Below are 115,343 nucleotides of genomic sequence, written 5' to 3'. Positions count from 1 at the left end.
TTTTTGCGCGTTAATAATCGGAAAGTAGCCATCTTCGACCAATACATCAATATCAACTGGCTTTGATAAGCTTGGCTTGGTAAATATAAGCAAAACAAATAACAGAAATAATTGATGGGGTCTCATTTTAATACCTTCTAGAGTGAAATTTTTATTATATTCAATTAAATATAATAGCTTAAATATCAAAAAATGGATTAATACATGCAGAACTACGAGAGGATAAGGAGGGAAAGTTGTAAAAAATTAAGTAGCTTTAATCTGTCTGCAAATACAGACAAATTAAAGCTCTTTTATTAAAAACAGTTTATAAATTAGTCGCGAAAGTTTTTAAACTGAAAAGGCTGACCTAAATCGGCACTGCGTACTACCTGCATTGCTTCTTGAAGATCGTCACGCTTTTTACCTGTCACACGCACTTCTTCGCCTTGAATAGCGGCTTGTACTTTAACTTTTGAATCTTTAATGGCTTTAACCACTTTTTTGGCCATGTCTTTTTCGATACCTTGCTTTAACCCAACGTTACGAAATACATTTTTTCCTGCACGGCTAATATCTTGAAGTTCTAAACTAGCTACATCCATACCGCGCTTTGAAATTTTTCCCGCTAAAATATCGAACAACTGCATAACTTGAGAGTCAGCTTCTGCTTTAAGCTTAATTGTTTTATCGTTTAGCTCAATAGATGCATCAACGCCTCTAAAATCAAAGCGAGTCTCTAGTTCACGGTTTGCGTTATCAACCGCATTTTTAGCTTCGTTCATTTCTACTTCAGATACAATATCAAATGAAGGCATTAGTATACTCCTAACTATTTAATCTTAATTTTATGTGGCAATTATAACGCTAAAATTATAAATCTTTACATTTTTCTGCATCTTGTTCAGGTGCGATACTAAATTAGTTTGATATACTTGCGCCTCTTTTTTAAGCGATTTTAGGATTTGTCGTGACAAGGCGTGTTTATCAAGCAGTTTTTTTAATCAGCATAGTGGCTTTCACCTTTTTATTTGCCAAAGAAATAAAAGGTGGCGTTGTAAATTTATTTCCTCATGTTGATAAAGTTGCCCATTTTGGGATTTTTTTTATATTAGCCATAATAATGGACAAGGCTTTTAAGCTTCCTTTATATGCTCAAATACTCTTATTAGCAGGCTATGGCGCCTCGATAGAAATAATGCAAGACGCACTTCCTTATAGGCAAGCATCACTTGGTGATTTTTTTGCTGATTTTGCAGGTGCTGCAAGCTACTTTTTGCTTAGAGTAATTTTTACATCTCGAAAAAAGAACCCACATGGCTAATATTTTAATCGTTGGCGATGGCGCTATTGGCTTATTGCTGAGCCACTTTTTGAGCGCATCGCATAATGTCAGTGTTTTAACTCGTAAAACCCCAACAAACACCCGCTTTTACAGCAGAGCTAAGGGTGCATCAAAAAAAATTGACGCACAATTTATTTCATTAAATCAGCTAGATAAAGCAACTGAATTTGATGTAATTTTATTTACCGTTAAAGCTTTTCAAGTGCTTGATGCGTTTTCTCAAATAAAGCCATTTTTACCGACACATTGCTCTGTTGTACTTTCGCATAATGGAATGGGCAACGTTGATGAGATAAATAACCAGCTAAACACTCATCAAGCACTCTACTTTTTAACGACAAGCATAGCGGGCTTTAAATCAAACCAATATATTGTGCAACACACAGGTGAAGGACAAAGCGTTATTGGTGGCTGTAATGAGCTTGCACTTCAAAATAGCGCGCCAATAGCTGATATTTTTAAAGTAATACCCAACCTAAAGTTTACTAATAACATTCAGCAGCTTCGTTTTGAAAAGCTACTCGTCAATATTGCCATTAACCCATTAAGCGCTTTAAGTAATGTAAAAAATGGTGAATTACGTGCACCTAAGTACAATACAATAATTTTTAATGCACTCACTGAAGCGTGTAATATTGCAAAGGCTCAAGGGCTTAATATTCCATTAATTAAAGCTCTCAATACCGCTTATAAAATAATGGAATTAACCGCAAATAATTACTCATCAATGCAGCAAGATATAGCTCACAATAGAGAAACCGAAATATCAGCTATATGTGGCTATATTAGCCAACAAGGTAAACTTCACAGTATTCCAACGCCTTACAACGATGAGTTGTTAGTCAAAATTCAGGCAAAAAAAAGCGTGGTATAAACCACGCTTATATAAGCTTTTAACTTTACGGGCGATAAACTTTTACAGTTTCGAAGCCCTGTTCGTGCAGCATAAGTGCCTGTAGTTGGCTCATTACGCCTCTGTCACAATATAAATAGTAGTCAGTGTCTTTTGGTAAATCACCAAACTTAGTAGCCAAACGGAAGAATGGTAAATGCACCACCTCAACACCATCGATTGCAAGCGGTGCAGCTTCTTCTTCTTCAGGTGAGCGAATATCAATAACTACAGAGCCTGCAGGTAAATCAGCAACCGACTCAGCCTCTTTTAGCTCTTGCTTTGCTTCTACGTCAATATCGCGTACATCCATTATGCGCGCGTTATTTACTACGGTATCTAGCACATCAAAATCGAACTTTTCTTCTTCGGCTTCTATTACTTCAATTTTGGCTTTAACTGTCGGTTTTTTAGAAATAACACCACAATATTCAGGCATCGTTTCAGCCATTTCAGCTGTACCAATTTGGCGAGCAAGATTAATAATTTCTTGTTTATCATTTTGAATTAGCGGGCGTAAAATAAGCGTTTCAGTAACGCGGTCAATCACGCTTAAGTTTGCTAATGTTTGACTAGATACTTGGCCAATACTTTCACCTGTGACAAGCGCCTGAATGTTTAACTTTTCAGCCACTACACTTCCTGCTCGCATCATCATACGTTTAAGTACAACACCCATTTGGCTGTTTTCAACGTTTTCTAGAATTTCAGCAACAACAGGTTCAAAATCAACTGTTATAAATTTCACTTTATGTGTTGAGCTGTATTTTTTCCATAAAAAATAGCTCGCTTGCTTAACACCAATCTCGTGCGCTGCGCCACCTAGATTAAAGAATAAAAAGTGCGTACGTGCGCCTTTACGAATCATTTGGTAACTTGCTACGCCAGAGTCAAAACCACCCGACATAAGCGAAAGCACGTCTTCTTGCGTTGGTAGTGGAAAGCCCGCCATACCAAAATGCGTTTGCGAAACAATGTAAGCTTTATCGTCTTTTACTTCTAAGCGTATTGTTACTTCTGGACGGCTAAGCTTAACGCTTGCGCCTTCAATATGTTGATTTAGCCCACCACCAACATAACGCTCTAAATCAGTCGAGGTAAAGTCGTGTTGGCCTATACGCTTAGCACGCACACAAAAAGTTTTACCCACAATTGTGTGACCCACTAACGCTATTGTTTTTTGATAGATATCATCGAGAGTTTCAAATTGCGTTTCAGTTACTTCAATAAACTGAACGATACCAGGTATGCGTTTAAGGCTGTCGATAAAATCAAGGCGAACTTGTGCATCTTCAAGCTTTGTAACAACTGAAATATTATCCCAGTTATTTCTTACTTGTACTTTTTCGTCAAGACGTCGCAATACAATTTTAATGTTATTTTCTAACACTTTAGTAAAGCGTTTACGGACCGAACGGCTTTTGATGGCTATTTCAGGATGTAGTTTGACGATAAATTTAAGCATAGTTCACTCTTAGACTGCGGGAATTCGCGCTCCCAGGCATTTGGCGCGCGATTATAGCAAAAAATTCAGCGTCTAGGAAACAGCCAAAAGGCAACGGCTAAACAACAGTTGGGGCCTGTTGTGCTAATTCGGTGTATTTTTCGCGTAGCAGGTTCATTTTATCAATGCTTTTATCGGTACTGTACGCTCTAAATAATGTAAGTACTTTTAAAATACCATGATATATATCTTGCTCAGCAAGGGTACCGCTTGGCCTACGAGCCTTAATATAAGGCGTCCAAAAGCTAACAGTCAACTTTAGTGTATGGGCCAAATCAATCACATCTTGCTCATCAATAGCAATCATTTCACTATCGCGAAGACCTAGAATAATTTTACGAACTTGCTCTAATAACTCCAACTGAAAATCAATGTAAGCTTGTTTTAGCTCAGTGTCTCTGGCGAGTATATCGCCAAGATTGTCGTAAAAAAAATGGTAACGCCACATCAATTCAAATAACGAATCTAAATAAGCCGTTAAATGATTAAATGCATCATCATCTTTATTAATAGGTTTAAAGTGAGTATTTAAATGATCGCGATACAGCGCAAAAATATGACGGATAATGTCTTCTTTATTTTTAAAATGATAATAAAGATTACCCGGGCTCATCCCTAAGTTTGATGCAATATGATTTGTCGTTATTGCACGCTCACCATTTTCGTTAAACAACAAAATACTGGTGTGTATTATTTTATCCTTGGTATTCATATGCTAATACTCAAATTATCTATAGGCTACATTACACTCAAAAGAGGTAAACAGTATAAACAAATATGAATCATTAAAACACTCAAACCTTGGACTGACCTGTTCAAAGAAAGTAAGTGTTTATATGCTTTATTAGCTAGGCTGCTTTGTGGCATAAACACTGTTAAACTAGCGCTAAAATCATAAATAGTGAACATTATGAAAGTTATTGCAATTTACCCGGGCACCTTTGATCCACTAACCAATGGTCATACAGATCTTATTCAACGTGCAGCTAAAATGTTTGATACTGTATTAGTTGCGGTTGCGAACAACCCAAGTAAAAAACCCTGTTTTAACCTTGAAGAACGTGTTGAACTTGCAAACTCTATTTTAAGTCACTTAGATAATGTTAAGGTCATTGGTTTTTCTGGCTTATTGGCTGACCTTGCGCGCGATCACAATGCTAATGTGCTTATTCGTGGTATTAGGGCTGTATCTGATTTTGACTATGAATTTCAATTAGCTAACATGAACCGCCGCCTGAATCCTGATTTAGAAAGTGTATTTTTAACACCCGCAGAGCGAAATTCATTTATTTCATCAACGCTTGTTAAAGAAGTAGCACGTCACAATGGTGATGTAAGCGAGTTTGTAGACCCTGTAATTGTCAAAGCGCTAAAAACTAAATTGGGCTGTGGTGCCAGTTAATAATAAATAAGGCCTGTTAGCACTGAAATCCATTACTAATAGGCCCTTTTATTAAACACTTTATTTAGCTTTCCTTCTAACCAAGCAAGTTTTAAAACATCTTTACCTATAAAGAAAACTAAAACCATGGTCAAATCTGTAAAATTTATACCTACTATGTACACCCACCAGAACCACCAAAATTCATAATGGTGCATAACATCATTATCTATATACATTGCAAAAAATAATAAAGTGTTTATACCTAAACCAAATAATAAATAAATGTATACACCGCTAATTTTTATAAAAAAACCAGATAAAATAATAACAAATAGAGTAATACTATCGAATAAGAAAAAATCGAAGTAAGTTATCGAATCCATATCAATAAAAATACTAGAAGAGTAAGAAAGTGCCATGATGAAAGATAGCCAAACAATGCTTTTATCTGCGTTATTTATAGAGCTTACTAAAGAATATAGAAAAGCCATCAAAAAGCCCCACTGTACAAAAGCACCTATATAAAAAGAGATATTTGTATTTAAAAGTAGCTCAATCATCTCATCCCAACACTATATAAACCGTTATTGTACCGCTTAACATATAACGGCAACATAAAAAAATGCACAAAATCACTCTTCTTTTAAGTTGAGCTTTACTGCCTCAGCGATCTAAACTTAACCTTCTAAAACACCTTAAAAGCTTGTTTAAGCCTAAAACATCCTTATTGATGATTAATACCAATGCCATTGTAAAGTCGACAAAATACATCACGAATGTGTAAATTGTCCAAAACCACCAATAGTAAAGAGTACCAACGATTACAATGTCGTAATGCATACCCAGGAATAGACACGCATTAATAAATAGACCAACAATTACATAGACAAAAGCAATGGGGACAGGATTTTTACATACAGCTCGCCAAAGTAATAACGTACCTATGGTAGCAAAATCAAAATAAAAGTAATTTAAGTGAGGAGTCGAAGTTCGAGGATCCATAAAAAGACTTGAAGTATAAGAAACCAGCATAATGAATGATAACTGTAGCTGGCTTTTATCTGCCTTATTTATACTTGCCGATAGATTATATAAAAATGAAATTAAAAAGAACCAAGTAAATAATAGCCCTATATTATCGCCTAAATCGACAAGACTCCAGAGTAGGTCAGCCATCAACTGTCCTTTTCAAACTAGTAATCAAACCATTTCTAAATTTCATCAAGTATAAAAAATCTTTGTTTATAAAAAATATAGCTACCATTATATAATCCGCAGCGTTGACCCCTATCGTGTAAGCATTCCAAAGCCACCAGTAGCTTGTATTATTTGATATATAGATGTTGTAATGCATGAGAAAGTGTAGAGCTGAGTTTATAGCTAAACCAGTGATAATATATAGATAGGTAATACCATCATGCCAGAGCCGCCTAAGGGAAATTATAACTAGGAGAGTTAAAATATCGGAAAACAAAAAATCTAGACAAGTTACCGTATCCATATTTGTAAATATACTAAACGAATATGAAACACTCATAACCAAAGACAAATACACTCTTTCTTTATTAGGCTTATTAATCGAATGAGCAAGGGAGTACAAAAAGGCCATAAGGAATCCCCATTGTACAAAGGCACCTATGTACAATGACACTGTTGGACTAACCAAAAGTTCACTCATTTTTACGACTTTTTTAAGTTTAATTTGAAGGCTTTTAAATGTAGCATCTGTATAATGTTCCTATTGAGTACTAATGAAAGCATCATTAGAGTATCTATAGAGTTAACCCCTATCGAATAAAAACTCCAATACCACCAAGGCTCAATATTATATAGAACGTATAGGTCATAATGCATTATGAGGGTGAGTACAGCGTTTGTTGTAAGCGAAATAATGATAAAATCAAAAGCTTTCGAACATTTGAGTACTTTAAGATACTTTAAAATAAACAGAGCTAAAATTGTAATAAAATCGTAGAGCGCCCAATTTAAATATAAACTTTCTAATAAGTTTATGTAACCACTAGAAATATATGAGCAGAGCATAAGCGCAGATAAATAGACAGGAGATTTATTCTCTTTATTTATACTGGATGCTAAGCAGTATAAGAAGGCCATTAAAAAGCCCCATTGAGAGAAAGCTTCTACATAATCCATTAGGGCTTCAGTAACGTACATTTTAAACTAGGTTACTTTATGGATATCGTTTGACTTGAAGTAGTTGAGAGTTTTATTTTTTAATTTATGAAGACCGAGAAAGTCTCTATCAACAATTAACGCGACAACCATTGTTAAGTCTATTACATTTACACTATAAAGATAAATATCCCATAGAATCCAAGGCTCTTGATTACCATAAATATAAACATCTAAATGCATAAATAACACAAGAATCATATTTATGGAAAGACCTGTAACTAAATATAAGAGAGAAGTACTAGAACGCTTTACTACACTATAAGCAATTATTAAACTAGCAATAGTAATAGCATCATGTATAGCCCAATCAAAATAAGTTGTATTGTAATATGATATCCAGGTATAAAGATAATCAGTTGCAGAATAAGAAACCATCATAATAAATGAGCTGATTAGTAAAGTCGTATTTCTTTTAACACCTAAACTATAAACAAAAATGTTAAAAAAGAATGCCATCAAAAAAGCCCACATAACCAAGGCTGATAGTGAAAAAAGACCAAACAGCTCAAATAAAAACATCGAATACCTATATAACTATTTTGGGCGAGAACCAGTCCCACCAGAAAGTAATGAACCACCACGCTGTAAATCAGTACTCGCAGCACTCATAGCCTCTTGAGAGATACTCACTGTATCAGATTGCAGGGTTTTAGGGCTAGCAGTTTGTTCCATTGCAGGCTTTAATTGTTGTGTTTTGTTGTATGCTTGCATTTGTAATTGGCTATTAGCTGAAACTTGCATGTGATTGATCCTTGTAAAAGTTTTAATTATATTTGGTGCAACTTTTAACCACATTATTATGTAGATAAATGCATCACCTGTTTTAAGCAGTGATAGCTATTTTGCTATCTATCTTATACAAAGCAACCAATGTGCCAACTTTTTTTGACGCATTAAAATTCACTCAAAAAATATAATCAAACTAAACAACTCCGACCAGTTTACTGCAAATATAAAAAAACGCACAGGGATAACCGTACGTTTTTTGTATCCAGGGAGTTTAAGCTACGTATTTACACGGGATCTCCGCACGTGTACTTAGCTTCAAAATATATTCCATTGCTACTTCGTCACAATTTTCTTTACGAAGGCAAAGTTCACAATCTTTCATTACTTTTTCAGGCAAAGAGTCTTTGCTACAAAAAGTAAAACGTTGTTGTTCAAAAAAATCGGGGACACGGGTCAATACAATAACTCGGTTAAGTGCCAATTTTTTGGCTTTAGCAAGTAGGTGCTCTACAAGCTGTCTACCTTGCCCCGTCACTTTACTTTTTGGGTCTATACCCAATGAGCGTATTTCAGCAAGGCCGGTATCGTAAATGTATAACGATGCACAACCCGACACTTTTCCATTTATTTCAGTAACTGCAAACTCGTTAATAGAGTGCACCATATCGCTTTTTGCACGAGGCAGGTTTTCGCCTACCGTTGCCCAGTGCTGTATAAGTGTGGCAATTGCCTCTACATCATCTAAATTTGCATCACGTACCGTTATTTGCTGTTTTTTTTTGGCTTCTTTAACAGCATTAGTTACTTGCTCAATAGACGTCCCGCCAAGCGCTTGACGCGCTTTTATACACGCATCAATTTCAAGTACTGGGTAAACGTCATCTTCAAATACAGTGTTTACTGATTTGTACTGCTCAAGTGATAGCTCCTCAAGCGTTTTACCTTCGCTAATCGCAAGCTGTACAAGTACACCCACAATGTGATGCCCTTCTCTGAATGGCACACCTTTAGCAACTAAGTAATCAGCAAGTTCGGTGGCATTAGCGTGGCCGCCTTTTGCCGCTGCTAACGTTTTATCACCATTTACTTTTACGCCTTTAATACACGCTTGCGCCATATGAATACATGCAAGCCATGTTGGCATAGCGTCAAACAGGCCTTCTTTGTCTTCTTGCATATCTTTATTGTATGCAAGTGGCAGCGCTTTTAACGTCATCATCATAGCGCTAAATGCACCAAATACACGTCCGGTTTTACCGCGAATAAGCTCGAGTGCATCAGGATTTTTTTTCTGAGGCATGAGCGATGAGCCTGACGTTACGTTATCAGCAAGCTCTATAAATCCGGCTTCACCCGAATTATAAAAAATCAGATCTTCAGACATACGAGATAAGTGAATCATCGAAATAGACGCACAACTTAAAAGATCTAACACGAAGTCACGATCAGATACGCCATCAAGGCTATTTTTTGTAGCCGCTGTAAAACCTAATCCGTGGGCTAATGCTTGGCGATCAATCGGATAAGCTGTACCTGCTAATGCACCACTGCCTAATGGGCAAAAATTCATACGCGCTTTAGCATCTTGCAGGCGGCTTTCATCGCGCTCTAGCATTTCTACATACGCCATACACCAGTGGCTAAACAATACTGGTTGTGCGCGCTGTAAATGCGTGTAACCAGGTAATATTGTGCCAAGCTCTCGCTCTGCAAGCGCTACAAACTCGCCTTTTAGCTGTGCAATGGCATCTAGTAAATGATCGGCTGTATCACGGCACCATAGTCTAAAATCGGTGGCAACTTGGTCATTACGGCTTCGGCCTGTATGTAATTTTTTAGCTAAATCACCTACTTTTTCAATTAGAGCAGCTTCAACATGTGAATGAATGTCTTCTGCACCTGAAGTAGCAACTGATTGTGGATCAGCTTTAACTTCTTCAAGTAGCTCATTTAATGCAGCAACTAATTTTGTATGCTCATCACTTGAAAGTACATTTACCTGTTCAAGTGCACCAGCCCATGCCACAGAGCCAATAATATCTTGCTCTGCTAACTGGTAGTCAAAGGGAAGAGAGTCGTTAAATTGCTTAAACGCCTCATCTGGACCCGTAGAAAAACGTCCGCCCCATAATGCCATGAAATCTCTCCAAACCCTGTAGTGCCCCTTTTATAAGGGGCTATAAATAATTTACTTTTTAGCCAATGCTGAAATTCTGCTTGAAAGCGAGAATAAACGAATAAAGCCTTCAGCGTGTGACTGGTCATATACATCATCTTCGCCAAATGTAGCAAATGCTTCGCTGTATAAGCTATTTGGTGATTGCTTTTGAACCGCAGTTACTTGACCTTTATATAGCTTAAGTACCACTTCACCTGTTGCCACTTTAGAAAGTGCTTCTGCACCGGCTAAAATAGAATCTTTAAGTGGTGTAAACCAACGTCCGTCGTACACTAAATGTGAAAATTCACCACCTAGTACTTCTTTCCACTTACGGCTTGCTTTATCAAGCACTAGCTCGTCAATGGCTTGAAGCGCAGCCATAATTACTGTGCCACCTGGTGTTTCATAACAACCGCGTGACTTCATACCTACTAAACGGTTTTCTACAATATCAACACGTCCAACGCCATGAGGTGATGCAATATCGTTTAATTTAACTAAACAGTCATATGGTTTAAGTTCTTCGCCATTTACAGCAACCACTTCGCCTTCAACAACTTTTAAAGTTACTAGTTCTGATTTATCTGGTGCTTGCTCTGGAGAGTTAGTCCAAGTCCATACTTGCTCAGTTGGTTGACACCATGGATCTTCAAGCTCACCACCTTCGTGCGAAATATGCCAAGCGTTAGCATCACGGCTATAAATTTTTGTAGCAGATGCTGAACACGGAATGTCACGCTCTGCTAAGTAATCAAGTAATGATTCACGACTCGATAAGTCCCACTCACGCCATGGCGCAATTACTTTTAAATCTGGAGCAAGGGCTGCAAAACATGATTCAAAACGAACTTGGTCATTACCTTTACCAGTACAACCATGAGAAAGTGCATCAGCACCTACTTTACGTGCAATTTCAACTTGTGCTTTAGCAATAATAGGACGCGCCATAGACGTACCTAGTAAATAAGTACCTTCGTAAATCGAGCCCGTTTTAAGTGTTGGATAAATGTAATCACTTACCATTTCATCTTTTAAATCAACTACGTAACATTCTGAAGCACCTGAAGCGATTGCTTTAGCTTCTACGCCTTCAAGTTCTTCTGCGCCTTGACCTACATCAGCTACAAACGCAACAACTTCACAACCGTAGTTTTCTTTTAACCATGGCACGATAGCCGATGTATCAAGACCACCTGAATAGGCTAAAACGACTTTTTTAATTGAACTCATAGGTGTTCCTTAACAAAATTTGGATTTAGTAATGTAACTAGCAAAGCATTTTGCGCGTGCATGCGATTCTCTGCTTGTTGAATAATTTTCGATGCTGGACCATCCATTACCTCAGAGGTAATTTCAAATTCACGGTGTGCCGGTTGGCAATGTAATACCGTAGTTGCACCTGTTTGATCTAGCAATGCCTGATTTAATTGATAAGGCATATATTTTTCTTTAACTTGCTCAAGCGGTGTTGTATCACCCATTGATACCCATGTATCTGCATATACAACGTTTGCACCCACAGCCGCTTCAACACGGTCACTTACCATCACTGATGCGCCATTCATTGCTGCTATTTGCTCAGCCTTTTTAAGAATTTGCGAATCAGGCGAGCTACCTTTTGGCGTTACGGCAACAAAATCAGTGCCAAGCGTTGCCGCTAAAAGCATTAATGAATGAGTTACATTATTGCCCTCACCTAAGTAAGCTACTTTAAGCTCGCTCACATCGCCGTGAACTTCTTGAAGCGTTAAAAAATCAGCAAGAGCTTGGCATGGGTGGTATAAATCACACAAACTATTTACTACCGGTACTGATGCGTATTCACCTAATGTAGTTAATGTGCTGTGCTGATTTACGCGCGCAACAATACCATCGGCCCAAGTAGAAATATTAAGTGCGAAATCTTTAATTGATTCACGTGCACCCATAGCGCCATTTTGCTGATCTAAATAAACTGCATGGCCACCAAGGCGGTTAATACCTATATCAAACGATAAGCGAGTACGTAAACTTTGTTTTTCAAACAATGTTACGATTGATTTTCCCGCTAATACATTGCTGTATTTTTCTGGTTTTGCTTTTATATCTTGCGCTAACTTTAATAAATTAAGTGCGCCTTCTTGGTCTAACTCTAAACCCGTTAAAAAATTCTCAAACATAATAAACCTATGGTGTAATCTTAGTTCCGACATGCTCGCCTTGTAGCAGAGCAGTTAACTTTTCTGGCTTTTGCCAGCTGGAAATATACACACCGCGTCGTAAATGTTGGGCAGCGTGAAGGCTGGTCTTAACTTTGACCTCCATCCCGCCCACAATTACTCCATTTGTAATTAAAGTATCAATGTGTTTTGTGTCAAGTTGATGTAACGGCTGTTTATTTTCGTCAAGCACTGCTTCAACATCCGTCATAAAAATAAGCTCAGCATTTAAGTTACTAGCAATAGCCGCTGCTGCTTCATCTGCATTTACGTTGTACCAAAGCCCTTGCTCATCAAAGCCTATAGAGCTAACAATGGGTAGGCGACCGATTTTAAGTAAATCATTAACAATAGAATCGTCGTTGCTTTTACATTTACCCACTAAGCAAAGCGCTTTTAGCTTTTGAGTGGCAGTAACACCTGCCTCAAAAAGACTTAAGCCAACAGGCTTGTGCCCAGCACTAATAGCTTGAGTCATTAATTGTTTATTAGCGCAACCTGCGAGTGCTCCGACTATATAAGGCATTTGCTCTGCTGGGCTAATACGTAATCCTTGGTGTTTAGCACTGGCAAAACCCGCTTGTTTTAACCATGTATCAACTAAAGCGCCACCGCCATGTACAATGACAAATTCATCATTTGTTTGCTCATTTAATACATCAAACAACGCCTTTGCTGCATTTTCTGTATTAAGTACTGCACCACCTAGTTTAATTACCCACGTTTTTTTACTCATTTAAAACGCTCCTTTTAATCCAGTGGTATGATCTAAATTCATAGAAATATTAATACACTGCAAAGCTTGTCCAGCAGCGCCTTTTAATAAGTTATCAATAGCAGACATCACAATTAACTGCGTTCCTTGTTGCTGCCAGCCAATATCAACAAATGGCTGCTTAGCTACACCTTTAATTGAAGGTACTTTATCGCCTAATAAACGAATTAATGGCTCGCTTGAAAGTACTTGATAAGCCGATGCAACGTTTTCCTTGGTAACGCCTGGCTTAAGCTGTACATAAATAGTTTCTAAAATACCGCGCGGAAAATTACCTAAGTGCGGTGTAAACAACACTTTGTGGCCAAGGTGTTGTTCAATTTCAGGGCCGTGGCGATGGTTAAACAAACCATAAGGTGCAAGCGACACTTCACAAAAATGTGTTCCTACACTAGCTTTACGCCCTGCGCCTGTAACGCCCGAAACCGCATTAATAATAATACTTTCGCTGCTCAATAAGCCTGCTTGCTTAAGCGGTTTTAGCGCATTAAGCGCTGCTGTTGGGTAACAACCTGCAACAGCAATTAGCTTTGCATTAGCGATAGCATCATGGTTCCACTCAGCTAGACCGTAAGCCGCTTCATTTAAAAGCTCTGGATGTTGATGCTCAAAACCATAGTAAGTAACGTAGTCGTCATTGCTTGCTAAACGATAGCCACCAGATAAATCAAATACCTTTTTACCCATAGCTAAAAATTGCGGCGCTAGATCAACACTTACTTTGTGATCGGTACATAAGCATACGTAATCAGCATCACTTTGAATGTCATCAAAAGCTGATACGCTAAGAGGAAGTAAAGGGCAGTCTAGTAAGCCAAGGTGCTCCGGGTATAAATCACTTAGCAATTTATTTTTATCTAAGCTACCCTCTGATACATAACAGCCTGTTAAAGTTAAGTTTGGATGCTTAGCAACTAAACTTGCTAACTCTGCGCCGCTGTATCCGCTTGCGCCAATAATCACTACATTCATTTGTTACTCGTTATCTTAAAATTAATTACTACTTATCTATAATGTTCGCTTAAACTAGCTTAGACGCTAATTAAGTCTTTTTTATTAATGAATTTTGATTATCGTCGCATTATTTTCATGGCGTTACTTTAATATATTTATGCTTAAAAAGTGAATTGATATTCATCATAAATACTTTTATATTGTTATGCAATTAAATTGAATAATAATTTTGGATTTTTTTATGCCTTTGCCTTCGTTTATTTCCATGTACCAACAATTGATTGCAGCCCCTTCTATTAGTGCTATTGAAGACAACCTGTGTATGAGCAATAAAAACGTAATCGAACTCCTAGCCAGTTGGTGCGAAACAATCGGTTTTACGTGTGAAATTATAGAATTAGAAGGAGGTAAAGGGCGCTATAATTTATTAGCAAAACGCGGAGAAGGTGATGGCGGATTAATGCTAGCTGGTCATACCGACACAGTGCCTTTTGATGACAGTCGTTGGAATCATAATCCATTTAAACTTACCGAACTCGATAACAAATTGTATGGGCTAGGAAGTATTGATATGAAAGGCTTTTTTGCTTTTGTATTACAAGCGATTAGTGAACTTGATGAAAAGCAGCAAACTCAGCCTATTTTAATTCTTGCTACCGCCGACGAAGAAACAACGATGGCTGGTGCACAACAAATATGTAAGCACCCGAATTTAAAACCTGCGCGTTGTATAATAGGCGAACCTACTGATATGACGCCAGTATTTATGCATAAAGGCCATATGAGTACAGCAATAAGAGTGGTTGGTCGCTCTGGGCATAGCTCCGATCCCGAACGTGGTCTTAACGCCATTGAAGTAATGCATAAAGTGATTACAAAATTGATGATCTTAAAAGAACAATTAAAGCATAAGTATTCAATAAACCACTTCGAAATCCCTTACCCAACATTAAACTTAGGTAATATTCATGGCGGCGATAACGCGAATAGAATTTGTGGTTGCTGTGAAATGCATATAGATATGCGCCCATTACCAGGTTTAAGTGTACAAGAACTACAAGCATTAGTACTCGATGCAACGAAAGAGATAAATCAGCAATACCCAAATGCGGTGAGCGTTATTGATTTACATGAACCAATACCGGCATTTAGTGGTAGCACCGACAGTGCTTTAGTAAAAATGGCTGAAAAAATAGCGGGGCAAAAAGCGGTCGCGGTAAATTACTGCACTGAAGCGCCGTTTATCCAGCAACTCGGTTGTGAAACGATTGTAATGGGCCCAGGCTCAATTAACCAAGCACACCAGCCTGATGAATTTTTAGCGATGGAAAAAATAAAACCATCACAACAAGTAATCACTGATCTTATAAAAGCAAATTGCTTTAGCGAATAAGATTACAATAAAGGCCCCAATTGGCGCCTTTATTAATACAGAACTAAGGCCTAATCACCTTTAACTTCTAAGTTAATAAACTTAACTAGTTCTTCAGGTTGCCCTACTAGCATCATAACTTGTTGGTTAATTTCCATCATAGTTTTACCTTCAGGTAGCTTTGCAGACACACTGAATGAATTTAAACCTTTCGCAAAGCTGGTTAAAGCCTCTGCAATATCTTCAGTTACAGGAGCTTGTTGTAACTGTTGCTCTAGCGTCATTTCCATTTGCTCAAGCGTCATACCTTGCTTTTCAAGCTCGCTTGAGAGTAAATCTTTTAATTTACCTTGGTTATTTAAGGCAAAGCTAACATTACGCGGCTCTAATTTACTCATTGCTTGCATAACAAGTGTTTGCTGCTGTAATTCTTGTTCATACGTCAGCGGTTGATCACCGGCTTCTTGCTGCGCCTTGCTAATAGCCAATGAAGCATCCATTAACGCTTTTGAATTAGCTAAACCCATATCCATATTAAAACTAACAATGTCTTTTGCATCAAGTTTAACTACTACATCACTATTGCCAGACTCTTCATCGTAATCAAGTGATGAATGTAAGTCGTAACTTGCCGACGCTAACATTTCGTTTGTATCAGCTGGTAATTTTGATACGAAGCTTTTATCAAACTGAAAGCTTTTTACATCAAATGATGTATGTGGTGATATTTTATCCGGCTCGTAGCCAGTTATTTCAATGCTTTGAATATTAGCAACATTGTCACCTTCAGGGCTTATTACTTCCATGTTTGTTATTTCTACACTCTTTGAAATAACACTTGCCGATAAACCAGCGTATTTAAATGTAGCGCCAGTTTGCTCGCTTACTAAAGCAAGTTGCTTATCTACTTTTGCACGCACTTCTTGAGTTGCTACGTAGTTTGCGTAACTAACACCACCCACGCCTGCGGCCACAAGAGCTGCAACTATAACTAATTTTTTCATGTCATTTCCTTATTTAATTCTTTCTATAAAGTGTCTCAACTTAAGAGTAACACTGAAGAACATCACCGATAAGTGTTAATTAATCAAACTAAGTAACTCATGTACAGTTTTTACAGGGGTAATTTTAGCGCCTAGCCCTTCCATCGATTTATGGTAATTGCGAAATGGAATATATATTTCTGTAAAACCATGTTGTGCAGCCTCTTTAACACGCGGTACACCACTGTCTATTGGGCGTACATCACCGTTTAAGCTAAGTTCTCCCATAATACACGTGGTACGAGGTACAACAAATTCGTTTAAACTGCTAAGTAACGCGGTTACTAATGCTAAATCGATGCAGGTTTCTGTCTCATCAATTCTTAAACCACCCACAATATTAAAAAACGTATCGTGAAATATTTTAGTTTTAGTATGCTTACGTAATATACCGGTCAGCATTTTTATACGATTCATATTTAAACCAACACAAACACGCTGCGGAAATTCAGCTTCTGTTTCGGTAGTTAAACATTGAATCTCAAGCAATAAATTACGATTCCCTTTACGAATACAGGTAATAGTAGAGCCAGGTGAGTCGGTGGTTGAACCCGATAAAAATATTTCACTTGGATTATCAACGCTTAACATCCCACGTTCACACATTTTAAAAATGCCAACAGTATCAATATCACCAAAGCGGTTTTTATTTGCCCTAAGGGTTCGTATTTGCCCATCGTTGGTATCTATGTGTAAAAGCGCATCAACAATATGTACAAGTGTTTGAGGGCCTGCTATTTCGTTATTTTTATTTACGTGAGCAATAATGAACATGGTTACATCATTTTGCTTACAGTACTGAGTTAATGCTTGGGCGGCGCTTTTTACTTGCGAAGGCGAACCTGGGCTACCATTTGCCGTATCGGTTACAACAGCTTGAATAGAGTCAATAACAGCAAACTTAATTTTATTTTTCTCGAGCTCTTCGATGATGGTTTCAACGCTCGTTTCTGAAAGTAAATAAAGCTCTTCCGGGTTATAGTTTAACTTTAAACGATTTACCCTGTTTTTAAACTGCGATAAAGATTCTTCTGCCGTACAGTAAAGTGACGGCATCCGTTGTGACATTCTCGCCACTAAGTCAGATAGCAAAGTTGTCTTACCCGCCCCCGGATCGCCCGAAATTATATTAACAGAGCCAGTAGTCACCCCGCCGCTTAGTACGCGATCAAGCTCGCCGATTTCAGTTAGCTGCTTTTCAGCCTCTGATGTAGCAATATCATTGATTTTTTTAGAGCCACCACCAACACCACCAGCATAACCACCAACGTTCGCTCGTATTGATGCTTTTTTACTGTGCCCTGCTGAAGGCTTAAATTCCGCTAATGTGTTCCACGCACCGCAGCGACATTGACCCTGCCAACGTTGATAGTTCATGCCACATTCGGTACAAACAAATTCTACTTTTGCCGCTTTAGCCATTGATAACTTTACCTACTATTCTTTAATTAAAAAAAATTCTTACTATTAAGCGCTTATTTTGCCATTTCAGGCATTTACTTAGCAACAAACTCTTGCCTGCTTAAAAATCTAGCGTCACAATCAATAAATACACATGGTGTTTCTTTTTAGCTATAATTTAGGGCATACTTTTTGCTTTGTAATAGTTTAAAGTAACTTGCCAATAAAATGGCAAATAACACATACATAACAAGAGCTAAACAGTAGTAACTCAAATAATCGTACCTATATTAATAACATAGCGCGATTTAACGTTTATTGAACTTCTAATAAATGGACTTAACAGTATACCTACTTTTTCAATTAGACGGTGATGGTTTTATAAATGGCTGATGACATAATGCTCAAACACGAAGACCTCGTGAATGAGTTAAAAACATATTTAGGCAACGCTAAATTTGATCTAATTTTCAAATCAAAAACCGCAGGGTTAACTAAACCTGAGCAATTTTTAATGAAAATGGAAATGTCGCGTTTATCTCAGCCAGTGGCACGTTTTGTTGATCTTCGTGGATTAGTGACAGGCCAAGTAAAACCATATGAGCATAACGGCAAGCAACACTTTATGGATGACACAGCCATTGAAGTGTTTGAAAAAGCGCTTAAACAACATGGTGAATACACCTTAGCTGTTTACGAAGCCGTAATGAATACAGAAAATAACCACCGCGTATTACAAAAACAAGCAGCCGAAAAATCAGAGTTACAAGAGTTAGAAAATAACTTAAACACTGAAGTAATTAAGTTTGCCTCTTACGAGAGCCGCCGTGAAGAACGGATGAATTACTCAATAAAAGTAACGATTGATTACAAAGATAAAAAGAACATTGCTGCTAGCACCTCAGATATATCTTTAAGCGGTTGTAAAGTTAAGCTTGCAACGCGCTACTCTATAAAAAAAGGTGAGCTCATCGCAATGCGCTTAGTAGGCCTTGAGCAAGACTTTGAACTTGGCCTAAAAAACGGTATTCAATACGAAGTTGTTGCAGTAGAAAATATCTCTCGTGAATTTAATCACATCCGCTTAAAGCGCACTTATATAGAAAACAACGATGCCTTTAATGACTTTTTAGAAAGTTTTATTCATGGTAATAAGCGTCGTTATAAAGTAAATCTAGATAATACGCTCGATGCTGTAGTATCAAAGGGGTATGAGCAGTACTACATTCCTCGCGTAACGTCTTTATATGTATTTTTAAGTAAAAAAGATGAGCAATATTACCCAAGCCTTAGCCTTACCACTGAAAATAATATTTTTATTCAGCGCTACTTTACCGATGAAAGAAAAATACCGTGTTTGTACAATATACTTAATCATCAGCGTATTACACAATTACTAACTCAAATTACCGCAGTAAAAGAAGATTACCTCTATACATTTACACATATATCATCAGGTAAAATTTATTACTACTCAGCGACGCGTACAGAGTTAAATAACAACCCTAAATTACGTGATCTATTTTTAGGTTTTGGTAGCCAAAAAGAGAGCTGGCAGTGCTTTAAAATACAAATAATGCCAAGTCATCCAGATGATTCTTTTATACCGCTTTCACTACCTAATAGTGCCGGTGAAAACATAGAAAAATTAAATAAGCCACCTTCACCTCGTGTAAAAGGCCTTATAAAGGATGTTAAGTATATTGTTGTACTTACAAATATTGGCAATAAAACTGAACAAGCAAATTATAAACAACTTACTTTTGATAAAGCATTAGTAAATCAGCTTAAGCACTTTGGCCACGCAAAACACAAAACACCACCCTACTTAGATATTGTGCCACTTGAATACGTAAATTTACGCTCGCATAAGCGCTACCTTTATAAAACACCAGTTAGTGTTACTATTAATGATGAGGTATTTAACGGCTATACACGTGACTTTTCGGTAATGGGTTTGCAGTTAGAGTGCGAACAACCTGCCACATTTAAAAAAGGCGATATAGTACTTTTAGCATTCCCTGAACTTCAAAAAATAACTAAAAAGCATAAGCTTAGTGAACTAAAGTACGAAGTAATGGCCATCAGTAAGTCATTTACTACTATTAACCTAAAAGCAAATCGTATTGCTGATTTACCCCATGCTGGCGTGACCTTTTTCACTCAGCTAATAGAAGGTAATAAAGACAAACTTAAAGTATCTGAAGAAGCACCTAAAGTAGAAGGCTTATCTACCGCACTTAGAAATATGGTTACAAAAAGCGTTTGCCAATTTCCGCTATATTTACACAAAGAAGCTGCACACTTTAAAACCGGCGCAATTGGATATGGGTTATACGCCAGCCCTATGCACGTGATTTTGCAAAACTTTGGTTTATTAAGTAACAAAACTGACTTTTCGAGCATTCTGACCGAAGAGCAAATTATTAATGTAATAACACCAAATATTAAAGATCGCAGCCGCCAAGATGCACCGCTTGCTTTTACACTTGCTATTAACTTCGATCCTCGAAAAGGCAGTATTGAAGAGGCTATTGTTAGCCAATGCGCTTTAGGTGAAGACTACTCAAGCTTTTATAAACAAATTAGTAAAGGTATTACATCGCAACTTATATTCGTAATGCGTTTGTATATATCGCGCACAGGTCGCCCCGATACTGATTATCTTTCTAATGAGCTAAAATACGTAAGTCAGTACGCAATGCACAAAGCTAAAGATTTAGAAGAAGCCTTATGGGCCGTAGCTGGTGTAGGTGATGTAGTAGATATAACTGAAGAAGCGCTAAGCCATTTAGAACTAAAAAAAGAGCAAGTAGCACAAATGAGCCGCCGTAAGCTAATTTGGTTAAACCGCTTACGTTAAGCGGTTTAACTTAATTTATTTTAAAGTGTTGGTTGTTTTTCTAACGGAATAGCCAACATATACAACAATTGCAATAATGACCCTTCACAAATAGCCGCTTGTGCTTGCTCAACCACTTTAGGCTTACCATGGACGGCCACACCTAGGCCTGCTTTTGCCATCATGACTAGATCATTTGCGCCATCCCCAATAGCTACAGTTTGTGCTTTTTTAAGCCCTAGCTTTTGCTGAAGTACCTCTAAAACGACCGCTTTTTGCTGCGCATCGACAATCGTACCCAGTACTTTACCTGTTAGCTTGTCGTCTTTAAATTCGAGCACATTAGCGTGCACTTCATCTAAATTAATCAGCTCTTGTACGCGCTCTGCAAAAGGCACAAAACCACCTGAGGCAATCGCCAAATACCAGTTATGTTGCTTTAAAATTTGGCACAGTATTTTAATACCAGGCATCAATGGTAATGAACTTTTCAGTTCTTCAATTAAGCTTTTTTCAATACCTTCAAGCTTAGCTACACGCTGATATAAACTCTCACTAAAATCAAGTTTACCCGCCATTGCAAGTGCAGTTACAGAGGCAACTTCATCGTATACGTTCGCAAGGCGTGCTATTTCGTCTATGCACTCAATAGTTATTGCCGTTGAATCCATATCCATAACCAATAAACCAGGCTCATATAAATTAGGCGGCGTAGTAACTTGCACTAATTGACAATCAAGCGTGTTTGAAAATTCTTGTAGTACTAACGGGTTTATAGTTTTATCTGCATTTTGCGCGTAAAAACACAGTGCTGGTGCAAGCCCTAAATCAGGTTGGTATTGGCATATAGCGGTGACGTTTTGGTTATGTGTCGCTAAAAAGTCAACAATACTGGCAATGTGTTTTTCTGCAAAATCACCTGCAAATGCGATGCTAAATAACCCTAATGCTTTGTTTGGAATATAATCGAGAGGTGTAGATACATCACCACTATAGCTAAACCATTTATTTAGAGTTAAGTGTTGTAATGGTTGCTCAGCAGCTTGCTGTGCCATGTTGATTTGCGACATGGGATCTCCGTGTTTATTTTTATTTTCCTGATAGTTGGCATCTCAAAACTGCTATTCTCAACACTAAATTCGCCATCAGGTGGGGTTTAAGGTTATAGTTAGTGTAGTTGTAACATCAAATCAAAATGCTGTCAGTAGCATAAACGGTGACTATGAAAAATAACCATATTAAAAACCCTATAAGCGCATCCCAAAGAAAGCGACTCGTTCGCTTAATTCTTGCGGCTGGCTGTTTTGTATTACTAAGCTGGGTGGGTGTTAATAGTAGTTTTCAGAGTCACCAGTTACTTTACGATAGCGCCGACAGCACCGCAAAAAGCCTCACTCAGTTTATGGCTTTAAATGTTAAAACACCTTTAATCGAAAAAAACAAACCCCAGCTCAATGCAATTTGTAACGATATAAGTAAAGATGAGTTCGTGCTTTCGGCCACTATTTACGATCAACAGGGTATTTTATTAGCCAGTAGCGACAATTGGCAGTCGCACCATGTTTATGGTCAACTTTCTGATTCTACCCCCGGAATAAGTAAGTTAAAAACACCTTTTATGGAACCTGTTATAAGCGATGATGACCGCCCTATAGGTTTTGTATCTATTACTTATTTAACTCGCGCTGCAATATCCGATAGCCATAATCATTTTCATGACTTAGGCAGGCAGGTTTTACTAATGCTAGTGATTGCTTGTATTTTTACGTGGCAGTTAGGCCGTGGATTAAAGCGCTGGCAGGTAAATCGTTATATGCAAAAAACATCTGAACAAGAATCATAAAGCTGCTTTGCAAGCGTCTCTTTTTCGCTGTGTGGCTTTAAATCACATAGTGCGTCAAACACATCAGGTAAATGCAATGGCGTGTTAACCTCCCCTTGGTAGCCACTTAACGGCATTGAAGGTGAATCCGTTTCAAGCACTAAGTGCTCGGGTTCAATAGCGGCAATAACAGCACGGGTTTTAGCTGCACGTTCATAGGTAATAACACCGCCTACGCCAAGCTTAAAGCCCTGTTTGATATAATACTTCGCTTGTTGGATTGAACCTGAAAATGCATGAATAACTCCCCCATTTTTTGGCTTACAACGTTTAAACGCTTGCGCAATTAAATCATGGCTTTGCCTGTGATGTACAATGAGCGGTAAGCTTAGCTCGTTAGAAAGCTTTATTTGCTGTTCAAATAAATAAGTTTGTTTAGAGAGGTTTTCAATGCTTCTATCAAGCCCACACTCACCAATGGCCACTAACTGATGCTTATTTGTAGTTGCAAACTCGAATAACTCTTCTATGTGCGATTCTTTATGTTGATCTAAGAAGTAAGGATGTAGCCCTGCCGCTATTTTTATACGTGGATAGGTTGCTTTGAGCTCTATAAGAGTATGCGATTGAGCAAGCGTAATACCCGGTACAACAAACTGATTAACTCCCTTTGCTACACACTCGGTTATGAGCGATTCACGACTTGAATCAAACTCACTAAAATCGAGGTGGCAATGAGAGTCAATAAATTGCAAGGTTACTTACTCATCTATTTATTAAGGGTTTAAGCGTGTAATTTTCCAGCTGTTATCTGCTTGGCGCTGATACATAAAACGGTCATGTAAACGATGCGCCCCACCTTGCCAAAACTCAATTTTAGTGGGCACTACACAATAACCGCCCCAAAAATCAGGTAATGGAATTTCACCTTTAGCAAACTTGTTTTTCATATTAGCAAAGGTTTCCATGAGTACTTTACGTGATGACACCGGACGACTTTGCGCTGATGCCCACGCTGCTAATTGGCTTTCTTTAGGACGAGATAAAAAGTACTTTGCCACAGCAGAAGTTGGTAATGGTTTAGCCTCGCCATAAACAATAACTTGGCGTTCCATGTGATGCCACGGAAAGTGCAAGGAAATTTTGTTATTGCCTTTAAGCTCCTGCGCTTTACGCGAACCTGTATTGGTAAAAAATACAAAGCCGTTATCATCCAGATGCTTTAAAAGCACTATACGCTGTGAAGGCTGACCGGTTTCATCAATAGTTGCTACAACCATCGCTGTTGGATCGGGTAATTGGCTTGCTACAGCATGCTCAAGCCATGTTTCAAACTGCTTGAATGGGTCATCTTGCAAGTTATCTTCGCTTAACGCGTCTTGCAGGTATTCACGGCGGATATCTTCGAGTTTCATAACAAATCCTTTAAATAAAGACTTAGAAAAGAGCTTAGAGTAGCGAGCTTAAAACAATAGATATTGAGTAATAACAAGTATCGAGTCTCAGGTATATACGATAGAAATAGCACCGAGTCTCGGGTGTATCGTTGGGTTTCGTTTCACTCAACCCAACCTACAATGTAAAACATTACATCTGCAAGTGTAGAAGTGCTGACAAGGCGGAGTGCTTTTTTATGCCAAGGAGCATACATTTAGTATGTGACTTAGGCTAAAAAAGCACGACAACGCAGTCAAAGCGAACTACACGCAGCAGACGGTTCACCTAAGTAGTTTAGCCTAAGACAAGGCATCCAACCCGACTTATCCCTATGAGCATACGGTTTGTATGTGATTAGGGTAAGTCGGGGTGGATAACGCAGTATTAGGTTAAAATACGACGGTGATTACATTTGCTCCATAACTTCAATGCCAAGTAAGTCTAATCCCGTTTCTAATGTTCTTGAAACCAAATTACACAACACTAAACGGCTATCGCGCACGCTTGGCTCTACGCCTTCTTTAAGTACTGGGCAGGCTTCGTAAAATGTCATGTATAAGCTTGCAAGCTCGTATAAGTAACCACATAGTACGTGCGGTGTTGCTTCGCTGATCATTAAATCAAGTACTTCTTCGAGCTGTAGTAGCTTAAGTGCAAGTGCTTTTTCTTGAGGCTCAACAATTGCAACGTCTGAATTTAATGTAGCAGCATCAACGCCTGATTTGCGGAAAATACTGCGTACGCGTGTATAAGCATATTGTAAGTAAGGAGCTGTTGCGCCTTCAAAACTTAGCATGCTGTCCCAGTTAAAAATGTAATCACTGGTACGGTGCTTAGAAAGGTCGGCATATTTAACTGCGCCAATACCTACTTTACGGGCAATTTCACTGCGATCGCTATCACTTAAATCAGACTCACGTTCAGCTAATTTTGCTGCTGCACGGTTAATTGACTCTTCTAATAAATCAGCAAGCTTTACTGTGCCGCCAGTACGTGTTTTAAATGGTTTATTATCGGCGCCCATCATGGTGCCAAACGGGCAAAACTCGTAGCTTGTTTCGTCTCTTAATAAACCAGCTTTACGCGCTGTTAGCTCTACTTGGTTAAAGTGTAGATTTTGACGTGCATCTACAAAAATTAAGATGCGATCTGCACCTAATTTATTTGAACGATAGTCACATGCAGCTAAATCTGTTGTTGCATATAAAAAACCACCGCCAGATTTTTGTACGATAAACGCTGATGGCTCGCCATCTTTATTAGCTAGCTCATCTAAAAACACCACTTGCGCGCCTTGCGACTCTACGGCAATGTTTTTATCTTTAAGTAGGCTAATAATATCGTTAAGCTCTGCATTGTATGCGCTTTCAGCCATAATATCGGCTTGGGTAAGCGTTACATTTAAACGCTTGTATACTTCTTCAGAGTGTTTAACTGAGGTGGCTATAAATAGTTTCCAAAGTTTTTCACAATGCGCATCGCCGCCTTGTAATTTAACAACGTAGTCACGTGCTTTATCTGCAAAGCCTTCTTCGTCGTCAAAGCGTTTTTTAGCGTCGCGGTAAAAAGTTTCTAAATCAGCAAGTGCAACAGTATCTAAGTCAACGCCTTGACTAATTTGATCTTCTAAATGCGCGATTAACATACCAAATTGCGTACCCCAATCACCCATATGATTTTGGCGCACAACCGTATCGCCTCTAAATTCAAGCGCACGTACAATTGAGTCACCAATAATAGTTGAACGTAAATGACCTACGTGCATTTCTTTAGCTAGGTTTGGTGATGAATAATCAACAACAACTTTTTGTGGCTTAGCGTGCTCGTTTACAGCTAGTTTTGCATCATTGTTAGCCGCTTTAACGCTTTGCGCTAAAAACTCAGGCTTTAAATGAATATTAATAAAACCAGGACCCGCAATTTCAGTCTTTTGTGCAATATCGCTTACATCAAGGTTATCAATAATTTTTTGTGCAAGCTCACGCGGGTTGCTTTTCATTTTTTTAGCTGCGCCCATGGCTGCATTAATTTGGTAATCACCAAATTGTGGACGCGTGCTTTGCGTTACTGCCGGGTTTGTGTCTTCAGGTAAGCCTGCACCGACCATAGCTGCAATGGCTTTTTCAATTAAAATAGTACGAATATTCATATTTTTTTACCTTTATAAACCCGCCAAAGCAGGTTTTCTTTTAATTCTTGTAAATGAGCTCTAGTTTTCGCGTGTATGGCTAAACGTTACTTCTGGGTAACGCTCTACCGATAAGTTAAGGTTTACACGGCTCGGCGCAATGTAAGTTAAGTTATCACCGCCATCGAGTGCTAAATTGCTTTCGCATTTACGTTTAAATTCTTCAAACTTTTTAACGTCATCACTGCTTACCCAGCGTGCCGTATTCACGTTTACGCCTTCATAAATAGCATCAACGTTATATTCTGCTTTTAAACGCGCTACAACCACATCAAACTGAAGTACACCTACCGCGCCTACTATTAAGTCATTATTAATAAGTGGTCTAAATACCTGTACAGCCCCTTCTTCAGAAAGCTGTACTAAGCCTTTTAATAATTGCTTTTGCTTAAGCGGATCGCGAAGGCGAATACGACGAAATAGTTCAGGGGCGAAGTTAGGAATACCACTAAATTTAAGTTTTTCGCCTTGCGTGAACGTATCACCAATTTGAATTGTACCGTGGTTATGCAAGCCAATAATGTCGCCAGCGAAAGCATCTGCGGCACGTTCACGATCGCCCGCCATAAAGGTTACCGCATCAGAAATGCTCACTTGCTTGCCAATTCGCACGTGATTCATTTTCATGCCTTGGCTGTACTTACCCGATACAATACGCATAAATGCAATACGGTCACGGTGTTTAGGGTCCATGTTGGCCTGAATTTTAAATACAAACCCGGTAAAGTTTTCTTCAGTTGCAACAATTAGTCTGTCTTCGGTTTCACGTGGTAATGGCGTTGGCGCCCACTTAGTTAAACCATCTAACACGTGATCAACACCAAAGTTACCAAGTGCGGTACCGTAATAAACTGGCGAAAGCTCACCGGCTAAAAACAGATCTAAATCAAATTCGTTTGATGCACCAATAACAAGCTCAAGCTCATCACGTAACTGCGCAGCTAAGTCTTCACCAATGGCTATATCTAACTCTGGATTATCAAGGCCTTTAATTGTGCGAACATCTTGAATTTTATGACCTTGGCCCGTTTTATATAAAACAGCTTCATCATTATGAATGTGATAAACACCTTTGAACTCTTTACCACAACCAATTGGCCAAGTAATGGGTGCACAGGCAATATTTAGCTCTGTTTCAACTTCGTCCAGCACTTCCATTGGGTCGCGAATATCACGGTCACATTTGTTCATAAATGTAACAATAGGTGTGGTACGCAGGCGTGTAACTTCCATTAGCTTACGGGTACGGTCTTCTACACCTTTAGCCGCATCAATAACCATTAAGCACGAATCTACTGCTGTTAATGTACGGTACGTATCTTCAGAGAAATCTTCGTGTCCTGGCGTATCAAGTAAATTAACAAGTGCGTCGTTATATGGAAATTGCATTACAGACGTAGTAACTGATATACCACGCTCTTTTTCCATTTCCATCCAGTCAGATTTAGCATGCTGGTTAGAGCCGCGACCTTTTACAGTACCAGCTCTTTGAATAGCTTGTCCGAATAACAATACTTTTTCGGTAATCGTTGTTTTACCAGCATCCGGGTGAGAGATGATAGCAAAGGTCCTTCGCTTGCTGATTTCATTGATAATAGTCTGGTCTGCCATTGATAAATTCTTTTAGTTTATATGCGGGGTTGAATGCATTTTAATAAGCGTCTGCGAGTAAACCCGTTATGTTGATCGTAATTAACTACTATTCTCGCTGATTTTCACGTTGCAAACAGCTGATAATAAAGCGTCAATAGTTGATTTTTTAATAATGGCAATTGTAACAGGAGTCGGTATAAAAGTGTGCTATCTACTTAAAAATATCTTAGCTTTAAAATAAATGTGTACAGCAAGCGATATTTAAACGACCTATAATTTAGTCGTAGATCGTTTAAATAAAAATGAGTAGTTACTTAACAACATCAATAGTAGGTACAACCGACATTCCAACACGTAGTTGACTAAGTAAAGGCTGCTTAGCATCTAAACTAATCTTTACCGGTAGGCGCTGCGCTATTTTAGTAAAGTTGCCTGTTGCATTATGCGCACCAATAGTGGAGTAACTTACACCACTTGCTGGACTTAGACTGTCAACGTGTCCTTTTAATGTCACGCCTGGCAATGCATCAACTTTAATTAGTAACTTTAAAAGATGTAGAACTATGTAAGTTTTTTAAACAGCGAATTAATATTATATCCATGTAACTTGTTAAATTTAAATAACTTAAACATAAAAAAAAGAGCTAAAGATCATGCAACTAATGATTGTAATTTAGCCACCAAGACCGCTATAAGCTTGTGTAATCAGGTCGTAACGCATATTATTGGCAGATTGCATGGAGGATAAGTCGTTTGGTCATGAAAACCAGTAAGTTAAGTATAAGATTATTATGGTATATAACACCTCTTGTTATTCTACCACTGCTATTTTTAGGTGGCTTTACGCTCACCAATGTCACTAATTCAACACAAAAACAAGCTGATTTAATAATGAGCCGTTTTGTTGAGCAACAACAGCAAAAAATATTCAACTATATCGACTCTTTTCACTCTACTGCAAAACTACTTTCAAATTCGCCAGTACTTAGTGACTTTTTAGCAAACGATATTAGTGCCAACGGTAATTACACCCGAAAACTTGGCGCGCTTATGGATGTATTTGCCAGTTACAGCGAAGCTTATCCAGATATAATTAGCATTAATTTAGTTTCAGCAAGTGGGAAAAGTGATGCCTACTACTCTAATAACCTAACAACAGCGCCTAAAAGCTATCCATTTTTTAATCGAGTATTGCAAAGTAATTTAAGTACACAGCAATTTATGATTCAAAAGGACGATGGCACCACGAGCTTATATTTCATTCAACGAATTGACAGCGTTGATTACTACTTGAAACGTCCACAGCAGCTTGGTTTTATTGTAATACATATAGAGCCTTCAATACTCAACTCCAGTATTTTAGAAGCGCCATATAACAACACACTTAATTTAATGTTGACCAAAGACGGGAAAATTTTATTTAGCTCCGACTACAACATGCGCGGCCAATACATAAGCGAATATGAACTTAACCAAGTACACGATCTTGCCGATATAGGCATGCTTTCTACCATTGAACTCTCAAGCATAGATAAAATAGAGCGTATGATTTTTGCCGTACAAATGCCCGGTGGATATTATTACGTTTCAACCATTCCCAAAGGTGTGCTTTATCAATCTGGTAAAGCCATAAGCTTAATAACAGGCTTAATTGTTATTATTTCGATAATCACCCTGCCAATATTAATTTTTATAGTGGTACGTAATTTATTACTTAACCCAATTGAATTATTAGGTGCTGCAAGCCACCGTGTTGGTGATGGCGATTTGTCGGTGCACTTACCAGCTCATACAAATGACGAAGTGGGTGTTTTGTTTAACGACTTTAACCACATGGTTAATCAAATTAGACACTACCAGCAGCAGCTTGAAGAATATAAACACCACCTTGAAGATAAAGTAGAAAGTCGTACTAAAGCACTTGAAGCCATGAACAGCCAACTAGAGCTTGCAATTGGCCAAGCCGAGCAAGCTAATCAGCTTAAAAGTCGTTTTTTAGCTAATATGAGTCACGAAATACGAACGCCACTTACGGCTATTATGGGCTTTACAGAGCAATTACTCCACAACGACAAAGTAGCCAACGACAAACAACATCTAAGCACTATTTTACGTAATTCAAAACACTTACTAGAATTAATAAATAATATACTCGACTTATCTAAAATTGAAGCTGAAAAGCTAGCTGTCGATTTGTCTGCGTTAAACGTAGTGCAGCTTGTGCATGACATTGAATCAATTATTCAACCACTGGCACAAGAAAAACAATTAACCCTTAATATTGATTACCAACTGCCGCTACCTCGCACCATTTATAGTGATGTGACCCGCTTAAAACAAATACTTATAAATATTGCAAATAACGCTGTTAAATTTACCGAAAATGGCAGTGTGTCTATTTGCGTGCATTATTTACAAGCAAGTCAAAAGCTAGAATTTGTAATTAAAGATACCGGCATTGGGATGTCTGAGCATCAAATAGAGCGTGTGTTTAAACCGTTTGAGCAAGCCGATGCCACAACCACACGTCGTTTTGGTGGTACAGGTCTTGGGTTGTGTATTTCTAAAAATTTAGCACTGTTACTTGGTGGCGATGTAACGCTTGAAAGTGAAGTTGGCGTTGGTAGCCGCTTTACAATTAGGGTGTCGTGTCAGTTATCTGATGATCAACCAATGCTTGAGTTTTTAACGCAAGAAAGCCAGTTAATACCAGAGAAAGACCCTCTCTTATCGTTTGCGACCAATAACTTTGAGGCTAATATTTTAGTCGCTGAGGATAACCCTGATAACCAACTATTAATTAAATTATTACTGCAAACTTGGGGCCTTGAACCCGATATTGCTAGTAATGGCGCACAAGCTGTAGAAATGGCACTCGTTAACGACTATCAGCTTATTATAATGGATATGCAAATGCCTGTAATGGGCGGATTAGAAGCGACTAAAATGCTTCGTCATGCAGCATACGATGGCCCCATTATTGCCCTTACTGCTAATGTTATGAACCACGATATAGGTACTTACCTAGAAGCTGGTTGCAACAAAGCACTCGCTAAACCCATTGATAAAGATGCTCTGGAAAATGTACTCGTAAGCTATCTACATCTTGAAAAGGATAATCAAAATAAGTGGGACAGCTTATTAAAAAGCGAAAAGTTTCAGCAAATTACTGATAACTATTTAGCCAACTTACCTACTTATTTAGAAGAAGTTAAAACTCTGCAACATTGTAATGACTGGGAAGCATTAAGAAGTATAGCGCACAGTATTAAAGGTAGTTCTGGGTGCTTTAATTTTGATGAAATTTATCACAGCGCTGCGGCACTTGAAGAAAATTTAAAAAGTAACAATAAAGTGCCAAGAGACGAGCTAGTAAATAAATTAATAGCAGCCATTGAGCAAGCAATTAGTGGCAAAGTAACCTAAAAGAAAACTTACAAAATAGTACAAGTTCGGTGCGTTAGCGCTCTATGCTTAAAACGCTAATCACCGACTTTAATTATGAAAAGTTTAAACCTAATGCCATGCCCATTAAAATAGCGTCTTCAAAGCCATTTTTGGCCGGATTATCACTTGGATAGTAGTTTTTACGCACTGACATTTCTGTAAAGCCAGCGTTCTCGTATAGCGCAATAGCCCGCGTATTAGATTCGCGTACTTCTAAAAAGAGGTTTTCAGCATTTTGCTGTTCACCATATTCAATAAACTGGGCTAACAACTGCCTTGCAATACCCTTACCCTGGTAGCTTGGTGTTACACAAATATCCATAAGCGTAAAATCAGGCCCTGCTTTTTCACCAATATAAAAACCCACTAATGTGTTTTTATCAAACGCCGCCAAGTTAAAGTAGCGCCCCCCCATACATGAACTCATTGTATTTAAAGTCCACGGATGGCTATGGCAAGCAATTTCAATTGCCATTAATTGTTCAATAGCGCTTTCATCTACGGCGTTAAAGTTTATCAAGGTGTTCACTCATTAAAGCCCATAAAGCGCGTTTATCATTAGCACTGAGCTGTTGGGTTGGCAATATAAGCTTATCATCGGTTAACTGCATTTCACTGCCTTTGAGCACACTATTAATAACCATAGGTTGAGCACTTAGCTTTATATCAGTAAATAACTGCTTATTAAGCGTTAAAGGCTCAGTACTTTGTATAGGCCCTGAAGCAGAATTAGTATTGTTTGGACAATAATGTTGATTTAGTTCGAGGTTTTCTATACCAAAAATAGCTGCGTAACGTTGATGCATAACAACTCAGTAAATTAAACACTTGAACAATATATGAAGTAATAAAAACGATGTAAAGAAGAAATGGCAGGGGCGGAGAGATTCGAACTCCCAACCGTCGGTTTTGGAGACCGCTGTTCTACCAATTGGAACTACGCCCCTGCAATGTCGACGAATTATAGAGACCTTTGAGAAAAGGTAAAGCAATAAATCACTTTTTTAGTTCAACTGCTTTTAAAATAAGCAAAACGATGAATTAGCACACAAATACAGTGTATTTAACTTTGTTTCATAAATTAAATTCTTTAAAGCACAGCTGATTTTAGTTGAAGTATATGGACAATTTTTTAAATATGCATAACTAATAGTCGCCATAGCTCAAAAATAATTTGTAAATTTATTAAACCAAAGAGCATAAACAACTCAATAACATTATTAGCATTTGTGGTACGATTTTAATCCTAGGGGATCCGCGCCTTATTACCTAATTACATATTTCACCATGTATCTTACTTTCGCGGATCATTTAAAATGCAAATATGGAGGAGCTTTACTATTGGCTTAGCTAATAGTTCACGCCACGTTATATGAAGTTTAAATCAAAAAAATACAGTATCGACTCAACCGATTATCAAGTAGGTCAAGATAACGTTAGTAAATGGGGCATGGATATTCATAGTAATGTGTTTTCCGTTTCTACTGGATTATCTCTACTATTTATTATTACTCTACTTGCTCTCTCACCTAGCGAAGCTAAAGACGCTATTAACACAATAAAAAATGCAGCTCTAACAAACTTTGACTACGTATTTATGTGGGGCGCAAACATACTCCTACTATTTGCAATAGGTATAGCAGCTTCACCGCTAGGTAAAATTAGATTAGGAGGTGATAAAGCAAAGACGGAATACTCTACCCTTTCTTGGATTTCTATGCTGTTTGCAGCAGGTATGGGTATTGGCCTTATTTTTTGGGGGGTAGCCGAGCCTACCGCGTTTTACACTAACTGGTTTGGTACACCGCTAAATACTGAGCCCTTTACTGAACAAGGCCGAGAGATGGCTTTGGGGGCAACTGTTTTTCACTGGGGGCTTCATGCATGGGCTATTTATGGCATGACCGCACTGTGCTTAGCATACTTTGTTTATAACAAAGGTTTACCGCTTTCTATGCGCTCAGTGTTTTACCCACTTTTTGGAGATCGTGTATGGGGAAAACTAGGTGATGTTATAGATGTAATGGCTGTGTTGGTTACTCTTTTTGGCCTTGCTACATCGCTAGGTCTAGGGGGATCGCAAGCGGCTAGTGGTATCAGCCATGTTTTAGGGTTCGAAAATTCATTGTTATTACAACAAGGCATTATTTTGCTGATTATGGGCTTAGCTATTTTATCTATTGTGCGTGGTATGGATGGCGGCGTTAAATTGCTCAGTAATATAAATATGGGCATTGCTATTGTGTTTTTGGTGCTTGTATTTATTTTAAACTTTACCACTGTACTTGATTCAGTCTACACAGCAGTAATAGGTTATGTGAAAAATATTATTCCGCTGAGTTCTAGCACCGGTCGAGAAGACACCGAGTGGCTTCACGGTTGGACTGTGTTCTATTGGGCTTGGTGGGTGGCTTATGCTCCGTGTTTTGGTATGTTTGTAGCGCGCATTTCTAAAGGGCGTACCATACGCGAATTTTTAGTATATGTACTTCTTATCCCCACTTTAGTTACCACTGCGTGGATGTCGGTATTCGGTGGTGTGGCTATTGATCAAGTTATAAATGAAATTGGCGTACTCGGTGCTGATCAAGGTATTACCGATGTGTCACTTAGCTTATTTTACATGCTTGATGCGTACTCTTTTGGTACCGTCCTTTCACTTTTAGCTGTGGCATTAATAATTATATTCTTTGTAACCACACTTGATTCTGGCTCTATAGTAATTGATAGCCTTACATCAGGCGGGAAGCTTGAAGTGCCAATAAAGCAAAAGCTAGTATGGGCAAATATTGCCGGAGTTATTGCAATGCTCATGCTCTGGATTGGCGGTACGGAGTCTATTCAGGCGCTACAATATATAACCATTATTGCCGCACTACCTTTTACATTTATTTTACTGCTTGGCAGCGTAAGTCTCGTAAAAGGCCTACTAACTGAGTTAGAGCCAAAAGCTAAAAGTTAAAAATTAGCGCGTAAAAAAGCCCGTTTAATAAACGGGCTTTTTAATGTGCAATAATAAGCTCAGCAAAGTAGGCTTACTTATTTAGTATTATTCCCACTCAATAGTTGCAGGTGGCTTACCTGAAATATCGTAAACAACACGAGAAATACCATCAATTTCGTTAATGATACGGTTTGAAACCACACCTAAAAACTCATACGGTAAATGTGACCAGCGTGCTGTCATAAAGTCGATTGTTTCTACACAACGAAGTGATACAACCCAATCGTACTTACGTGCATCGCCCATAACCCCTACCGATTTAACTGGTAAGAATACAGTAAACGCTTGGCTTACTTTATGGTAAAGCTCAGCTTTGTGAAGCTCTTCAATGAAGATTGCATCTGCGCGGCGTAATAAATCACAGTACTCTTTTTTGATTTCGCCAAGTACACGTACACCTAAACCTGGTCCAGGGAAAGGATGACGGTAAAGCATGTCGTACGGTAAACCTAGCTCTAGACCAATTTTACGTACTTCATCTTTGAATAATTCACGCAATGGCTCAACAAGGCCCATTTTCATGTCATCTGGTAATCCGCCCACATTGTGGTGAGATTTAATAACATGCGCTTTACCTGTGGCAGATGCCGCAGATTCAATGACGTCAGGATAAATTGTACCTTGTGCTAACCATTTCGCATTTTTAAGCTTTTTGGCTTGCTCATCAAATACATTAATAAACGTGTGACCAATGGCTTTACGTTTATCTTCTGGGTCTGATTTACCAGCTAAATCATTTAAAAACTGCTCTTCAGCTTCAACTTTAACAATGTTTAAGCCAAATTTATTACCAAACATGTCCATCACTTGCTGGCCTTCGTTTAAACGAAGTAAACCATTGTCAACAAATACACATGTTAGCTTTGCGCCAATTGCACGGTGAATAAGCATAGCCACAACTGATGAATCAACACCACCAGATAGACCTAAAATAACTTCGTCATCACCTACAGTTTCTTTAATACGCTCAATAGCATCATCAATGATTTTTGCAGGAGTCCATAATTTTTCACAGCCACAAATATCAATAGCGAAACGCTCAAGCAAACGTAACCCTTGATGAGTATGCGTTACTTCTGGGTGAAATTGTACGCCGTAAAAACGCTTTTCTTCGTTAGACATTGCAGCATGTGGACAAGTAGATGTTTTAGCTGTTGTTGTAAAATCAGCTGGAATGTCCATTACTTTATCGCCATGACTCATCCATACGTCAAGTATGCCGTTGCCGCCATCAGTAATATGGTCTTCAATTGCATCAAATAATGCACAGCTGCCTACTTTTTCAACTTGTGCGTAGCCAAACTCTTTTTTATCAGAGCTGTGTACACTTCCACCAAGTTGAGCTGCCATTGTTTGCATACCGTAGCAAATACCTAGCACAGGCACGCCTGCATTAAATACATACTCAGGAGCGCGCGGGCTGTTTTCAAGTGTTGTTGATTCTGGACCACCAGAAAGAATAATACCTTGTGGGTTGAACTCGCGGATTTGCTCTTCAGTCACATCCCATGCCCAAAGTTCACAGTAAATACCAATTTCACGCACACGACGGGCGATTAATTGAGTGTATTGTGAACCAAAGTCTAAAATGAGAATTCGTGAATCGTGAATATCTTTGCTCATGGAGTATCTCGTAAAGTCTGATGCTAAATGCCGCTTTGAATACCAATTTTATTAAACATTACTAATTCTTGCAGGCTAAATAACTCACTAACCACGTTAAAAATCTCTTATTTAGAAGAACTAAAAATCGAAATTTTTGCCTCGTTATTGAGCCATTTATCTGTCGCAATAATTGACCACTTTATTAATGCAATTGGTATTTATATAAACGACTAAAAAGAGGGCTTGCAAAGCAAGCCCAGTATATTAAATTAATTACGCTGCTTAACCTAAGCGGTAATTTGGTGCTTCTTTAGTGATTTGCACATCATGAACATGCGACTCACCCATACCTGCTGAAGTAACACGGACAAATTGTGGTTTTGTATTTAGCTCTTCAATTGTTGCACAACCCGTTAAGCCCATAGCACTACGTAAGCCACCTACTTGCTGATGAATAATCGTTGCAATAGGACCTTTGTAAGCTACGCGACCTTCAATACCTTCAGGTACTAACTTGTCTGCTTCGTTTGATTTTTGGAAGTAACGATCTGATGAACCTTCTTTTTGATCCATCGCGCCCAATGAGCCCATACCACGGTAAGATTTGTAATAACGGCCTTGGTACAATTCAACTTCACCTGGTGCTTCTTCTGTACCAGCAAGAAGAGAACCCACCATTACACACGATGCACCAGCAACAAGTGCTTTAACAATATCACCAGAAAAACGAATGCCACCATCAGCAATAACAGGAATGTCGCGACCTTTTAAGCCTTCAACAGCATCTGAAATAGCGGTAATTTGTGGAACGCCACAACCGGTAACAATACGTGTAGTACAGATAGAACCAGGGCCGATACCTACTTTAACTGCATCCGCTCCGGCATCAGCTAGTGCAATCGCACCTTCAGCCGTTGCAATGTTACCTGCAATAATTTGTAAGTCTGGGTACTCTTTGCGAGTTTTAGTAACACGGTCAATAACGCCTTGAGAGTGACCATGCGATGTATCGATAAGTAAAACATCAATACCCGCTTCTACTAATGCGGCAATACGCTCATCAGTACCTGCGCCAACACTTACAGCAGCACCTACACGTAAACGACCTTGGTCATCTTTACATGCGTCAGGTTTGTCTTGGGCTTTTTGGTAATCTTTTACTGTGATCATGCCTTTGAGTTTAAATTCATCATCAACAACAAGGATTTTCTCAATGCGGTGTTCGTGCATTAAGCCTAAAATTTCTTCGCGTGCTGCGCCCTCTTTAACGGTAACAAGCTTTTCTTTTTTGGTCATAACGGTAGAAACAGGCTGTTCAAGCTTAGTTTCAAAACGCATATCACGACTAGTAACAATGCCTACAAGCACATTATTGCTGTCGGTAACCGGAAAGCCTGAAAAACCTTTTTCGTGCGAAAGCTCAATTGCATCTGCAATTGTTAAATCGGCAGTGACCGTTACAGGGTATGAAACAATACCTGCTTCGTAGGTTTTAACTTTACGTACGTTTTTCGCTTGTTCTTCAATAGTCATGTTTTTATGAATAAAACCAAGACCACCTTCTTGCGCAAGGGCAATAGCTAAACGAGCTTCTGTAACAGTATCCATAGATGCTGAAATAAGCGGCAAGTTAAGTTTGATACCACGCGTTAAGCGAGTTGAAATATTTGCCGTGTGTGGCAAAACAGTAGAATGACCAGGTACTAAAAGTACGTCATCAAAGGTAAGAGCTTCTTTAGCGATTCTAAGCATTTTGGCAACTTCTCACATGTGGATCTAAGATAAGGAATTGCGGCCAAATTTTAACAGCGTTGTCGGCATGAGTAAATAATATTTCGCAAATATTTATGATAATATAGGGTCTATTAGCCTTTCAAGGTTAAATTTTCAGCAGTTTGTTAGGTATTTAGGCAAGGCAGAGCCTATGCAGTGTGGTTATTCCCCATAAATAGGCGATAACGTAGCATCAATTCCAAACAAGCGCTGCCCAAAGGGTTCAGCCTAGGGGCGATTAACTCTTTGTTACTCGGTTTTTACTTAGCCCACTAGGTTACAAACCTCGCGCCGCGATTAAATCGCCCCTAGTTTGAACAAATTTTAATCTACAAAGGTCAATAGACCCTTGCTTTATAAATAGTTTTAGGTTGTTTTTTATGTTTTCGAAGCCTTCGCAGGCGGTTTACACCGTGTCGCGCCTTAATAGAGAAATTCGCACAATCCTTGAGCAAGGTTTTGCATCTTTAGTGCTCACGGGCGAAATTTCTAATTTTATTACTCCAGCATCCGGCCATTGGTACTTTTCGTTAAAAGACGATAGAGCACAAATTAAAGCCGCTATGTGGCGTGGGAATAATCGCAACCAAAGCTATCGCCCTGCAAATGGCGCGCAAGTTACAGTAAAAGCGCGTGTATCACTTTATGAACCTCGCGGCGACTACCAACTTATTGTTGAGCATATGGAACCGGCCGGCGAAGGTCAGCTAAAGCAAGAGTTCGACGCACTTAAAATGCGTTTGGCCGCCGAAGGATTATTTAGCTCTGCGTATAAAAAACCACTTCCGCAAAACATTAATCGTATTGGTGTTATTACCTCTGCAACCGGCGCTGCTATAAAAGATATTTTAACGGTACTTAAACGCCGTGCGCCGCAGCTAGAGGTAATCATTTACCCTGCTATGGTACAAGGCAAAGAAGCACACCTACATTTAATTAATCAAATTGAATTAGCTAATGTTCGTGATGAAGTAGACGTACTTATTTTAGGACGAGGCGGCGGATCACTTGAAGATTTATGGTGTTTTAATCACGAACAGCTCGCACGAGCTATTTTTGAAAGTGAATTACCGATAGTAAGTGCAGTAGGCCATGAAATAGATACAACCATTAGCGATTACGTTGCTGATGTTCGTGCAGCCACTCCATCAGCCGCAGCTGAGCTTGTAAGCCCAAATACGCAAGAGTTACACAACAAAGTAACACAATTAGTTAATCGTTTAGCTAACGCGTTTAAGCACGGTATTGCCGATAAACGCGCATTAGCAACGCAGTTACAACACCACCTTAATTTGTGTCATCCGCGTAATCAGCTTAATCAAAAATCACAACGTTTGGATGAGCTAAGCATTGCGCTGCAACAAGCTATGCGTAATCGTTTATACCAACAAGAACGCACACTCAATAACTTAACGCCGCGTTTGATGCGCCAATCACCTGATAAAAAACTCGCTTCAGCAAGCCATCAACTCTCGCAATTACAAGCTAGGCTAAACCAAGCTATACAGCATCAGTTACAACAAGCGAATAATAGCTTAGCACTGCAAGCAAGCAGGTTAGATTCAGTAAGTCCGCTTAATATTTTAGCGCGCGGTTATAGCATCACTAAAACACAGCAAGGAAAAGTAGTTAAATCTGTGGGGCAAATTAAAACAGGCGATGTTTTAGTTACAGAGCTCGTTGATGGCTCTATAGAATCACAAATTATTTAAAGCTCTGTACTTAGCAACATTTTAAGTTCGCTATCGCTCGATGTGGAGGTAGTGCTTTTAAATTGTTGCCAAAACTCTTGTTCCATCAACTTATCGTTTAGCTCTCGCCATTGAGCATTACCAAATGTGTCGTTATCAGTAGGAGCGGCAAGTTCAAATTCACATACTGTTTTTTTACATTTTGCACTAACAACGTCAGGAATAATTGATAAATCAGCTGTTAATAAAAAATCTTGTAATGCCATTTCAGTACGATAAGCCCATTCTTCGTCGCGCGTTTGCTTTTCAAATTTATCACGTAAAATCTGCTCAAAATCTGAAGGGCTCCTCATTTTCTTTAAAACACTTTTGAGCGCCGCTTTCTGTTCGGCAAGTTGTTGCTTAAGCTGAGTTACTTGCTCTTCTAAAGGTAGTTCATCAAGCATTTGGGTTTCTGAATTGGTTGTAGGCGAGATTTCAGCGGGCTCTATACTAGCGAATTGCTCAGGTACTGCAGAGTCTGCATTACTCAACACCTCATTACTTTGTTGTTCAGTATGAAGCTTTTTCTGTTTTTCATAACTTGGCTGCGACTTAACAGATTCTGGATGACTTGAAGCTGCATTAAAGTAGCTCCAAGTTAAACCTACACCCGCAATAAACCCAATCCCTAGAGCCAATAAACTATTCTTGTTCATTTTAATTCCTTTTAAGTTTTATTATTTTTAATTACTTATAGCATTGCACTCGTGTGCGATTCGTTTTCAGGCTCAGGATTTGCTAAAAAATTTTGGTTCATACTTTGCGCCGGACACTCACAATCCGGTCGACCAATAATTTTAGCGGGTACGCCAACAGCGGTTGTGTGTGGCGGAACATTGCTAAGCACAACTGAGCCCGCGCCAATTCGTGCGCCCTCACCTACTTCAATATTACCCAGTACTTTAGCACCCGCGCCAATTAATACGCCCGCTCTAATTTTGGGATGACGATCGCCCTGCTCATTACCCGTGCCGCCAAGCGTTACAGATTGCAAAATTGATACGTTATCTTCAATTACCGCTGTTTCACCAATAACAATTCCTGTTGCGTGGTCAAACATAATGCCTTTGCCCACTTTACACGCTGGGTGAATATCTACTCCAAACACTTCAGATGTACGGCTTTGAATAAAACGCGCTAACTCTCTGCGATTTTGTTGCCATAAACAATTGGCCAAACGGTGCGCCTGAATAGCATGAAAACCTTTTAGGTTTAACATCACGGTAAGATGCGTTTCCGCAGCGGGATCTCTATCTTTAACTGCTTTAATATCCTCAGCTACAAAAGACAGCATACGGTCACATTTTACAAATGCTTGGTCAAACAGCTCTCGGATAGTAAATGCAGAGACCACCGCATCAGCTAATTTATTAGCAACAATAAAACTTAATGCCGAACCTAAACAATCATGATTCAAAATGCATGAATACACATGACTTGCTAATAATGGTTCACGTTTTACTACATCGTTAGCTTCGTCGCGAAGCTGTTGCCAAATTGCATGACGCATAATACTGCACTGCCTTAAGTTGATATAAAATAGCCTTTTCCCAAGTCTAACGGATTTAGCCACAAAGGTGTTAATCCCTTAGTTATTTGTTCTGGTTATTAGGTATAACTGTTTATTAAGTTTCATTATTAAATAATAAAAATGCCTCGATGCTTATAGCACCGAGGCATTATTTTAACGCTTAAAAAACACTTAAATTATTGAAATACTTTATCGACTTTCATCACTTCAATATTTTTTGCAGGAATTGCTAATTTATAATCAGCAATTACTTTATCCTCAGCAACCAACTCGGCAGGTTTATTAGTGTTATAAATCATTGGCGATGTTTGCTGCGATGCTAAACGTTTTTGCATATCAGCGCCATCACCAGTAATAAACACATAGTGAACATTGTCTGTTTGTAGGTTTTCTTTAATAACGCGATTTACATCAGCAAGCGTTAGCGTTTTAAGTTTGTTAGTTACGTAACTTACAAAGCTATCAGTGTTGTAAAATTCGCTATCAAGCGCGTAACCTAATTGGCGGTTTTGACTTGCCACCATTTGCGGCACAAAGTTAATTAAAAAGTTACGCGTAGCTTCAAAGTCATCTTCGCTCATACCATTTTTAATTAGCTTATCTAGCTCAAACAAGGCGGTACGTGTTGCAAAGTGCGCATCGTTATTAGAGCGAAGTGGGCGTAACCACACTTGAAATATTTGCTCAGAGCGCCCTAGGTTTGCATCTGGCTTGGTTTGAAACATACCACGTGGAAAGTATTCAATGTATGCGTAATCGCCGTAGTTCATGCCGCGAGTTTCACGAATGCGCTCATATAAAAAGCTGTTAGAACTACGGTGCTCACCAAAGTACGAACGCACAAGCCAAAGGGCTGTCCAGTCTTCACTGCTTCTAATTGTATCAATAGGGAAACCAAACGATACCGCCGTCGATTGTGCCGATTTTTCTACAATCGTTGCATGATGACCTTTAAGCGCTGGCGCATCAGGAATACTTAAACGGCTTTGCTCACCCTTTGGTAGCGTTGCAAAATCGCTCATCATTTTAGCTTTAAGGTTTGCAGGCACAGCCCCAATTAAGCCAACCGTGAGTTTAGATTGCGTAAGCTCGCTGTTATAAAACGCTTTAACATCATCTAGCGTCAACGCTTCTAAATCCGAAATATCACCGTAGTTGTAACTTTCGTAAGGGTGATTTTTGTAAAGTGCACTGTATAGCACTTCTTTGCCTAGCTCTTCATCGTTAGATGCTTTTAAGCCTGACTTAATACCGTCGATCATTTCTTTTTTAAGGCGCTTAAAGTCATCGTCTCTAAAACCTGGATTTAGTAATTGATCGCTCACAAGTGAATACCACTGCGCTGCATTGTCTTTATGAATACGCCCTTGGAACGACAGCATTTCTTTATCTATTTGATAACCAAAGCTACCTGCAAGCGGATAAAGGGCTTTTTGAATATCTTTATAGCTTGTCGCCTCTGAGCCACCTTGAGCAAGCATAGCCGCAGTGAGCGCTGCAACACCTTTTTTACCTTGTGGGTCGGCAGCCGCGCCGGTATTGAATAAAAAGTTAACATCGATTAATGGCGAGCTATTGGTTTTATCAAGTACTTTAAATGCAGGCTTCGCTGGTGCTTGTTCAAGCTTTGCAGTAAGCGCATTTAAATCAACTTCTTGCTCAAAACCTGGGGCTTTATCAAGTGCCGACATTGTTAATGTGGTACGTGCGTTATCAGTAAAGTATTTATTAGCAACGGCTTTAATATCTGCGCTGGTGATGTTATCTGCCGATTTATACAGCTGGTTTATAACCTCAGGATCGCGCTCAAAATGCATGTAGCTGGCAAGGGTTGATGCAATCGCTTGCGACGAATCTAAGCCATTAATAAAGCTGTATTTAAGATTCGATTTTAAATCACTTAGCTTTTGCTCATCAACAAGCTCAGTGCGTGCTTTTGCATAAGTTCGATTGATGGCATCGCGCGCAGTGGCTAAATCGTCTGCGTTTTCTACTTTAACAAATACGTGTAATAAACCCGGATCTTTAGTCTCTGGGTTATAGGTAAACATTTGGCTGGCAATTTGTTTGTCGACCACTAGCTCTTGATATAAATCTGAATTATTTGAAAAATAAAGCTGTGAGATTAAATCTAGTGCCGCTCTGTCTTTTTTAGCAGGCTCCCACGCAGCGCCTTTGTACGATACGAGTAACCAATGCCCTGGTAGCGCTTCATCTTGCTGGTGCAAATATTTTGGTGCTTGTTGAACAGGTTCTGCTTTAATGTCAGCAACATAGTTACCCTTTTTCCAGCTGCCCCAATGCTTTTTAACCATTGCCATTGTTGCTTGTGGGTCTACATCGCCCACGATGACAAGTGACACATACTCAGGCTTATAAAACTTAGCAAAAAATTCTTTACCATAGGCCATTTGATCAGGCATGGCTTCTATGTCTTTAAAAAAGCCCATAGTGGTGTGTTTATACGTGTGCTTATCAAACGCTTCTTCACGTACAGCGCTTAATAATTTACGAATTGGGCTCGCGTTGTTTTTTAAGTACTCACCTTTTACCGTTTGTGCTTCTGTTCTAAATTGCTCTTCGGTGTAGGTTAAGTTTTGAAAAATATCAGCTTCAAGTTCAAGTACTTTATCAAGGTGCTGCTTTGAAAAGTTTAAATGGTAATTTGTGTAATCGTTTGTTGTATAAGCGCGGTTATCAACACCTGAATTTTTTAATATGTCTGAGTACACATCTTCAGGGTATTTTTGTGAGCCTTTAAACATCATGTGTTCAAAAAAGTGAGCAAAGCCTGTTTTGCCCTCTTCAACTTCGTTACGCGATCCAACCGATACCGGAATTTGTAGCGACACTACATCAGGGTAATCGGTTTTAACAACCATGACACGTAAGCCGTTTTCTAGCTCTTCAATTAAGTAATCTTGTGAAAAAACACGGTCATCAGCTTTATTTACTTGTTCTTGTTGTGCTGTTGTTTGCGTGCTTTGGTTTTGTTGCATGGCGCAACCCGTTAAGGCCAGCGATACCGCTAAGCTGGTTGCTAATAATTTAAATTTCATTGTTGTCCCTTTTTAAATTGAGCAAATTTGTTGTCAGATTTAACTCTTTAATTATGCCCCAAAGCCAATAAATATAAGAGCCCCAAGGGAATTTATTATGTAAACAACTGTGTCAATTATAAATTATGGGAACAAGCACTATGAATAAACATCATGTTAATTGAAAAACTTTCATTAAATAAATCTATCTAGACGTCTAAATGGCTGCTATATTAAATCCATCAACACGCACTTGGCTGGAATGAGGATTATGGCTTTATCATTAAAAGAGAAGATAGTGGACACCAATCAAGGTGTTTATCTTATTGGTACTACCCCGCCTAAAATTGGCACCGATAAAGCGCAATTAAAAACCATTGCAGAAAAGCTATTAGGTCGCTTACACGAAATTGAATACGACGGCGTGATAATTTACGACATTCAAGACGAAAGCAGCCGAACTAATCAAGACCGCCCATTTGCGTTTAAACAAACCGTTGATCCGCGTGAATACAGCCATTTACTTCGTAATTTATCTGCACAAGATGTGATTACTTATAAAAGTGTGGCGCAGCGTGGCGTAGGCGAATTTAAAGATTGGCTAAGTGAAACTAAAAACGACTACGATTTACAAAATGTTGTTTTAGTAGGTAGCCCATCATCGATAGGCGATATAAAGCTAAGCCTGCCAGATGCTTATAAAGCGATGGCTGAGCAATCAGATGATTTCTTTTTAGGTGGCGTTACGATTGCCGAGCGCCATTCAAGTAAACGAAATGAGCACGAACGATTAATAGAAAAAACAGCACAAGGTTGTCAGTTTTTTATATCGCAAGCTGTTTACGATGCACAAGCGACTATAGAGCTAATCACTAGCTACGCACGTACATGTAAAGCGCAGGGTATTACACCACAACGTATTATATTAACGTTTACCCCGTGCGGCGGCGAAAAAACCTTAGAATTTATGCAATGGTTGGGTATCTCAGTGCCAGAGGCAACAAAATGGCGCATGCTTGATGCAGACAATACATTAAGCGAATCGGTCCGTATTTGCCGCGAAAACCTCGACTTAATACTTAAAAGCTGTGCGCATTTAGATGTACCGCTGGGCTTAAATATTGAAAGCTTAACAAACCGTAAAGAAGAAATTGATGCATCAATTAACTTATACCGTTTATTAAAAGCTATTATGGAATTAAACCTTGCTGAAAAATTAATAGCTTAAAGGCTAGGTAAGAGCTAATTAGCACCCTTCTTGGCAAGCCTCATGGCTTGCTTTTTTGTTTGAACTTAATCTTAATGGAGTTTAGAGCTTTAAATTAAGCTAATAATTTATATTCACTTAACTTGCTGATTGACCAGGTAATTAAGATAGCATTACTATCAATTAGTTATGAACGACAGAACGTTAAAAATATTCTGTAAATGATAATTGTGGATAGGGAAGTCAGATAAATGGAATCAATTAATATAACACTCAAAATTATGGGTGAACTATACGCAGGTAGCTGTTTAGAGTTGGCAGCGAACAATGCTCTCTTCAATATTTCTAATATTATAACTTATATAGCCACAGTATTAGTTACACTAACGGCTATAGCGCTTCCGCTAACACAACAGTCATTACAATGGATGGAGGACAAATATGACTCTGAAAACGTGGTTAAATACTTAAATGAAAAAGCGCCCATACAAGCTAATTCAATAGTACCAAGAGTACTTATATACTTACTGTTTTCTCTAATCTTTTTTTTGGCACACGAGCTTTTACCAATACCTTTAAAAGCGTTCTTCTTTATCACTATCATTACCTATTTTGCATATGTCGTAGTGATGTACTCTAGATATTTCGCTTATGTATTTAAAAACCTAAGCAGTTCAACGTACATATATGACAAAATATTAGAAAAAACTGAGAGTTTAGATGAAATCACAGTCACTGAAATCGCAGTTTTAATGGATATTGAAAAAATCAGATTAATCAAAAAACATGAGGTTAATGAGTTAAGTGGTCAAGCTACGAAACTTGGATATTTATTAAAAAGCTCAGATATGCCTGAGTCTATAGAAAGTATGAATACCTATCTTAATAGCCTACATAAAATTTTATATAGCTTACCTAAAACAGCACCCGAGGAAAAATATACAAAAACAGCTAACTTCTTATCTTATCTAACATTTCAGCTACTTGGTGATTCAAAACATAATATATCTTTAAGTAGATTAAATGAAATTATAGTGTGGGTTGAGAGCAAAAGGGACGATACATATAAACCGCTTACATCTGGTAGGTTTTTAATTGAATTCGTACATTTTAAGAACAGAGTTAATGTTTTCATTCCTGACTTAATAAAGCATTTGAGAACTCTGATATGGCACTCTAAGAAAGAAAATATACAAATAATAACAGAGCTTTATAAAAATATTTGTAAATCATTATGGCAGAGAGAGAAAAATGGCTCTTATTTTTACTTTTTCTTTCACTTCAAAATTGGTGAGCACTTATACAAAACTAACCTACATAAAGAACTAGAAGAATTATTTAAAAATAATGAATCAAAAGTCACTAAATCTCAGATCACGTTAGCCCTAAAAAATGCAGGCGTTCAGGATGACAAAAAGGTCGATGAATTTATGCTAGAGGTTTGGGACAACGCATATATTAAGGCTGCAGAACAGTTAGCATATACTTTCCTTCTGTATTTCCATAATAAAGAGAGTCACCTCCTAACAATAAGGAATATAAACAACCCAATAAAAACAAATTTTAACAACCTTACATCAGAGCTATTACCGAGTTCGATAGATGAAATGTTTTCGCACATTACAAATTCAGAAAAATTAGATTATTTTGTCTTTGAAGATTCACCAAGAGAGAACATAATTCATTCATCAGGGATGCTTCTAATCTATGAGGTTATTAAATGTATTTACAATAATAAAAAGCCTTTATTTTCCTCTAAGCAGTTCCAATATCAAGACTTAAGTATTCTTATCTATTCGGCTAAAAGGTTAAAGATTATTGTAAAAAATATCGTCTTAATTAACGAAGTATCCCATTTCATATCGAGTCATTACTTAACTATTGATGAAGTTTTAAATGCAGCAAATACTCTTCTAGCTACGATGATAAAAGAGTTAGACGAATATAAATTAGAACTTGAAAGAAACGGAGATTTAGACCCAAATGCTTTTAAAAAAATCAAGAAAGTATTTGAAGACGAAATAGAAAATAGCCCTATAACTTTAATAGGATTGAAGCAAATAAAATTAGTAAATGAAAGTATATCTTCATTTAGTGTAAAGCTACCTAGAACAACATTTTTAAGAAACAACAATATAGACACAGACTTTTGGAATATAGGCTCTATTTTAACAAAATATATAATGAATGAGCTTAATTCGATATTACGAAAGCGTGGATGCTCGCAGGCTAAGAACTTTCCTAGCGTAAGCTCTGGTATTAAAGCTGTAGTTATTACAAGGGGAATACAGCAATACCTAGTTGATAATGGCTTCAGTTTCACAGATAGAGAAATAATTTGGCCCGATAATACTACAGCTTACTGTTTAAAATTAAACTACGGAGCTATTGATAGTTTTTATTGTATATCAGATAAAGACACTTTATTTAAATGTCAAATAGGCGAGCCTAATCCTTTTAAATTAGACATAGTTGATATGGGAAAGGATATTGAAGTAAATATTCATTTTTTCTTTAAAGCTAATTTATGAAATATTTATCCTTTCTATTTCAATGTTCAACCTTAATTGAGGCTAATTAAAACATCAGCGTTAATTTTAACGCTGATGTTTTTTTGAAAATAACGTTTATTTTTTTCCTACTTATTGTTCAACTTTTTAGCGAGCTTATACGCTTGCTTATTTTTATACATTGCGTGGTCTGCATCATTTAATAGCGCTTCAAAGGGCTGCTTTTGTTTGTTAGTAAAACTATAACCTATGCTGAGCGATAAATCGCAAACGTCTTCTTTGAGTAAAGATTTTGAATACTCAGAGGATATCTTATCCATGATGAAGCTAATTTTACCTTTATCGCTTAATTGCATTACTGCAACAAACTCATCACCACCTAAACGCCCTACTATATCGGCATCTCTTAAATGTTTTTTTAGCGTATCTGCCAATATAATTAAGGCTTTGTCACCTACTTCATGTCCAAAGGTGTCGTTTAATTTTTTAAAGTCGTTTATATCAATAAACAAGCAACATACGTCGAAGCCCAAACGCAGTGCTAAATTAAGCTTTTGCTGAGCTAGTAAGTTAAGTGCTCGGCGATTATAAATATTCGTTAATGAGTCTAACATGGCTATTTCGCGCATTTGTTCATAGCTGTAAACAAGCGCTAGGTCGTCTTCAATTAAATCGCGCAGTTGCTCTATGAGTTCAAAGTATTCATCGGTATAGCTAGTTATTTTAGTGTCTTTTAAGCATAGCGTGCCAAATACTTCACCTTCTGGCCAATGAATAGGTAAGCCTAGGTAGGATTCAACGCCATCCTCAACTACTTCTGGGTGGGTGTTCCATGCATCGTCATTGCTTGCATCATTAACATATAAAATATTATTAGTTTCAGCGACGTGCCGACAAAAAAGAGGTGTTTGAGGGGGAAGTATCGGGTTGGTTTCAAAGCTTGAGCCACCTTCGTTATTTCTAATAACAACGCGATAGCCTTTACTTGTTGCCTGAACTATATAACCAGACGGGGCTGAAAAAAGCCCCGTGATAAGGTCCATTGTTTTTTGCCATTTATGCAAAGATATTTGGCCATCAACACCAGAGAATGCCCATTTATCAGTTTCAAACATTAACTTTACCTCGGCTATTTAATAGCTCCAGTATAGGCAAAAAAGTAAACTAAAAGCTATTATTTACGACGTCTACTTGGCTCTCTTTTACCTGTAATGCGTTTTTTATCGCGATCTTTTCGAGATTTATTCGTATTTTTACGATTATCTTTGGGCTTTTTATTTAAGTCAGGCTCGTAACCTTCTAACCACTGCGGCGTTAAACGCGTATCGAGTAATACTTCAATTTCTTCTAGCAGCCATTGCTCATCAAGACTTACCAATGACATAGCAAGCCCTTGTTCACCAGCGCGACCTGTACGGCCAATACGGTGCACGTAATCTTCGGCAATGTAAGGTAGTTCAAAGTTAATTACGTATCTAAGTGTAGAAATATCTAGACCACGCGCAGCGACATCGGTTGCAACAAGTACGCGTGTAATACCTTCTTTAAAGTTTTGCAATGCACGGTCACGTGCGCCTTGCGATTTATCGCCATGGATTGATTCGGTTTTTAACCCATCTTTACACATTTCTTTAGCGAGCTTATCAGCCATTTGTTTTGTGCGAGTAAAAATAAGCACTTGGCGCCAGTTTTTCATGCCTATCATGTGCGATACAAGTTCGCGCTTACGGTCTTCATCAACAGCGTAAATAACTTGCTCTACTTCAACCGCAGCTGAGTTACGTTTATCAACTTCAATTAGTTCTGGGTTTTTTAGTAGTTTCTTACTGAGTTCAAACACGCTGTCATCAAACGTAGCTGAAAAGAGTAGAGTTTGGCGATCGCCCGGGATATGTCGCAATATACGTTTAATTTCATCAATAAAGCCCATATCAAGCATGCGGTCAGCTTCGTCAAACACTAAAGAGTCTACGCTTGAAAGTACCACGCTGCCTTTAACTATATGATCAAGCAAACGCCCTGGTGTCGCCACTATAACTTGTGCTGTTTTAAGTGCTTTTATTTGAGGGCCAATACTTGCACCACCATAGGCTAAAGCGCCATTAATGTTAGTGCCTTGTGCATACTTTTCAAAGCTGGCAAATACTTGCTGAGCAAGCTCTCGTGTTGGCGTTAAAATTACAACGCGGGCAAGGCCTTGCTCATCTTTTTTAGGGGTATTTAAAAGCTTATGTAATAGAGGTAAAACAAAGGCGGCGGTTTTACCCGTACCTGTTTGCGCGCTGCCCATTACATCACTTCCGGCTAAAATAGGCGGAATAGTTTTAATCTGAATTGCGGTAGGTTGAGTGTAATTATTTTGCTCAATCGCTGTTAATAATAACGGGTCGAGATTAAGTGATGAGAACGTAGTGGCAGACATAGGCTTAGCTTTAAAATAACAAAGAGCGCTATTGTACGCATATTACTGTACTGCGTAAATTAACCAGTCCAGAAAAGTATTTAATCGCGGTTGATCTCTTTCGCCTTAGCGCTAAAACAATAAAAAAGGCGCTAAATAACCTTTGTATTTAGCGCCTTTTATAATTTTATGTAGCTTTAGGCTGGCTTTAGTGTTGCTTTACGTTCGTTGTAAAACGCGATTAAATCGTCAACTGTTGCTTGGCAGTATTCGCGAATACCCGAAACCACCATGTGCTTTTCACCACTGCCCACTTTAACGCCGTTTTCTAACAGGTTAAAACGTAGTGTAATTTTTCCGCGCTTACCAGTGTACTCAAAGCTTGGCTCTGCAAATTCAAGTATTGGCGTTGTTATATCAAGGTTATCAAGATTAATGAGCATTGATTCGTAAATTATCATCGGACGAGCAGGGTTTATCATTACCTCTTGCTTGCCCATTAATGGGATAATTACATGCGGAAAGGTAGTACCAGAAAACTCAACATAATTTTTTATTAGACTATTAGTTAGTGCTGGGCATTGGCTGGTTTTACCGCTGCGCTTTACCTTTAAAATTACTTTTTCGCCATTGGTAACATCAAACTCTTCTGCTCCCTCAGGGAAATGTAGTTTGGTGTTTTCATCAACCATACCGGCAAAAGTAAATTCCATTTGTTCACTAATACCGTAGCGGTCTAGTACCAATGAAAAAAGTAAGTCTCCTGGCGCGCAAAACTTTTTGGCATCTTTGTCATGAAGTGGATTGTAATCGTCAGCAACGCATTTAGCGAAGCGACAACCCTGCTCACGAGAGATAGAAACATAATCAGCATGCTGCTGAAAAAAAGGACTTAACATAGTTTGTTCACTGCTTAAACTGCTTATAACCTATCTATATTACCAGAAAAAAAATATTGAGAGGTCGAATCTGTTAGATTAATGGCTAAATAAAACAGAGTAATAAAAAACAATGACCTTTTATTTATTAGCACTATCAATTATATGTGTTTTTCCGTACTGCAAAATATCAATAATGCGGCAACCCCTTTGGCACTACTTAATGGCTTTAAGTGTTCTAAGTGGGTATTTTCAAGGTTATATAAATTTGTATGCTCTGCTCAGCACTGGGCTTTACGTTGTTTTATACTACTGTGCGCTAAATACAAAGCGGGCAATAATACGCGCTATTTTAGGTACTGTTTTTATAATTTCCTCACTGGCATTAGCACTTCATTGGGTGCCTGGTTTTAATAACCTCCCTATTGTTATAGATGAGCGTATTACAAGCGATGCGATTGCTTTTACCCTTTATGCTAATTTTGATAAAGCTATGGCGGGGTTATTTCTTTGTGCTTACCTTTTTTCAAACTTAGATTCAAATAAAAAGCCTTTTAAAGCAGACCCTAATAAATCTACTTTGCTTGATGTTAAGCAACCCATTTTTATAATTATTGCTACGGTTTTAGCTTCGCTCACTGTGGCTTTAATACTTGAACTTGTAAGTTTTAACCCAAAAGTGCCCGACTTTTGGTTAGCCTTTATTGCTATTAATCTTTTATTTACCTGTGTAGCTGAGGAGGCTTTATTTAGAGGGTTATTACAAACCAAACTTAGCCAAATAATCTCATCTACTCGCCTAGCGTTACTTGCCCCAATAATGACTGCTGCAGTGTTTGCTTTAGCACATTTTGCTGGAGGAATTAACTATGTATTGGTTTCATTTATTGCAGGCTTAGGATACGGCTATATTTTTTATAAAACGCAGCGCTTAGCGTGGGCTATTATATGTCATTGGTTAGTTAATGTTTGCCACTTCTTTTGGTTTACTTACCCGATGCTCAGTAAAATCTAAATACATTTACAAATGCTAACAATTTACTTAGTAGTAAACATTGCCCGCATTTGATTTTGTTAGTAATTTACTATTTCAAATAATAAATTAAGGGACTAATAAATATGCTACGTTTTATAATGGCAATAACAGTGCTGGCCACAATAACTGGTTGTTCAGGCATGACTTATCATACAGATATAGACAACGGTGTTTTATCTCAAGAAATTGGCACCTACGTTAATAAAAGAGATTTACAGCAATTTTATAGCGACCAAGAAGCACACGAAAGTGGCGCAACACTTTTAGGCCGAATAGAAGGTGAAAGCTGTGATGGCGACGGCATGGGCAGCAATAATGTAAGTTACAATCGCTCTAAATCAAACGCGATTGATTTACTTAAAACTGATGCTATGCGCAGAGGCGGGAATGCTTTTACTATTAACTCTTGTAGTGAAACGTCTGTATCGTACTGCGACTTATCTGTTTTATGCACCGGACAGGCCTACGACTATTAATAAATTATATATTAAGCGCAAAGCTCAGTAGTACACGCTTTCCAGACTCGATTTTAGATACGCTGTGTTCGTACTTATCGGGTCTGAACAAATACACGCGATTAAATAAATTTATAATGCATTTTGAGCATTTAAATACCCCACCCGCTTTAGGTTTCTCTAATACAAAATTAAGCTTGTAATAGCGCCCTTGCTGCACAGGGTCAATATGGTTCATTACGCTATGATTGGTTGGGTAAGTAACAAGGTTTATCGAAAATGTGTTACTGCTAAAAATGGCTTTGTTTTTTACAGGTGCAATCATACTGCCTCCTTTTGTTTAAATGACGCATTTTAGCATTTGCTAAAGCGTCAATGCTTGAACTAAACAATATCAAAACGCGATGGCATATAGCCAAACAGCCTGAAACAAAAAAGCCGAGCTTATTTACTAAATAATAAGCTCGGCTTTTAAAAGTACATTGTTTAGCAATTATGCACTTGGGTATTCGCGGTACGCACGCTCTATATTTTTAGCCTGCTTTTTAGAAATACCTAAATGAGCAAGCGCTACACGTAAACGAGCACGTGATAAGTCAGAGCCTAATATCTCCATTGCATCAAGCACCGACGTACTTGATGTTTTGCCTGTAATTGCAACAAAAATTGGCTCTAAAAAGTCTTTAATTTTAAGCTCGTGGAATGTAGCCACTTCTTTTGCAATTGCAAAAATAGCGGGCTTATCAAAGCTACGTAAGCCTTCTAGCTGCCATACAAAAAATTGTAGTGCTTGGCGTATTACGTTTTCGTCTGCTTTACCAGCTGTTAATAGCGCAGGATCGTAAGTTGGAATACCACCTACAAAATGTCCAGCAAGCTCAACCATATCCGAAAGGGTATTAATACGCGTTTTAGCCTCAGGTAATACTTTAGCTAACATTTCACCGTTAAACTTCCAATCAACAAAGCGCTGAATTAATTGCTCGTCGGTTAGATTTTCGCGGATCCACATGCCGTTTAACCAGCTTAATTTATCCACGTCGAATACTGGGCCACCAAGCGATACGCGCTTCATGTCAAAGTTTTCAATCATTTCATTAAGTGTGAACTTTTCACGCTCATCTGGCATTGACCAACCCATACGACCTAAGTAGTTAAGCACGGCTTCTGGTAGGTAACCCATTTCTTTATAGTAGTTAATAGACGTTGGATTTTTACGCTTAGATAGCTTTGATTTATCTGGGTTACGTAGTAATGGTAAATGACCAAGTACTGGCGCTTCCCAACCAAAATCTTCGTAAAGTTTTAATAACTTAGGTGCTGAGTTAATCCACTCTTCGCCACGGAAAATATGACTAATTTGCATATGGTGGTCATCAACTACGTTCGCTAAAAAGTACGTTGGGAAACCATCCGCTTTTAAAAGCACTTGCATGTCTACGTTTTCCCACGGGATCTCAATTTCATCTCGTAGGTAGTCGTTAAACTTAAATGTGCCTTCGCTTGGGATTTTCATACGTATAACGTAAGGTTTACCTGCCGCTAAGTTTGCTTTAATTTCTTCATCTGTATGGTTTAAACCACGACCGTCGTATTTAGGGCGCAAGCCTTCCGCCATTTGCTCTTCACGCATTTGATCAAGCTCTTCGCTTGTTGCAAAGCAGTAAAACGCTTTACCATCGTCAACTAACTGATGCGCGTATTTTTTATATAAATCGCTACGCTCAGATTGACGGTAAGGACCAAATTCGCCACCCACATCAGGACCATGATCCCACTCAAGCCCTAACCAGCGTAAGCTATCCATAATCGCAAGTTCAGACTCTGGCGTGCTACGTACTTGGTCTGTATCTTCTATACGAAGTACAAATTCACCGCCTTGTTGTTTAGCAAAACAGTAGTTAAATAAGGCGATATAAGCGGTGCCAAGATGCGGGTCACCAGTTGGCGACGGGGCAACACGGGTGCGAATTGTCATGGTAAATTCTCTTTAAATAAGTGAGATAATAAAAGTGGTTTATGCAGCTACTTTGTTTAAGTAAGCAATAATATCGTTTGATTCATAAAGCCATTGTACTTGGCCATTTTTCTCTATACGCAGGCAAGGCACTTTAACTTTGCCGCCTTGCTCAAGAAGCTCTTGACGATATTGCTCATTATTTTTTGCATCACGCGTTTCTATGTTTAAGCCTTCGCGCTTAATAGCGCGGCGTACTTTTACACAAAACGGGCATGCTTTAAATTGGTACAGTTTAAATTGTGAGGTTTGCTGATCAAGCTGTGCTTGCTCGTCGCTTGCACGCTTTTTACTGCGAGGAGTAAATACAAAATTAAAGAATAAGATTATACAACCTAAAAACCAACGAACTAATTTCATGTTCTGTGCTCTGCTTACAACAATTTAAGGAGCCAGATTTTAGCACAAATTTACAATCAAAAAAGCTCAATACTGTTATCTATCTTTGGTTCGTTATTAACTTCTAATTCACTGTAGGAGGTAACTCTATTACGGCCAGTATTTTTAGAGTAGTAAAGCGCTAAATCAGCCTGATTTACAATACTCGATACAGTATCAATACTCACTAACTCTAAAAAACCAATGCTAATGGTTAATTTGCCAATTTGTGGAAAAGGGTATTGGGCAACATTAAGGCGTAACCGGTTAAGTGCAACATGTGCATCAGCCTCTGTTTTTGCTTGAAATAACATTGCAAATTCTTCACCACCATACCTAAATACATAGTCTTCAATTCTAAAATTATTTTTTAGTAGCCGTGCAACAAGTAAAATAACCTCATCGCCAATTACATGCCCGTAGTTATCATTAATATTTTTAAAGTTGTCGATATCGGCAATAGCTAAATACCAACGTCGCTTTTTATTGTTATCATTTCTTGGTAACAAAAAACCGTTACCCGATACAATCTCAATTACTTTTTTATCAAATGTTTGCCTATTTAAAAGCTCTGTAAGTGGATCTAACCGCGACTTATATAATAGCCCAAGCTGATTAGCATAAATATTTAAAATATGTACAGCTAACATAGTTGTTCGTTCTGGTAATTCTTGCTCGGTTTCTATTAATAAAGTGCCGACTACTTTTCCAAAATGATAAATAGGCACGTAACTTGTTGTGCTACTAAAGGCATAGCTCACCCTAATTTTATTTTGAGTGACCTTTTGTAATAACAATGATGCTTCATCTGGGCTTAATTGCTCTAAATTACTATTTGAATTTATAAGAGTAGGGGGTATGGGGGCTGAAAATTTTTATTGACGTAAATGGCAAAATTATCAACTTCGAGCAAGTCGCCAATTATTTGTATTAATGCGCTATCTAAATCACTTTCTTCCTCTTGCTGGGTAAGCTTAATAATCCATTCGTGCCCACACTTATTTGCCTTCATTACACTGCCTAAACTAATTAAACTTTTATTAGTCTAGACAATACTCATGAATTTACTAAGTTACGAGGTAATACTTATTAACTAATCCTTTAGAACAGGTATTAAAGTAATACTAAGTCGTCGCGATGCAATACTTCTGCACCACTATCGTATTCAAGTAACTCACCTATTTGATTTGAATGTGCGCCTTTGATTTTATTTACCTCGGTACTGCTAAAACGCGTTAAGCCACGTGCAATCACTTGATTTTTAGTATCTATTAAATCAATTAAATCGCCTCTTTCAAAACGTCCAAATGCATTAGTAACGCCTTTAGCAAGTAAGCTTGCACCTTTATTTTGAAGGGCACTAATAGCACCTGCATCTATAACAATTTGGCCGGTACTTTTAGGCCCAGCTAGTAGCCATTTTTTACGGCCATCTTTTGGGGCGGTGAGTTTTAAAAAGCGTGTACCAGGTAACTCGTCACTCATGCATTTTAAAATAACGTTTTTACCTGCGCCTTTTGCAATAATAACTTCAACACCTGCACGCCTTGCAATGTCGGCGGCTTGCAGTTTAGTCGCCATGCCGCCAGTACCTAAGTTTGTACCACTGCCACCAGCAAGTTGGCGCAGCTCATCGTTTATATGTGTTACTTCGCCAATGAGGGTGGCATCGGCGTTTGTTCGCGGATCGCTGGTAAATAACCCTTCTTGATCGGTAAGTAGCAGTAACTTATTAGCATTAGCCAAAATAGCAACAAGTGCCGATAAATTATCGTTGTCGCCTACTTTTATTTCACTGGTAGCGACTGCGTCATTTTCGTTAATGATGGGCACAACATCGTAATTTAATAACGCATTGAGTGTATCGCGGGCATTAAGGTAGCGCTCTCTGTCGTCTACATCAGCGCGAGTAAGCAGCATTTGCCCTACATTTACCCCATATAAAGCAAACAAGCTCTGCCAAATATGAATAAGTTGGCCTTGTCCAATTGCAGCAAGCATTTGTTTATCAATTAAGCTTCTGCCACAGGGTTTTAATAGTTGTTCGCGCCCAGCAGCTACCGCGCCGCTCGATACTAAAATAACCTGATGCCCCTGCTTTTTAAGCTCGCAGCATTGGCGTACTAATTCAACCATATGTGCTTTGTCTAGCTTATCGGTGCCGCCAGTTAGTACGCTTGTACCAAGCTTTACAACTATTACCTGTTCCCTTTGCATGTGCTTTTTACTATTGATTAATTAAAGATGAATTAATTTATACCAGCTCGGTATTTTTGAACAAGTTAAAAATTTTCATGCTAGGATCTGATTTTATTAAATTAAGTAAATTACTCTCTATGCCTGCCAGTTTATGTTTAATTATTGCCACCTTTTTATGGGGCAGCTCTTTTATTGCGCTCAAATACGCCATTGCTATTTACGACCCTGCATTGGTGATATTTTTACGCATGCTCACCACGTTAGTTTTGTCGCTTTGTTTATGGCGCTACGTTATTCGGTTTGAGTATTTAAAAGGTGACTGGAAGTATTTAGTGGGTATGTCGCTTGCTGAGCCTTGCTTATACTTTTTATTTGAAGGCCATGCAATGGAATACACATCAGCCTCGCAGGCCGGTGTTATTGTCTCTTGCTTGCCTATTATTATTGCGTTGCTCGCCTTTGTATTACTTAAAGAACATATAAGCAAAGCTATTGTTGTTGGTTTTACGCTGTGTATAGGCGGCAGTATTTTACTTACGCTTCTTTCACCAAGTACCGACCAAGCACCTAATCCGTTACTAGGTAACTTTTTAGAGCTTATGGCGATGGTGTGCGCTGCATTTTATACCGTAAGTATTAAACATTTAGCTAATCGCTACTCGCCCCTGACTTTAATTGCGTTGCAAGGTATTAGCGGCAGCTTGTTTTTTGCGCCGTTTTTATTTTTTATCGACCTACCAAGCGAAAACCAACACGACTTAACTGCGCTCATGAGCATTTTGTATTTAGGTTCGTGTGTAACCCTTGGCGGCTACGGCATGTACAACTATGCAATTAGCAAAGTATCGGTATTAACCGCTGCTGCGTACTCTAATTTAATTCCTATTTTTACACTTATTTTGTCAGCTATTATTTTGGGCGAAGTGCTCAACGTTTGGCAATGGCTGAGCATATTTGTGGTATTTATTGGCGTAATGATAAGCCAGCGCCATCAAGAACTTGTGGTGGATATACCGCTTAGTGAATCAGGCGAAGACATTTGCGCAAATACAAGCAACCTTAAATCAGTACCCGAGGCAAGCGAATCAAAAGGGTAACAGGTAAGCAAATACAGCCCAGGTGTTTGTAAAAATGAGTTTTGGGATTGATGAATAACCTCAATCCCCGTTACCTTATAATTTTGAATCACCCCACTTTGCAGTTGCAAAGTAAACGCCTCCCCCACTTTTGCGTGTTGTAAAAATGCAAAGTGGGTGTCGTTATGCCCTGCTATTAGCGCGCCTTTTTCGTTTCCAAATTCTTTTCCGCCCAGCTCCCCTGCAGGTAAAAATTGGCTTGGCGCAAACGCTAAATTACGACCACTCGCTCCAGCCAATACAATTAATGTTTTATTATGGCTTGGCCAATCAAGCTTTGCAGTCACGTAGCTGTCGGCGTAATACCACGGTTTTACTTTAGTGTCTGGTGATTTAAGTGCCTCTTGCCATGCTTGCTCAATTAATACTTGAGCAAGCCACGCTTTTGCCTGCATATAAGCGCCGTGACCAAATAATCCAAGCCCAGCTATTAGTAAGCCCACGCTTAGCCACTTTTTCATTTACGTGCCCTGCTTAACTTAAATGATCGGTTTATTTTAAGGGCGCCAAATCCCAATAATAAAATACAGCCTAGTAATATATGTAACCTGCTTTGCCCATCGGTTTGCGGTAAACGCATTGCCATACCTTGTGGTACTGCATTAGTAGCTTGCGCCGTTTGATCTGCCACTTCTTTTATTTGAGTTTGTTCAATCGCTATAAAAGCAGTAAACGGGCTAAGTAATTGATGAGTAAGCGCAAGCTCCTGTACTTCATCTTTAACTACACTTTGCTCGTTGTATAAAAGTAATGACTTGATTTTTTGGCGCGCCCATAGTTTTGCAATACCTTGAGCGTTTGAGCTATTTTGGGTGCTTAATTTAATACTTAAAGGACCTTGTGCTGTTTGCCCAGCAAGTACCAAATTTTTAGCATTATTAAGTTTTATAGCGACCATGATAGGCTCGCCAAAATATAAATCAGGTAGTGGTGATGGCCAAAAATCTAAGCTGTTACCGCTTTCATCGCTTAGCGCCACATTAGTAATAGCCGGATGTGCAAGCTTATCAAACAACTGCTGCATTTTAGGTTGCACCTCACTTGTGCTGCCTATAAACGTAAATGAGCCTTTGCCTATATCTGACGCTCGGCGCATAAAAAAGCTATTCGGTGCGCTGCCAATACCTACTGTAAATAAGCGGCTATCGCCTAACTTACTTTGAATATTTTTAAACAATGCGTCTTCGTTGCTTACGCTGCCATCAGTTAAAAATACAACTTGGCGTACAAAGCCATCAAACTGGCTGCCATCAAGTACGGCATTAAGCGCACCTTGTATTTCTGTGCCGCCGTCGGCCTCTAGGCTATAAATAAATCGCTCTGCACGGCGCAAATTAAAGTCATTGGCTATAAGTGGTTTATCGCTCATTGGAGTTACTATGTTGTCAAAACCAATAATGTTAAAGCTGTCGTCGCTATCAAGTAATGACAGTGCATAAAACAAGGCTTTTTTAGCTTGCTCCATAGATTGCCCGTGCATAGAGCCTGACGTATCAACTACAAATACCATTTCGCGAGGTAATCGCTGAGTTTGTGTAAAGTGATCCCCTGGTGGCATAAGCATAGCAAGCCCGTATCGGTCACCATTTTCAAACTGCTGAGTAAAAAATGCGGCCTGAGCTTGATCTTTTTGCAGCGGTTTAAACTCTAGTAAAAAGTCGCGATTAACTGCATTTGTCTCATTTAATGCTATTTTATATTGTCCAAACGCGGTGTTTTGTACATCAACATTATGAAATTTAGAACTGATATCCACCAGCTCTAAGCCTACATCTATATCAATGTTTAAGGTAAATTGGCTGCTTGGTACGTTATCATTTTGAGTACTGCTTTTAATGCTGTAAACAGGGCTTAACCATCCCGTTGGGAGTGAGTTAACGTGCGCTTGATTTTGAGTACTAACCTCAACCTCACCACTAATCGCGTGATAACGCGGTGTAATGGTAGTAGGAAATCTAATAGCGAATGTACCGCTGCTGTAGTCAATTATTTCTTGATACTCAAGCTCAATAATCACTTGCTCACCGGGGCCAATATTAGCCACATTCGTAATAAACATATTCGCACGTTGTTGGCGTACTAGGGCCGCTTGCTTGCCTGCTTTTTTAGCCTCCTCGTATTTTTTTTCGGCCTCTACCTTTTTATCAATTTGGCCTTTAATAACTCGCTCACCTATACGCATTGTCATGGCGTGCACGGCGCTTTCATCTGGCAATGGAAAAACGTAGCGCGCGTTAACTGCAAACGGGTTTTCGTTTTGATAGGTTTGCGTAACTACAACATGATTAATTAGGCCAGTTAAGGTCATATTGGCGCCGCTTTTTAATATTATTGCTGGGCCTGCTGGCGCACCATTACCATCAAAAAGCTCTAACTTAGGTGATTGCGCATGGCTTTTAAAGCTCACTAACAGCACAATCGCTATGAATATAAAAATGCTTACCTTAGTAAGCATTTTGGTTGGTTTACTCAATTTAAACATAAATCACTCCATCGAACGCTTAGCTTTACTTAGATTCAGTTAGTTTTAGTTACTCGCCGTTTGGCCATTTGCTGGGCTCATTGAGCGAGTGGTAAGCGTTACGCGTCTATCAAAAAAGTTGTCTTCCACTGTGTTGCTATTAGCCAATGTTTGCTGCTCGCCAAATGCCTGCGTGCTTAAGCGTTTATGGCTCACGCCATGTTTTATTAAATAGCTTTGCACGGCATTTACACGCGCTTTAGAAAGTAAAAGGTTGGCTTGCTCATCGCCGCGCTGATCGGCAAAGCCACTTAAATCAAGTGCGAGTTGTGGTTGGTTGTTTAACAAGGTAACCAGTTGGTCTAACTGCAGTGCAAAATGCGGGGCAATAACACTTGAACCTGTTTTAAATTGCACCGTCATCGCCAGTAAGTTATTAATTTGAACTTGAGTTAACTGCTCATTTTGATTGGCAAGCACTTCTAGCTGCTGCTCTAACATATTGTTGTGGTTAAGCACGTGTTGGTAATCGCTGGTTTTTTCTTTCATAACCGTAATTGCACGCTCTTGCTCTGCAATTTTGTTATCAGCTACTTTTGAATCACCTATTAAACCACCAGCAAATGCCCCAATAAACGCACCAATTGGCCCTCCTACTACGCCGCCAATGATAGCGCCTGCACCTAAACCAATAGCCGTTTCTTTATGAGCTTCTTTTGATGGCGTGTTAGATGTTGAGGCAATTGCTGGAGTACAAAAACTAGCAATCAGTGTTAATGCGATTAATGTCTTCTTCATGATTTGATCCTTAAACTTACTTTTTAATTTGTGATGTTTTGTTTTGATGGGTGTATTAAAACAAGCTCAAGTGGCAGCAAAGGGGAGCAAAAATGGCAAACTGCTGAGCAATTGTGGCAAAAAAATGGCAATTGCCTTTTTAAGCGTACTTAGCTTAAAAACTTCGTTATAGTGCACAACAGAGGCAATAGGATAATGATTAAGATGAAAAAAATAGCCATCGTTGAAGATGAACCCGCAATCCGCGAAAACTACATAGAAATGCTGAGCGCACAGGGCTATCAAGTAAGGGGCTTTGCCGACCGTGCCAGCGCTGAAGCTGAATTTAAAAATGCCCTGCCCGATTTAGCCATTGTTGATATTGGCCTAGGCCATGAAATAGATGGTGGTTTTTTACTGTGCCAAACATTGCGATCGCTTTCTAAAACGCTGCCTATTATTTTTTTAACCGCCCGCGATAGCGAAATAGATACCGTATGCGGCCTACGCATGGGTGCCGACGACTACCTAACAAAAGACATAAGCTTGGCTCACTTAGCTGCACGTATTGGAGCGTTGTTTCGCAGAATGGAAGCACTTGAACAACCCGCTGATGTAAACGCTCTCATAACACGCGGGCAGTTAACGCTCGACACACAACGTATGCAGGTATTTTGGCAGCAACAATTAGTTGATTTAACCGTAACCGAATTTTGGATGCTGCATTCACTCGCCCAGCGACCAGGCCATGTTAAAAGCCGTAATGAGTTAATGAGCGATGCAAAAATTTATGTAGACGACAGCACTATTACTTCGCACGTAAAACGTATTCGTAAAAAATTTATAGCACTCGACAGCACCTTTGATTGCATAGATACCGTGTATGGCATGGGTTACAGGTGGGAACAACACTAATGCTACGATTTGGTCTGCGCAGTAAATTTATATTACTTTCATGTTTTTTGTTTTTGCTACCGTGGCTTGGCTACGAGTACGTATGGGAAATGGAAAAGTTTTTACGCCAAGGCCAAGAAAAAACCCTCGTAGGCACCACTCGAGCACTTGCCACCGCATTACATGAGCGCCCCGCATTATTTGACGAACAAACCAACTTTTTAGACCAAGTAGTAAAAGGGCGCGACTTATACGCTTATAATCTTAAAAACCCTATTCAATTAGACGGTAAACTCACCGATTGGGAAAGCTACCAACCACTCTTTTGGCATTACGATAAACGCTACTTACAAAAAGCAGACAAGGATCATAAAGGCAGCGACTTGTCGTTTGATCACATGGTGGGCAAGTTTGATAATTACTTATATGCGCTATTTAAAGTAACCGACAACACATTAATTTACCGCGCTAAAAACAGCTTAAGCATTACCAATAACGATTATTTACAAATTGGCTTAAAAACACCTGACGGCCAATTTAATACTTACATTATTGCGCCGCGCCAAGATGGCTGGGTTAATGCGTTTGATGCAAATACCAAAGCCCCTTTTACTAAAATTCAGGGCTATTTTGAAAGTACCGAATCAGGTTATAACGTAGAGCTGCGCTTTCCAATTAGCATGCTGGGCAACAAGCTTGGCTTTGCTATTGTTGACATTGATAGTAAAGAGGCATTGCTAAAGCCTAAAGTAATGTCGACCTCAAACTTAAATAACCCAAACGATTTAGGCTCAGTATTAGTCCCTTCCCCAGAAATTAGCCGTATTTTAAAAGGTATGGGCCACAGTGGTAGCCGTATTTGGGTGGTTGATAACCATCATCGCGTACTTGCGCAATCGGGTACTATTCAAAATGCAGATGGCGTTTGGGCTGATGGGCTTGCTAACCAAGCACCTGAAACTTGGTGGCAGCGCTTTGAGCAAAATTACTTACACCCAATTTACTATAAAATATTAACGCGCCCCGAAAATGAGTTTTTAGATACCCTGCACGATGTAGCCTCTATGCAGGGCACACATTTAGCGAAAGCATTAAAAGGACAACCAGCATCGTCTTGGCGCTTAACTCCCGACAGTAAAGCCGTTATTTTATCGGCCGCTTACCCTATTTGGATTCAAGACCAAGTAATTGGCGCGGTAATAGCTGAGGAAACCACAAACGGCGTACGTACGCTGCGTAACAAATCGCTCGAAAAACTCTTTAACGTTATTTTAGCTGTGATGCTAATTGGTACTGTGACTTTATTCTTTTTTGCCTCACGTATATCGAACCGAATTAGGCGGCTGCGCGATACAGCGGAGCAAGCAATTGATGCACAAGGGCGTGTTACCGGCAGTATTAATTACAGCGACGCTAACGATGAAATTGGCGATCTTTCACGAAGCTTTGCAAATATTGTAAGCCGATTGGGCGGCTATACCGACTATTTAGAAAATATGTCGTCGCGGTTGTCGCATGAGCTGCGCACGCCAGTTGCCGTAGTGCGCTCGTCACTCGAGAACTTGCAAAGCTTGCCACAAAACGAGCTGAGTCAAAAATACCTCGATCGCGCCAGCGAAGGCGTTGAACGCTTAGGTAAAATAATAACCACTATGAGCGAAGCCACTCGCCTTGAGCAAAGTATTCAAAGCAACGAGCCTGAGCCTTTTGATTTACAAAAAGTAATAAATGGCTGCATGCAAGGCTATCAGCTTACTTACCCAAACCAGTTATTTTCACTTGATGTATGCCAAAACAAATTACCTATGCAAGGTGCACCGGAGTTTATAGCTCAGCTGCTTGATAAACTTATTAATAACGCGCTGGAGTTCAGCAAAGCCAATACGGCTATTAATGTAAGCCTTAAACAGAGCGAAAATAAAGCAACATTAACAGTGAGTAATACAGGCCCCGCATTACCCGAAGGATTAACTGAGCATATTTTTGATTCTATGGTGTCGGTACGTAGCCAGCAAATGCAGCAACAGCCACATTTGGGGTTAGGGCTTTATATTGTAAGGCTGGTGTGCGACTACCATAAAGGCAGTGTAACCGCGCAAAACAACGAACAAGGTGATGGTGTCGTGTTTACCGTAACATTGCCGTTAGCTAATGGTTAGGGCTGTATTTATACCGTTATATTTGTACCGTTATATTTATAGCCCCAGCATTATATGCAAATAGTAAGTACGCAATAAGTTAAATTCAGTTGTATATTTTTAGTTAAAAAGAGTTACTTTAATTTATCTTAACTCTATATAAATTAACAAATAAACCCCTCTCATCCCTTAAAAGCTGCCGGTTACAATTTAGTACAACTTCATATGTAACTATTCACTTTTAATTCAGTCGAATGACCATACCCTACATCATATTAAAGTATTAAATTGAAGGAATACCCATGAAACCATCACTAGAGCGTGAAGAACTAGACTTTATTTTTGACTTATACAGGCCCTCTAAAAAACCTGAGCCTGAAGAGATAAAACCAAAAAGCACCAATTACAAAGAGCTAAGAAAGCACGACGCGACTAAGAACCAAGGCGTATCGCACTACTTAGTCTAATTTTATTACGCTTGGGACTTCTCATGTCCTAAAAATGCTTTAATGCAGTTTATTTCTGCAAGTTTTACTTCTTCGCCTATTTCAGGGCCTTTTTTGCCATTTTTAAGTGCATCTTGCACTACTTGCTTCTTATCCATTTTTTGCAGCTCAGTATGAATTGCTCGCAGTTTAGCAGCTTGCGGGTATGGCTTATCTACCAGTGTTTCACCACGCCCTTGTGCATCGCATTGGCATGCTTGCGTAAACGCTATAAAACGTTCTGGGTGTACCAACGCATTTAAGTTAGTCACTATTAGCTTGTGAATGGTTTGCGGCCTTAACTGATCAATCGTATGGCAAAGAGTGTGATTATCACTGGTGAGTACACCAACATCGCGAAAACGGTTAGGCACTTTTAAACGCTCACAAAACGCCTCTATAACTGCAACGCCTTCGCGTTCGTGCCCTCGTAGGTTTCCATACTTTTTAAAACTAAGCGCTTTTCCAAAATCATGGGTAAGTGCAGCAAAACGTGCTTCTAAATTAAAATTTAAATCGGCTGCACGCCTAAGTACCAACATAGTATGCACAAACACATCCCCTTCAGGATGATGGTTTGCCGGTTGCGGTACATTAACCATGCGCTCAAGTTCTGGAAAAATACCTAAACCTTGCAGTGCTTCAAAATAAAGCTCTGGGTGCTTTTCACCTATTGCTTTTTCTGTTTCAAGCCACACGCGCTCAGGTACTAAATGATTTAGCTCACCTTTATTTTTAAGTTCGCGCATCAATGCATACGTACTTGGGTGAATACTCCAGTCACTGCCATAGCGCGCTAAAAAACGGGCAATACGCAGTACTCGAACAGGGTCTTCTACAAATGCCTCAGTGGTGTGGCGCAGTGTTCTATTTTGTAAGTCTGTTTGGCCATTAAACGGGTCAATAATATTACCGTGTTCATCAAGCGCCATTGAATTTATGGTCAAATCACGCCTTGCTAAATCTTCTTCTAGCGTAACGGTTGGGCTTGCATCAACCACAAAGCCAGTATAGCCTTTACCACTTTTGCGCTCTGTGCGCCCTAGTGCATATTCTTCTTTTGTTTTTGGGTGTAAGTAAACCGGAAAGTCGCTACCTATTGGCACAAAACCAAGCGATTCCATCGTTTTTGGCGTTTCACCAATCACTACATAATCGTTATCTTTTGATTTTATATTTAGCAGTTTGTCGCGCACTGCACCACCAACGAGGTAAACTTGTTTTAAGTTACTTTTCACTTTATTCCCATAAACATTAATAAAATTGTTTGATGTTAATCATAACATTAATTAAAAAATTCTGCGGTGTTTGCCAAGCTTAAGTAAGCTCATTACAATGGCGCATTATTTTCAGCTATAGCTTCGCAATTAATGAAAGACCATTCATCAAAAAAAGAACTTATATTACTGCCCATTTTATTAGTGGTTATTTTAATGTGTGTGGCGGGCCACTTTTTACTGCAAGCAAATTTTCAAGACAGTAATGTGGTTGAATACATGTTGGCAGCACTGCCGTTTGCTATGTTTGGATTGGTTATTGTGGCGTTTAAAATGGCGGCTAAAAGCGAGAAGGATGAACAAAACGAGCAGGACTCTTAATCCTACTCAGTTTTAGCTACTTATTATAATTTAAAGTATGTGATAGCCAAACCAGTCCGGCTTTATCGGCTGCGATATACCGCTGGGCGTGAGCTTAATGTTTAGCTGACTGTCAAGTAAATCAATGGCAAAGCAATCGTCCACATCATGTAAATCATCTTTATGAATATGACTAAGCCCTGCGAGTAAATCGTTTTTAGCGCGCTCTTTAGCTTCATGGCTACTGCTTGCAACATACAATGCAAAATCATGTTGCTCAGCCATGGAATCACTTCTGTAAGCGCCTAAATTTACAAAGTAGAGTTGTTTATTTTGCTCAACATAAGTATCAACTACTTCTACTTTAAATCCATCAATATGATTAATTGCCATGTAGCTATCCATGTGAACACTACTTCTGTCGCCTACCCACTGGCTTTTTAACTTTGAGTAGGTTTGCTCTATATTCTCCCCTACTACAAAGCGAATATCGTGCATTTCAATATGGCAACCCTGAATTCGACCGCCTAAATACACCATAAATAACTGCATGCTTTTCCTTAACCTAAATTATCAACATCAATATTATGCTTTTTAATCAACTTATAAAAATCTGAACGGTTACGCTTAGCAAGCTTAGCGCCTTCAGCTACGTTACCACCTGCCATTTTTAAAGTGTTAATTACATAGTCGCGCTCAAACTCTTTTTTAGCGTCGTTTAGTGATAATGGTTCTACGTTTGTTTCATTACTATTTAGCGCAGCTAACACTAAGTGCTCTGAAATAACATCACTCGGTGTTAATGCTACAACCTGCTCTACTACGTTTTGTAATTGGCGGATATTACCTGGCCAATCGTAACGAACAAGCGCATGCATAGCATCGCTTGCAAAGCGTTTTTCAGTTTGGTTCATGCGCTTAGCAATGCTTGCACTAAAATGTTGTGCTAATAAGCTTATATCTTCGCGGCGCTCACACAGTGGCGGTAATTTTAAATTAACTACGTTTAAGCGATAGTATAAATCTTCTCTAAATTGCTGGTTTAAAATAGCTTCAGGAAGATTTTTATGTGTTGCTGAAACTATACGTACATCAATCGCTATCTCTTCTTGAAAACCTACTGGGCGAATTGTTTTTTCTTGTAATACGCGCAGTAACTTAACCTGTAAGTTAAGTGGCATATCGCCTATTTCGTCTAAAAATAACGTGCCGCCTTCTGCTTGTTGAAACAAACCTTGGTGATCTTTAATTGCACCCGTAAAAGAGCCTTTCTTATGACCAAATAATTCAGACTCCAAAAGCTCACCTGGTACAGCGCCGCAGTTAATTGCAACAAAAGGGCCACCACTTACATGACTATGCTGATGAATCGCTTGTGCGAGTAGCTCTTTACCTGTACCACTAGCCCCCGAAATAAGCACATTAACTTGTGTTGGCCCAAGTAGCTTTACTTGCTCAAGCAAGTGCAGCATTGTGCCACTACGCGTAACTATATTACTTTTAGGTGCAGCTTCATCGGCGTTAACACCATGAATTTCTATCGCTTTTGCAAGGCTGTCAAATAGCTCGTCTTTATCCACAGGTTTAGTTATAAATGCAAAAATGCCCTGTTTAGTCGCCTCTACCGCATCAGGAATTGAACCGTGCGCTGTCATCATAATGACAGGTAATGCAGGATAGCGGCTTTGCAGCTGACGATGCAGTGCCATACCATCCATTTCATCCATACGTAAGTCGGTTATTACCGCGTCAAACACTTGGCTTTTAAGTATTTGTAGTGCGGCTAAGCCGCTTTCGCTGGTTGTTACTTCGTATCCTTTTGATTCAATACGAATAGCGAGCAGTTTTAATAAGCTAGCGTCGTCATCTACGAGTAATACTTTTGCACTTTGCACTTTAATTGCTGCCATCATTACTGTTCCTTCGTTTCTTCTCGTAGTAAAAGTTGCTGCTCAATCGTTGCTAACGATGAGAGGGTTTCTTGCATTTTATTATTAAGTGCTTGCTGCTCTTTTTTAGCATTTATTTGCATAGTTACTTGCTGCTTTTGAAGCCATAAATATTGCTTTATGTCATCAGGCCAAAAGTAAGCAAGATCGAGCTTTAGCAACTGAGTCATTACCGTATTTGGATCATTATTTATGTTTAAGCACATAAATTTAAAAAAGCGTTTAAGCTCGTTTTCGCCTGTAAAAACATCTTTGCTAGGTACCAATTTAAACCCGCCACACTGATTAGCGTGCCATGCAATAACTTGCTCTGTAGGAGGATAGCTTGGTTCAATTTTTGGTCTAGGTTTTGGACTAGGGTTACTGTTTTTGTCGATCGTTTTTTTTGTATCGACCACAGGTGCAGGTGTAATTGACACACGCTCTTCTTGCCCATTATTAATTTCACAACCTGATATAACCATGCTGCTACTGAGCACACATAAAATAGCGATTAAACGCAAGCGCATGTTAATTAACTCCTAGATTTTTTGTTATGGGAATTTTAATTGAAAACCGGCAACCATGTGGCTCGTTATGCTCAACACTAAGTGTACCTCTTAGCTGTTCAACAGACTCTTTTACAATAGTTAAACCCAGCCCACTGCCTTGCAGCGTAACATTTTTACTGTGTTTACCTTGATAAAATGCGCTGAAAATTTGAGTTTTTTCTTGCTCTTTAATACCGCACCCTTTATCAATCACAACGATACAAAGCTGGTTTTGCTCAAGCGCTAAATTAATAGTAACGCTTTGCTTATCTTCTGAAAATTTTAAGCCATTTGAAATAAGCTGAATTAAAATCATCTCAATAAGCTCACTAGGTAAAGCAAGCGGTTTGTTAGGTAAAGTATTTTGCCACTGCAGAGCTTGCTGACGCGCAGTTAAGCGATGCTCAAAATGGCTATTAATTTTATTAATAAGAAGACTAAATTCAACTTCGCTTAAGCTGTCTTTACTGGTGCGAATCGCATTATAACTCAGCAAACTGTCAATCATTGTACGAAGGCGCACCATAGATTGGCTAATAAGCTCAAGCACTGCTTTTTGCTCAGCGGTAATTGGACCTACTATTTCATCAGTTAATAAATCAGTGCCTTCAACCATTGAAGCAAGCGGCGTTTTTAGCTCATGAGTTACATGGCGTAAAAAAGTATCTTTTTGCTGCTCAAGCATATGAAGCTGTTCTTGTACCCATTGGAGCTTTTCTCCTAGCTCAACAAGCTCAGCTGAACCTTTCACAGATATTTTTTGCTGCCAATGCCCCTGCCCAAGCTTATCAATAACCGTAGTTAACCCTTTTAGCCGCCCACTTATGCGCCATAAAAAACCTCCCCCAACAATTAAAGTCAGTGGAATAAGTGCCACCAGCCAGTTTATAAATGACGCTTGCAGGCTTGTAAGCTCATTTTGGTTATTGGTAATTTGCGCTTCGTTTTTATCACGTAACCATAAAGTAAGCTCAGCAATTAAATCGCTCACTGGCACAAATAGCTCAGCTTGTTGTTGTTTTTGCTCAACGAGTTTTACATGCGCGGTTTGTAAGGTGGTATATAAGCGTTGCCATTGGTGGATATACTCTTTATTCGTGTTTACAAATTTGAGTTCATCAATGCTTTGTAGGGATGATTGCCATTTATCAACAATGAGCTTATCTAGCGATTCACTTTTTAATACCCAGTTTTGCCTAGTGGCGCGCTCAAGGCTGTTGAGCTCTTGTTTTAGAGTGTTAAACGATTTGGTAACTTGGTAGTTACTACTCACAATACTTTGAGTAACCGCTAATTGCTTATTAAGCGCATTTAAAAATACGATCACCACTATAGAAAGCGGAAGTAGCGAAAGCAGCATACTCATTGCAAATTGCCCAATTAAATTAGGCCGCCAGTTAAGCATTGCTTGGTATTTTTTAGCTATGGTTGCTGGCATTTCGTTTAGTCCTTTTAAGTTAAGCGCTCTATTATTAAGTGCTTACCTTATACACTAGCTGAACCAGCAATTATATTTAATACGATTAACAGCCAGCACTATAAAACAATGTGTCGCCAAATAGAGACAGCGTAACTCGTTGATTTTAATAAATTCCCTTTCAACCTCACTAAATAGTGTTGCAAAAGGCGCACAAAAATTACAATAAACCCAGTAAAAACTTCTCACTGGCTTAAAGCAAAAATAATAACCAATTGAAAAATAACAACAATTATTATTGGCACCATTTTTGTAATAGGAGTAATAACTTTAATCAATAAGGAAATAATTATGAACAAACGCATTTTAGTAATTTCATCATTACTGGCTTTAGGCTTTTTAGGCGCTAATGCACACGCAATGGACGTTCACGCGACTTTTAACGAACTTGATAAAGACAGTAACGGCACATTGAGTGAAGCCGAAGCAGGTGAAGATGCTGTGTTACACGAGAATTTTTCTCAAATTGATACTAATCAAGATGGGCAATTGTCGCTAGATGAATTCAAAAAATTTATTCAATAAACTCATTTAATAAGGAACGTGATTATGAAACAACTTATAGCCGCTTTTTCATTAATGTTTTTAGCAATTAGTGCCACCGTAATTGCATCGCCAACAAATGTGCGTTTTGCCCACTTAGATAAAGACATGGACGGACAAATATCCATTGCAGAAGCAAAGGAAGACAAGGAAGTAATGAGACAGTTTGCCGACTTAGATGAAGACGGTGATGAAAAAATCTCAAAAAAAGAATTTGAAAGCTTTAAACCTTGATGAGTAATTACTGATTAAGCTTTACTTAATCTTGTTATAGGTAAACTGGAATTAAAAGCATTTGCCATAATCCCTGAGGGAGTGTGTAAAAGGATTTAATGTTGGGAGTTAAATTACGGCAAGTGCTTTTTCCTTTTCACTTTATTTTAGCCACAAACTTTAAATACATCTTTTGGAAGGAACACCATGAAGATACTTCCCCTTATTATAAGCATCTTAATACTATTAAGCTTTGATGCCGCTGCACTTGATGTAAAGCAACGCTTTGATCACCTCGATAGCGACAAAAGTGGCTATTTAACGCATAACGAACTTGATCCCCAACCACAACTATTAAACACATTCGTAAAATGGGACAAAAACCAAGATAACCAAATTTCGTTAATCGAATTTAAAAATTACCTTACCAATAACCTCTACTGAGTATTTTTCATGAAAAAAACAAGCTATATAGCGCTTTTTGCGTTTAGTATTTTTAGCACATTAGGCTTTGCTGCAAGCAACACTGTTGCAGAGCAATTTGAAAAACTTGATAGAAACCAGGATGGTTTTTTAACACGTTCAGAAACCGCTGTAGACCCTGCTTTGTGGTCTCGGTTTTCAAGCTACGATCAAGACAAAGACGGCAAGCTAACGCTAAGTGAATACAGTTTATACGCTAGTAAATAAACCCTTTCAAAAGCTAGATATTTTATGTTCTAGCTTTACTGCTTTTTTCTTCATCATAATTTGTCTCACATATTGGTATTATAAAGTTGGGTTTGCTAGTGTTAACGCACTAACAATAAAAAATAATGCCTTATGTCGCTCAAAAAAATAATAAAACCACTCATACTAGCCAGCCTTTGCGCTAGTTCTAGTTACACTATTGCACAAACAAAAGTAATTTATAATGCCAACGGTTATACCCCTTTATATCAAGGTGAAGTACAGCAGTTTACTACCCTCGTTATTAAAAATGGCAAGGTAGTAAAACTAGGTAGCGATACACTTAAAGATAGCTACCCAGATGCCAAGCTAATTGACGCGCACGGTAATACCTTATTACCAGGCTTAATTGATGCTCATGGGCACGTTATTGGCCTTGGCGATAATTTATCGCAACTTGATGTACGCGGTGCAAAATCGGTTGATGAAGTAACGAGTAAACTAAAAGTATTTGCCGATAACAAACAAGGTTGGATTATAGGGCGAGGTTGGAACCAAGAGCTATGGCCTGATACACGCTTTCCTACGGCTAAAGATTTAGACAAAGTAGTTAACGATCGACCTGTGGTGCTTTCTCGAGTTGATAGCCACGCCATTTGGGTTAATTCAAAAGCGCTCGAACTTGCAGGTATTACCGCCCAAACAAAAGCACCTGAAGGCGGTGAGATAATTAAAGACGAATTTGGCAATCCTACGGGTATTTTTGTAGACAAAGCAGAATCGCTAATTACCCAACATATGCCAGCCCCTTCAAAACAAGATATAAGTGACTCACTAGATGCAGCTGGTAAACATCTATTAAGTTTAGGCATTACCTCTACTCACGATGCAGGTATTGATAAAACCACATGGGAGGTTTACAAAGAGCGCGGCGACCTTGGTAATTTACCACTACGTATTGTGGCAATGTTAAGTGGGGCAAGCCCTGATTTAGACACAATGTTAAAGGCAGGCCGGTACCACGACAAAAATGACTTTATGGAAATTCGCAGTGTTAAAGTTTATGCCGATGGCGCACTGGGCTCTCGTGGTGCAGCACTTATTGAAGAATATGCAGACAGACCTGGTCACCATGGTTTAATGCTTGAAACACAAGAGAAACTCGAAGCACTCTTTACACAAAGCTTTAAAAGCGGCTTTAGCGCAAATACTCACGCCATTGGCGACAAAGCAAATAAAGTAGTACTTGATGCCTATCAAAATGTGTTTAAAAAAACGGGCGGTATATTACTGCGAAACCGAATAGAGCACGCCCAAATTGTAACCCCTGATGATATCCCTCGCTTTAAAGCGTTAAAAATAATCCCTTCAATGCAGCCGGTGCATGCCACTTCTGATATGCATATGGCAGAGCAGCGTTTAACTGAAAAACAACTAAGCGGCGCCTACGCGTGGCAAACATTTTTACAGCAAGGTTCGGTGGTTGCGGCAGGCTCTGATTACCCTGTAGAGCTTGCAAATCCATTTGATGGTTTGTATTCAGCCATTACACGCATGGATCATAACAAACTACCGGAAAACGGCTGGCGCGCAAGTGAAGTACTAAGCCGCGAAGATGCATTACGTGCATTTACTCTTGGTGGCGCCTATGCAGCTCATCAAGAATTTAAGGTGGGTAGTTTAGAAAAAGGTAAATGGGCCGACTTTATTTTAATTGATAAAGACTACTTTAAAGTGCCTGTTGAGGAGATATACAAAACAAACGTACTGCAAACATGGGTAGCAGGAATAAAGCGATACGAAAAAACTAAAACAGAAAATACCACCGAAAAATAAAACTAAAAAAGGGTTAACGCAAGTTAACCCTTTTTGGTTGTGTAGGAAAGCACTTTTAGCTAAACATGTTTTTCACATCTTTTAGCATGTCGTTGTACTCATCACTTGTGAATAGCTGCATAGACGGTATAACGCCTTTGTCTATATACGTTTGCAGCGCTGCAGACTTATCAGAAACTTGTAACGTGCCCTCTAAAATAGCCCCTACTCGAATAAAATCCACGTAACTTACTTTTTCAGGTTTGTAACTTGGGTCAGCCCAGCTCTGAGCTACATCAACAAACTCTTTAGGGAATTCCCACGCTTGCATAATAGATGAGCCAACCTTTCCGCTAAGCTTTTGAATTGCATGAGCCAAAAAGCTTGGATTAGCAAATACCTCTGGGTGGCGCTCAGCTTCAGTTAAAATTGGTAATACACCAATATTATAAACAAGTGCGGCGAGTGTAATAGAATCGCGGTTTAGTGACGTGTGCTTACTATTTTTTAAATAAAACTCCATGAGTGATATTGAATGGCTAGCAACGGTTAATGTTTTTTGCCATGCCTTACCCATGTAGCCTTTAATTAGCTCATTATTTGATACAAATAATTGTTCCATAGCCATAGCTGTAGCAATGTTTTTAATTTGACGTAATCCAATACGAGTCACTGCTTGTTGTAAATTAGATACTTTTACAGAACGTCCCATAATCGCACTATTAGCTACTTTTATCATACGAGCTGAAAGCGCAGGATCTTGTGAGATTACATCTGACATTTGGATTAAATTCACATCTGGGTTATCTGCAGCTTGGCGAACCTTAATCGCTACTTCAGGTAGCGTTGGTAAAACCAACGTATCGTTATTTATTCTATCGACTAGAATCGTTAATAAAGCGTTTTCTGTAGACATAAAGCTGCCATCCTTTTGTGTTCAGCCTGTAAAGTAACTGCAAACTCAGGCAGTTAATTTTCGTATTAGTAATATAATTAGTATTGTCTAACTTACCGATAAAGTTAAGAAAATTATAGAAGTTTATTTTTATTTATAATGCTTTACCGCTCATGCTTGCCTTACAACGCCAAATACTTGCTATTTACCATTTAGTTTTGCTTTAATGCACTCACAATAAGGAAGCGTTTGTACATACTTAATATTTTAACTAAAGCAGTACAAATTATTAAACTTACTTTTTAACAGGCAATATAATGATCTTAAATAAAATTAGCCAAGCAATTATGCTCTCTGGTGTTGTTTTTCTTAGCGCATGTTCTGAACAAGCGCCGTCTTCTACCGACAACACAGCCGTAGAGCTTGCTCAAAAAAGCAGTGCACAGTCAGGCCCTAAGCTTATTAATGCAGATAAACAACGTTTAGATATTTACACCGACTTTAGCTTACAAAGTGATTTATCGCACTTAAGCGATAATCAACGAGCAATGGTTGCAAAGCTTATTGACGCTTCAAAAATAATGGATGAGTTATTTTGGAAGCAAGCATTTGGTGAAAATAAAGATGCTTTTTTAGCAAAACTAAACGATGGAAAAGTACGTAAATTTGCTGATATTAACTATGGTCCATGGGATCGTTTAAATGGTGATGAAGCATTTTTATCCAGCTATAAAGAAAAACCTCTTGGCGCACAGTTTTACCCTGCTGATATAACCAAAGAAGAGTTAAACAATGCAGACGTTGAAGACAAAACAGGGCTTTATTCTGTAATTAAGCGTGATGAGCAAGGTAAGCTTTACAGCGTGCCTTATTCAAAAGAATACGCTGATGAGCTTGCAAAAGCCGCTGATATTTTACGTGAAGCAAGCAAACTTGCTGACGATAAAGAATTTGCTAACTATCTAAACTTGCGTGCCGATGCCCTACAAAAAGATGACTTTCAAGTATCTGACTTTGCTTGGATGGATATGAAAAATAACCCAGTAGATGTGGTTATTGGTCCAATTGAAACTTATGAAGATCAATTATTTGGTTACCGCGCAGCTTATGAATCTTACGTACTTATTAAAGATTTAAAATGGAGCGAACGCTTAGCTAAGTTTGCAGCATTTTTACCTGAGCTTCAAAAAGGCTTACCTGTAGATGCTAAGTACAAACAAGAAGTACCAGGCTCTGACGCCGACCTAAATGCATATGATGTTGTTTACTACGCTGGGCATTCAAACGCGGGTAGTAAAACAATTGCAATTAACTTACCAAACGATGAGCAAGTACAGCTCGAAAAAGGAACTCGTCGTCTGCAACTTAAAAACGCAATGCGTGCTAAATTTGATAAAATTTTAGTGCCAATTTCAGAGCAGTTAATTGTACCAGAGCAGCGTAAACACATTACTTTTGATGCATTTTTTGCCAATACGATGTTCCATGAAGTGGCTCACGGTTTAGGTATTAAAAATACAATTACTGGTAAAGGTACTGTTCGTCAATCATTACAAGAACACGCAAGTGCCCTTGAAGAAGGTAAAGCCGATATTTTAGGTCTATACATGATTGAACAGTTACTTAAAAAAGGCGAAATAACTGAAGGCACTATTGAAGATTATTACACGACCTTCATGGCTGGTATATTCCGCTCAGTTCGTTTTGGCGCATCAAGCGCGCATGGTAAAGCAAATATGATCCGCTTTAACTTTTTTGCTCAAGAAGGTGCTTTTTCTAAAAATGAAGAAGGCTTATACCGCGTTAATATGGAAAAAATGAGCATTGCAATGGCCAAGCTTTCTCGCTTAATTTTAACCTTGCAAGGTGATGGCGATTACGAAAAAGTAGATCAACTAATTGCAACGCATGGCGACATTAAAGAAGAACTTGCTAAAGACTTAGAAAAACTAAGTAAAGCTAATATCCCTGTAGATGTAACATTTAAGCAAGGTAAAGAGGTACTAGGGCTTAAATAAGTTTAGTTAAACTTAGTTAAACCCTAAAAAAGCGTTGCGGCTTAAAACTGCAGCGCTTTTTTTAGCTCTGTGATTTGTAGATCTGTATACGGCACTGCTGGGTGTTTACCCCATATTGGCGCAGGCCATGCAGCATCACTCGTAAAACGCGCAATATGATGAATATGCAATTGCGGCACCATATTCCCTAAAGCCGCTATGTTTAATTTATCTGGTTTAAATACATCCATTAATAATTTACTTAGCTTGGCTGACTCTTTTAAATAAACAATTTGATCATACTCAGATAAATCAATTATCTCTTTTAAGTTAGCCTGCCTAGGCACTAATACAAACCACGGATACAAGCTGTCGTTCAGTAAAAGCACTTTACACAATGGCCAATCGGCAAGTTCTATACAGTCGCGTTTAAGTTCTGGCGCTAGTTTAAATTCAGGGTGAGTCATTGCTATGTCCTACTTTGTCTTTGATAATCGCCACTTTATAGCATTTAGTTGCAGTTGCACACGCTTGGCTTTACCATCAAAGCAATATTTATAATAAGCTAAGGCAACCTTGTGCTAAAAAAAATAAAACACCTCTCACTAGCTATACCGTTAATGGTTGGCGCTATTAGTGTTCAAGCAAAACCTTTATCGCTGGAGCGAATTTTTGACGATCCGAGCCTTTCTGGTAAATCGCCTGTACAACTTAAATTTTCGCCTGATGGCAGCCGTGTAACTTACCTACAAGGCAAAAGCGATGACTACAACCGCTACGATTTATGGGAATACAATCTAAAAGATAACACCAACCGTGTGCTAGTTGATTCAGCAAAGTTATTTTCAGGCCCAGAAAACCTATCAGATGAAGAAAAAGCACGCCGCGAACGCCAACGTATTTTTGGTAAAGGCATACTTGAATACAAATGGTCTAAAGATGGCAAAGCACTTTTATTCCCACTCAATGGCGACCTTTATTATTACGATTTAGCCTCTGCTAAAAGTAAAAAACTAACCGACACTGAAACATTTGAAACCGATGCACGCTTTTCACCTAAAGGTAACTACGTATCGTTTATTCGAGAGCAAAACCTTTATGCTTTAGAGCTTGAATCAGGTAAAGAGATTCAGCTTAGTAAAGATGGCGGCGGCGTAATTAAAAACGGCATGGCCGAATTTGTTGCTCAAGAAGAAATGAGCCGCATGACAGGTTACTGGTGGTCAGGTGATGAAACTAAAATTGCCTATACCCGCGTTGACGAAACCCCAGTAAAAGAAGCTATCCGTAATGAAATTTACGCTGACGAAGTTAAATTATTTAACCAGCGCTACCCGTTTACAGGTACCGATAACGTAAAAATTCAACTTGGTGTGGTTAAGCTAAACGACCAAAAAGTAGATTGGATTGATTTAGGTAAAAATGAAGACATTTACATTGCACGCGCTAAGTGGCTAAAAGACGGCAATACACTGTCGTACCAATGGCAAAATCGCTCGCAACATAAATTAGAGCTGCGTTTTTATAACAGCGAAACTAAAGCCCAAAAAGTAGCGCTGACCGAAAACAGCGAAACGTGGATAAACCTACATTTTGATCTTGAGTTTTTAAAAGACAAAAAACATTTTGTATGGGCATCTGAGCGCGACGGCTTTAAACATTTATATCTGTATCGCACAAACGGTCAACTTGTTCGCCAAATTACCTCAGGTGATTGGGCTGTTGATAGCTTAAAAGGTATTGATGAGAAAAAAGGCATTGTTTACTTTGCCGGCCGAAAAGATACACCGCTTGAAAGCCATTTATACAGCGCGCCTTTATTTAAAAAAGGCGATGCCAAACGTATTACCGAAAAAGGTCAGTACCACAATGTTGTGCTAGCAAAGGACAGCAAAACCTTTATCGATAATAGCTCTTCTGATAATAAACCAAACTCAGCAGCACTTCGTAAAGTAAACGGCGAATTCATTACCTGGCTTGAAGAAAATAAGCTTGATAGTAGCCACCCCCTTACTCCTTATTTAAGCGACTTAACAAAACCAGAATACGGCACAATTAAAGCCGATGATGGTCAAGTTATGCATTACCGTTTATTTAAGCCTAGCACCATTGCTGATGGCAAAAAGCACCCTGTTATTGTTAACGTATACGGCGGCCCGCATGCTCAACGAGTGACGAATAGCTGGCGCAGTAAAAACTTGTACTTTCAGTACATGGCGCAACAAGGTTATGTAATTTTTCAACTGGATAACCGTGGTTCGTACAACCGTGGTAAAAAGTTTGAAGATGCTATTTATAAACATTTAGGTGTGGTTGAAGTTGCCGATCAAATTAAAGGCGTAGAGTTTTTACGTACACTTGATTACGTTGATCCACAACGCATCGGTGTTTATGGCCACAGCTACGGTGGCTACATGGCACTTATGACTATGTTTAAAGCAGGCGATTACTTTCAAGCCGGCGTATCGGGTGCTCCTGTAACCGATTGGGCTCTATACGATACGCATTACACAGAGCGTTATTTAGGTCACCCTGATACGAATGCTAAAGGGTATGAAGACAGCGCAGTATTTCCATATGCTGATGGCTTAAAAGGCCCATTAATGATTTATCATGGAATGGCTGACGACAACGTGCTGTTTACTCATTCAACTAAATTGTTTAAACAACTGCAAGATAACGAAAAACAGTTTGAAATGATGACCTACCCAGGCTCTAAGCACAGCCTACGTGGTAAACAAGTGCAAACACACTTACATCAAACAATTACAAACTTCTTTAATCGCCATTTTGACGTTAAATAAGCAAGTAAAGTAATAACAGACTAAAGGCTGATTGATAAATCAGCCTTTTTTTTGCATTAATGGGCGTTAAGCCTAGATTAAACTCTTTTTTTAGCTACGCTTATTCTATGCGCTAAAGCGCACACTTTTTGAGGATAAATGTATGCCTAATCTACGAAGTTTTAGTATAACCCAGCGTTTTTCACTGTTAATAGCCATCGTTGTATTTGGACTAATAATACTTAGTATATCGAGCCTAACTCACCAATATAGTTCGCTAAAAGACGAGCAATACATAAAAACACAAAATGTAGTAGAAACGGCGTACAGTATAATCGAACACTATTATGCGCTTGAACAAGATAACACTCTCACTCAACAACAAGCTCAATCACAAGCACTTAATGCAATAAAAGCACTGCGCTACGACAAAACCAATTACTTTTGGATTAACAATTACCAGCCAACAATGGTTATGCACCCTATAAAACCTGCGCTTGATGGAAAAGATTTAACTAATAACAAGGACCCTGACGGCAAAGCATTGTTTGTTGATATGGTAAATATAGTTAAACGCTCTGGCGAAGGATTTATCCCTTATAAATGGCCAAAACCAGGTAAAGATAAACCGGTTGAAAAAATCGCATTTGTTAAAGGTTTTAATCAATGGCAGTGGATTATTGGCTCGGGTGTTTACCTTGATTCAATTGACGAAGCATTTAGTGAGCAACGTAACCTTATAGTCATCAGTGCAATAATTATGATTATTGCTGTTATTTTACTTAGTTACTTTATAGGTAAGAGTATTTTAATACCGACTCGCTTAGCAGCCGATATGATGAAAGATATTTCTCAAGGCGAAGGCGATTTAACCCGTAAATTAAATGAATCCGGTAATGATGAAATATCTGAACTATCACGTTCATTTAATTTATTTGCTCTAAAAATGCGAGAGTCACTTGTTCATGTAGCACAAAGTGCAAACGATGTAAGCGAACATGCGCATACAGTTGACGACTCAAGTAGAACAAGCCACTCATTTATTGAGCTTCAAAACGATAGTTCAACCCAAGTTGCAGCTGCCATGGAGCAAATGACTCACCAAATACACGATGTGAGCCGTAACGCTGAAGCCGCAGAGCAAGCAGCTAAGGATGCAGCACAAAACGCATCAACGGGTAAAAATGTGGTTGCGCAAACAATTACAGCAATAGAAACACTCTCAAGCAACATTGAAACAGTCAGCCGTGTAACAGAAGATTTAGCCAACGAGAGCCATAATATAGGCTCTGTGCTTGACGTAATAAGAAGTATATCGGAGCAGACAAACTTACTGGCATTAAACGCTGCCATTGAAGCTGCTCGCGCAGGAGAGCATGGTCGAGGATTTGCTGTTGTTGCTGATGAAGTAAGAACGTTGGCCAGTCGTACAGGGCAAAGTACTGACGAAATTCAAACCATGATCACTAAACTACAAGAAGGTGCAAAAGCAGCAGTAGAAGCAGTTAAATCAAGCCAAGCACTTTCAGTTTCTACCGTAGAGCAGGCGTCATCAGCCAATACTTCACTTAATGAAATAGAACGACTTGTTTCAATTATTACCGAAATGAACAGCCAAATAGCACGTGCCACAGAGCAACAAACGCAAGCTGCCGACGAGGTTAATTTGCGTATTAATGAGCTATCTCAATCAACTGAGAAATCATTAAATAATACTAAGCAGCTTACCGATGCCAGTGATAACCTTAAACAAAGTAGCGAAGGTCTTTCGAGCGTAGTTAATCGTTTTAAATTAGATTAATCGATAGCGTTCTCATAAAATGCAAAAGCCCTGAATTAACAGGGCTTTTTTATTACATGTAAGTTTTTAGCTTACAAACAATAACGTGCAAACAAGCTCGTTACTGATGCAGCTGTTGGCTTACCATGCTGCCAATCACCGCCTTCAACACCGCTACCTGCTATATCCATATGAACATAAGGTAGAGGCTGTGCAGAGTCATTACCGTGCTTATCAAGCCCACCAACAATAGCCATAAACGCCATAGGGAACTGATGTCCACGAGCAGTAACGGCAGATGCTGCGTTATTGCTAGATAAAACATCGTCAGCTAGCGTACGTGGTTTAATAAAGTCGTAGTCTTCACGGCGTGAACGCGATACTTCAGCGCCATCGGCCCACAAATCTCCAAGGTCAGCTATTTGACGTGAGACACCAGCACTACGAGCTGGACCATTTTCAACATACGCACCGTAAGGACCCATTGCACGTGCCGCATGACCCGTTAATGTAGCAACAGTAAACAGCGTTGGGTTAATCTCACCTTTAGCTAAATCTTTCATTTCGCTAAGCAGGTCGCCCATTGCTAAACGCCCTTCTGCATCGGTATTACCAATACGTACACGAACACCTTCACGGCTAGTAATAATTTCATCTGGCACAAAACAATCTGAGCCAATAGAGTTGCGAACAACAGCTAAGTACGATACCACTTTAACGCCTTTAGGCTGATAATCAGCAACGGCTTTCATAAAGCCCGCAACAGAAGCTGCGCCGCCTTTATCACGACTCATGCCTGCCATATGGCCGCCTACTTTTAAATCTGCACCGCCTGTATCGTATACAAGGCCCTTACCTACAAACATAAGTGTGCGAGTAATTTCTCCCTCTGGTACATATTCAAGCTTAACAACACGTGGGTGATGGCGCTCAACTGCATACGATGCGCGAGCAACTGTACTTAGCATTGGGTAGTTTTTATCGATAGCTGCAATATCATCAATTACGTCAACTGCAATGTTTGAGCCTTTAAACAATTCAACGCAGTAATCAGCAAAACGTGGGGGAGCCATACGCTCAGGTTCAGTGCCACACAGGTCACGCGCTGCATATTGGCCAGCTGCAATTGCATTAACAGCTTTAATAGTTTGCTCGCTTGCGCCAACTAAACCAATCTGTGTAATTGGTTCAATGCTTTCACCGTGATATTCACGCGCTTCTAATGGCTGCCATAAGGCTTGGCAAGCGCCTAAATAAGCAACTTCTAAAGCATGCTGATAACGGCTATCGCCATTTAAATTTGGTAAAAATAATGCAGGGTTAACACTGCCCGACGCTTTTGCTTCGTTAATTGCTAATTTAGCAGCATCAAAATAACGACGCACGTCGTCGTAATCTCTATTTAACGGACCGGTTGGCGCAAGTACAACGCGCTTGTTTTCAATTACTAATAAAGTAACTTGCTTACCGATGCGAGAATCTACGTTTGCATGAGCTAAAATAGCATCACGTAATGAGTTATTTGGTAACTGAGAAAAGTCATTACTAATAATAATAAGCGCATCATGAGATGTGCATTCAAGGCTTGCACTAACCGCTTGAGGGTATGCCATAAATAAGGTCCTGTTAGAAAACATAAGCCCCTATTATCGTCGATTTAAATATTGAAGACCAGCAAGGAGCGATGAGCTAATCACATAACCTATCAATAAATGGCAACTTGGAGTTACAGGCTTTACAGCTTAATCGAGAATACTAAGTTGGAAGTTTTGCTCTGGCTCGTTTTTAATGCCAACGCCTATGCCAAGTAATCTTACAGGCTGTTGAAGCCCACGCTGGTAAGCCTTAGTAAGTAGTTGAACAAATATTTCTGTATTTAGCTCGTGATATACCTGATCGGCTGAGGTCACTACAAAATTTGCAAACTTCACCTTAACACTCAATTTATTAATACGGTTTTGTAACTGCTGTTTATTTAGCCTTAAAACTAATTCCTCTAACAATCTTGGCAGCTCATATAAGCACTCTTGCAAACTTGTTTTGTTGTACTCGTAGGTATGTTCAACACTCAGCGATTTTCTTATACGATCTGTGGATACTTTACCAACATACTCACCTGCACATTTTTGATAAAGCGACACACCAAAATTACCCACATGTTGCTGCATCCAGTTAACGCCTTTTTCACGTACATCCTTGCCGGTATATAAGCCTTTTAAATTTAGCTTTTCGAGCGTTACTTTGCCCACTCCTGGAATTTTCCCAAGCGGTAATTGCGCTAAAAAGCCATCAACCTCATCAGGCAAAACGACAAATTGACCATTCGGTTTGTTTTCGTCACTGGCTATTTTGGCAATAAATTTAATCGGTGCAATACCTGCTGATGCCGTGAGCCCTGTAGCATTGTAAATATCGGCTCTTATTTGCTGGGCAATAAGTGTGGCACTGCCTTTACAAGCGGTGCTGTCTGTTACATCTAGGTAGGCTTCGTCTAAAGAAAGGGGTTCAATTAAGTCTGTGTAGCGGCTAAATACTTCACGTATTTGGTTTGAAGCTTCTTTGTATACAGCCATGCGTCCTGGGACAATAACTAAATCGGGGCATAATTGTTTAGCATGATAGTTCGACATAGCCGATCGTACGCCATACTCTCTAGCTATATAGTTAGCGGTTGAGAGCACGCCTCGTCGGCTATTGCCTCCAATAGCAAGCGGTACACATGCAAGTTTTGGATTATCTCGCATTTCTACTGCTGCATAAAAGCAATCCATGTCTATGTGAATAAACTTTTTCATCACCACAACAATAACTGGTTATTTATACAGTCATTATTATAGAATCACATGCGATAAGCAAGCCTAGGGCCTGTTTATCTTTCGAGGTTAAAATTTGCAGCAGTATGTTTGGTATTTAGGCAAGGCAGAGCCTATGTAGTGTGGTTATTCCCCATAAATAGGCGATAACGTAGCACAAATGCCAAACATACGCTGCCCGAAGGGTTCTGCCTAGGGCCAATGTACTCTTTGTTGCCTACATGGATGTAGGTAAGGGGCGTGAGCAGGACGCGGAAGCTTTGCTCGGTTTTTACTTAGCCCACTAGGTCACAAACCTCGCGCCGCGATTAAATAGCCCCTAGATTGAACAAATTTTAATCCTGAAAGGTCAACAGGCCCTAGTTAACGATTAAAAAAAGTGTTTATTGTCCTCTGATCTCTTATAACCACGTAGCCAATACATAACCTCAAATAAAAATCCTGCCAACATTAAAATGATAGCGCCAGATTCATTCCCCATCGCGTAACAGGTAAAAGAAGCTATAAAAACCAAACAAGCTAAGGACCAATTAATTATATTCTGCATATTTTTACCTTTGTGTGTGTTTTTGTGTGTCTGTGTAATTTAACTGTAGACCTAAAATTAAACAGGTACAATCATCTTATAAAAAAAACATGCCATTAATTACCTTGAGCTCGTAACACCATGTTGATAATCTAAGTACTTTAAAAATCAAGGGCCAATAAATAATGCAAACGTTTAAAGATCAGCACCCTATTCATACCGATATCACCGTAGCATGGGCTGATATGGATGCGCTACAACACGTAAATAATGTAGTGTATTTACGTTACTTTGAAATAGCCCGAATCGACTTTTTAAATAAAATAAATCTGTTCGACACAATAAGCCCAAACGGTGTGGGCCCAGTAATAAGCGAAAATAACGTTCGCTATAAACGCCCAGTAACTTTTCCCGACACACTCACTGTAGGCGTTACAATTACAGATCTTAAAACAGATCGCTTTACCATGAACTACACAGTTTACAGCCATGCACAAAAAGCAATAACGACTACGGGTGCATCTAAAGTTGTAATGTTTGATTTTACTACAGGGCAAAAAGCCCCAATCTCCGAGCCTCTTTTATCGGCTTTAATCAGCCATGCTCAAAACTAATTTAGTTAAGGAATTTTTATGCAATACAACCCACTAGGTAGCAGTGGCGTAAACGTATCTCGAGTGTGCCTAGGGAGTATGACTTGGGGTAAACAAAATACTCAAAGCGACGCTGATGAACAAATAGCCTACGCGCTAGAGCAAGGCGTAAACTTTATTGATACAGCCGAAATGTATGCTGTGCCTCCTTCGCCAGAGACCTATGGTAAAACCGAGGAAATTATTGGCAATTGGCTATCGCGTAATCAGCAAAAGCGCAGCGATGTGGTACTAGCTACAAAAATTGCAGGCAATGGATTATCGTGGGTACGTGATGGCGGCAATATTACTCGCCAAACAGTAATAGAAGCCGTGGATGATTCACTTAAGCGACTTCAAACAGACTACATTGATTTATATCAACTACATTGGCCAAACCGCTCTACCCCTCACTTTGGCAGACAATGGCCCGGCACTCTTAAATTTACCGACGTAAATACACAAGAGCAACAAGCTAGTATGCTTGATATTCTAGAAGGCCTTAATGAATGTGTTAAAGCAGGTAAAATTAAACACTGCGGTTTATCTGACGATACGCCATGGGGTATAAGCCAATTTTTAAGTTTGGCCAAAGAGCATAACTTACCGCGTATGGTATCTATTCAAAATGAGTTTAGCTTAGCGCACGCTAAAGACTGGCCGTATTTAATAGAACAATGTGTACACGAAGATATTGCCTACTTACCGTGGTCGCCTTTAGCAGCCGGTTTATTAACGGGTAAATACCTAAACGGTGCTCGCCCTGAAGGCTCTCGTTGGACCTTCATGCAGCGCAACGGTATTTTTAGAGATACACCCAATGCAGAGCAAGCCACTAAGCAGTATGTTGAGCTGGCTCATGCAAACAATATAACTCCAGCACAACTAGCCTTAGCATGGTGTAACCAAGTAGATGGCGTAACTTCTTCAATTATTGGAGCAACATCTATAGCTCAACTAAAGGAAGATATAGACGCATTTAGCATAACGCTAAACGACGAAATTCTTAGTGAGATTAACACCATATTTAGAAACCATCCGATGCCTTATTAAGCATGTATGAGTTAAAAGCAGCCTTGAATGAGGTTGCTTTTAACTAAAATATTTGACCCTACTACAACCAACACTATACTTTTATTAAGTTTTCTTAATTCAACGAACACTTATCAATGCTGAAAAACGGATACTATGCATTTTGCTTATTGATTGTATTTAACGCGCACGCCGTTGAGCAAAAAGTACAGCCTCTAGAAGAAATTATTTGGCTGCAAAGTTACACGCCCCCTTTTCATATAGCTAAAAGCGAAAGCGCACCACAAGGCGGAATTTGCGACAACCTAACCGAGCAACTCATCAGAACCATAACTGATGTAAAACATACTCGCTTAATTGTTCCTCAGCAGCGTATAAATAAATATTTAAATGAAGGGAAAAATGTATGTTTTCCGTGTGTTATTTATAAAAAAAATAATAACCAACAACTTAACTACTCAAATCCAACAACGGTATATCCCCCATTTTCAATTATCACGACTAAAGAGCTAAAGCCGCAATTAGAAGAAAAGCACGGCTCGCCTATTCACCTTATTAATTTATTAACCGACCCGCAATATGTATACGGGCAAGCGGCTGCACGTAAATTTACAACTAAAATTAATACAATTATTGAAAATACAAAACGAGATAAAGAGTCTTCGTTAAGTTGGAGTAGCGAAAATGAAAGTCAGGCTGTTATAGCACGCTTGAGTCACGGCTTTTTAGACTACTCAATTGATTACCCGTTTATGGCTGATTACTTTAATAAACAAGGGGAGTATACGAATATAGAAAGTGTGCCAATTGCAGAAAATGACATTCAATTTATAAGAGGAGCAATAGGCTGTGCGGCTAAAGCACCTAATAATTTTGCAGAGCAAGCCCTTAAAAAAATTAACCGCGCATTAAAAAATAATGTACTTCAATCGCCTGAGTATCAACAAAGTCAGCATAATTGGCTTAAAACCACCTTTACTGACTTTGATAAACACTACCAACAGCAAGTCATTAATTTTTACTTACTTGCCACTGATGCTCAAGCAAACACTGATCATTAGCATAAAGCGCCACTGCAAAAATACTTTTAGCTGTTACCTCACCTACGCCCGACGGTGTACCTGTCATTATTACATCACCGTCTTCTAAGCTCATAAATTCACTAATTTCTTGTAAAATTGAGTCAGGGTTGTGCAGCATAAAATGAGTATCACCTCGCTGAATCACTTCATTATTAATTTTAAGTTCAAAGGTAAAGTGCTTCATTGCATCAGTTAGCGCTACAAAATCAGTTAAAATTACAGAGCCGTCGAACGCTTTAGCACGCTCCCATGGAAGCCCTTTATTTTTTAATTTACTTTGCACAGTACGCTTAGTTAAATCAAGGCCGAGTCCAACACCTGCAAATTTTTTATCTTTAACTACAAAACATAGCTCGGTTTCATAATGCAGCGTATCGCCGTTGTGAGCTGCAAATAACGTATTAGTAATTGCGCTATTTGGCTTATTAAATAAAACCATTTGATCTGGCGTTTCGTTATTTAGCTCTGCAATGTGTGCTGTATAATTACGGCCAACACACACTACTTTTGATGGTGTTAATTCTTCAGATACTAACTTTATTGAATGCATATAAATAATGTCTCAGTTATTGGACCTGTTGACCTTTCAGGATTAAAATTTGTTCAATCTAGGGGCTATTTAATCGCGGCGTGAGATTTGTAACCTAGTGGGCTCGATAACTGCTCCTGCGTTATTCTACTGACTTACATCCCTGTAAGAATAAGTAAAAACCGAGCAACAAAGAGTAAATAGCCCCTAGGCAGAACCCTTCGGGCAGCGCATATTTGGCATTTGTGCTACGTTATCGCCTATTTATGGGGAATAACCACACTACATAGACTCTGCCTTGCCTAAATACCAAACAAACTGCTGCAAATTCAACCTCGAAAGATAAACAGGCCCTAGCTAATAAGCGTTTCAAGTAAGCTCAAATTAATAGGTTTAAGTAAAACTCGGTCAATATTTAAATCTTTTATTTCTCTTGGATCTGGCTCTGCTCCACTTACAATCACTAAACGTAATTCAGGGTATCGTTCATTAATTTGCTGTCCTAAGTCAACGCCACGACCATCAGGTAAATGCATATCTAACAATACCTTATTAAATTGCTGGTCGTGATTAAGTATTTGCAAACATTGTGCGCAGCTAGACGCAATGACGGTTTCAACGCCTAAACTTTCTAAAAGTAGTTGCGTAATTTGCGCTGCATCATGATCGTCTTCCACAAGTAAAAAGCGCTGCTTTTTCTCGGTTAAGCCATTACTACAATTTATATCTTTAGCTTGCGGTGCATGCTCTGGCGCTACCAAGTAATCTTGCAAACATTGATATAAAGCCGCGCTATCAACAGGCTTTGGTATTACATCGTTAAAACCAAGTGCAGCAAGCTCCTCATGTATGCCTTTCATAGTAGCTGCAGTGAGCGCAATTATTGGGCCTTTGTAGCCCATTTTTCTAAGCTCTATGGTAGCTTCCTTGCCGCCCATTACAGGCATATGAATATCAATAAAAATAATATCGTAAGGCGCTTTATACGCATCTGCTATGCGTACTTTTTCAAGTGCTTGCTGGCCATGTTCGGCATAATCTACGCGCGCACCACAGGTACTGATCATATGACCAACTAGCATGCGTAAATCACGTAAATCATCAACCACTAATACTCGCCCATGCACTTTGCATGGAGCCGATTTACTTTGTAATTGTGGGGCACTACTAAAATTAAGTACTTGTCGTTCTACTTCGCTAATATCACCTGGATATACCGAAATCGTAAATGTAGAACCTTTGCCTATTTCAGAGTACAAACTAATATCACCGTGCATACGCGCTAACAATTCAGCACATATTGCCAAACCTAAGCCTGCGCCACCTACAGAGCGTGATTCTACATCGGCTATCTGTTCAAATGGCTTAAATATGAGTTCTTGTTTTTCAGGGGCAATGCCCATACCTGAATCTTTAATGCTAAAAAATAGCATTTCGCGATCATCAACCCATTGCGTCCACGCATTAACAACAATTTCGCCTTTATCGGTAAATTTAACCGCATTGTTTATTAGATTTATTAAAATTTGACGAACTCTTGTTGCATCCAGTCGTGCAACCAAAGGTAATGGCTGATGTGATTCAAAGCGCAGCGTAAGGCCCTTATCAAGAACCGATACGCGCATTAGCGTGTAAACATCGGCAAGCATGCTATCAAGGTTAACTTCGCTTAGGGTAAGTTCCAGTTTATCGGCAGCTATTTTTGATAAGTCGAGCACGTCGTTTAACAAGCTCAATAAGTGTTTACCATTTCGATAAATAACACCCAATTCATTTTCAGCTTGCTGACTAAAATCGCTCTGCATTAACAGTTCGGTGTAGCCTAAAATAGACGATAGAGGAGTACGTAACTCATGGCTCAAATGAGCTAAAAATCGATCTTTTGAACGGTTTTCGGCCTCAGCTTTTAAGCGCTCTACTCTCTCGCCTTCAACATCTTTACGTGCCAAAGCATAACGAATAGCTCGCGCAAAGCGGCTCGAACTCATTTCTGTTTTAATTAAGTAATCTACTGCACCGGCATCAAGCGCCGCCGAGTCTAACTCGTCGTTTGACTGCCCGGTAAGCATTATGATGGGTCCGCTAAAGCCATTGGCAATTGCTTCTTTTAATACATCTAAACCATTCGATGCACCCAAGCGGTAATCAAGCAGGCAAATGTCGTGCTCATTTTTACTAAGCGTTGCAATTGCCTGCTCTGGAGAGCTTATCCATTGAATGTTAAACGTGTGTGAATCCAATTGGTCCAGATAGTCGCAGGTGAGTATGTAATCATCTTCATCGTCTTCTACAAGCAGCAACTGAGTCACTTTATCTAACATACAATCTCCATTAATCGTTAAATGTTGTCGGTAGCTCTACAAATTCTACCCAGTATTTTCCTAGCGTTTTCATCAAATCAACCAAACCATCAAACGTTACTGGTTTTGTAATGTAAGATGCAGCACCTAAGTTATACCCTTTAACCATGTCTTCTTCTTGTTTAGACGTAGTTAATATAACAACCGGAATTCCCTTTAAGTTAGGGTTTCCTTTTATAGCTTCAAGCGCTTCACGGCCATCCATTCTAGGCATATTTAAATCAAGTAATATAAGTCCAGGACGCGGCGAAACTGCTTTGTCTTCAAACTTACCTTTACGCTCTAAATACTCAAGCAACTCAACGCCATCTTCAACAAAATGAAGCTCGTTAAGTACACGACTTTCAGCAAGGGCATCTTGTGTTAACAAACGATCATCTTCATCGTCGTCTGCCATTAAAATAGTAATCGGTTTTACTTTTGAATAGGGCATTTAAGCCTCTCCTTGCAATGTGAAAAGCTCAGCTTCCACAGGTAGTTTTATAATAAAGGTTGCACCTTCACCGTCTTCACTTTGGGCTGTAATTGTTCCGCCGTGGCGCTCCACAATACGCCTACATACAGAAAGGCCAATACCCGTGCCTTTATATTGTGAGCGTCCATGCAAGCGCTGAAACGGTACAAATATTTTATCGGCATAGTCTTGTGAAAAACCAATACCGTTATCTTCTATGGTAATAACTTGAAAACTTAAATGAGTATTATGATCAGAGCTGAAAATATCTTCATCTTGATAACTAATTTTTATGTGTGGGTTTACGTCGGGACGCCTAAATTTAACAGCGTTCGACAACAAATTTAAAAACAGCTGCTGCATTTGGCTTTTATCTGCCTGAATAACTGGCAAATCATCTACATCAATTTGTGCTTCAGACTCTTTTATCGCTATCTCTAAATCACTTAATATATCAGCTACAACTTCATTTAAATTCGTGTCATCAAAATCTTTACCACGCGTTGTAATTCGCGAAAACTCTAATAAGTCGTTTATTAAATTAGACATACGCTGCGCTGCATTTTTCATGCGCCCAATGTAATCCATCCCCTTTTCACCCAATTCATCTTTAAACATGGTTTCAAGACGGTCGCTAAAGGCTTGGATTTTTCTAAGAGGTTCTTGTAAATCATGGCTTGCTACAAAAGCAAACTCTTCAAGCTCTCGGTTACTTCGGCTCAATTCATCTGAATATAATGTTAGCTCTTGTGTCCGCTCAGAAACCTTCATTGCTAATGTTTCGTTTTGTTTTTCAAGCTCAAAACGATATTGTGCTGCATTTCTTAAATTAAGGCGCGTCATAATAAACATACCAATAATCAGTAACGCACTCGTTATTGCTGTTATAGCGAATGTAATTTTAGCTTCATTTTTAATCTGTGCTAATTTAGAAAAATGGCTTACTTTAAAGAGTAATTCACGGTCTTGAATTTCATTAACATACTCTCTAATTTGCTTATAAAGCTTTCTTCCTTTATGCGTATTTAGTACATACAACGCACGTCTTTCTTTGTCATCTAGCGCAAGGTTTACAGTTTGTTTTAATTCTTTAATTTTACTATCTACAAGAACTAACAACTGGGCTATACGCTCAGCTTGACCGTCAATCTCAGAGTGAAGCGACTTGACATGATCTGTTTGCGCTTCAATTTGGCCTACAGCATCGTAGTACGGCGTTAAATAATCAGCCTCTTCTGTCAATAAATAACCACGCTGCCCAGACTCAGCCTGCACTATGGATAGATGCAGCTTCTCAATTGCAGTGGTTAGCATGCTAGTGTTGTCTAAACTTTTTTGGGTTTGTGTTAAGCCCTGAATCGTATTCAATGCTAAAAATGCGTTGCCCACAATAATACCTAGCACAACCACCATAAATGTCGCCCAAGTGATATTCGCTTTACCTTGCTGTTTTTTCTTGCTCATTTAGCTTCCCGAATTAAAGTTTATACAACACTTAATATTTATTGAGAGTCTGATATTTTTTGCAAACTTTCGCTGCACTGTTGGCAATTATTGATAATTTTATCAAGTGCATCTAACGCTTTTTCTTTTGGCATATCGTTTTCAAGTACCAATTTAATCAGCTCAGCATTCATCGAAATACGATTTAGCGGCCCTCTTGCATCGTGTACTAATTTATTGAGTTGCTCTGTTTGGTTATCGGATGTCATGCCCTTCCTCAAATCTATTTATATTCGCCAATACCGCCATATGCATTAAGGCGGTTATAAAGTGTTTTAGTACTAATACCCAGCATTTGTGCAGCAAGCGTTTTATTACCTTGCACCTTATCAAGCGTTGCATGAATAAGTTCTTTTTCAACTTCTTCAATTGTTTGCCCTGCTGATACAGGCTTTTCGGCAGCTTGATTATTAACGCGCGAAAAAGGTGACTCTAAGTTATCAGGTAAAATAATGTCGCTGGTTTGTGGGTCGCTCATGATAAATGCACGGTGTATAGCATGGCGGAGCTCTCGCACATTACCCGGCCATTCATAGCTTTGCAGCTCTTTGAGCTGTGCGGCAGTCCAACTAAAGGCAGTGCCGTTTTCGTCATTAAGTTGATCTAAAAAGGCTTTCGCTAATAAAGGTACATCTTCTTTTCTATCGCGAAGTGGCGGTATATCAATAGGAAAAACAGCCAACCTAAAGTAAATATCTTCACGAATAACATTATTTTGTGCTAAATCGGTAAGCGAGCGGTTAGTAGCTGAAATAACACGGCAATTAGTTGGTATTTCTCTGTTACCACCTACGCGTGTTACCTTTTTAGTTTCAAGCACTCGCAGTAAATTTGGCTGCATATCAATTGGCATTTCAGTTACTTCATCTAAAAACAAAGTACCGTTATTTGATTGCTCAAATACACCTTCTTTACGTGCAATTGCGCCTGTAAATGCGCCTTTTTCGTGGCCAAATAACTCACTACCAATTAACTCTTTTGAAAGTGCGCCACAGTTGCTAGCAACTAATGGCCCTTCGCACTGGCTTGCGTTATGAATAGCTTGAGCCACTACTTCTTTACCTGCACCACTTTCACCCATAAGCATCACGTTAGCATTTGTTTTAGCTACACGTTCAATCATGTTGTAAAGCTTTTGCATTGGCTCAGATTCACCAATCAAACCGCCAAAGTGGCGTACAATACCGCTCGACTTTGCTTTTTTAACTGCTTTTTTAGGGCCATTTAAAACGAGTTCTAAATCTTCACGTTGTAATGGTTTTAATAAATGCCCTACATTTGGCTCACACATATCAGCTAAAATACCTTTAACTGAAGGATGGCCCGAAATAAGTGTAATTTTTGGAGATTGCCCAATCGTTTTTAAGTGATCAAGTAAGTGCAAACCGCTACCATCAGGCAGCATAAAATCAAGCAGCACATGATCAAAGGCATTATTTTCAAACCATTGATGTGCTTCTTTTAAACTGGTAGCTGTGCTTATATTGTGGCCGAGGAATTCGACTATGTGGCAAACAACGTCACTAAATTCAACGTCGTCATCTACTAAAAGTATGTCTAACATGATAAATCCCTATGCTTTTTCCTTATTCTACGCATCCTAGATATTAATTTAAAGGTGCGCCCAGAATCTAATTTTTAAAATAAACTTAAGCGATTAAATGCTATTAATGTTACTAACCTAATATTTACGTATGCTGAAAAAAATCGATCATAAATTATGATTAATAATTAAAATCGTTTCTATTTATAGAATGGTAGCAACTATTATTATTAAAAACCTAAAAAAGGAGACGAAATGCAGCAATTAAAAACCTTAATACATTCAGGTATTAATATTGACCAAGGCACTCAATTTACACGCTTAACAGCTCGCGCCATTGTAATTAAAAATAATAAAATACTTTTAATGTATACAAACCGTTATGAAGACTACAGCCTACCCGGCGGTGGAATAGATCACGGCGAAAGTATTGAGCAAGGCTTAATTCGCGAACTAAGCGAAGAAACTGGTGCACAAAAAATAAGTGTAGTTAAAGCCTTTGGACTATATGAAGAGTATCGCCCTTGGTATAAAGACGATTTTGATATTATTCATATTAAATCGTATTGCTTTGTATGTAGTATTGCCGACGAGTTTGGCAAAGCGCAGTTAGAGCATTACGAGCAGCAAAATGGCATGACAGCCAAATGGGTTGATATTAACGACGCAATTGCACATAACGAGCGCACCATTGCTAACAGTGAAAAACAAGGGCTTTCTATTTTACGAGAAACTTACTTATTAAAGCGCATTGCAAAGGAGCTAATATAAAGCTCTGTGTTTGTCCCAGAGGGTGTTGTAAATTTTGCAACGCCCAGAATATTTTACTACCTCGAGCACCTCAATTTTTATATTTAAAAAATACCCCTTCAGCAAAAATCTAAATTTAACTAATAAAATCAGATGGATAAAAACAAAAGCAACTTTTTTTAAAAACTGGCTCTAGCCTTGCACCTTTTAAATAACTAAATTTGTAAGGAGATAGAAATGAGTAACACAGTTAAAACGATTAATCCCGCAACTGAGCAAACCATTGAAACCTATACACTACTTTCTCAAAAGGAAGCAGAACAGGTAATCGAAAAATCTCACGAAACATATTTAAAATGGCGATTAACGTCATTCACTGAACGTGCAAAATACCTTAATAAGTTAGCCTCACTCTTTGAAGATCAAAAAGAAGCTATTGCAAAACTCATGACCGAAGAAATGGGTAAAGTTTATGAGCAAGGCTTTCAAGAAGTTGAACTATGTGCAGGAATTTGTCGTTATACAGCCGAACAAGGCCCACAAGTACTTGCTGACGAAGAACGTGATATGGACGGCGGCCGCGCAATTATCAGCTACCAACCAACAGGTGTACTATTAGGTATTCAACCGTGGAACTTTCCGCTTTATCAGGTAATTCGCTACAGTGCTGCTAACATCATGGCGGGTAACACAACCGTATTAAAACATGCTGGTAATGTATTTGGCATGGCTGAAAAAATAGAAGAGCTATTTAAACAAGCTGGTTTCCCAGAGTATTGCTTTAACAATCTACTTATCGACGGCAAAACAGCCAGTTCTTTAATTTCGCACAAAGCAATTAGCGGCGTAACCTTTACCGGTAGTGATGCGACAGGTAAAAAAGTAGCAGAAGAAGCAGGTAAACACGTTAAGAAAACAGTGTTAGAGCTTGGTAGTAACGACGCTTACTTAGTACTTGATGATGCAGACCTAGAGCTTGCAGTTAAAACCTGTGTAACCGGGCGCATGATCAATAACGGTGAAACGTGTGTTTCAGCTAAACGTTTCGTTGTTGTAGAGTCACTTTACGATGACTTTAAAGCGCAAATTAAAGCGCAATTTGAAGCCATGAAAATGGGCGATCCAATGGCTGACGATACAGACTTAGGCCCAATGGCACGTGAAGACTTACGCGACGGCATTCACGACCAAGTAATGGAATCAGTTAAAGCAGGTGCAAACATAGTAACGGGCGGCGAAATACCTTCGCAAACAGGCTATTACTACCCACCTACTCTACTTGATAACTTAGCCCCTGGTATGCCAGCCTATGACGACGAATTATTTGGCCCAGTAGCTTCGCTTATTAAAGCCAAGGACAACGACGATGCAATGCGCATCGCTAACGACTCTCGCTACGGTTTAGGCGGCGGTATTTTCTCTAAAGATGAGAAAAAAGCCATTGAACTAGCTAAAAAGTACTTTGACACCGGCATGATCAATATTAACGGCTACGGTTTAGCACAACCTAACCTACCGTTTGGTGGTGTTAAAGAAAGTGGCTACGGCCGAGAGCACGGCGGCTTTGGTATGCGCGAATTTGTGAATATCAAATGTATTATGATCAATAGCTAATTTAGCTTTAAATACTAATACATTAGAAAACCTAAAAGTGGGTAACCGCTTTTAGGTTTTTTAACTTTAAAATTAGATTAAAGAAGAGCTTAGTCTCTACTAAGTTCAAACCACAAAGCAACTACACAGTAATAACTGTAAATGAGCAGTTTACTTTTTAATCATTATCAACATAAAAGAATAATATAATAAATTCAGAGGCACTAATTGCAGCTAGCTGCATTATCAGCAAAAACATAATACCAATCCCAGCCTGAGGGTCAGGTTCAATACCAAAGACAAGTACTGGCGCTAAAGTAATAGTACATAATGCAGCTATAATTCTAATAAAAATGAGCCGTTTATTTTCATAGTTCTTAGCGTTAGCTAAAAAATATAGAAGCAAATAAGGCAACAGCATAAACGCAAAGCCAATTTCAGTTGGCATCCAGTACTTAATAGCAACAGCAACTAAAGATAAAACAGCAAGCGCTCTTACCGGATAATACATTTTTTTATAATTCACATGCTTTCCTTTGCACGCAGTGCTTTATTAGCACCAAATAAAATATCGCCGAACAATATAAAAACTTTAACTATGCAATGCAATCTATTTCACTAGACTTAACCTGACAGGCAACAATGAGTGATAAGCGGTCATTGAGATAGTAGTCACTAATTTAGTAAGAATAAGAGGAAACTTTCCCATTTTTTTACATGTTTATATAAATAACAGAAAGCATAATATTTATAGCTGGCAATGACTTAAACTGTTTGCTATTAATGTAAGTTCACAAAATAAGGACGTTTTCGCGCTAAAATAGGGAAAGTGTCCTCTGATAAAGTGTCATAGGGATATCAAGTATGGGTGCAAGTGAAGAGCTATTGGAGTCAACTAAAAACTGGCGAGATATCGTTCAGTTAAATGCAAGAACTGATTCGCTAAATGCCTTCGTTGATGCAATTGTTTCATCAAGCTCAGAGGTAGACAAAATCTCTAGCTGGACGCTTGGAGCTGGCGGGGCAATCGCTGGTCTAATTATCGCAAACATTGATAAGCTTGGAGCTAAGCATTTTGACATCGCTGATATCAAAGTCATGTTGTTAATTCTAACTTCTTCTATTTTATGTGGTTTAGCGCAAAAATCATTAGCCCTTAAATGTGCAGTTCACGTACAAGTTAAAGGCGTATTATCTCTAAAATTAAAAGAGATAATGACTGTTTTTGAATTATATGAGGAGAAAATTGAGCAGCAGATTAATAAGCATAAGTTAGATCTAACTATAGATTTTAACCTGCAAGAGGTAATAACTAGGTTTGTTGAGTTATCTCCTTTTTATATCAAGTGGTTAGTTAAAAAACAAACATCAAAGACAATCGCCGACCCTGAATATGGTCCAAGGCTAATATTAAAAATCTATTACAGACAAAACTTATGGTTTGTGCTTCAAGCTATAGCATTTATAGGCTTTATATTGTTTACAGTACTATCCCTATAAGAAGAGTCTAAGGTTACGACAGTCTGCTTATTGCACTTTCTAGCCAATTCATTATTTTTGTCGGATGGCGTGGCTTCGCCACTTATCCGACCTACACTGCCTAATAACTATAACTTTTCCTCAAACCTCGGCACTTTTCGCTTGTCTGCCTTATTCATAGCAAGCTCTTGGATTTCTTCATGCTTTAGATCTTCGGGTTTATCTTCTAGTGACTCCTGATTGGCGTTCTCAAAAGAAAGCTCAGTCAGTAGCGCAAAGTGATCAGAGCCATACTTAGCTAAGCGCTTAATACGCTTTACTTTAAAGCCTTCGCTGTGAAATAAGTGATCGAGCGGCCAACGCATAAAAAAGTAACTTGCATGAAAGGTGTTATAAAAACCACGGCCTTTTCGAGGGTCTAAAAAGCCACTTATTTGCATAAACAAACGAGTGCTGCGCGACCATGCTACGTCGTTTAAATCTCCGGCAACTATAGTAGGCCGTGTAGGGTTTTTAAGTGCTTTAGCCACCATTATTAGCTCTGAGTCGCGCGGACGCGATGAGTCTTCCTCTGTCGGGCTTGGCGGTGCTGGGTGAATAAAGTGCCCTTGCATTTGCAGGCCTTCATCGTTTTCAAACAGAATATGAATTGAAGGAATATCTTCTTCTATTAGCTCACATATTTGTGCATCGAGTATTTTAAACTTGCTGTATAAGTGCATGCCATAACGATTGTCTTTAGGGCATTCTATGTAATACGGGTAATTTTTTTTAATGACTGATAATTTATTTTCCCACCAGCTATCGCTTTCAAGCGTAATGAGCAGGTCGGGTTGGTGCTCATCTACAAGGCTAATTAGCTGCTCACTTTTATGGTTCGACATAAGTACATTTGCCGACATAATTCGTACGCTGTGGTCTATATGCTTTGGTGCGCTTTGCACTTCTTTTTTAGCAAGCCACGTATACGGGTAAATCCATTTACCTTGTAAAATCATTATAAATAATGAGGTTAAGGCTATAAATACATAACCTATTGCGCTACTTTGCCATAATAAAAACAACGATGTAACGGCTACAAAACTGGCAATATAAAATACTTGTAAGCGCACAAAGTCGCAGCTACGCACTAAGTAATGCTGGCTGTACGACATAGGCAACAAGGTAACCAGTAAAAAAAAGCCAATAATTATAGCCAGCGCAATAAGCATTTTAATATCCTTATAAAGTTAGTTTAGCGACTTAAGATTGAAAGTATTTCTCGGGTATCGTGCACCATGTGAATAACTGTACGGTCTATTTCAATACTCACTGTACCATTATCTCTAGAGCGTTCAATCACTCTACCTCGTTTATATAAATCACGATCTAAATAGTCGCCTCTGTGGTAGCTTTTACTTAGCCCTGGTGGCGTCCAACCTGCGCGAATTAACTGCTTTGCCTCTTTTTTAGAAAGGTAGTCATTGTCGTTGTGTTTATGTGAATGATGCTTATTATGGCCGTGTTTATGACCATGCTTATCTTTATGCGGTTTCGCATCTGCGCTTATTGAACATAAAGCCAATGCTATTAGTGTTGTGTATGTTAGTGCTCTCATAAATAATCTCTAGCGTAATTAATAGCTAAAGGTTAACAAACACGGCTGAACATCATATGAAACAGCTTACACTTATTTAACGTTGTTTATATTGTGTTTTACAGTGGCTTCGCATAATAGCGGGATCGCGTAATTTTAAGTGTTTTGTTTTACGACCAGCATGGCGTTTACGCCACACTTTAAAACTGCCTTTTGAAATATGTTCGCGCATAAATACCACCAGCTGCGGGTATTTTAATCCGTATAACTGCTCTATTGCCTCAAAAGGGGTTCTATCTTCCCACGCCATTTCGATAATGCGTGACTGCTGCTCTGCGTTAAACATGGTATATCTCACAAAATTTAACTTATACGCTAGGTAAAAATACTTAGATCAATGCAATTAAGCTCAGTAACTGTATAATTGGCGTTCAATTTATGTATTTTAAAAGATATCGAATTTATATTTATGCGCGCAATATTTCTGTTTTTAGCTTTAACTTTACCTTCGTTGTTACTTGCAGCGCCAAGTAAAACCCTGCGCTGCGTAACAACTCACTACCCGCCTTTTACTATTTACGATGAAAAAGAAGATACATTCACAGGTTTAGATATTGAATACTTAACCTTTATTGAGCGTAATTTAAATCTTAAAATTGACGTAATTCATCTGCCATGGGCGCGCGTTAAAAAAGAAATGGCGCTGGGCTACTACGACTGCTATTTCTCTTTGGCCAATACAAAAGAGCGAGCAGAGTATTTAGATTTTACAAGCGTGCCCTTGCATACTACTAAGTATGGTTTATTTGCTTTAAACAAAGATAAATTGCTCACTGACGATTTATCAAATACCCCAATAGCAATGCTGCGCGGCGTTCCTGTGCCTGAGGTTATTGCTAAAAAGTATAACCTTGATGAGAATAATCTGCTTCGTTCACTTTCAACTAAAGACACTTTTGAGCTGCTAGAAAAAAATCGCGTTGAATACGCAATAACTAACTATCAAGCGGGTTTGTGGTACTCAAAGGAATATAAAAACGTATCCGCTAGGCAGCTCAATGAGTTTACGTTTCCTACTTACATTGCTTTTAAGCGTGGCGTAATAGATACAAAATTAGTTGATGAGCAAATAAAGCGTTTTAAAGCGCAAACTCAATAATTAACACTGTACACGTTAAGAGATAACCAATGTTTACAAAACTACCAAAGTGGGTTGAATATGGCGCGTTTACGCTCGCATTTATAGCGGGCATAGTAAACGCTGTAGGCTTATTAGGATTTGAGCACCAGGCTATTTCGCATGTATCTGGCTCTGTTACTTTACTTGGTATCAAAGCAATAACTAATTCTAGTACTGCCTTATTGTTACTTTCAATAATTGTTAGCTTTATGTTGGGTTCGGCACTGTCGGGCTTTTTGCTCTCTGGTGGCTCATTAAAACTTGGTCGTCATTACGACACTTTGCTTTTTATTGAAGGATTGCTACTACTTGCGAGTGCTTATTTACTCAAAAACACATTCGTTTACGGCATTGTTTTAACGTCTGCTGCGTGTGGGTTACAAAATGCGCTAGCAACTAATTACAGTGGTGCTGTTATACGTACGACACATTTAACCGGTATTTTTACTGACCTTGGTTTAATGCTAGGTAAAGCGCTTAAAGGTGAGCAATTTGATACCCGTAAAGGCGTTATGTTTTTACTCATTATTGCAGGCTTTTTACTAGGCGGTATAACCGGCTACGTTTTATTTAAGTATTACTTAGTGCTGGCTTTGGTGTTTCCTGCTGCGGCTTGTTTTGTTTTATCAATTACGTATCGGATTTATAGGTTACGTACGCTTTAACGCAACAATTTTAAATGCATATTAAAACCGCATATTATAGAGGCAATGCAATATAGATCACTTTCAAGGAATGTATGAAACCTTATTTTTTGCCGCTGATATTACCCTTTAGCCACACTGCGTTTGCCAATAATCAAAACAACGATGCAATAGAAACCATAACAACTACGGCATCACGTATTGAAGCGCTATCTACCCCAATGCCTTTATCAATAAGTACACTCAGCGAAGCGCAGCTAAATAGCATAGCGCCTACCCATATTGAAGAAGCCCTGCAACGTGTAGCAGGAGCTAATATTCAACGCGGAAATGGCCAAGAATATTTACCCGCACTTCGCTCCCCCGTACTTTCGGGCGCTGGCGCTTGTGGTGGCATATTGACTTTGGAGGATGGCATACCACTGAGAGCCGCTGGGTTTTGTAACATAAACGAGCTATTTGAGGCGCACAGCGAAATGGCGCAGCGCATTGAAGTACTAAAAGGCCCTGGCTCTGCACTTTATGGCTCAAACGCTGTGCATGGTGTTATTAATGTAATAACGCCCGACACCACACAAGGCGGTGGCTTAGTTGGTTTAGATTATGGCTCGTACGGTTATACTCGCTACAAATTACGCGCAGGGCAAGATTACGGCAACAGCGGTATAGGCATTAACGCAAGTGTTACCGACGATAGCGGTTACCGCGACGACGAAAGCGTAGAGCAACAAAAAGTAAATATTCGCCATCGCTATTCAAATAATAATTTATTACTTACCTCAGGCCTTACTTACACAAATCTTAATCAGCAAACGGCTGGATTTATTACAGGCTTTGAAAGCTATAAAAACGAAGACCTCGCGCAAAAAAACTTTGACCCTGACGCTTTTAGAAAAACACGCGCATTTAGAGCATGGAGCAATGCAACATGGCAATTAAATAACGATGATGTGCTCTCTACTACGTTATATTTTCGCGATCAAAGCATGGACTTTTTTAAGCACTTTTTACCCGGCACACCGCTTGAAACAAACAGTCAAACTGGTTTTGGCATACAATCGCTTTATCAACATAATTTACAAAGCAATGTAAAAGTAAACCTCGGGCTTGATGGCGAATACACGCAAGCCGACTTTATTCAAAGCCAAAACGAGCCAACGCAAGGCTCTGCATTTTTAGTGGCTACAGTACCCCAAGGTAAGCATTACGATTACGATGTAAACGCCACGCTTTATGCTCCTTTTGCATCTGTTGATTGGCAATTAAATAAGTGGTTACTTACCGCAGGTGTGCGTTACGAGCATATGCAGTACGACTACACCAATAATATGCTAGCAGGTAGAACAAAAGACGATGGCACAGAATGCGGCTTTGGTGGTTGCCGATACAGCCGCCCAGCAAGCGCTAAAAATAGCTTTAGTAATTTATCGCCAAAGCTTGGGGTAAGTTATCAGTACAATACAAATAACACGCTTTATGCGAACTTTTCTCGCGGTTACAGAGCGCCACAAGCGGCTGAGCTATACCAATTACAACGCGAGCAAACTACTGCAAATTTAAGCGCCGAAATAGCGAATAACGCAGAGTTTGGTATTAAAGGAATTTACGAAAAACTACGTTATGGTGTGTCACTTTACGCTATGAGTAAACACAATACGATTTACCGCGATAGCGACTTTTTTACGGTCAATAATGGCAGCTCTCGACATCGTGGTATTGAGCTTGAGCTTGACTACCAGCTAACTAGGTCGCTTGCACTTAACTTTACTGGCACTCACGCAAAGCATACTTACACTAACAACCAAGTACTTAATGGTTTAAATATAAACGGCAACGACATAGATACCGCGCCGCGTAATATTACTAATCTCGATTTAACATGGCAGGCATTAAATAACGCGCAATTTGCTTTGCAGTGGCACCGCGTTGGTAACTACTACACCGACCCAGAAAACTTAAATAAATACCAAGGGCATGATGTTTTAAGCCTGCGTGCTCAATGGCAAGTTACTAATAACCTTGAGGTGCTTGCCCGCATTATTAATTTAACCAATGAGGCTTATGCAGAGCGCGCCGATTACACCAGTTTTACCGGCGACAGGTACTTTCCTGGCAAACCTCGTAACGCCATGCTTTCGGCAACTTATACGTGGTAGTGCTTATTTAAAGACTAAGCTTATTTAAAGACTAAACTAATTTAACTGATTTAAGTCGCTCATGTATTTCATGGGCGACTTTTTCATCACTTTTTTAAACATAGTAATAAATGCACTCACCGATTCATACCCTAGTAACTCCGACACCTGCTGCACACTTTGCTTATCAGAAAGCGCCTTTAAAGCTGTAATTATATGTAATTGCGTACGCCATTTTCCAAATGTCATACCGGTTTCTTTTTTAATTAACCGCGCTAATGTGCGCTCAGTTAACGCAAACTGCTTAGCCCATTGTGGTAGTGTTTTTCGATTGTTTGGCATGTTTATTAACTGATCGCTCATAATTTGAATTACCTCGTTTTTAGATAATACAAAATCAAGAGGCTGTACGGGCATATCGATAAGTTGATCAAACAACACCTGCGCTAAACGTGCTGTTTTACTATTTAAAGCATAGTGCTGATTATGTGCAGCCAACTCGCACATTAGCTCTTTAACTAGCGGCGTAATGGCTAACGTACAGGTATTTAGTGGCATACCGCTTTTACTACTATCAATAAATAAATGGCAAAACTGCGCGTTATCAGACGCCCTATTACTATGCACCTTTTGTGCTGGGATCCAAATTGCACTGTGCGTAGGCACCATCCACATTTTTGCCGACACTTCACATGTTACATAACCATGCAGCGCTAAAATTAACTGCCCTTTTGGATGAATGTGCAGAGGGATTTCGTGACTTGCATGGGCGTGCTCTATTTTGGCTATTATGGGCTGCGCCATAGTTTCAAAATTTTTAATGTCGTCCCAACCAATTGCATCAAACATAGTTTTGTCTGTTTTTAGTTATTTAATGTCATTATCTCTAAATTATAGTTTTTGCTAAGCCTTTATACTAGCGCCCATTAAATATTAGCTTTAATGGCATCTTTTTTGTTAAATAACACACCCAAATCACGCTTTGCTGGCATATTACTTGTGCTTGGCATATTACTTATTGCCGCAAATTTACGCGCCACATTTACAGGTATTGCACCTGTGCTTGAACAAATAATTAATCACTTTGGGCTTAGCGCATCACAAGCTGGTTTTTTAACAACATTGCCACTCATTGCCTTTGCGGTTGTATCGCCAATGGCCGCAACCCTTGCTAAAAAGCAAGGGTTAGAGCGCACCTTGTTTTTGGCTTTGTTATTTATACTTGCAGGGGTTGCAGCGCGGGTAATAAATACCTCAGCTATGCTTTTTGTAGGCACCGCTATTATTGGTGTGGGCATTGCCATCGCAAACGTATTATTACCAAGTTTAATTAAGCGCGACTTCCCTGCAAAGGTTGCGTTAATGACCTCAGCCTACGTGCTTACTATGGGCGTGGTATCGGGTGGGTTTTCTACTTTGGTATTTCCGCTTAGTCAGTTAAACGGATTAGGATGGCAACTTGCGCTGGGCTCATCAGCTCTTATTACTTTGGCGAGTATTATTGTATGGATGTCGCAATTAAGTAAGCACACAAAACCTGTCAGTATTGCTCAACACACCGACACGTCAAAAAGTGTATGGCGTTATTTACTAGCATGGCAAATTACCCTACTGCTGGGCTTAAACTCGTTTTTAAATTATATAATTATTACGTGGTTACCAAACATATTAACCGAAACCGGTCACTCAGCTACCCAAGCAGGTGCTTATCATGGTGCTTTTCAAATAGCGACTGCATTACCGGGTTTAATATTAATCCCCCTATTGGCAAAATTAAAAGATCAAAGCACGCTTAGCTTTATTTTAGCCATGTTGAGTGCACTCAGTGCATTGGGGCTGCTTTACATGCCTAGCTTTGCTTTTGTTTGGACCCTAATGCTGGGTTTTTGCTCTGGAGCGTGTTTTATATTGGGGCTGTCGTTTATTAGTTTACGAACTGACGATTCGCAACAAGCAGCGTCGCTTTCGGGAATGTCGCAAAGCGTAGGTTATTTGCTCGCGGCTATTGGTCCTATGCTAGCTGGTGCATTACACACTACAACAGGCAGTTGGAGTGCGCCATTGTGGTTGTGCGCTATTGCCGGAGTACTGTGTGCTTTATGTGGTTTGGGTAGTGGTAAAAACACCACTTTAGCTAAATCAGCTAACTAGCTGCTGTAACCACGAAAATAAACCAGACGAAGGTTTACTACTCGCGTGCTTTTGCTCATAGCGTTTATTCGTTGCTTCACGCTGTTCACGGCGCTCTTGTGCTAAATTAGCTTTTGCAGCAAAACGCAAGCGCTGCTCTTGAGTAAGCTCATCATTGAAACTAATGGCTGTTTTTTTCACTGCTCGGCTGCTTTTAGGTGAACTACACATATTATTCTCCAAATGACTGACTTATAAGTAGACAGTCATTTGGTTAAATAAATTTCAAACCGCTTACTAAAAAAGTAATACTGATAACCCCAAATAACTAATTTTGTGGGGTTGTATCAAATGCAGGTACTTTGTGTAAACCGCTCAACCAGCTCAATGTTGATTTAGCCCAAATTTGTGCTGTTGGCGTAAACTGATCACGCTGATCAACCGCACCAATACGCAAGCCATATACACGGTCAGCTTTAGCTTCGTTAGTTGCATAAAGTGTTGTACCACATGTGCCACAAAAACCTTGCGCACGCTTGTTACCACTTTGCGCTGTTTTAACAAACTCTTTTGGCTCGCCTTTAGTAAAAACGACTGAGTTAGGCTCTGCAATTATGACTGCTCTAAATGGGCCGCTCGACATACGTTGGCAATCGCTACAATGGCAAACAAGTGCGTTGTTATTTTGAGACTTTGCTTGGTATTTAATTTCACCACAGTAACAGCTTCCAGTAATTTCCATTATTTAAATCCTTAATGCTTATGAAGATTGAATCGAGATATAAGACCGGCAATATCGATTCATTATTTTTAAAATATAAAAAACTGCTCGCCGGTTCATTTGTATGTTCGGTTAGATTTTTAATTTTTGAGAGTGATTTTTTAAAAGTTGAGCAAGTGCTAAAAACATGATCCGATCTTTTAAATAAAACAGCAATACCACGTTAAGCTAATAGCGTAACGTGGTGCGTCTAAATTATTTTTATACCAATTCGCTTAATTAAGTAGTCTATTTTGAGGCAATAAAACCGTGTCGATAGCAAGGCAAAAAATTCGTTATTTAGTTGTTCTATATGAGAATTTTTTAACGAAGTTAACGTGCGGTTTAATCCCTCAAATTGATTATGTACTATTGAGATTTGGTATTAATATGCGTTCAAATTATAAAATAAGAATAGCAATGTAAAACCTCCCCTAATGTTGGAGGTAATTATTTAAATGCATTGGCATTTTTAATGCTGTCAAAATCGTTAAAACGCACGTTATGTTGTTGCATCACTTTAAGTATTTTTTCACTTAGCATTTGGCGTAAATAAAACGGCTGATTTGGCACAAAGTGGTGGATGGTATGCGTTTTTCCAAAATTAAAACAAAACAAGTGAAACGGCATAAATAAACGGCTTGTTAGTACATGAGTTTGCTCAAGCATGTTATTAACGCCGCCGTAGTAATGCATGCTTGAGGTAACAAAATTAAGCGAGCTTGAGCGAATAATATTAGGCACAATAAGCACGACCATTAAAAAATCAAACACGTTCATTGTGCTTAACAACCAGCTAGGCGAATTTAGCGAAAGTGGTATAAATAAATCCACGATATGAAACACAATAACACTATATAAAACAGCAAAATAAGCAGTAGTTATCGGAAACCCTGCATTAAAAACACTCGAAAAACTAAAGCCATTAATTTCTTTTCTAAAACGTTTGGTAGAAATAACTAACCCTAATAACCCATCTACAATAACTAGCGCACGTAAAAATGGATTTTTAATACCGTTTCCCACCAAGCGTTCTTCTAGGTCTTGTTGTGTGCCTGAGGTTTTGTGATGGTGTAAATGCATTTTACGTCGGTACCATGGGCTAATAGTATTTGGCCGCATTAACCATACTACTAACATCATAAAATTATGCATAAACGGCTGGTTACTAAAGTATTGTTTATGTATAAGGTCGTGTTCTAACTCATGGGAAATAGACGCAGCAATAGCCGCAAGCACTATGCACACCCAAGCAGGTATTATGGCTAAATAATATAAAACCCCAACGCCAATAAGAGCACTCAGCGACAGCAATAAAATGATTAACCCTAAGGTATTTTGATGTGCAAGTAATGGATGCTTTTGGCGAAGTAATGCTTCCTCAGCCTTAATTGCTTTAACAATCGCTTGAATGTTCTGTTTGGCACTTAACGTGTTCATAAATAGCAACTGATAATCAAAGTTGCGCAGATCATACCCGAATAAATAAAAAGCTGCTATAGCGAGATTAGCGGTCAGTAGCCTGATAAATGCTCGTTGATTGTTTTAGCTACTTTGTAACAAGCGATTGCACCTCTATTGATCTTCTAACCTCACTCCATGTAACCTATTATAGAGACAATTAGCTTTACTTCGTTAAAACCTATTGTTTCAGTCCTAACAACATTTTATTTTTCACTATCAAATACAGTTTTAGCTAACAAGCCTGCTGAGGAGTTAGCTGCATTGCCGAGTATCCATGCAAGGGAGCATGTCGTATAAGCCTTTTAAAAAAAGGCACCTAAAATAAATAAAAATAGCATTGAAATCAATGATATGTTACCACTACTTAGACAACCTACGGTAATGACATGATTAGTTTAATTTGGAGAATTTATGTTTATTCGTTTTGTAGTTGATGATGTCTGTAAAGATTCCGAGCAACGGTTAGGGGTTTTTCAGGCTGTTAGCTACCTAAAAGAAGATAATATATTTTTTGACTATGAACTTGATCATGCCGAATATCTACTAGATTGGTTTAATAAAAACTTAGAATCACCTTTTGACCACCTTAACAAGCAAAAGCTAAAAAAGTCAGATGTTTATATCAGCTGGTTTAAGATTTCAGCAATCGAGCACATTGCCAAAGTGAGAGAGCTTGTTTCTATGCTTGAAAATAGAGATATATTTGTAGACCAAGTAAGAGCTATTAACCCTGGAAAAATAGTTTACCAAGATAATTTTCAAGTATTTGCTAAGCCATTTAAGAAGTTTTAAGTTAATCTCCTCATACGAAGAGCCATTCTGATCTAGAACCAAACAAAGTTCACTTAAAATAAACCAAAAATAAAACTTACCTGAAGCATAACTCAGCAGTTACCTACACCTTCTTACAATATTTTACAGTATTTTTTTGGGAACATCGTATAGTTGTAAATCGTATAACATATATCAAATCACAGTAGTCGAGAACAATTTATGAACAAAACAATTCTATCTCTATCAGTTGCAACCGCACTTTTAATAACAGGGTGTGGAGGTGGTAGCTCTTCTAAATCGGAGCCTATTACTAAAAGCACTATTTCAGAGGGTAAGATAACAGATAGTAATTTAGCTTTAGGTATCTTGAATATGAGAGCACAAAGTATTGACTTTGAATTTACTCTCTCAAAAAGCCAAAACAATCAAATCACAAAGATAGAAAAAAATGTATATGGAGTAGAGCCTTATATTGATAATGACGATGTGTCTATTTTAAGAATTAATGAAAGCTTAGATTTCTCGATATCTACACCAGGCGATAATAAGTTAAAAATTGTTAGCCTAGATCCAAATACTAAAGAAAGTGTTTCAAATACAGTAGAAAGAAACTTTCAATCTGCTATTGAGGAGTCAGCTCAATACGCACTTGTTGTATATTCTGATTTTGATTCTGAACAAAAAAGTTCCAAAATTAAAACTGATATCATCAAGCTGGATAATAATTTAAATGATGGAACATCTATTGAAATTGACATCTTTAATTTTACAAAGCTAGATAACATTAGCTATCGTGTAAGTTGTTCAAGTGGCAGTTCAATAGATATAAAAGCCGAAAACGAAAATTCACATGAAACAGTTGCGTGTCCTAGCGGCCAAGATTTAGCATCCATTAGTCTCTTAAATAAAGGTACAACGCTTACGTTTGGGTATAGTTACTTACCTGGTGTGAAATACTCCTTAATAATTGGACAAGACAAGGAAGGCCAAGTAATTAGCCGACTAGTTAACAAAGAAACTTTCTAGTTCTTATGCTAAAAAGTGTTTAAGCTGCACTTTTAAAATTGCAGTTAATTTAAATCAAGCATATTCCACAATATAACTACGGTTGGTTAAGTTAGCCGTAGTTATAAAAAACAGGTCTTTTAATCTGTAAAAATAATTACAGGAAACTAAGGTAATCGTCAGATCAGGTCTTATTTTGGCTTTTATGGTAAAAGGCAAGGTGCAAGACCAGACTCTGTAGAGTTTCACAAACTAATTTAAGCCTTCAAGTTCATCCTCATTTACTTCTTATTCTCTTCTCTTTGTGCAAATAATCTTTAATTGAGTTATTCACAAAAAAATTAAGAGGGGCTGTGCTTTAGGGCAATAAGTAAATGCCTGACATATTAAAGTATAAATTTGTATGCTAGTTAACTTACGCTATGCCCCTTATTATTAAACAGCCCGACTTTTAATCATTGCTAGCTTTTCAATACCGTGCTCTGGGGTCCATCGTTTAAACTCAACAAAGCCATGTTTTTTGTATAGCTTAATTGCGGGTTCGTTAACTACGGCGGTTTCAACAACAATAGTCGATAGATTGACTGGAGCAGTACTTGCAAAATCATTAAGTACAAAGTGCATTAATCTATTCGCAATACCTTGTCGAAAGTATTCAGGGTCAACCGTTAAGCTATTAATTTCTAATTGACTGTTATTAGTTTCCAGCTCAATAACCCCCGCGAGTGACTCGCTCACATACAATCCATAAAAAAGCGTTTGCGAATTTTGTATATCAGTATCAGTGCGCGATAAAGGCGGAAAATTCTGCGCACCTATTAATTCAGCTTCTATTTTATAAGAACGTTGAAAGGTGGTGTAAATTTGCTTTGCGACTGCCTCATTTGCATTGTCTAACTTTGCAGTCATTGACTGAAATCCCTATTGTAGCATTTTTAGTTGTACAGATTGCAGATAATAACATTCAGCCCGTACCATCTTTATAATTATTATTAACTTATCAACTAGCTCTTTTATAAAGTGTTTTTAAAATAGCTAGTTGAAGGAGCTGATTTAAGCCTTTTACCCAATCAGTCCCTCCTAAACTACACACTTTACTGTTGTGCTCCTTGTACACCGTAAATTGCAGGGCGCTTTAGCTGGGCACTTAAAGGTAAATAACACGCCAGTGCACCGAGGCTAATTACAAATAATAAAGTTATGAATAACATACCAAGCTGCATAATTTGCGGTACTCCATCCGCAATCAGTTGTAGTGGTTGTTGTAAAGCCAGCAATAACGCAATACTGAATATTATACCCGTTACGATTGCGCTGCCATTTTGTTTAAATACTAACAAAAACAATGCCAGTGGCTTTGCGCCAACACACAAGTGAATACCAATTTCAGCGCGTCGTAACTGCACTGAGTAACGTATAATACTCAGCAAGCCAATGCTGGTTAATACTATTGTCGCAACAATTAGCATTATCGTTGTAGCTGATACAACATACTGTCGAAACAATGCAGTATCACGCTGAGAATTTAGCGACTCAAGTTTATGCACCGAAATACCTGCATCTATTTTTTGCAGTAATGTATTGAGCGTTTGCTTTTTTAATTGTTGATTATTTTTAAGCTCTACAATAAATGAGCGATACCCTTGACGAGTCAAAAAGGCTTTTGGCTCTTTTAGTGCTTTACCTGAAATTGGCATCGCCTTAACAATACCTATAATTGTTAAGTCGTTTTCACGGCCAGATGTAATATCAAAACTTAGGCGCATCCCTAACGCATTACCATCACTTGATAACTGCTTGGCAAGTACATCATTGATAACGATTACATTAGCGTCACTTTTAACATCTTCAGCTGTAAAACTACGCCCTTGCAGAATAGGTTGTTTAAGTACTGAAAAATAATGCTCATCAACGGCTTTACCAAACGGTAGCACTTGTCTATTGTGCGTAACTTCAATGAGTGACCAAGTAATTAAATTATCATTGATAGGTGAGGATGAGCGGCTAATCTGAGCGACTTCTGGCAATAAAGCTATTTCATTAGCTGCTTGATTTAGTACTTGGTTTGCTTTTTCTCTGTTTGCTGATAAATAATTAGCTAAGTTAATTTCAACACTGGTTAGTTGCTTAATAGGCAGTGTGAAAGCTTCTTTTATATTGGCATTATTAACGTTAAAGATTAAAAGGTTAATAAATAATAAAGTACATGTAATTGCAACCTGAAATGCCACCAAACTTTGCCAAACACGCTTACTTACCTGTACAGTTTTGCCTTTTCCTGCTGACTTTAAGCCACCGATTAGTTCACGATAATTAATAATACGCGTACACAAATAGGCAAATAGAGTGCTCAGTATTAAACAGCTCAATACCGCAATGAGTACTGAGGCCATATTAACCGACAACTCGCTTGCTCGAGGTAATATGGCCTGCGCTAAATGACTCAACTCAGCCAAAATAACTGCTGATAGAGTAAGACCTATAAAGCTTGCACTTCCTATTAATAATACAATTTCAAGCCAAAATTGTTTAAACAAAATAAACCGTGTTGCGCCTACGGCAGCACTTAGTGCTAAGGTATGCTTACGCGCAGCTGTACGAACTATAAATACATTGCTAATGTTTACACACGCAATAATAACCAAACCTAGCACAGCTAAAATAAGCCAATAAATATTTTTCGGCGTTTCTTTTAATATTACATTTTGCAGTGGATTAAGCTCAAGCTGAATATGCCAACCGGCAAAAAATGCCTCTGTTGTAATATGTTGCTGCCACACGTTATCAACATACTGAGATAGCTTTTTACTTGCTTGAACTCGATTTATATTACTTGGTAATTTAGCAACAAAATGGCTGTTTGAATAACGGTTCCACCAAAAAGGTTTGGCTTCTTCAGATGTTAGATTGTAATCCCAAGGCAGCCATATAGCCGTTTCTTGTCCTGTTTTGATAAGGGCTGGAGCTTTAAAATTGGCAGCAGCTACACCAATAATTTTAAATTGTTTCCCCCCTACACCCAGCTTTTGGCCAATAATATCTTCTTTAGCAGCAAAATCATTTATCCATGTTTGATAGCTGATCACTGCCACAGGATTAAAACTATCTAGCTTCTCTGTTTGGCTAAAACCACGCCCTAAATGTAACTTAATAGCAAATAAATCAAACCACTGCGGTGTTACAAATGATGTATTTACGATGGGCAAGCCAGCCACATCATCGAGGCGTTGTTGTGCGTAATACACCAAAGCGACTTGTTCAAATACGTTATGGTTTTTATATAAATCAATTAGCGCAGGGTAATTAAATGCACGTGTATTAAGCGACCCTGTTGAGTCTATTTGCGCATACTCAGCTTTAACTAACCGTGCTTGTTCAGGATAGGGCAGTGGCTTTATCAGCATAATATACGCAAGCGTAAGTACAGTAATTAACGCAGCCAAAACAATGCTCAAGGTTGCGACAACACTTACACTATAAATTTTATGTTGTTTAATATTGAGTAATGCATTTTTAAAATTATAAGTCATTACTTCACTCCTTTGAGTAACTGATTAATCACGGTTTTTGTTTTAAATATTTTCATCTTATTCTCGCTGATAAAGAGCTACTTAAGCATTTAATGGCTCTTTTACCGCTATTTCACCAAGTAATTCACCATCAAGGAGTTTTAGCTGACGACTTGCCATATCGGCATAGCGAGGATCATGAGTTACCATGCAAATAGTTGTTCCCGCATTATTTAAATCAGTCAATATTTGCATTACTTGGTCACCCGATTTTGAGTCAAGGTTACCTGTTGGCTCATCCACCAGCAAAATTGTAGGCTCTGCTACCAAAGCACGTGCTATGGCAACACGTTGTTGCTGACCACCTGAAAGTTGGCTTGGTTTATGGCTCATTCGATGCCCAAGCCCTACCTTTTCAAGACACGCTTTTACTTTTTCAGCAATCTCATGCTTGTTTGGTTTAGAGTGATGATAGCGAAGTGGCAATGCCACATTATCAAATACACTTAGTTCATCAATTAGGTTAAATGACTGAAAAATAAAACCTATTTTAGCGTTTCTAATCTCAGCAGCTTGATTTAGTTTAAGCTTAGAAACATTCACACCATCAATAAAATATTCACCACTCGTTGACATATCAAGTAAACCTAGGATTGATAATAATGTTGATTTACCGCACCCTGATGGCCCAGATATAGACAAATATTCACCACTGTAAACTTTTAATTCAATACTGCGAAGCGCATAAGTTTGCAGCTCATCAGTTTCAAAAACTTTACTAAGTGCTTTCATTTCTAGCACGACACTTTTAAGGGCTTTATTTATTTGCTCTGCCATTGCATTCATCCTTAATTTATGTGAATTGTTTGGTTGGTTTGAGTAAGGTTGGCTAAATCTGAAATTATTAACTGCTGATCAGCAGCTACACCACCTAACACTTCAATATAACGTCCAGCTAAACGACCAAATTTCACTTTAACTAAACTAGCATCACCTGATATTGGGTTAAGCTGATATAGCGCAACTTCGGTATAGGGTTTAACGTTTGCCGGGCGCTCTATGAAGGTAACATTAGTGAGCTTTGCAACAATAATATTTGCATCAACACTTAGTTGCGGCCTCACGTTTTCGGGTAATATTTTAGGCAAAGCAAGCTCTACTTCTACCGTATTATTAACTATTACAGGGCTTATACGCGTAACGCGCGCATCAACTATACCTCGACGTGTATCTACTTGTGCGACTTGGCCTAAACGAATATCATCAACCTGATTTTGTGGAACTTGGATCAAAGCAATTAAGTTATCAACCGAGCCTATTAATGCAATTTCTTGCCCTGCGTTCACACTTTGCCCAAGCTCTACAGGTAAGCGCTGTAACACACCATTTATCCCTGCTTTTATCGATAAATCAGTAAGCTTTGTTTGTGACATAACAACAATACCTTGCTGCTGTTTTATTTGCTCCAACTGAATACTTTGTGCCTCTTTATGCACTTCTTTTAACTGCTCTGCACGCTGCTTAGCAATGGCCAATTGCTGGCTAAGTTGCTGCTCGTCAAGCACACTACGCTGGTAATTTAAGGTTGATACAATCCCTTGCTTAACAAGGGCTTCTTCTGCTTTTAATTTTAGTTTGGCATTTTCATACGCAGCATAACTTTGTGCCACATGGGAGCGCTCATTTAACAGCTCTCGCGTATTATTAAGCTTTGTTTGGCGCAAGTTCGCATTCAATTTATTAAGCTCTTGCTCAGCACTTTGTAACTGTTGATCGAGTTCAGGGTTTGCAAGTTGCACAATTACAGAGTCGCTACTGACAATAGCGCCAGGCTTTAATAAAATAGCTTTAACTGTGGCGGCTGATTTAGCTGTAAGTAACTGCTGCTGTGCCGATTTTAACTCTCCATAACCCGTCACTGTAATGTCTAATGCGCCTTGCTTTAGCGTTGCAACGATAATATTACTACGCGAAACGGATACTCCAGCTTGGTTACTTTGTTGATAAATAACCCCAATTATTACAATAACAGCTGCGGCTAAAATTAATTTTTGCCAAACAGCTAAAGCTTTTGCATTTGTTGTTTTTGCTATATCCATATTTCACTGCTTAATGCTTTGTATATTTAAGGTATAGCGAAACACGTGCCAACATTAAAAACTAAATAAATACATGAGATTAACTACAATATTACTTAGTTTACTTAGCAAATAGCAGCAATAACGGACTCCTCAGTACCAATTTGAAACTCACAACCCTAATTTGCAAATTTATATTTTTATTAACCTCCTTCGCAGTGCCGAAATCGAACCTTCACAGTCCGATTTCGGACTAATGCATGAGTATTTAGCCCTGTTTAGTTATTAACAGTTTGAAATTCAACAGATAAAATCACTGGCATAGAAATCGCTTTACGCTACAATAATTTAGCTTATCCCTTTTACTTGGAATTTTATGCCTGCCACTATTTTGATCATCGAAGATAGCCCCGAAATTCGTCTAAGCGCGCGATTTATTTTAGAAGATAGTGGTTACCTAGTACTTGAATGCAGTGATCCTTTTGAGGCACAAGCATTGCTTGAAACAGACCAAACTGTGAGTCTTGTATCTCTCATTGATAAATGATTAGCTATCATTTATCACATCGAAGTCAGTGAGCTTGCCTGTGCGTCTAGTATTTCATACTGCTCCGTAGATAAAGCCCTGGCTTTCTATTCTCACAAA

At 38.8% G+C, this 115,343-nt stretch carries 106 protein-coding genes and 1 tRNA gene (1 of these 107 running past the window's edge); 39 read left to right on the top strand and 68 right to left on the bottom strand.

From position 1 onward, the window contains the following. Nucleotides 1-126, bottom strand: partial view of a hypothetical protein gene (locus H5115_RS20155; RefSeq protein ID WP_259396319.1) — the 5' portion only. 21 nt of this gene lie to the left of the window's left edge; 126 of the gene's 147 nt are visible here — the first part of the coding sequence; it begins with the start codon at nt 124-126; its stop codon lies beyond the left edge, outside the window. A 188-nt stretch (nt 127-314) separates the two neighbouring features. Continuing rightward, on the bottom strand, nt 315-797 hold the full coding sequence (locus H5115_RS03900; protein ID WP_002958753.1) for a YajQ family cyclic di-GMP-binding protein: 483 nt from the start codon (nt 795-797) through the stop codon (nt 315-317). A gap of 152 nt (nt 798-949) precedes the next feature. On the opposite strand from H5115_RS03900, the gene H5115_RS03895 reads away from it, so the two are divergent. Both H5115_RS03895 and H5115_RS03890 read left to right on the top strand, forming a co-directional pair. Continuing rightward, nucleotides 950-1,303 (top strand): VanZ family protein, encoded by a 354-nt coding sequence (locus H5115_RS03895; RefSeq protein ID WP_182753750.1) that lies wholly within the window; start codon nt 950-952, stop codon nt 1,301-1,303. Beyond that, the gene (locus tag H5115_RS03890; RefSeq protein ID WP_182753748.1) at nt 1,296-2,198 is read left to right on the top strand and encodes a ketopantoate reductase family protein; all 903 of its coding nucleotides are present in this window, start codon (nt 1,296-1,298) and stop codon (nt 2,196-2,198) included. The genes H5115_RS03895 and H5115_RS03890 overlap by 8 nt, the downstream gene beginning before the upstream one ends. A gap of 25 nt (nt 2,199-2,223) precedes the next feature. Here the strand turns inward: H5115_RS03890 and thiI are convergent, their stop codons facing one another. Continuing rightward, nucleotides 2,224-3,681, bottom strand: a complete 1,458-nt coding sequence (thiI, locus tag H5115_RS03885; protein ID WP_149602230.1) for a tRNA uracil 4-sulfurtransferase ThiI — start codon at nt 3,679-3,681, stop codon at nt 2,224-2,226. Nucleotides 3,682-3,778: 97 nt separating this feature from the next. After that, entirely contained in the window at nt 3,779-4,432 is a 654-nt protein-coding gene (locus H5115_RS03880) for a TetR/AcrR family transcriptional regulator (RefSeq protein WP_002958757.1), read from the bottom strand. A 198-nt stretch (nt 4,433-4,630) separates the two neighbouring features. Here H5115_RS03880 and coaD point away from each other — a divergent pair, with 198 nt between their 5' ends. Beyond that, nucleotides 4,631-5,122, top strand: coding sequence for a pantetheine-phosphate adenylyltransferase (gene coaD / locus H5115_RS03875; RefSeq protein WP_024595945.1), 492 nt, complete (start codon nt 4,631-4,633; stop codon nt 5,120-5,122). 35 nt (nt 5,123-5,157) lie between these two features. Here the strand turns inward: coaD and H5115_RS03870 are convergent, their stop codons facing one another. From H5115_RS03870 to argC, 9 genes are all read right to left on the bottom strand, one after another. Beyond that, a complete protein-coding gene (locus H5115_RS03870; protein WP_002958759.1) occupies nt 5,158-5,664 on the bottom strand; it encodes a hypothetical protein in 507 nt (168 codons plus the stop codon). Nucleotides 5,665-5,767: 103 nt separating this feature from the next. Further along, a complete protein-coding gene (locus H5115_RS03865) occupies nt 5,768-6,280 on the bottom strand; it encodes a hypothetical protein (protein WP_182753746.1) in 513 nt (170 codons plus the stop codon). A gap of 1,005 nt (nt 6,281-7,285) precedes the next feature. After that, the gene (locus H5115_RS03860) at nt 7,286-7,819 is read right to left on the bottom strand and encodes a hypothetical protein (RefSeq protein ID WP_024604428.1); all 534 of its coding nucleotides are present in this window, start codon (nt 7,817-7,819) and stop codon (nt 7,286-7,288) included. A 15-nt stretch (nt 7,820-7,834) separates the two neighbouring features. Then, a complete protein-coding gene (locus H5115_RS03855; RefSeq protein ID WP_024604427.1) occupies nt 7,835-8,041 on the bottom strand; it encodes a hypothetical protein in 207 nt (68 codons plus the stop codon). A gap of 259 nt (nt 8,042-8,300) precedes the next feature. Next, nucleotides 8,301-10,166 (bottom strand): argininosuccinate lyase, encoded by a 1,866-nt coding sequence (gene argH / locus H5115_RS03850; protein ID WP_149602222.1) that lies wholly within the window; start codon nt 10,164-10,166, stop codon nt 8,301-8,303. 51 nt (nt 10,167-10,217) lie between these two features. Next, entirely contained in the window at nt 10,218-11,420 is a 1,203-nt protein-coding gene (locus H5115_RS03845) for an argininosuccinate synthase (RefSeq protein WP_007377844.1), read from the bottom strand. Continuing rightward, nucleotides 11,417-12,349, bottom strand: a complete 933-nt coding sequence (locus tag H5115_RS03840) for an ornithine carbamoyltransferase (protein ID WP_002958764.1) — start codon at nt 12,347-12,349, stop codon at nt 11,417-11,419. Before H5115_RS03840 ends, H5115_RS03845 begins: the two co-directional genes overlap by 4 nt. 7 nt (nt 12,350-12,356) lie before the next feature. Further along, nucleotides 12,357-13,124 carry an acetylglutamate kinase gene (gene argB / locus H5115_RS03835; protein ID WP_182753744.1) on the bottom strand — a complete coding sequence of 256 codons (768 nt, stop codon included), beginning with the start codon at nt 13,122-13,124 and terminating at the stop codon, nt 12,357-12,359. Further along, nucleotides 13,125-14,135, bottom strand: a complete 1,011-nt coding sequence (gene argC, locus H5115_RS03830; RefSeq protein ID WP_024596072.1) for an N-acetyl-gamma-glutamyl-phosphate reductase — start codon at nt 14,133-14,135, stop codon at nt 13,125-13,127. A 223-nt stretch (nt 14,136-14,358) separates the two neighbouring features. On the opposite strand from argC, the gene argE reads away from it, so the two are divergent. Beyond that, a complete protein-coding gene (gene argE, locus H5115_RS03825) occupies nt 14,359-15,510 on the top strand; it encodes an acetylornithine deacetylase (protein WP_182753742.1) in 1,152 nt (383 codons plus the stop codon). 50 nt (nt 15,511-15,560) lie between these two features. On the opposite strand, the gene H5115_RS03820 is transcribed toward argE, so the two are convergent. Together H5115_RS03820 and radA are read right to left on the bottom strand one after the other, a co-directional pair. Continuing rightward, nucleotides 15,561-16,493, bottom strand: coding sequence for a hypothetical protein (locus tag H5115_RS03820; RefSeq protein WP_182753740.1), 933 nt, complete (start codon nt 16,491-16,493; stop codon nt 15,561-15,563). A gap of 75 nt (nt 16,494-16,568) precedes the next feature. After that, nucleotides 16,569-17,954 carry a DNA repair protein RadA gene (gene radA, locus H5115_RS03815; protein WP_182672976.1) on the bottom strand — a complete coding sequence of 462 codons (1,386 nt, stop codon included), beginning with the start codon at nt 17,952-17,954 and terminating at the stop codon, nt 16,569-16,571. Nucleotides 17,955-18,318: 364 nt separating this feature from the next. Here radA and H5115_RS03810 point away from each other — a divergent pair, with 364 nt between their 5' ends. Then, a complete protein-coding gene (locus H5115_RS03810; RefSeq protein ID WP_182753738.1) occupies nt 18,319-20,796 on the top strand; it encodes a PilZ domain-containing protein in 2,478 nt (825 codons plus the stop codon). Between the two features lie 20 nt (nt 20,797-20,816). On the opposite strand, the gene serB is transcribed toward H5115_RS03810, so the two are convergent. Then, nucleotides 20,817-21,845 (bottom strand): phosphoserine phosphatase SerB, encoded by a 1,029-nt coding sequence (serB, locus tag H5115_RS03805; RefSeq protein WP_182753736.1) that lies wholly within the window; start codon nt 21,843-21,845, stop codon nt 20,817-20,819. 152 nt (nt 21,846-21,997) lie between these two features. Between serB and H5115_RS03800 the strand changes: the two genes are divergently transcribed. Continuing rightward, nucleotides 21,998-22,618 (top strand): AhpA/YtjB family protein, encoded by a 621-nt coding sequence (locus H5115_RS03800; RefSeq protein ID WP_002958772.1) that lies wholly within the window; start codon nt 21,998-22,000, stop codon nt 22,616-22,618. Here the strand turns inward: H5115_RS03800 and H5115_RS03795 are convergent. From H5115_RS03795 to H5115_RS03775, 5 genes are all read right to left on the bottom strand, one after another. Next, on the bottom strand, nt 22,585-23,352 hold the full coding sequence (locus H5115_RS03795) for a TatD family hydrolase (protein ID WP_182753734.1): 768 nt from the start codon (nt 23,350-23,352) through the stop codon (nt 22,585-22,587). The two genes, H5115_RS03800 and H5115_RS03795, sit on opposite strands and share 34 nt — an antisense overlap. A gap of 21 nt (nt 23,353-23,373) precedes the next feature. Beyond that, nucleotides 23,374-24,012, bottom strand: a complete 639-nt coding sequence (gene pdxH, locus H5115_RS03790) for a pyridoxamine 5'-phosphate oxidase (protein ID WP_182753733.1) — start codon at nt 24,010-24,012, stop codon at nt 23,374-23,376. Nucleotides 24,013-24,440: 428 nt separating this feature from the next. Then, nucleotides 24,441-26,183 carry an arginine--tRNA ligase gene (gene argS / locus H5115_RS03785; RefSeq protein WP_002958775.1) on the bottom strand — a complete coding sequence of 581 codons (1,743 nt, stop codon included), beginning with the start codon at nt 26,181-26,183 and terminating at the stop codon, nt 24,441-24,443. Between the two features lie 60 nt (nt 26,184-26,243). After that, complete coding sequence (gene prfC / locus H5115_RS03780; RefSeq protein ID WP_002958776.1) at nt 26,244-27,833, bottom strand: peptide chain release factor 3; 1,590 nt, start codon at nt 27,831-27,833, stop codon at nt 26,244-26,246. A 292-nt stretch (nt 27,834-28,125) separates the two neighbouring features. Then, complete coding sequence (locus tag H5115_RS03775; protein ID WP_033020690.1) at nt 28,126-28,329, bottom strand: hypothetical protein; 204 nt, start codon at nt 28,327-28,329, stop codon at nt 28,126-28,128. 245 nt (nt 28,330-28,574) lie between these two features. Between H5115_RS03775 and H5115_RS03770 the strand changes: the two genes are divergently transcribed. Next, nucleotides 28,575-31,241, top strand: a complete 2,667-nt coding sequence (locus H5115_RS03770; protein ID WP_024596082.1) for an ATP-binding protein — start codon at nt 28,575-28,577, stop codon at nt 31,239-31,241. Between the two features lie 73 nt (nt 31,242-31,314). On the opposite strand, the gene rimI is transcribed toward H5115_RS03770, so the two are convergent. The 3 genes from rimI to H5115_RS03755 all read right to left on the bottom strand — a co-directional run bounded on the left by rimI (nt 31,315) and on the right by H5115_RS03755 (nt 32,209). Then, a complete protein-coding gene (rimI, locus tag H5115_RS03765; RefSeq protein WP_182753826.1) occupies nt 31,315-31,782 on the bottom strand; it encodes a ribosomal protein S18-alanine N-acetyltransferase in 468 nt (155 codons plus the stop codon). Beyond that, complete coding sequence (locus H5115_RS03760) at nt 31,769-32,068, bottom strand: hypothetical protein (RefSeq protein ID WP_182673340.1); 300 nt, start codon at nt 32,066-32,068, stop codon at nt 31,769-31,771. Before H5115_RS03760 ends, rimI begins: the two co-directional genes overlap by 14 nt. A 64-nt stretch (nt 32,069-32,132) precedes the next feature. After that, a tRNA-Trp gene (locus H5115_RS03755) sits at nt 32,133-32,209 on the bottom strand. Nucleotides 32,210-32,634: 425 nt separating this feature from the next. Here H5115_RS03755 and H5115_RS03750 point away from each other — a divergent pair. Continuing rightward, on the top strand, nt 32,635-34,224 hold the full coding sequence (locus H5115_RS03750) for a BCCT family transporter (RefSeq protein WP_182673339.1): 1,590 nt from the start codon (nt 32,635-32,637) through the stop codon (nt 34,222-34,224). 87 nt (nt 34,225-34,311) lie between these two features. Here H5115_RS03750 and guaA read toward each other — a convergent pair whose 3' ends face one another. Both guaA and guaB read right to left on the bottom strand, forming a co-directional pair. Beyond that, nucleotides 34,312-35,889 carry a glutamine-hydrolyzing GMP synthase gene (gene guaA, locus H5115_RS03745; protein ID WP_182753731.1) on the bottom strand — a complete coding sequence of 526 codons (1,578 nt, stop codon included), beginning with the start codon at nt 35,887-35,889 and terminating at the stop codon, nt 34,312-34,314. Nucleotides 35,890-36,153: 264 nt separating this feature from the next. After that, nucleotides 36,154-37,623: an IMP dehydrogenase gene (gene guaB / locus H5115_RS03740; RefSeq protein WP_002958783.1), complete on the bottom strand. Its 1,470-nt coding sequence runs from the start codon at nt 37,621-37,623 to the stop codon at nt 36,154-36,156. 401 nt (nt 37,624-38,024) lie between these two features. Here guaB and xseA point away from each other — a divergent pair, with 401 nt between their 5' ends. Then, nucleotides 38,025-39,356: an exodeoxyribonuclease VII large subunit gene (gene xseA, locus H5115_RS03735; RefSeq protein ID WP_182753729.1), complete on the top strand. Its 1,332-nt coding sequence runs from the start codon at nt 38,025-38,027 to the stop codon at nt 39,354-39,356. Here the strand turns inward: xseA and H5115_RS03730 are convergent. The 3 genes from H5115_RS03730 to H5115_RS03720 form a co-directional block, all read right to left on the bottom strand. Further along, nucleotides 39,353-40,033, bottom strand: coding sequence for a hypothetical protein (locus tag H5115_RS03730; protein WP_182753727.1), 681 nt, complete (start codon nt 40,031-40,033; stop codon nt 39,353-39,355). The genes xseA and H5115_RS03730 overlap by 4 nt on opposite strands. Before the next feature lie 35 nt (nt 40,034-40,068). Beyond that, nucleotides 40,069-40,887 (bottom strand): serine O-acetyltransferase, encoded by an 819-nt coding sequence (gene cysE, locus H5115_RS03725; protein ID WP_182753725.1) that lies wholly within the window; start codon nt 40,885-40,887, stop codon nt 40,069-40,071. Nucleotides 40,888-41,084: 197 nt separating this feature from the next. Continuing rightward, nucleotides 41,085-43,967 (bottom strand): pitrilysin family protein, encoded by a 2,883-nt coding sequence (locus H5115_RS03720; RefSeq protein ID WP_182753723.1) that lies wholly within the window; start codon nt 43,965-43,967, stop codon nt 41,085-41,087. A 250-nt stretch (nt 43,968-44,217) separates the two neighbouring features. Between H5115_RS03720 and H5115_RS03715 the strand changes: the two genes are divergently transcribed. Further along, nucleotides 44,218-45,174, top strand: a complete 957-nt coding sequence (locus H5115_RS03715; RefSeq protein ID WP_021032136.1) for a methylenetetrahydrofolate reductase — start codon at nt 44,218-44,220, stop codon at nt 45,172-45,174. Nucleotides 45,175-45,404: 230 nt separating this feature from the next. Next, nucleotides 45,405-47,684: a hypothetical protein gene (locus H5115_RS03710; protein ID WP_182753721.1), complete on the top strand. Its 2,280-nt coding sequence runs from the start codon at nt 45,405-45,407 to the stop codon at nt 47,682-47,684. Nucleotides 47,685-47,791: 107 nt separating this feature from the next. Here the strand turns inward: H5115_RS03710 and H5115_RS03705 are convergent, their stop codons facing one another. The 3 genes from H5115_RS03705 to H5115_RS03695 form a co-directional block, all read right to left on the bottom strand. Next, on the bottom strand, nt 47,792-48,778 hold the full coding sequence (locus tag H5115_RS03705) for a sensor domain-containing diguanylate cyclase (RefSeq protein ID WP_182753719.1): 987 nt from the start codon (nt 48,776-48,778) through the stop codon (nt 47,792-47,794). A 59-nt stretch (nt 48,779-48,837) separates the two neighbouring features. Next, entirely contained in the window at nt 48,838-50,085 is a 1,248-nt protein-coding gene (locus H5115_RS03700) for a DEAD/DEAH box helicase (protein WP_182753717.1), read from the bottom strand. 176 nt (nt 50,086-50,261) lie between these two features. Next, nucleotides 50,262-50,963, bottom strand: a complete 702-nt coding sequence (locus tag H5115_RS03695; RefSeq protein WP_182753715.1) for a DUF3581 domain-containing protein — start codon at nt 50,961-50,963, stop codon at nt 50,262-50,264. 112 nt (nt 50,964-51,075) lie between these two features. Between H5115_RS03695 and H5115_RS03690 the strand changes: the two genes are divergently transcribed. Both H5115_RS03690 and H5115_RS03685 read left to right on the top strand, forming a co-directional pair. Continuing rightward, nucleotides 51,076-51,957, top strand: a complete 882-nt coding sequence (locus H5115_RS03690) for a CPBP family intramembrane glutamic endopeptidase (RefSeq protein WP_182753713.1) — start codon at nt 51,076-51,078, stop codon at nt 51,955-51,957. Between the two features lie 104 nt (nt 51,958-52,061). Then, on the top strand, nt 52,062-52,454 hold the full coding sequence (locus tag H5115_RS03685) for a hypothetical protein (RefSeq protein ID WP_182753711.1): 393 nt from the start codon (nt 52,062-52,064) through the stop codon (nt 52,452-52,454). A 4-nt stretch (nt 52,455-52,458) separates the two neighbouring features. Here the strand turns inward: H5115_RS03685 and H5115_RS03680 are convergent, their stop codons facing one another. From H5115_RS03680 to proB, 6 genes are all read right to left on the bottom strand, one after another. Beyond that, on the bottom strand, nt 52,459-52,758 hold the full coding sequence (locus H5115_RS03680) for a hypothetical protein (RefSeq protein ID WP_002958795.1): 300 nt from the start codon (nt 52,756-52,758) through the stop codon (nt 52,459-52,461). 168 nt (nt 52,759-52,926) lie between these two features. After that, complete coding sequence (gltX, locus tag H5115_RS03675) at nt 52,927-54,411, bottom strand: glutamate--tRNA ligase (protein WP_002961608.1); 1,485 nt, start codon at nt 54,409-54,411, stop codon at nt 52,927-52,929. A 39-nt stretch (nt 54,412-54,450) separates the two neighbouring features. Continuing rightward, nucleotides 54,451-54,810 carry a glutaredoxin domain-containing protein gene (locus H5115_RS03670; protein WP_002961611.1) on the bottom strand — a complete coding sequence of 120 codons (360 nt, stop codon included), beginning with the start codon at nt 54,808-54,810 and terminating at the stop codon, nt 54,451-54,453. A 56-nt stretch (nt 54,811-54,866) separates the two neighbouring features. After that, nucleotides 54,867-55,625, bottom strand: coding sequence for a GGDEF domain-containing protein (locus tag H5115_RS03665; protein WP_259396317.1), 759 nt, complete (start codon nt 55,623-55,625; stop codon nt 54,867-54,869). A 44-nt stretch (nt 55,626-55,669) separates the two neighbouring features. Continuing rightward, nucleotides 55,670-55,840 (bottom strand): hypothetical protein, encoded by a 171-nt coding sequence (locus H5115_RS20150; RefSeq protein ID WP_259396316.1) that lies wholly within the window; start codon nt 55,838-55,840, stop codon nt 55,670-55,672. A 101-nt stretch (nt 55,841-55,941) separates the two neighbouring features. Continuing rightward, entirely contained in the window at nt 55,942-57,045 is a 1,104-nt protein-coding gene (gene proB, locus H5115_RS03660) for a glutamate 5-kinase (RefSeq protein ID WP_024597326.1), read from the bottom strand. A gap of 119 nt (nt 57,046-57,164) precedes the next feature. Between proB and H5115_RS03655 the strand changes: the two genes are divergently transcribed. Beyond that, the gene (locus tag H5115_RS03655; RefSeq protein ID WP_182753824.1) at nt 57,165-58,124 is read left to right on the top strand and encodes a DMT family transporter; all 960 of its coding nucleotides are present in this window, start codon (nt 57,165-57,167) and stop codon (nt 58,122-58,124) included. Here the strand turns inward: H5115_RS03655 and H5115_RS03650 are convergent. The 3 genes from H5115_RS03650 to pdsO are packed head-to-tail and all read right to left on the bottom strand — an operon-like array spanning nt 58,019 to nt 61,422. After that, nucleotides 58,019-58,624 (bottom strand): class GN sortase, encoded by a 606-nt coding sequence (locus H5115_RS03650; protein ID WP_182753709.1) that lies wholly within the window; start codon nt 58,622-58,624, stop codon nt 58,019-58,021. The two genes, H5115_RS03655 and H5115_RS03650, sit on opposite strands and share 106 nt — an antisense overlap. Then, nucleotides 58,621-60,645, bottom strand: a complete 2,025-nt coding sequence (locus tag H5115_RS03645; protein ID WP_182753707.1) for a marine proteobacterial sortase target protein — start codon at nt 60,643-60,645, stop codon at nt 58,621-58,623. The genes H5115_RS03650 and H5115_RS03645 overlap by 4 nt, the downstream gene beginning before the upstream one ends. A 45-nt stretch (nt 60,646-60,690) precedes the next feature. Beyond that, nucleotides 60,691-61,422, bottom strand: coding sequence for a sortase-associated OmpA-like protein PdsO (pdsO, locus tag H5115_RS03640; protein ID WP_182753705.1), 732 nt, complete (start codon nt 61,420-61,422; stop codon nt 60,691-60,693). 204 nt (nt 61,423-61,626) lie between these two features. On the opposite strand from pdsO, the gene pdsR reads away from it, so the two are divergent. The 3 genes from pdsR to H5115_RS03625 all read left to right on the top strand — a co-directional run bounded on the left by pdsR (nt 61,627) and on the right by H5115_RS03625 (nt 64,900). Then, nucleotides 61,627-62,316, top strand: a complete 690-nt coding sequence (gene pdsR, locus H5115_RS03635; RefSeq protein WP_182753703.1) for a proteobacterial dedicated sortase system response regulator — start codon at nt 61,627-61,629, stop codon at nt 62,314-62,316. Beyond that, nucleotides 62,316-64,454, top strand: coding sequence for a proteobacterial dedicated sortase system histidine kinase (pdsS, locus tag H5115_RS03630; RefSeq protein WP_182753701.1), 2,139 nt, complete (start codon nt 62,316-62,318; stop codon nt 64,452-64,454). Before pdsR ends, pdsS begins: the two co-directional genes overlap by 1 nt. 281 nt (nt 64,455-64,735) lie before the next feature. Then, complete coding sequence (locus H5115_RS03625) at nt 64,736-64,900, top strand: hypothetical protein (protein ID WP_164487638.1); 165 nt, start codon at nt 64,736-64,738, stop codon at nt 64,898-64,900. 5 nt (nt 64,901-64,905) lie between these two features. Here H5115_RS03625 and H5115_RS03620 read toward each other — a convergent pair whose 3' ends face one another. Next, nucleotides 64,906-66,156: a multifunctional CCA addition/repair protein gene (locus tag H5115_RS03620; protein WP_182753700.1), complete on the bottom strand. Its 1,251-nt coding sequence runs from the start codon at nt 66,154-66,156 to the stop codon at nt 64,906-64,908. 132 nt (nt 66,157-66,288) lie between these two features. Here H5115_RS03620 and H5115_RS03615 point away from each other — a divergent pair, with 132 nt between their 5' ends. Next, nucleotides 66,289-66,516, top strand: a complete 228-nt coding sequence (locus H5115_RS03615) for a hypothetical protein (protein ID WP_182753698.1) — start codon at nt 66,289-66,291, stop codon at nt 66,514-66,516. A 30-nt stretch (nt 66,517-66,546) separates the two neighbouring features. Here H5115_RS03615 and H5115_RS03610 read toward each other — a convergent pair whose 3' ends face one another. From H5115_RS03610 to H5115_RS03595, 4 genes are read right to left on the bottom strand one after another with little or no spacing between them, the layout of a single operon-like run. Continuing rightward, entirely contained in the window at nt 66,547-67,047 is a 501-nt protein-coding gene (locus H5115_RS03610; protein WP_182753697.1) for a DUF1543 domain-containing protein, read from the bottom strand. Nucleotides 67,048-67,055: 8 nt separating this feature from the next. Continuing rightward, nucleotides 67,056-68,405 (bottom strand): sigma 54-interacting transcriptional regulator, encoded by a 1,350-nt coding sequence (locus H5115_RS03605; RefSeq protein WP_182753822.1) that lies wholly within the window; start codon nt 68,403-68,405, stop codon nt 67,056-67,058. Nucleotides 68,406-68,407: 2 nt separating this feature from the next. Then, a complete protein-coding gene (locus tag H5115_RS03600) occupies nt 68,408-68,953 on the bottom strand; it encodes a hypothetical protein (RefSeq protein ID WP_182753695.1) in 546 nt (181 codons plus the stop codon). A 1-nt stretch (nt 68,954) separates the two neighbouring features. After that, nucleotides 68,955-70,412, bottom strand: a complete 1,458-nt coding sequence (locus H5115_RS03595) for a sensor histidine kinase KdpD (RefSeq protein WP_182753693.1) — start codon at nt 70,410-70,412, stop codon at nt 68,955-68,957. Nucleotides 70,413-70,742: 330 nt separating this feature from the next. Here H5115_RS03595 and H5115_RS03590 point away from each other — a divergent pair, with 330 nt between their 5' ends. The 5 genes from H5115_RS03590 to H5115_RS03570 all read left to right on the top strand — a co-directional run bounded on the left by H5115_RS03590 (nt 70,743) and on the right by H5115_RS03570 (nt 73,712). Next, nucleotides 70,743-70,976: an EF-hand domain-containing protein gene (locus H5115_RS03590; protein ID WP_002961641.1), complete on the top strand. Its 234-nt coding sequence runs from the start codon at nt 70,743-70,745 to the stop codon at nt 70,974-70,976. A 24-nt stretch (nt 70,977-71,000) separates the two neighbouring features. Beyond that, nucleotides 71,001-71,228 carry a hypothetical protein gene (locus tag H5115_RS03585; protein ID WP_024604359.1) on the top strand — a complete coding sequence of 76 codons (228 nt, stop codon included), beginning with the start codon at nt 71,001-71,003 and terminating at the stop codon, nt 71,226-71,228. A gap of 186 nt (nt 71,229-71,414) precedes the next feature. Then, the gene (locus tag H5115_RS03580) at nt 71,415-71,651 is read left to right on the top strand and encodes an EF-hand domain-containing protein (RefSeq protein ID WP_182753691.1); all 237 of its coding nucleotides are present in this window, start codon (nt 71,415-71,417) and stop codon (nt 71,649-71,651) included. A 9-nt stretch (nt 71,652-71,660) separates the two neighbouring features. Then, nucleotides 71,661-71,897, top strand: coding sequence for an EF-hand domain-containing protein (locus H5115_RS03575; protein WP_182753689.1), 237 nt, complete (start codon nt 71,661-71,663; stop codon nt 71,895-71,897). 132 nt (nt 71,898-72,029) lie between these two features. After that, on the top strand, nt 72,030-73,712 hold the full coding sequence (locus H5115_RS03570) for an amidohydrolase (RefSeq protein WP_182753687.1): 1,683 nt from the start codon (nt 72,030-72,032) through the stop codon (nt 73,710-73,712). A gap of 55 nt (nt 73,713-73,767) precedes the next feature. On the opposite strand, the gene H5115_RS03565 is transcribed toward H5115_RS03570, so the two are convergent. Next, nucleotides 73,768-74,607: an HDOD domain-containing protein gene (locus H5115_RS03565; RefSeq protein ID WP_039485043.1), complete on the bottom strand. Its 840-nt coding sequence runs from the start codon at nt 74,605-74,607 to the stop codon at nt 73,768-73,770. 296 nt (nt 74,608-74,903) lie between these two features. Here H5115_RS03565 and H5115_RS03560 point away from each other — a divergent pair, with 296 nt between their 5' ends. After that, nucleotides 74,904-76,604, top strand: coding sequence for a dipeptidyl-peptidase 3 family protein (locus H5115_RS03560; RefSeq protein WP_182753685.1), 1,701 nt, complete (start codon nt 74,904-74,906; stop codon nt 76,602-76,604). Between the two features lie 41 nt (nt 76,605-76,645). On the opposite strand, the gene H5115_RS03555 is transcribed toward H5115_RS03560, so the two are convergent. Beyond that, nucleotides 76,646-77,050, bottom strand: coding sequence for an HIT domain-containing protein (locus H5115_RS03555; RefSeq protein WP_182753684.1), 405 nt, complete (start codon nt 77,048-77,050; stop codon nt 76,646-76,648). Between the two features lie 111 nt (nt 77,051-77,161). On the opposite strand from H5115_RS03555, the gene H5115_RS03550 reads away from it, so the two are divergent. Beyond that, nucleotides 77,162-79,387, top strand: a complete 2,226-nt coding sequence (locus H5115_RS03550) for a S9 family peptidase (RefSeq protein ID WP_182753682.1) — start codon at nt 77,162-77,164, stop codon at nt 79,385-79,387. Nucleotides 79,388-79,529: 142 nt separating this feature from the next. Further along, nucleotides 79,530-81,167 carry a methyl-accepting chemotaxis protein gene (locus tag H5115_RS03545; RefSeq protein WP_182753680.1) on the top strand — a complete coding sequence of 546 codons (1,638 nt, stop codon included), beginning with the start codon at nt 79,530-79,532 and terminating at the stop codon, nt 81,165-81,167. 71 nt (nt 81,168-81,238) lie between these two features. On the opposite strand, the gene H5115_RS03540 is transcribed toward H5115_RS03545, so the two are convergent. Together H5115_RS03540 and dinB are read right to left on the bottom strand one after the other, a co-directional pair. Continuing rightward, a complete protein-coding gene (locus tag H5115_RS03540; protein ID WP_182753678.1) occupies nt 81,239-82,759 on the bottom strand; it encodes a leucyl aminopeptidase family protein in 1,521 nt (506 codons plus the stop codon). A 129-nt stretch (nt 82,760-82,888) separates the two neighbouring features. Further along, nucleotides 82,889-83,941, bottom strand: coding sequence for a DNA polymerase IV (dinB, locus tag H5115_RS03535; RefSeq protein WP_182753676.1), 1,053 nt, complete (start codon nt 83,939-83,941; stop codon nt 82,889-82,891). Between the two features lie 729 nt (nt 83,942-84,670). Here dinB and H5115_RS03530 point away from each other — a divergent pair. The 3 genes from H5115_RS03530 (at nt 84,671) to H5115_RS03520 (ending at nt 87,210) form a co-directional block, all read left to right on the top strand. After that, nucleotides 84,671-85,099, top strand: coding sequence for a thioesterase family protein (locus H5115_RS03530; RefSeq protein ID WP_002958095.1), 429 nt, complete (start codon nt 84,671-84,673; stop codon nt 85,097-85,099). Between the two features lie 18 nt (nt 85,100-85,117). Continuing rightward, the gene (locus tag H5115_RS03525; RefSeq protein WP_154903473.1) at nt 85,118-86,170 is read left to right on the top strand and encodes an aldo/keto reductase; all 1,053 of its coding nucleotides are present in this window, start codon (nt 85,118-85,120) and stop codon (nt 86,168-86,170) included. 116 nt (nt 86,171-86,286) lie between these two features. Continuing rightward, the gene (locus H5115_RS03520; RefSeq protein WP_149602191.1) at nt 86,287-87,210 is read left to right on the top strand and encodes an ABC transporter substrate-binding protein; all 924 of its coding nucleotides are present in this window, start codon (nt 86,287-86,289) and stop codon (nt 87,208-87,210) included. Here the strand turns inward: H5115_RS03520 and H5115_RS03515 are convergent. From H5115_RS03515 to H5115_RS03490, 6 genes are all read right to left on the bottom strand, one after another. Continuing rightward, a complete protein-coding gene (locus H5115_RS03515; RefSeq protein ID WP_149602190.1) occupies nt 87,161-87,781 on the bottom strand; it encodes a fumarylacetoacetate hydrolase family protein in 621 nt (206 codons plus the stop codon). The genes H5115_RS03520 and H5115_RS03515 overlap by 50 nt on opposite strands. A gap of 332 nt (nt 87,782-88,113) precedes the next feature. Beyond that, nucleotides 88,114-90,081 carry a hybrid sensor histidine kinase/response regulator gene (locus tag H5115_RS03510; protein WP_182753674.1) on the bottom strand — a complete coding sequence of 656 codons (1,968 nt, stop codon included), beginning with the start codon at nt 90,079-90,081 and terminating at the stop codon, nt 88,114-88,116. 10 nt (nt 90,082-90,091) lie between these two features. After that, complete coding sequence (locus tag H5115_RS03505; protein ID WP_039485075.1) at nt 90,092-90,553, bottom strand: response regulator; 462 nt, start codon at nt 90,551-90,553, stop codon at nt 90,092-90,094. Then, a complete protein-coding gene (locus H5115_RS03500; protein WP_182753672.1) occupies nt 90,554-92,038 on the bottom strand; it encodes an ATP-binding protein in 1,485 nt (494 codons plus the stop codon). It lies immediately after the preceding gene. Nucleotides 92,039-92,076: 38 nt separating this feature from the next. Then, nucleotides 92,077-92,286 carry a histidine kinase gene (locus H5115_RS03495; protein ID WP_039485081.1) on the bottom strand — a complete coding sequence of 70 codons (210 nt, stop codon included), beginning with the start codon at nt 92,284-92,286 and terminating at the stop codon, nt 92,077-92,079. A 14-nt stretch (nt 92,287-92,300) separates the two neighbouring features. Continuing rightward, entirely contained in the window at nt 92,301-93,641 is a 1,341-nt protein-coding gene (locus H5115_RS03490; RefSeq protein ID WP_039485084.1) for a sigma-54 dependent transcriptional regulator, read from the bottom strand. 234 nt (nt 93,642-93,875) lie between these two features. Between H5115_RS03490 and H5115_RS03485 the strand changes: the two genes are divergently transcribed. Further along, entirely contained in the window at nt 93,876-94,391 is a 516-nt protein-coding gene (locus tag H5115_RS03485; RefSeq protein WP_182753670.1) for an NUDIX hydrolase, read from the top strand. A 216-nt stretch (nt 94,392-94,607) separates the two neighbouring features. Beyond that, nucleotides 94,608-95,984, top strand: coding sequence for an NAD-dependent succinate-semialdehyde dehydrogenase (locus H5115_RS03480; RefSeq protein ID WP_182753669.1), 1,377 nt, complete (start codon nt 94,608-94,610; stop codon nt 95,982-95,984). A gap of 157 nt (nt 95,985-96,141) precedes the next feature. Here H5115_RS03480 and H5115_RS03475 read toward each other — a convergent pair whose 3' ends face one another. Then, nucleotides 96,142-96,489: a hypothetical protein gene (locus H5115_RS03475; protein ID WP_182672852.1), complete on the bottom strand. Its 348-nt coding sequence runs from the start codon at nt 96,487-96,489 to the stop codon at nt 96,142-96,144. 338 nt (nt 96,490-96,827) lie between these two features. Between H5115_RS03475 and H5115_RS03470 the strand changes: the two genes are divergently transcribed. After that, nucleotides 96,828-97,463 carry a hypothetical protein gene (locus H5115_RS03470; RefSeq protein WP_182672853.1) on the top strand — a complete coding sequence of 212 codons (636 nt, stop codon included), beginning with the start codon at nt 96,828-96,830 and terminating at the stop codon, nt 97,461-97,463. 107 nt (nt 97,464-97,570) lie between these two features. On the opposite strand, the gene H5115_RS03465 is transcribed toward H5115_RS03470, so the two are convergent. The 3 genes from H5115_RS03465 to H5115_RS03455 form a co-directional block, all read right to left on the bottom strand. Next, nucleotides 97,571-98,653 carry an endonuclease/exonuclease/phosphatase family protein gene (locus tag H5115_RS03465; protein WP_182672854.1) on the bottom strand — a complete coding sequence of 361 codons (1,083 nt, stop codon included), beginning with the start codon at nt 98,651-98,653 and terminating at the stop codon, nt 97,571-97,573. 23 nt (nt 98,654-98,676) lie between these two features. Next, nucleotides 98,677-99,039 (bottom strand): hypothetical protein, encoded by a 363-nt coding sequence (locus tag H5115_RS03460; protein WP_002958080.1) that lies wholly within the window; start codon nt 99,037-99,039, stop codon nt 98,677-98,679. 76 nt (nt 99,040-99,115) lie between these two features. Continuing rightward, a complete protein-coding gene (locus tag H5115_RS03455) occupies nt 99,116-99,364 on the bottom strand; it encodes a TIGR03643 family protein (protein ID WP_024595124.1) in 249 nt (82 codons plus the stop codon). A 123-nt stretch (nt 99,365-99,487) separates the two neighbouring features. Between H5115_RS03455 and H5115_RS03450 the strand changes: the two genes are divergently transcribed. From H5115_RS03450 to H5115_RS03440, 3 genes are all read left to right on the top strand, one after another. Further along, a complete protein-coding gene (locus H5115_RS03450; RefSeq protein ID WP_182753667.1) occupies nt 99,488-100,177 on the top strand; it encodes an ABC transporter substrate-binding protein in 690 nt (229 codons plus the stop codon). Nucleotides 100,178-100,206: 29 nt separating this feature from the next. Beyond that, nucleotides 100,207-100,863 carry a YoaK family protein gene (locus H5115_RS03445; protein ID WP_182753665.1) on the top strand — a complete coding sequence of 219 codons (657 nt, stop codon included), beginning with the start codon at nt 100,207-100,209 and terminating at the stop codon, nt 100,861-100,863. 74 nt (nt 100,864-100,937) lie between these two features. After that, nucleotides 100,938-102,998, top strand: a complete 2,061-nt coding sequence (locus H5115_RS03440) for a TonB-dependent receptor (RefSeq protein WP_182753663.1) — start codon at nt 100,938-100,940, stop codon at nt 102,996-102,998. Nucleotides 102,999-103,034: 36 nt separating this feature from the next. On the opposite strand, the gene H5115_RS03435 is transcribed toward H5115_RS03440, so the two are convergent. Beyond that, nucleotides 103,035-103,826, bottom strand: a complete 792-nt coding sequence (locus H5115_RS03435) for a helix-turn-helix domain-containing protein (protein WP_182753661.1) — start codon at nt 103,824-103,826, stop codon at nt 103,035-103,037. Nucleotides 103,827-103,931: 105 nt separating this feature from the next. Here H5115_RS03435 and H5115_RS03430 point away from each other — a divergent pair, with 105 nt between their 5' ends. Further along, complete coding sequence (locus H5115_RS03430) at nt 103,932-105,128, top strand: MFS transporter (RefSeq protein WP_310736280.1); 1,197 nt, start codon at nt 103,932-103,934, stop codon at nt 105,126-105,128. On the opposite strand, the gene H5115_RS03425 is transcribed toward H5115_RS03430, so the two are convergent. From H5115_RS03425 to H5115_RS03415, 3 genes are all read right to left on the bottom strand, one after another. Then, on the bottom strand, nt 105,117-105,338 hold the full coding sequence (locus H5115_RS03425; RefSeq protein WP_024605837.1) for a hypothetical protein: 222 nt from the start codon (nt 105,336-105,338) through the stop codon (nt 105,117-105,119). The two genes, H5115_RS03430 and H5115_RS03425, sit on opposite strands and share 12 nt — an antisense overlap. Before the next feature lie 97 nt (nt 105,339-105,435). Next, nucleotides 105,436-105,849, bottom strand: coding sequence for a GFA family protein (locus H5115_RS03420; protein ID WP_182753658.1), 414 nt, complete (start codon nt 105,847-105,849; stop codon nt 105,436-105,438). Nucleotides 105,850-106,317: 468 nt separating this feature from the next. Beyond that, nucleotides 106,318-107,307 carry a fatty acid desaturase gene (locus H5115_RS03415; protein WP_182753656.1) on the bottom strand — a complete coding sequence of 330 codons (990 nt, stop codon included), beginning with the start codon at nt 107,305-107,307 and terminating at the stop codon, nt 106,318-106,320. A 435-nt stretch (nt 107,308-107,742) separates the two neighbouring features. On the opposite strand from H5115_RS03415, the gene H5115_RS03410 reads away from it, so the two are divergent. Both H5115_RS03410 and H5115_RS03405 read left to right on the top strand, forming a co-directional pair. Further along, a complete protein-coding gene (locus tag H5115_RS03410; protein WP_182753654.1) occupies nt 107,743-108,123 on the top strand; it encodes a hypothetical protein in 381 nt (126 codons plus the stop codon). Between the two features lie 201 nt (nt 108,124-108,324). Then, complete coding sequence (locus H5115_RS03405) at nt 108,325-109,131, top strand: hypothetical protein (protein WP_182753652.1); 807 nt, start codon at nt 108,325-108,327, stop codon at nt 109,129-109,131. A gap of 414 nt (nt 109,132-109,545) precedes the next feature. Here the strand turns inward: H5115_RS03405 and H5115_RS03400 are convergent, their stop codons facing one another. The 4 genes from H5115_RS03400 to H5115_RS03385 form a co-directional block, all read right to left on the bottom strand. Continuing rightward, a complete protein-coding gene (locus H5115_RS03400; RefSeq protein WP_182753650.1) occupies nt 109,546-110,019 on the bottom strand; it encodes a GNAT family N-acetyltransferase in 474 nt (157 codons plus the stop codon). A 185-nt stretch (nt 110,020-110,204) separates the two neighbouring features. Next, a complete protein-coding gene (locus H5115_RS03395; RefSeq protein ID WP_182753648.1) occupies nt 110,205-112,640 on the bottom strand; it encodes an ABC transporter permease in 2,436 nt (811 codons plus the stop codon). Nucleotides 112,641-112,721: 81 nt separating this feature from the next. Beyond that, nucleotides 112,722-113,456: an ABC transporter ATP-binding protein gene (locus tag H5115_RS03390; RefSeq protein ID WP_310736279.1), complete on the bottom strand. Its 735-nt coding sequence runs from the start codon at nt 113,454-113,456 to the stop codon at nt 112,722-112,724. A gap of 11 nt (nt 113,457-113,467) precedes the next feature. Next, nucleotides 113,468-114,718: an efflux RND transporter periplasmic adaptor subunit gene (locus H5115_RS03385; RefSeq protein WP_182753646.1), complete on the bottom strand. Its 1,251-nt coding sequence runs from the start codon at nt 114,716-114,718 to the stop codon at nt 113,468-113,470. A gap of 355 nt (nt 114,719-115,073) precedes the next feature. Between H5115_RS03385 and H5115_RS03380 the strand changes: the two genes are divergently transcribed. Continuing rightward, on the top strand, nt 115,074-115,244 hold the full coding sequence (locus H5115_RS03380; RefSeq protein WP_259396315.1) for a hypothetical protein: 171 nt from the start codon (nt 115,074-115,076) through the stop codon (nt 115,242-115,244). The last annotated feature ends 99 nt before the right edge of the window (nt 115,245-115,343 follow it).

The organism is Pseudoalteromonas sp. SR44-2 (genome assembly GCF_014163745.1).
Classification (GTDB): domain Bacteria; phylum Pseudomonadota; class Gammaproteobacteria; order Enterobacterales; family Alteromonadaceae; genus Pseudoalteromonas; species Pseudoalteromonas distincta.
Note: the sequence above shows the minus strand (reverse complement) of the source record. Positions and strands in the feature narration are given on the sequence as shown.

Excerpts from the sequence above, each read along its gene's own strand:
- H5115_RS03900 (WP_002958753.1), bottom strand. The coding sequence starts at position 797 with ATGCCTTCATTTGATATTGTATCTGAAGTAGAAATGAACGAAGCTAAA.
- H5115_RS03890 (WP_182753748.1), top strand. The coding sequence starts at position 1,296 with ATGGCTAATATTTTAATCGTTGGCGATGGCGCTATTGGCTTATTGCTG.
- thiI (WP_149602230.1), bottom strand. The coding sequence starts at position 3,681 with ATGCTTAAATTTATCGTCAAACTACATCCTGAAATAGCCATCAAAAGC.
- H5115_RS03880 (WP_002958757.1), bottom strand. The coding sequence starts at position 4,432 with ATGAATACCAAGGATAAAATAATACACACCAGTATTTTGTTGTTTAAC.
- coaD (WP_024595945.1), top strand. The coding sequence starts at position 4,631 with ATGAAAGTTATTGCAATTTACCCGGGCACCTTTGATCCACTAACCAAT.
- H5115_RS03870 (WP_002958759.1), bottom strand. The coding sequence starts at position 5,664 with ATGATTGAGCTACTTTTAAATACAAATATCTCTTTTTATATAGGTGCT.
- H5115_RS03865 (WP_182753746.1), bottom strand. The coding sequence starts at position 6,280 with ATGGCTGACCTACTCTGGAGTCTTGTCGATTTAGGCGATAATATAGGG.
- H5115_RS03860 (WP_024604428.1), bottom strand. The coding sequence starts at position 7,819 with ATGTTTTTATTTGAGCTGTTTGGTCTTTTTTCACTATCAGCCTTGGTT.
- H5115_RS03855 (WP_024604427.1), bottom strand. The coding sequence starts at position 8,041 with ATGCAAGTTTCAGCTAATAGCCAATTACAAATGCAAGCATACAACAAA.
- argH (WP_149602222.1), bottom strand. The coding sequence starts at position 10,166 with ATGGCATTATGGGGCGGACGTTTTTCTACGGGTCCAGATGAGGCGTTT.
- H5115_RS03845 (WP_007377844.1), bottom strand. The coding sequence starts at position 11,420 with ATGAGTTCAATTAAAAAAGTCGTTTTAGCCTATTCAGGTGGTCTTGAT.
- H5115_RS03840 (WP_002958764.1), bottom strand. The coding sequence starts at position 12,349 with ATGTTTGAGAATTTTTTAACGGGTTTAGAGTTAGACCAAGAAGGCGCA.
- argB (WP_182753744.1), bottom strand. The coding sequence starts at position 13,124 with ATGAGTAAAAAAACGTGGGTAATTAAACTAGGTGGTGCAGTACTTAAT.
- argC (WP_024596072.1), bottom strand. The coding sequence starts at position 14,135 with ATGAATGTAGTGATTATTGGCGCAAGCGGATACAGCGGCGCAGAGTTA.
- argE (WP_182753742.1), top strand. The coding sequence starts at position 14,359 with ATGCCTTTGCCTTCGTTTATTTCCATGTACCAACAATTGATTGCAGCC.
- H5115_RS03820 (WP_182753740.1), bottom strand. The coding sequence starts at position 16,493 with ATGAAAAAATTAGTTATAGTTGCAGCTCTTGTGGCCGCAGGCGTGGGT.
- radA (WP_182672976.1), bottom strand. The coding sequence starts at position 17,954 with ATGGCTAAAGCGGCAAAAGTAGAATTTGTTTGTACCGAATGTGGCATG.
- H5115_RS03810 (WP_182753738.1), top strand. The coding sequence starts at position 18,319 with ATGGCTGATGACATAATGCTCAAACACGAAGACCTCGTGAATGAGTTA.
- serB (WP_182753736.1), bottom strand. The coding sequence starts at position 21,845 with ATGTCGCAAATCAACATGGCACAGCAAGCTGCTGAGCAACCATTACAA.
- H5115_RS03800 (WP_002958772.1), top strand. The coding sequence starts at position 21,998 with ATGAAAAATAACCATATTAAAAACCCTATAAGCGCATCCCAAAGAAAG.
- pdxH (WP_182753733.1), bottom strand. The coding sequence starts at position 24,012 with ATGAAACTCGAAGATATCCGCCGTGAATACCTGCAAGACGCGTTAAGC.
- argS (WP_002958775.1), bottom strand. The coding sequence starts at position 26,183 with ATGAATATTCGTACTATTTTAATTGAAAAAGCCATTGCAGCTATGGTC.
- prfC (WP_002958776.1), bottom strand. The coding sequence starts at position 27,833 with ATGGCAGACCAGACTATTATCAATGAAATCAGCAAGCGAAGGACCTTT.
- H5115_RS03770 (WP_024596082.1), top strand. The coding sequence starts at position 28,575 with ATGAAAACCAGTAAGTTAAGTATAAGATTATTATGGTATATAACACCT.
- H5115_RS03760 (WP_182673340.1), bottom strand. The coding sequence starts at position 32,068 with ATGCATCAACGTTACGCAGCTATTTTTGGTATAGAAAACCTCGAACTA.
- H5115_RS03750 (WP_182673339.1), top strand. The coding sequence starts at position 32,635 with ATGAAGTTTAAATCAAAAAAATACAGTATCGACTCAACCGATTATCAA.
- guaA (WP_182753731.1), bottom strand. The coding sequence starts at position 35,889 with ATGAGCAAAGATATTCACGATTCACGAATTCTCATTTTAGACTTTGGT.
- guaB (WP_002958783.1), bottom strand. The coding sequence starts at position 37,623 with ATGCTTAGAATCGCTAAAGAAGCTCTTACCTTTGATGACGTACTTTTA.
- xseA (WP_182753729.1), top strand. The coding sequence starts at position 38,025 with ATGTTTTCGAAGCCTTCGCAGGCGGTTTACACCGTGTCGCGCCTTAAT.
- H5115_RS03730 (WP_182753727.1), bottom strand. The coding sequence starts at position 40,033 with ATGAACAAGAATAGTTTATTGGCTCTAGGGATTGGGTTTATTGCGGGT.
- cysE (WP_182753725.1), bottom strand. The coding sequence starts at position 40,887 with ATGCGTCATGCAATTTGGCAACAGCTTCGCGACGAAGCTAACGATGTA.
- H5115_RS03720 (WP_182753723.1), bottom strand. The coding sequence starts at position 43,967 with ATGAAATTTAAATTATTAGCAACCAGCTTAGCGGTATCGCTGGCCTTA.
- H5115_RS03715 (WP_021032136.1), top strand. The coding sequence starts at position 44,218 with ATGGCTTTATCATTAAAAGAGAAGATAGTGGACACCAATCAAGGTGTT.
- H5115_RS03710 (WP_182753721.1), top strand. The coding sequence starts at position 45,405 with ATGGAATCAATTAATATAACACTCAAAATTATGGGTGAACTATACGCA.
- H5115_RS03705 (WP_182753719.1), bottom strand. The coding sequence starts at position 48,778 with ATGTTTGAAACTGATAAATGGGCATTCTCTGGTGTTGATGGCCAAATA.
- H5115_RS03700 (WP_182753717.1), bottom strand. The coding sequence starts at position 50,085 with ATGTCTGCCACTACGTTCTCATCACTTAATCTCGACCCGTTATTATTA.
- H5115_RS03695 (WP_182753715.1), bottom strand. The coding sequence starts at position 50,963 with ATGTTAAGTCCTTTTTTTCAGCAGCATGCTGATTATGTTTCTATCTCT.
- H5115_RS03690 (WP_182753713.1), top strand. The coding sequence starts at position 51,076 with ATGACCTTTTATTTATTAGCACTATCAATTATATGTGTTTTTCCGTAC.
- H5115_RS03685 (WP_182753711.1), top strand. The coding sequence starts at position 52,062 with ATGCTACGTTTTATAATGGCAATAACAGTGCTGGCCACAATAACTGGT.
- H5115_RS03680 (WP_002958795.1), bottom strand. The coding sequence starts at position 52,758 with ATGATTGCACCTGTAAAAAACAAAGCCATTTTTAGCAGTAACACATTT.
- gltX (WP_002961608.1), bottom strand. The coding sequence starts at position 54,411 with ATGACAATTCGCACCCGTGTTGCCCCGTCGCCAACTGGTGACCCGCAT.
- H5115_RS03670 (WP_002961611.1), bottom strand. The coding sequence starts at position 54,810 with ATGAAATTAGTTCGTTGGTTTTTAGGTTGTATAATCTTATTCTTTAAT.
- H5115_RS20150 (WP_259396316.1), bottom strand. The coding sequence starts at position 55,840 with ATGAAGGCAAATAAGTGTGGGCACGAATGGATTATTAAGCTTACCCAG.
- proB (WP_024597326.1), bottom strand. The coding sequence starts at position 57,045 with ATGCAAAGGGAACAGGTAATAGTTGTAAAGCTTGGTACAAGCGTACTA.
- H5115_RS03655 (WP_182753824.1), top strand. The coding sequence starts at position 57,165 with ATGCCTGCCAGTTTATGTTTAATTATTGCCACCTTTTTATGGGGCAGC.
- H5115_RS03650 (WP_182753709.1), bottom strand. The coding sequence starts at position 58,624 with ATGAAAAAGTGGCTAAGCGTGGGCTTACTAATAGCTGGGCTTGGATTA.
- H5115_RS03645 (WP_182753707.1), bottom strand. The coding sequence starts at position 60,645 with ATGTTTAAATTGAGTAAACCAACCAAAATGCTTACTAAGGTAAGCATT.
- pdsO (WP_182753705.1), bottom strand. The coding sequence starts at position 61,422 with ATGAAGAAGACATTAATCGCATTAACACTGATTGCTAGTTTTTGTACT.
- pdsR (WP_182753703.1), top strand. The coding sequence starts at position 61,627 with ATGAAAAAAATAGCCATCGTTGAAGATGAACCCGCAATCCGCGAAAAC.
- pdsS (WP_182753701.1), top strand. The coding sequence starts at position 62,316 with ATGCTACGATTTGGTCTGCGCAGTAAATTTATATTACTTTCATGTTTT.
- H5115_RS03625 (WP_164487638.1), top strand. The coding sequence starts at position 64,736 with ATGAAACCATCACTAGAGCGTGAAGAACTAGACTTTATTTTTGACTTA.
- H5115_RS03615 (WP_182753698.1), top strand. The coding sequence starts at position 66,289 with ATGAAAGACCATTCATCAAAAAAAGAACTTATATTACTGCCCATTTTA.
- H5115_RS03610 (WP_182753697.1), bottom strand. The coding sequence starts at position 67,047 with ATGCAGTTATTTATGGTGTATTTAGGCGGTCGAATTCAGGGTTGCCAT.
- H5115_RS03605 (WP_182753822.1), bottom strand. The coding sequence starts at position 68,405 with ATGGCAGCAATTAAAGTGCAAAGTGCAAAAGTATTACTCGTAGATGAC.
- H5115_RS03600 (WP_182753695.1), bottom strand. The coding sequence starts at position 68,953 with ATGCGCTTGCGTTTAATCGCTATTTTATGTGTGCTCAGTAGCAGCATG.
- H5115_RS03595 (WP_182753693.1), bottom strand. The coding sequence starts at position 70,412 with ATGCCAGCAACCATAGCTAAAAAATACCAAGCAATGCTTAACTGGCGG.
- H5115_RS03590 (WP_002961641.1), top strand. The coding sequence starts at position 70,743 with ATGAACAAACGCATTTTAGTAATTTCATCATTACTGGCTTTAGGCTTT.
- H5115_RS03585 (WP_024604359.1), top strand. The coding sequence starts at position 71,001 with ATGAAACAACTTATAGCCGCTTTTTCATTAATGTTTTTAGCAATTAGT.
- H5115_RS03580 (WP_182753691.1), top strand. The coding sequence starts at position 71,415 with ATGAAGATACTTCCCCTTATTATAAGCATCTTAATACTATTAAGCTTT.
- H5115_RS03575 (WP_182753689.1), top strand. The coding sequence starts at position 71,661 with ATGAAAAAAACAAGCTATATAGCGCTTTTTGCGTTTAGTATTTTTAGC.
- H5115_RS03570 (WP_182753687.1), top strand. The coding sequence starts at position 72,030 with ATGTCGCTCAAAAAAATAATAAAACCACTCATACTAGCCAGCCTTTGC.
- H5115_RS03565 (WP_039485043.1), bottom strand. The coding sequence starts at position 74,607 with ATGTCTACAGAAAACGCTTTATTAACGATTCTAGTCGATAGAATAAAT.
- H5115_RS03560 (WP_182753685.1), top strand. The coding sequence starts at position 74,904 with ATGATCTTAAATAAAATTAGCCAAGCAATTATGCTCTCTGGTGTTGTT.
- H5115_RS03555 (WP_182753684.1), bottom strand. The coding sequence starts at position 77,050 with ATGACTCACCCTGAATTTAAACTAGCGCCAGAACTTAAACGCGACTGT.
- H5115_RS03545 (WP_182753680.1), top strand. The coding sequence starts at position 79,530 with ATGCCTAATCTACGAAGTTTTAGTATAACCCAGCGTTTTTCACTGTTA.
- H5115_RS03540 (WP_182753678.1), bottom strand. The coding sequence starts at position 82,759 with ATGGCATACCCTCAAGCGGTTAGTGCAAGCCTTGAATGCACATCTCAT.
- dinB (WP_182753676.1), bottom strand. The coding sequence starts at position 83,941 with ATGAAAAAGTTTATTCACATAGACATGGATTGCTTTTATGCAGCAGTA.
- H5115_RS03530 (WP_002958095.1), top strand. The coding sequence starts at position 84,671 with ATGCAAACGTTTAAAGATCAGCACCCTATTCATACCGATATCACCGTA.
- H5115_RS03525 (WP_154903473.1), top strand. The coding sequence starts at position 85,118 with ATGCAATACAACCCACTAGGTAGCAGTGGCGTAAACGTATCTCGAGTG.
- H5115_RS03520 (WP_149602191.1), top strand. The coding sequence starts at position 86,287 with ATGCTGAAAAACGGATACTATGCATTTTGCTTATTGATTGTATTTAAC.
- H5115_RS03515 (WP_149602190.1), bottom strand. The coding sequence starts at position 87,781 with ATGCATTCAATAAAGTTAGTATCTGAAGAATTAACACCATCAAAAGTA.
- H5115_RS03510 (WP_182753674.1), bottom strand. The coding sequence starts at position 90,081 with ATGTTAGATAAAGTGACTCAGTTGCTGCTTGTAGAAGACGATGAAGAT.
- H5115_RS03505 (WP_039485075.1), bottom strand. The coding sequence starts at position 90,553 with ATGCCCTATTCAAAAGTAAAACCGATTACTATTTTAATGGCAGACGAC.
- H5115_RS03500 (WP_182753672.1), bottom strand. The coding sequence starts at position 92,038 with ATGAGCAAGAAAAAACAGCAAGGTAAAGCGAATATCACTTGGGCGACA.
- H5115_RS03495 (WP_039485081.1), bottom strand. The coding sequence starts at position 92,286 with ATGACATCCGATAACCAAACAGAGCAACTCAATAAATTAGTACACGAT.
- H5115_RS03490 (WP_039485084.1), bottom strand. The coding sequence starts at position 93,641 with ATGTTAGACATACTTTTAGTAGATGACGACGTTGAATTTAGTGACGTT.
- H5115_RS03485 (WP_182753670.1), top strand. The coding sequence starts at position 93,876 with ATGCAGCAATTAAAAACCTTAATACATTCAGGTATTAATATTGACCAA.
- H5115_RS03480 (WP_182753669.1), top strand. The coding sequence starts at position 94,608 with ATGAGTAACACAGTTAAAACGATTAATCCCGCAACTGAGCAAACCATT.
- H5115_RS03470 (WP_182672853.1), top strand. The coding sequence starts at position 96,828 with ATGGGTGCAAGTGAAGAGCTATTGGAGTCAACTAAAAACTGGCGAGAT.
- H5115_RS03465 (WP_182672854.1), bottom strand. The coding sequence starts at position 98,653 with ATGCTTATTGCGCTGGCTATAATTATTGGCTTTTTTTTACTGGTTACC.
- H5115_RS03460 (WP_002958080.1), bottom strand. The coding sequence starts at position 99,039 with ATGAGAGCACTAACATACACAACACTAATAGCATTGGCTTTATGTTCA.
- H5115_RS03455 (WP_024595124.1), bottom strand. The coding sequence starts at position 99,364 with ATGTTTAACGCAGAGCAGCAGTCACGCATTATCGAAATGGCGTGGGAA.
- H5115_RS03450 (WP_182753667.1), top strand. The coding sequence starts at position 99,488 with ATGCGCGCAATATTTCTGTTTTTAGCTTTAACTTTACCTTCGTTGTTA.
- H5115_RS03445 (WP_182753665.1), top strand. The coding sequence starts at position 100,207 with ATGTTTACAAAACTACCAAAGTGGGTTGAATATGGCGCGTTTACGCTC.
- H5115_RS03440 (WP_182753663.1), top strand. The coding sequence starts at position 100,938 with ATGAAACCTTATTTTTTGCCGCTGATATTACCCTTTAGCCACACTGCG.
- H5115_RS03435 (WP_182753661.1), bottom strand. The coding sequence starts at position 103,826 with ATGTTTGATGCAATTGGTTGGGACGACATTAAAAATTTTGAAACTATG.
- H5115_RS03425 (WP_024605837.1), bottom strand. The coding sequence starts at position 105,338 with ATGTGTAGTTCACCTAAAAGCAGCCGAGCAGTGAAAAAAACAGCCATT.
- H5115_RS03420 (WP_182753658.1), bottom strand. The coding sequence starts at position 105,849 with ATGGAAATTACTGGAAGCTGTTACTGTGGTGAAATTAAATACCAAGCA.
- H5115_RS03415 (WP_182753656.1), bottom strand. The coding sequence starts at position 107,307 with ATGAACACGTTAAGTGCCAAACAGAACATTCAAGCGATTGTTAAAGCA.
- H5115_RS03410 (WP_182753654.1), top strand. The coding sequence starts at position 107,743 with ATGTTTATTCGTTTTGTAGTTGATGATGTCTGTAAAGATTCCGAGCAA.
- H5115_RS03405 (WP_182753652.1), top strand. The coding sequence starts at position 108,325 with ATGAACAAAACAATTCTATCTCTATCAGTTGCAACCGCACTTTTAATA.
- H5115_RS03400 (WP_182753650.1), bottom strand. The coding sequence starts at position 110,019 with ATGACTGCAAAGTTAGACAATGCAAATGAGGCAGTCGCAAAGCAAATT.
- H5115_RS03395 (WP_182753648.1), bottom strand. The coding sequence starts at position 112,640 with ATGACTTATAATTTTAAAAATGCATTACTCAATATTAAACAACATAAA.
- H5115_RS03390 (WP_310736279.1), bottom strand. The coding sequence starts at position 113,456 with ATGGCAGAGCAAATAAATAAAGCCCTTAAAAGTGTCGTGCTAGAAATG.
- H5115_RS03385 (WP_182753646.1), bottom strand. The coding sequence starts at position 114,718 with ATGGATATAGCAAAAACAACAAATGCAAAAGCTTTAGCTGTTTGGCAA.
- H5115_RS03380 (WP_259396315.1), top strand. The coding sequence starts at position 115,074 with ATGCCTGCCACTATTTTGATCATCGAAGATAGCCCCGAAATTCGTCTA.